The sequence below is a fragment of the Burkholderia sp. AW49-1 genome, from assembly GCF_053427845.1.
In genome coordinates, this window is record NZ_JBSAXF010000002.1 from 115,344 (window position 1) to 230,686 (window position 115,343).

Below are 115,343 nucleotides of genomic sequence, written 5' to 3' on the forward strand. Positions count from 1 at the left end.
GGATGTGTCGGCAACGGGCGGTATGTCTGGTTCGGCACCACCACCCGCGGATCCTTCCTCTGCTGGATCGCTGGCTGGAGCCCCGTCAGTTGCCGATCCCCCGAGGTTTGCGTCGTCACGACCCCCGGTCGGCGAGCCGCTGTTCGAGCTGAGCGACGTTCCGAACGAGGTCAGGGCGTTGGCTGAGCACCGGTTCGGTTCGCCGCTCAAGATGGCCACGCCGCGTGAGAACGGTGGGCTCTATCGCGGCGAGGTATGCAACACGGAACACTATCTGCTCCAGGAGGTCGCGACGCGTAGTGTCGTGTTCCACCGCAAGGATCAGCTGACGTTCGTGTCCGAACGGTTGAAATGGATGGATGAACACGCGCGGTTAAATGGGGCCGAGCTACAGGTGGGTTACGACGGTAGTCAGGCGAAGGTCTATCCGTGGGACCGGGCCCGCGATCTGCTCGACCGCATGGTCGGTTCGCTGAAGAAATCCGCCCGCGAGCTGAATTACAGCCCCAATCTGGAGGGGATGCTCGATCAGCTGCAGGCGAGATCCTGGGCACGCATCCGGGAAGCGCGGGCCGCCGCGCTTGAAAAGCCGCGGGAACAGGAGGTATCTCGCGAAACTGGCTCGACGCCCGACCGATAAGGTACACCAACATAGCGAGCACGTGCGACGCGAATCCTGAAAATGCGAGGGGGTGACATGGCCCAGAAGAGTTCCGCAGACCAAGTCGATCCGGTTATCAACAGGATCGAACCGGATTGGGCGCACGACAGTGGCAGCCTGGCTGCATCGGATGCGCGTCGGGACAGGTTGGAATCGGCCGCGAAAGAGGCCGTATCGGCTCGGCGCCGACAGGAGTTCGACGCGGCCCTGGCGAGAGTGCGGGAGAAGGTAGTCCACGAAGATGCCACCACGTCGCGGCGGGCCGAGGCTCAACCACCGCGTGGGATGCCAGCCGAGGCAGATCGCGCAAGTGTGCCGCTCGATCAACCGCCCGAACGCGTACGCAAGCGTTATCTACGCGCGGGCAATCGGTATTTCCTGAAGGACGCGCCGTATCAGCTTGCGTTCGAAGACCTGGGGCCCTGCATTGTCACCGAGCATAACCGACCGGACGTGGTCGAATCGATAATCGACATGGCGCATGTGAAGTCGTGGCGTCGCATTCGAGTGTCAGGGCACGAGCTGTTTCGTGGCGAGGCATGGCTGCAAGGCACGCTGCTCGGTATCGAGGTGAGCGGCTACGAGCCCAAAGCGGCTGATCTGGCGCGTCTGGCGGATGCACGCCTGGCGAGGTTGGACAAGCGTATCGAGGTGGCAGCGCAAGTCGGGGCGCCTGCTGCCGCAAGCGCGCCGGGTCGCGCGGATGCACGAGCGGTGGCTTCATCTGCGCCTCCGGTCGATGCAAGCCTGGCCGTCAACCAACTTCCTTCATCTGCACCACGCCGTCCGTCCATATCTGAATCGGTTATGCCCGAAGGAACCCAGAGCGCTGCAAACGACGAGGTCGATGGCCCACGGCGCTATGTCGGGGAACTGCGTGAGCACGGTGGCGCGCCATACCAGCACAATCCGGCGCGCAGCGACTCGTATTACGTCGTGTTTCGCGACGAAACTGGCGTCGATCAGGTGGTGTGGGGTGTCGATCTCGAGCGCGCGGTGCGTGAAGCGAATGCGCAAATCGGACAGCAGGTGATGCTCGAGAATCTCGGCAAACGCGTCGTGACGGTTCGAGCGCCCATTTTGAATGACGAAGGACAAGTGATTGGCGAAGACGAGAAAGACGTTTACCGCAACATTTGGCAGGCGGAGGTCATGCAGCGGGGGCGTGAATTTTCCGTCGCGCGGCAACCAGACGACCTGACGGGCGACGAAGCACGACCTACTGATTCACACGTCGCCCCAATCGGGGTGCCAGAGCTGCACGACAATCACGACGCGCGCCATTCAGACAATGAACGGGCGTTGCATCTGGCCGTGCTGACGGCAGCCATGCGCGAGCAGGGTTTCAGCCAGCGTTCCGTTGCTCGTGTGCAAAAGCGCGCGGAGCGCATGTTGGTAGCCTTCCAGCGCGAGGGCATTCCGGTACCGACGCCGAAGATATTCGACCCGAACGCACCATCGGACCGGAATCGCTACAAGCAGCAGACTTCCGGACGCACGCGAACCCGCGAGATCGAACGTACGCCAGGTGAACCGTCCCCGCCATCACCAGCGCGCTGAGGTGAATCGTGGTCGGTCGCGGGCGTCTATGCGTCGAACTCGGGCCCATCCGGTCGCGCTGGGACGACTGGTGTGCTCGCCGGGGTTTGACCGCAGGTGAAGGCGTGCGCCAGTTGGTTGCAACTGCGATCTGCGACGATGCGGCCGGGGACACTGGCGCGACCTTGTTTGGCTTACCTCGACCGGTCGTCGGGGAGCCGCGCACGCGTATCGAAATCCGGCTGACCGTTGCAGAACGGAGTGCGGTCGAACGGCGCGCGACGGCAATGGGACAGCACGGCAATCGCTGGATCGTGTCGCTGATTCGTGCGCAATTGACCCGAGAGCCGCAGTTGGGCGAACTCGAATTGCACGCCCTGTGCGTATCAAACCACAACCTTGCCGAGATCGCTCGCGTGTTGGGGCAACTCGCGCGGGCCGACTCGGCAGAGCCGGTGAATCGCGATTTGCGGTCTGAATGGGTGGACTTGCGCAGGCGCGTTGACGCGCACTTGCGTACGACGGCTGCCGTCATTCGCGCGAACCTCGATCGATGGAGCCGCTGACATGCCTTACCCGAAAATCTACATCGATGCGATGCTCGTGAACTGGGGTGACCGCCTGTTTCAGGAGCCGCTACGACATGCGCGTGCAGCGCGGCTCTCGCATGTGGATATTCGCAATGCCGCTGCTCTCGTGCGCGCTCGGGTCGCCCGCATGCTCGGGCGTACCCCGGAGGTCATGGTCAAGATCACCAACAAGGCGGCGAGTGCGCAAGGCATGGGAGCCGTGCGTCGACATTTGCGCTATATCTCCCGTAACGGCAGGATCGAGCTGGAGGATCAGAACGGCAACCGTATTGAAGGCAAGGATGCGCTGGGCGATCTCGTGAAGACCTGGCAACTCGGCGGCTGGGGCATCCCCGAGACCAGTACGCGGCGTGAAACATTCAATATCCTGCTGTCGATGCCGCCCGGAACGGATCGAAAAGCCGTGCGCGATGCGGCGCGCGATTTCGCGGCGCGTGAGTTCGGCGACGGGCGTGCGTATGTTTTCGCCGCGCACGACGACGAAGCGCATCCGCATGTTCATCTGAGCGTCCAGGTACGTGGCGCTGATGGGCGCCGCCTGAATCCGCGGCACAAGGATCTGCAGCGATGGCGCGAGCGCTTTGCGCAGGAACTGCGGGAGTATGGCATCGAGGCGAATGCGACGCCGCGGCGTGCGCGCGGCATAACGCAACGCTATCCGAAGCAGGCCGTCATTCATATGGTCGCACGCGGCGAAACGCCGAGGTACTGGAAATCGCTGCTGACTGATGCTCAACGCGATGCACGATGGGTCGCGCAGGGCGGCGTATTCACCGCGTGGCGGGAGATGGCCTACGCGATGGCAAGATCGCGCGTGCGCGAGGATCACTTGATGGCCGTTGAAGTGGCATACTTCGTGGGGTCCATGCCGGTGCAACGAGAGCGTCCAGTGGTTGGGCACAATCCGGCTACTGGGCGTGAGCAGCCGACCGGACCGGGGCCGGACTTGGATCGGTCCGACGAGGCGACTCGGGATGTGGAGCGTTGATGTCTGGTGCATGGGATGGCAGCCACCGTGCTGCGATACCCGATCCCGAGTAGAGGAACATCCGGAACACGATCAGTTGCATGGCGTCTTTCGCTCAACCGGGGCCGTGCTCGTCTGGCGTTGTGGAGCCAGGCGATGATCCGTTGAGCCTGTTTCGACGGCGATTGGACCGGTTGCGAGAACATTGCTCGTCTGGTGCATCGGCACTGCTCTCCTGAGGCGCCCTATTTAGTCATGGTCGGCGAACCATGCCGGTCCGGCCTTGAAGGTCGCAAAGAGCAGAAACAGAAACGCGATCGCGAGAAGCGGGATGCCGTAGAGCGCCACCGGGAAAAACAGGATCAACTGCAGCGCTGATCCGCAGAAACCGTATGTCGCACCCGTACCCCGAACGTTTTCGTAGATTAACCGGAGCACTACCGCAAGCCCCATTGCCATGAGTACGAGGCCGCTCCACGTCGGTTCGTGCCGCAGCAGTGCGGTTCCCCATCCGAAAAATCCCCACCACATCAGATTGATGCCGATCGCAGCGAGCCAAAAGCCACGCACCGTGAAAAAGCGGTAGCCATACTGGCGTCGAACATGGTGGCTAAAGAGCTGAACGCTCTTTGCAATAACGATGATTGTGCCGAATACGATCGAAAGTTTAAGAAATGCCACGGAACTTCCCTCCGGAGATCGACCCGGTGGAGGGCCTCCTTGGTCGACGTGAGGGGCGCAGTGAAAGGTGATGTGTCGACCGCCATCTCTTCCAATATAGATGTCCATTGGCTAAACGCAATAATCTCGTTCTCTGGAATATTCCAGGGTGATGCTCGCGGTGAGCGCAATTTCGGTGTGCTTGGCACGGCGCGAACGGCAAGAACAATGGCATCTGCTCAAAGTGACTATCGTTTCACGGTGTAGCGCAATGGCGCCCAAACCCGGCGCAAGCCTATCCTGCCATACCTCGATTTTCATGTTGTTTTCGGTATCGAGCGTGACTTCCGTGCGCGCGATGTGCAAGCCCTGTGCAACAGGAATTCGCATCCGCGTAATCGCAGTGCGTTGGGCGTTTAACGACGTCGAGCAAAAAGACGCGTGGTCGGTGCTTGGCCGATTGGTCCCGAGCGCATCGGATGTCGAGACGTGGAGAGTTGATGTCAGCGCGCGTTGAGTGGAGAGTGCGCTCGACGCATCGCACCGTGTTGTTTAGGCGATACTCGTGTGCGATCCGCAGTCGCATGGCTGTCAAGGTGTGCGCAGAGCGGACGCACGTGCATGGCACCGGCGTAGCAATGGCAGGGCAAGACGGGTGAGTATCGTGTTCGCGCGTTAGTGACATCGAACGCGTTCCGGTTGTCCTTCAGTGTGAACCGACAAGGACACGATGTTCACTGCGCTTCGCGCCCGTGTGCGCGAATGAGAACGCGGGCGAAATTCCGTGTGAATCGGGGAAACATCGGGTGAGGGCAGAAAAAATATTTTTTGTTCCGCCATATTCCTCTGCATTCCGATGTATTCCGTCCTCATCGAAAACTGCATGAAACGGGTGTTGACGGCGCGTAAACGCGTGCGCAAGATGCAGTGAAGGTCGTGCGTCGGAGTGAGTCATGTCGATTGCCAGGAGTTTCACGCGAGGGCAGTGGGAAGCACTTGGACGCAGGCTGGATGCGCTGCCGGAAAAAGCGAAAGATGAGCAATCAGTCAAGGTGGGAGATGGTGTCGAATCCATACGGACACAGATCGTGGCGGCGCGGGAGAAGGGATATACGTTGCATGAACTAATAGAACAGGCCGCGCAGGAAGGCATCGACGTGAATCTCAATTCCCTGAGATATGCGATGCGCCGCGCGGATGGAAAGGGAAGAATTCGACCGGGCAGACGGGACGCGGCACGAGAGCAGGTGACGGCGCCTGCTCGGGGCAGGAAGTCAGCGCGAGCCGATGCTCCACGCGATAACCCGCAACGCACTGGACTGCAGCAGAAGGAGGGCAAGGGGGTAACCAAGCTGGGGCAACAGGTACAGGGCTTCCTCGGATTTCCGATCAGCCCGGATACCGAGAACTTGTAGAGGTCTCGCATGGCAACGGAAAATCCTCCCATCTATATGGTCGGTGGCGGCAAGGGCGGTGTTGGCAAGAGCTTCGTGACGCTGGCGCTGGTCGATTACCTCCGATGGATGGATGTCAATGTCGTGCTGGTGGAGACGGACACGTCCAATCCCGATGTCATGAAAGCGCTCCACGACGAAATCGAATGCGGGTCATGTGATCTGGACGACGCCAGCGGCTGGATCGACTTCGTCAATTTTTGCGATATGCACCGGGACGCGACCGTTGTCGTCAACACAGCAGCGCGAAGCCAGACGGGTGTCGCGCAGTACGGCGGGACGCTCGCCAGCACGCTCGATGAGCTGGCCCGGCGTCTCGTCGTGTTGTGGGTCATCAACCGGCAGCGCGATAGCCTCGAATTGCTTCTGAAGTTCGGTGCGACGTTCCCGAATGCGGTCACGCATGTCGTGCGCAACGGCTATTTCGGGCCACCGGAAAAATTCACCCTGTATCGGGACTCGCAATTGCGCAAGGCCGTCGAGGCACAAGGCCAGTCGCTGGATTTTCCCGATCTTGCGGATCGCGTCGCTGACGAACTGCGTAGCCAGCGCTTGTCGGTACGCAAGGCGGCGGAAACGATGCATATGGGTGAGCGGGCGGAACTGCTGCGCTGGCGCGTGGTGTGCAGCACGATGTTCGCCAAGGTGACGGCTCATGCGTAACAGGCGGGCGAGGTCGCCTGATGCGCTCGCCCGCCTATTTCTCGAGGTCACGGGTGAGTTGCCCGACGATACCAGCCTACTGCGGATACGGCGGGTTTCCGGTGCGTTGAGCTTGCGGGACAACGACGCGTTGTGGTCGATGATCGTCGTGCTCGAATATTACGCTCGGCTTTACGAGGCAATGCCCGACCGTATCCGCAAGGCCGGGGATGGCAGCTTCGAGGCAGTGCGTCGGGAAGCCGAGGAGGCGACCGATGCCTTGATGCGCCAGCATCGCGACGCGCTCGCGCGCTGCAAGGCGACGATCCAGTTGGCCGAGGGCATGATCCGGGAACACGAAGCGAGGTATCAGGTTGCGCTTGCGGCGCTCAATGAGGGATCGATAGCCGCGCTCGCGAATGGGATGGCCAACCGGGTCGCGAAGATTGCCGGTAACCGCCTTGTCGGTGCAGCGGCGGTGGCGGCGCGGGACCAGCGGGAGCGGATGGACGAGGCGGCGAGCCTGTTTGAGCGGGCGATAGCGGAAGCCGTGAAACGGGTGCAGACGGGTATCGAAGTGACTGAACGGCGTTTGATTCGGGCGCTGAGCCGCCTATTGGTCGTCGCGGCTGGTCTATTTGTGATGCTGGTCGCTGCTGCATTTTGGGTGGGCGAACACGCTCGATAGACGGTACTCCCCGCTTGCGTGCGAGCACAGGCGGGCAGTGGACGATCACGCGGTGTGTTGCATGGCTTCGGCATTCGCTATGCTGGCGGAGGTTGGGAAGGGCCACGCCGGGTGGTGTTCGTTCGCCGGCGCAGTGTCAGCTGCAGTGCTAGCTGCCTGCGCGTTGGCTTCGTTTGCACTGGCCACCTTCGGGTTTTCCGCTTCATCCTCGTCAGCCTCATCGTCCAAGTCGTTCATCACGCCGAGGGCACGGATTGGGGGCATTTCCCGATCGGTGAGGATTTCCGGGAGCCATGCGGCTTTTGCCAGCCGCAGTTCGGCAGCGGCAGCGGCATCGCCCTTTTTCATCTTGCTGAAGTCAAGGGCAATCTTGGGAGAAACTGCCCTGCATGGCTACGTCCACGATCCGCGCCTTGCTGACGTGGTCGAAATACGAGGCGCGGGTCGGCGTCCAATATCGAGTCATGTCGAGTTCTTCGGCCAGCATTCGGTACGAGTGGAGCACGTCGAACGGGGCGAGCCCTTCACGCTCGCTGTTCTCGATCAATGAAATCGCGAGGGCTTTGCCTTCGCTGACGATCCGCACGGGCACCGGATAGTCGGCGGCGATATGCTTCTGCTCGAAAAGCAGGTGGAGCGCGGCTTCGCGGCGCTCGCCTGCGCAGACACCATACCGGCATTGCTTGCCGCGCGCCCCTTTCATTTCGTGAACAACGAGGTTTTGCAGCAGGCCCTTCGCACGGATATTGACGGCAAGGCTGGGAATGCCAGATAGGGGATGTGTGTGCGCGTTGAGCGGCGAGCGTCGCAGGCTCGAATACGGCACGGTCACGACTGGCTGCTCGTCGCCGAAATTAGTTTCGAGTACCCCTAGCATTCGCGATTGTCGTTCGTCGGTGCTGGCCGAATGAACAGATTGGCGGGGATCGGTAGCGGGTTGGCGTCCAGACTGCGGCCGATCAGCAGGTAGCTACAATCATCCGTTGGGTGTCCCTTAGCTGCTGGTGCCCTGGCTACGCGCAAGAGAAGAATGATGGACATCAGCCGGACCCTTGAAAATAATGGAATCGGCGGTCTGCGGGGTGTCCATTTGATTGGCAGAGAAAGTGGACAGAGCGATCTTCAGAGCGTCCATCTTTCGCCGCAAGTTTCGCATGGTCGTAAGCCCGATAAAGCCGAGCTTACGACCATGCTAGAGCATGTCAAACCGTTGCGCGTTGAAGGTTGGCTACGCCGGGCCTCGCCCGCCCTTGACCCGTCGCGAGGACGCCCGACCCGATCTAGCGCGGCTGCAAGGGCAGGACGCTACCACCACGCAGTGCGGCCAGTTCTTTGCGCAGGTTGAACACCTGCTGCAGCAGTGCAAGCTCACGGGCCAGCGACTCGTCAAGCTGTGCCCGCAGATCCTTCGCGTCGCTCTTCGCGCGGTTCAGATGGTCGGTCAGTTCGAGCTTCGGGCGCTCGGCCACTGCGTTGGCTGCATCGATCGCTTCGATCAGCTTGGCGAACTGCGGGCGCGACTTCTTGATGCAGCCCTTCTTGCGGCCCGCCTCGATCGCCACGGTGTCGTTGTTGATACGTGCATTCTTGCGCTTCTTCAGCCGCTCAAGGGCAGCATAGTAGTCGGTCATGGCGTCACTCATGCAGCCTCCGGGTTGATCAGTTTCTCTTGCGCATCAAGCAGTCGTTGCAGTGTCTGCGCCTCGATACGGTATTCGACGCTCGCCTCATCGATAGCGCGCAGCTTCTCGACCGTAGCTCGCTGCGCGTTGATCACCCGCTGAAGCTTCGACGGCACGACCACGAGGTTACGGCAGTTCGATTCAAGGCAATCCAGACGCATCCAGTCGAGCGGCGTTGATTTGCATTGTTCGACGCTGGCGCAGCCGCCCAGCACCGTCTCGCGGTACGCCAGCTCTCCGTTCTCGAACATCCTAACCGTCTGCTCGCGGGAGTAGACCGACACAGGCGACGCCTGCACGGCACGGCTCTGCGTCCATGCTGCGTGCCCACCGAACAACCGTTCGTCAGAGAACAGCACCTGCTGGGCGTACGCAAGGTACTCAGACAGGCCCTGCGTCTCGGCCCATTCCTTTGCGAAGTGAGTTTTGTCGGTGTCGATGAAGCCCTTCGCGAACGCCGAGCCACGAGCGTAGTACATGCTCATCTCCTGCGTGATGTGCTGCAACTGGCGCTTGAGCGTCGGCAGCGTCACGAGACCGCTGCGGTGCGCGTACAGCGCGAGCGTGCGGCGAAGCTGATGACGCGTGAATGGCCACTGCTGCCCGACCGCGTACTTCTGCTCGTCTTCCCACGCGCGGTGCATGTCGACACGCTTCAGTTCAGCGATGTCCTCGATCATGATCGTCGGGAAGACACGCTTGCGAAAGGCTTCGACATCGTTATGTACGGTACTTGCCGCCCGGTTTGCCACGTACCCGTTGCGCAGACTCATCCGACAGAACAGCAGGTGCGAACCGTCTGTCGATTCGGCGTAGCCTTGCGCGCCGTGAGCACGATGCGCCGCGCCCGACAGGCGTTGCGCGAGCCTGACGGCGCGAGCAGCAAGTGGGCTGGTTACCCAGCATGCGCGCCTGGGACGCCCGCCCGACAGCTTGGTCGTGACGCCCTCAATGGTGTAGTGCGTCACGCCATTCAGACGGGTCTCCCTCAGGCAGTCGTACGGCAGGTTCTCCGCTTCCATCGCGCGCATGCCGGTGAGCGACAGGATGACAAGCTGGCACACCGCGCTGATCGACGCCACGAGCGACGATACGACGTACGAGGAGTTCTTGCACCCGAAGTGCGCAGCAGCCGTCACCAGCACCGCAGAAACGTCCGGATTGTCGCCAGCGTACACGCGTGCGAGGTAGGCTGACAGAGCGTCGGCGACGCCCTCAGCGACGCGGAGGTCATGCTCGGAGGTCGACAGGAAGTGCTGGTAGATCCGCGTCGGGATCACAGGGTATTGTGCGCTTTCAGCGCGTTGCGCGAAGCGTTCCAGCAGAGGCCTATGCAGTTGGGCCAGCGGCACGCGCAGCCCTGTGGTCTCGATGCCCAGACGGTGAAGCTTCTCGAGAATCGAATGAAGGCGTTGGGCCTTCATCTCCATCCCGGCTTGCGCCGCATAGTCCAAAACAACGGCGACGTTGGACAGCCCCTCGTAGAGCGTAAGCTGGCGTTCGGCGGCAAAGAACGTGAATGCCTTCAGGTAAGTTGAACTGGATTGAAGCGTACTGGACGCCGGTACCGTATCGGTCACTTCGTGCATCAAAAAGTACATGACCTGCTTCCACTGACGCGTAGTCGCATCTAAAAGGGCGCGGCTCGCGCCGTCAGGCAAGTGTCCCCTGAAATAGATATTGGTGCGGCGTGGTCCAATCGAATATGCACGGATGTTCCAGGCATCGTCAGCAAATAGCGAAACAGCGTTCCCAGCCTTGTCGTGCGTGACGACCGTATCGTCCTCGACCCGATACCAGTCGGGGCGCTCAGCGATCGGTGCGATCAGCGTGTTGTTCATGCCACTCCCAATTCGTAAAGCTGATCGAGCTTGGCCGACCAGAAAGCGTCCAGATTCCCTTCAATATCAACGTCCTGCTCGATCTGATCGACCAGTACGGCGTCGCGCTGGCGCAGTTCATCCAGCAGGAAGTCAACGCGCCGCAGCACCAAGCCGAACGAGCTGTCGTATTGCGTGATCGAACTGGCATGCGCTGCGTGTTCGACGTGTCACGCCTCAGGTAGCAGATCTGCCCGATATCGGAACGGTTCCTGATGCCTTCCCACTTGAGCAGCGCGCGCTCGGGGTGCAGCAGCGTCGTGCCTTCCTCGATCGGCATGCGCACCTCTTCGTACTTGCGGATCATGCTGCCTCCGCAGTGTCGAGGGCGCGCGTGACCAGCATCGATAGGTGCGTGCCCCAGCCGTCCTGCACCGTGTCGAACAGTTTGCGATTCTCGCGGTAGCCGAGGTAGCCCTCGGTCGTGGACAGTCGCGCGTGCCACATCAATTGCCGCAACTGATCGAGCGCGCGCGTGTACTTCGTCTCATTCGCTGTCATCGCGTCGACCATGTTCAGCCCAAAAGTCGCGCGCAGGTCGTGGAAGCGGAACTCGTACCTGGGTTTGCCGAGCTGCGCACGCATCATGGGCAACAGTTCGTCCTTGATGAACTGGCGCACGGCTTGCCCGGTCTTTACGTGGCGTCGCACCCGCGGGCCAATGCCGACCGGGCCGCGCGACTCGCGATCCTCGTAGAGCGGCGCACCGCGATGGCTCAGAAAGAGTGGCTGGTCGAAGTGATCGCCGCCGTCTGCCAGTTGGCGACGCTTGCGTGCACGATCGCTGTTCACGTAAATGTACAGCTGCTCGTAGAAACCGCGCGGCAGATGCAACACGCCTTTGATGTGCCCCTTCGTGTCGATGCCCGTACCCGGCCCGCAGGCGAGACGGATGTCGTCGCCTTGAAACCCGCCCGGCTTGCGCATTACGTGTTTCGCGCGCACGGTCAGTACCGTCTGGATGCGAGCGCCCGTCAACAGCGCGAACAGATGAACGAGCGTCATCTCGGTGTTGCCGAGAGCGGCCAGCGATTCAAGCAGCACCGACTGCTCGCAAGAGGGGAGCGGGCGCAGGCGACCGCCATCCTGAATGTGATCGTCCCAAGGGTCTTCTGCGCGCCGACCGCTGATCGACAGGTCGGTGGTCTTGACCTCGATCGCGCTACTGAAGCCCTTTTGGTCCTTGAACTCGATGAAACGGTCAGATTCGACCCACGGCGCGTTCGCGGGCTTGAATCCCGCTTCGGTCATGAGCCAGCGATAGAAGCGCACCACAGCGCCCATGCGACGCTTGGCGACGCCCTGAGACAGTTCGCCTGCCTGCACGGCCAGCTTGATCGAGGCACTATAGCGGTAGGTCGGACGTTGCCGCTTGTTCACGGGGAACGTTAGCCAGTCGATGCCCTCGTCATCCAGGTAACGACGGAAACCGCCTCTAACTTGCGCATACGTCGTGCGAGTTCAACAACACGATTTCATCGGCTTCCTCGCCGGGGACCTGGTCGGCATGGCGCAGCCGGAGCATGTGCTTGGTGAATTCACGCTTGCCAGAATCGCGCACGCGCGTTTGGCAGATCATGAACGGCTGAAAGCCTTCGTTGCGCAGGCCGCGCAGCACATCGATGGTGGGAATGTAGGTGTAGCGCTCGGAGCGGCTTTCGTGCTTGCCGTCCGCGAAGATGGACGGGGCGATGCGGCGAATCTGATCGTCCGAAAGGGGCGCATCCGCGCGCAGCATCGGCGCGCTGTAGTGGAATGAGGAAGCGAGTCGCATGGCAATCTCCACAGTCAAGGTTGAGGACCTGAACCGGGCGAGGAGGTGTGTGCCTTGCCGTTGCGGCTGGACACCTCCCGGTGGAACTCGGGGTTGGCGTTGCTGCCGCCTGACTCCCGGGTTCCCGCCCGTGCGACTGAAGGAGCCGATAGCGGGCAGGCGTCAAGGAAATAGGCGAGGGAGGGGTGCGGGCAACACGGTCCCGCGCTCCTTGATGCCTGCCCGCTATCGGCTACGGTCGCGGGTTAAGGGCGGGAAGCAGGGAGCCGGGTGCATGCCATGCCGCGAGTTGACCGGGTCCTGAGGAGACGTGTGCGAGGGATACCGCTCAAAGAATGTTCAGCGGGCACCGCCGATCCGCACGCAGCACCAACTTTGACTAAGCGTGCCCGATTTGCCGGGTGTGCCTTAATGCGGTAGGGTGGAAGCTCGACTCATCGAACAAGGTTGACTCATGAATAAGCAGGAACTCATTGACGCTGTCGCGGCTGATGCCGGTCTGAGCAAAGTCGCCGCGAGCGAAGCCATCCAAGTCGTACTCGACGTCATCACGTATGCGGTCAGTGCGGGCGAAAACGTGCAGCTCGTCGGTTTTGGCACGTTCTCGCGAGGGGAGCGTGCGGCTCGGACTGGCAGAAATCCGACTACCGGGGCAGAGATTGAGATCGCAGCGGCGAAGACGGTGAAGTTCAGTGCCGGGAAGGCGTTCAAGGATGCAGTGAACGCGTCCTGAGGCAGTTTAAGGGGAGGCCAGGTGGGAAACGGATTTGCGGGCGGAAAGTGCAGACGTCTGCACAATTGTGCGATCAACTGGCCATCAATCGGATGCCGCAATCGTTGGACGTCGACAGAATATCCGGCGCATCGGCGCGCGTGGCGACGTTACTGCGCGGACCAGAATATTCGCTTTGGCCACGTGCGCGAGAGTGCGCCGTCGTTGACGGCGCGTTCCGAAGCGCAGGAAATGAAGGGTAACATAGTAAATGATATGAACGCCACCCACCCGTGATCGATGGGAGCCGGCAGGAAGGCGGAGCCTCGCGGGCCGACGGCATCAGAGTGCCCAGATGGAAGACCATAGAGTTCCTGGCAAACCGGAGGCTCCGACATGAAGCAGATGACAGTGGGTGCGGACATTGCAAAGAACGTGATGCAACTCCATTACATCGACGCAGAGACGGGCGAGATCGTGATCAAGCCGGTGAAGCGTGCTGTATTCCTCGAGCATTTCGCGAACCGGGCTCCCTGCCTGATCGGGATGGAAGCCTGTGGGGGCTCGCAGTACTGGGCCCGCAGGCTCACGGCGATGGGCCACGAGGTGAAGCTGATGCCGGGGAAATTCGTGAAGGCGTTCGTGATGGGCAACAAGAACGACGCGGGCGATGCGAAAGCGATCTGGCTTGCCGTGCAGCACGCAGAAAGATCGGTTGCGGTGAAGACGGAAACGCAACAGGCGGTGCTGGGCCTGCACCGGATGCGCGAGCAACTGGTGAAGTTCCGCACGATGCAGATCAACGGCCTGCGCGGCCTGCTGACCGAGTACGGCGAAGTGATGGGCAAAGGCCGAGCCGCGCTGGACAAAGCGATACCGAGCGTACTGGAGCGACTGGTCGATCGTCTGCCGGCGATCCTGATCGACACGCTGCGCGAGCAGTGGAACGGGCTGGCGGAGTTGGATAAGCAGATTGCCGGCATCGAACGGCGCTTACAGATGTGGATGAGAGAGGACAAGGCATGCAAGGCGATCGCGGCGATACCGGGCGTAGGTCTCCTGACGGCGACGGCGGCCGTCGCGACGATGGGCGATGCGAAGACGTTTCGGTCCGGGCGTGAATTCGCAGCCTGGATCGGGCTGGTGCCCAAGCAAACGGGCTCGGCCGGCAAAGATAAGGGCTATGTTACCCTTCATTTTGGGACATAGGCGAAGCCCCCGCGTGCGCGGCACTCGCCGTAGGGAATTGAGCGCTCCCAGCGCGGTGATCGAAAAGCGGTGCCGTCACCGTTCCGGCACCCCTGTATTTCTGGCGCGGGCGACGACGTGCCGGTGGGCGGATTCATTGGACATTGCGTCGCACGCGGGCCTGGAGGTTCTCCGATCCGGGCGGGGCGACTGGAGGGGCGGCTTTGTCTCTGGCGGTGCCGATGCTCCATTGCGAGCGCGCACATTTAGCGCGGTGACAGGCGAGGGCCTCGGCGGGCCGATGGCTGAATTCTCTCCGCGGTGCGGAGAGAATTGGGGGAGTGCCCAGCAGGGTTCCGCCGTTGCTGAGATTCCGGTAACGTGGCCACTGCTGGCGCGCGCCGGCCCGCCGATTCCTCCATTCCTGACAAGATGACCGAACTCGTCCCCGCATCCCTGTTGACCGACATCCGCCGCATGATTGATTCGGCGCGCGCCCGAGCGGCGGCGGCCGTCAACGCTGAACTGACCCTACTTTATTGGCAGGTTGGTTGTCGCATTCGGGATGATGTGCTGGGCGGTGAGCGCGCGGGCTACGGACAACAGATCCTCCCCGCGCTCGCCCGGCAGCTGAGAGTCGAATACGGCCGGGGTTGGAGCGAGCAGCAATTGCGCCACTGCATCCGCGCGGCCGAGGTGTTTCCGGACGAGTCAATTCTCTCCGCACTGCGGAGAGAATTGAGCTGGACCCATCTGAAGATGTTGATGTACGTCGAAGACCCGCTCAAGCGCGACTTCTACATTGAACTCTGTCGCCTGGAGCGCTGGTCGTCGCGGCAGTTGCAGGAGCGGATGCAGTCGATGTTGTTCGAGCGCAGCGCGCTATCGCGCCAACCCGACGAAGTGATCCGGCGCGAAGTGGCGCACCTGCGTGACGCGCAGCAGATGACGCCCGATCTCGTGCTGAAAGATCCGTACATCCTCGACTTTCTTGGCCTCAACGATCACTACCTCGAGCGCGATCTCGAAGATGCGATTCTGCGCGAGATGGAACAGTTCCTACTGGAGCTCGGCGCAGGCTTCACGTTCGTTGCTCGCCAAAAGCGGTTGCCAATCGACGATGACGACTTCTATCTTGATCTGCTGTTCTATAACCGCAAGCTCAAACGTCTTGTTGCCATCGAACTGAAGCTCGGATCCTTCAAGGCCGAATACAAGAGTCAGATGGAGCTGTACTTGCGCTGGCTCGCGAAGCACGAGCAGGAGCCGGATGAAGCGCCGCCGATCGGCATCATCCTGTGTGCGGGAAAAAAGCAAGAACAGATCGAATTGCTTGAGCTTGGCAAAAGTGGCATTCACGTCGCTGAGTACCTCACGGTGCTACCGCCACGCGAGACGTTGCAGGCGAAGCTGCACCAATCGATCGCAGCGGCACGCGCCCGACTTGATGATAAACGCGAGTCGTGATGACAGTGCCTTGTCGTCGAGATTCGCGCAGAGCGAAGGCCACCTTCGCGCCGGGCTTCGGCGTGACCCTGGCCAAGGCCGTGCAGGCGTCCTGTTCGGCCTTTCCGTTCTTCGATCGCACCTTCGTGACTACCGCGGCCGGGGATCGTGTCGAGCTGGTCGACGGCGGCTACTGCGCTAACAATCCCACCTTGTACGCGATCGCCGACGCGGTCGTCGCGTTGGAGCACGCGCACGAGGATCTGCGCGTGGTCAGCATCGGCGTGGGCATCTACCCGGAGCCCAAGCGAAGCTGGACGATGCGGCTCGCCAAGAAATACCTGCTCAGCGTGCAACTGCTGCAGAAGACCCTAGAAATCAACACGCAGTCAATGGACCAGCTGCGCGAGGTGCTATTCAAGGACGTGCCCACGATCCGCATCAGCGACGTGTTCGAGCGTCCAGAGATGGCCACCGACCTGCTGGAGCACGACCTCGCCAAGCTTAACCTGCTGCGCCAGCGCGGCAGCGAATCCTTCGCTACCCGCGAGGCGGCGTAGCGAGCGTGGGGTGACAGGGTCCCTGCACCGCACAACACATTCGACAAACAGACGATCGACGACTTCGTCGGCATTGACGTGGCCAAGGTCAGGTGCGACGCGATCGATCCTGCAGAATTCCCAGAGCACGAGGAGGCCCTGCGAACGCTGCGTCGCTCTGTTGATATGTGGCTTGGACTAAGGGCGCGTGACCCATTCGATTTTTAATCGCGTGTCCCATGTCGAGGCTGAATCGATCAGAAAGGCGCTGTCATGCGCCAGAAAGCGGTCGTACTTATGGTCCCGTCGACCAATCGACGTCGAAATTCAAATGCTTCTCCTAAATGTCGAAGGGGCCATTGAATTCACTGGGCGGCCAGTGTCCGTATAGGACGGCCTTCAGCCAACCGATGTGGTCGATGGAACGGCCGTTGTGCTTTGGAAGCAACCGCTGCAGTCGTGTCGGGGGAGATGTCGACTTCAGGTCGCAAGGCGCCCGCCCGGCGGCCCCACAATAGTCACTTCAACAGAGCGACGAGCTGACAAGAGGCTTCGCGGCGCTTTGCCGCAGGCAACTTTATTGCGCGATGCACAACCTCATAAGTTCACTGAGTTTTCGCACCCTTCTATCGACGAAGGCCTACGACGTGACACCTTTCCGTTGAAACGTAATGACCCTGTTTTGGCCTACGGCTTGCGGCCGCAAGATATGCCATCTATATATATGACTAATTGACTCGTACCACGGCAGCCGTGTGGTATGCGGCGGGATGCACCAGCAAGTCAGAATAACGGGATGCCGGACAGGGATTCAACATGGACGAGAGTGTGTCAGTCACACCGATTTGTTCCGGTACCTGGTATTCGAACGTACTGCGCTCGCTTGCGCGTCCCTGCGGCAGGCAGGCGCTGGCGATGATCGTGTGCTGCGCCGCACTGAGCGGCCAGGGCGCCGGAATTGCGGCGGAGCCCGGTGTGACCGACAGTACGATCCGCCTGGGTATGGTCAACGCGCAATCCGGCAATTCTGCAGGCCTCGGACACGGGCTGTTGATCGGCGCTCAAGCCGTATTCAACGACGCGAACGCTCACGGCGGTGTGCACGGGCGGAAGATCGACCTCGTCGTCGCCGACGATCGCTACGAGCCCGAGCGGACGGTGGACACGACGCTGGAAATGATCGATCGCGGCAACGTCCTCGCGCTGTTTGGTTATGTCGGCACGCCGACAACCACCGCGGTGCTGCCAATGATCCGGGACGCCGGCATTCCGCTCATCGGTACGTTTAGCGGCGCGATGGCGCTGCGCAGGCCGGTCATTCCGGAGGTCTTCAACATCCGGGCGAGCTATGACGACGAGACGCGCGTGCTGATCGATCACTTGATTGCCCACGACCGCGCGAGGCGTTTTGCAGTGTTCTACCAGGACGACGGCTTCGGGCTAGCGGTGCTGGCCGGCACCCAGCTCGCGCTGCACCGCCACGGCCTCGACGTCGTCGCCACCGGTACGTTCCGTCGCGGCACGACGGCAGTCGAGACGGGTCTCGCAGCCATACTCGACGCGCGGCCGGACGTCGTCATCATGGTCGGCCCGTATACGCCGGTCGCCGCATTCATTCGCGCAGCGCACCGCGAAGGCCTCACGGCCCGTCTCGCGGCGGTGTCGTTCGTCGGCCCCGACGACCTGTTGCGCCTGATCGGCGACGAAGGGAACGGCATGCTGATTTCGCAGGTCGTGCCGCTGCCGCAGAGCGAGCGCCCCGTGGTCCGGGACTGCGTACGGCTGATCGCCCAGCGCTTTCCGGACGAACACATTGGCGTGGTGCACATCGAGGGCTGCCTTGATGCGAAGGTCGCGCTGATCGGACTGGAACGGGCGGGACCGGCACCCACCCGGGCAACGCTGAAGCAGGCGCTCGAATCGATCCGGCGTCTCGATCTCGGCGGCCTGGTGGCCAACCTAAGCACCGACGATCACCAGGCGCTGAACGACGTGTTCCTCACCGAAATCGCGCACGGCCGCGTCACGCCGCTGGACGGGCCGGCCAGATGAGCGGCTGGGCGGCCGCGCGCGGGCCGCCCGATCCTGGAGGGCTGCATGGACATCAAGGCTAAGCTCGTCGCCAGCACCAGCCTGATGCTGCTGGGTGTGGTGGCGATTTCCGTGACGAGCCTGATCGCGGTGCACGGCATTGCGTCGGGTGTGCGCACGCTGACGACCGAATCGCTGCCGCTGCAGGTGCGCAGCAACGAGTTGCAGCGCGCATACGCGGAGCTTGCGGTGGACTTCGGCCGGCTTGAGCGCGCGCAGGACGCATTGGAGCGCGAGCAGGCGTCGTCGGAGATCGACACGCAATTGCAGCGGATCGCACGCGTGACGGCGGCCGTGCGCGCGATCGACGGGCACGGCGTCGACGTGCCGTCCACCGGCTTGAGGACGATGCTCGCGTCGATGAACGAAGGCGTCGACAAGCGGCTGCGCGGCGACGCGCAACTCGCCGCCGAACGCCGGCTGATCGAACGCGTCCAGGCACAAGGCGATGCGCTGCTGAACGCGATCGGCAAGCAGGTCGACCGGCTGGACAGCGACGCCGATGCCGCCGTGAGCGGCGCACTGGAGTCCAATACCGCGTACAACCGCACGATTCATGCGCTCGACGAGGCGCGCATGGACGTCAAGGAGATCATCGCCGTCGCCGGCCGCGTCGACGTCGCGCCGAACCGGTACCGGCTCGCGCCGCTGCGCGAGCGCATGCAGGCGTCCATCGACGGTGCGCGCAAGGCGCTCGCAATCGCGGCGCCACATCTCGACGCGGCTGCGGCACAGAGCCTGACGAACGCGCTCACCCGGGTGGCGGACGACATCCTCGACGGCAAGGTCGGCCTCGTCGCGCTGCGTGCCGGCATGTTCGCGGATCCGTCCGTCGCGGCGCGCTACCGTGCGCATGAAGACCGCGTGTTGCAATCGCTCGATGCGCTGGACGCGAAACTGGCGGAGATCGCGGACCCGTTCGCGCTTCGGATCGTCAACGCGCGGCAGCGCCTCGACGAAGCGATCGCATTCCGGCAGCGCGCCGCGCGGATCGCGTCGCTGTCGGCCGCCGTGAACGGCGGCATCAACACGCTGGCGTTCGACCTGCGCATGATCGCGCAAGGCGAAAGTCCTGACCGCCTGAAGCGCGCCGACGACGAGCTGCGAAGGAATCTCGGCGCGCTGACCGCATCCGCCGGCGCGCTGCGCGATGCACTTGTCGCGGACGGGCCGCGCAATGCCAAGCGCGCAGAGGGCGTGATCGGACTGACCACGGAGTTGGCGGGATCCGCGCACCGTATCCTGGCGGTGAAGTCCGACATGCTGTCCAACGACGTCGCCATGCAGAGCATCGTCGCCGATGTCGACACGACGGCCAATCGCCTCGCAGCGTATACGGAACAGGAGGCGGTGCGCGTCGACCTTCAGCAGCGCGGGATCGTATCGGACGTCTACCGGGCCGTGGCAACTGCGATCGTGATGATCGTGGGGGTATCGTTCTTGCTGGCGATCGGCGGGCTGGTGATCAGCCATCGGCTCGGCACGTCGATCTCCGGACCTCTGTCGAGCCTGACGCGCACGATGGCACGCATTCGCAGCGGCAGCGACCTGTCGCTTCGGATGTCTCATCAGGGCAGCGACGAAGTCGCGGCGCTGATCGCCGGCTTCAACATGATGCTCGATGAAATCGAGCGCCGCGACGTCGACCTGCAGGCAGCGATCGCGACGGCCGAAGCCGCGAATTCGGCGAAATCCGAGTTTCTCGCGAGGATGAGCCACGAGATCCGCACGCCGATGAACGGCGTGCTCGGCATGACCGAACTGCTGCAGCGGACGCGGCTGACGTCGAAGCAGCGCAAGTTCGTCGATACCGTGTACCGATCCGGCCAGACGCTGCTCGTCATCATCGACGACATTCTCGACTTCTCGAAGATCGAGGTCGGCAAGCTGACGCTCGAACGCATCGATTTCAACCTGCATCAACTGCTCGACGACGTCGTCGCGCTGATGGAGCCCAATGCACGACGCAAGGAACTGGCGCTCGTGGTCAATCGCGCCGACTCGGTCCCGGAATGGATGCGCGGCGACCCGGTCCGGGTGCGACAGATCCTGACGAACCTGCTCAGCAACGCGATCAAGTTCACGGAACGCGGGCACGTCGAGTTGAACGTATCGTATGTGGACGACGGCCGCATCGTGTTCGCGATCGCCGATAGCGGGATCGGCATCGCGCCGGAGGTGTCCGCGGAATTGTTCCAGCCGTTTCAGCAGGCAGACAGCTCGATCGCGCGCAAGTATGGCGGAACCGGGCTTGGGCTCGTCATTTCGCGCCAGCTGGCCGAGATGATGGGCGGCACGCTCACGCTCGAATCGACGCCCGGCAAGGGCTCGGTGTTTACCGTGACGATGCGATACGAACCGGTGTCCGGCGTGGTGGGCGTCGCACCGTTCGCGAGGCCGTCGCTCGCTGGGCTGAAGGTGCTGATCGTCGACGACAGCGAGACCGATCGCAGCGTGCTGCTCGAACACGCGATCGAATGGCAGCTGTGCGTCGCCACGGCGATCGGCGGCGACGACGCGCTCGCGCAGTTGCGGGCCGCGGTCGCCGACGGCGCGCCGTTCGACCTCGCGATCGTCGACGTGCGGATGCCGGGGATGGACGGCATCTCGCTCGTGCAGCACATCCGCCACGATCCGTCGCTGCGTGCGCTCAGGATCATCACACTGACCGCGTTCGAGATGATGGACAGCGTGCAGGTCGCGCACGAGCTCGACATCGCCGCGCGGCTGACGAAGCCGCTGCACGGCGCCAACCTTCATGCGGCGATCGCATCGGCAATGCGCGTGATGCCGCCGCGGCTGCCGGCGGCTGTGCCGGGCGCCGATGGTGTCGATGGCGCCGCGCCGCCCGACGACCGGCGGCTCGATGCGATCGCGGCACGGGTGCTGCTGGTCGAGGACAACGCGGTCAACCAGCAGATCGCGCTGGCGATGCTGGAGGACACCGATTACGAAGTCGCCGTGGCCGACGACGGCGAACAGGCTCTCGACATGCTTGCGAACGATGCATTCGACGTGGTGCTGATGGACTGCCAGATGCCGCGGCTGGACGGCTTCGAGGCGACGCGGCGGCTGCGTCGGCGCGAAACGGACACCGGTTCGCCGCGCGTGCCGGTCATCGCGCTGACGGCGAACGCGCTGAGCGGCGACCGCGAGCGCTGTCTCGCCGCCGGCATGGACGACTATCTGGCGAAGCCATTCCGCCGCGACGCGCTGTTGCACACGCTCGCGCGCCACGTTCGCGGCAACGCGTGCGCGCCGGCCGCTGCATGCGAAGAGGCGGTAAGCCGTGCCGAAATCGAACCGAGTCCCGCTACCGCGGCTGGGGCGGCGGCAGCGAGCGCGGGTGACGACGCGGACGTGATCGACCGCAAGGCGCTCGATGCATTGCGCGCGCTCCAGCGGCCGGGCCGCCCCGACGTGCTGACCCGGATCATCGATCAGTTCACGCTCGATGCGCCGCGCCTGATCGGTGACATGCGCGCGGCCGCCGCAGCGGGCGACGCCGATGCGCTGAAGCTGGCCGCCCATACGCTGAAATCGAGCAGCGCGAACGTGGGCGCCCATCTGCTGTCGGCCCGCTGCCGGGAGATCGAGCGTCTCGCGCGCGCAGCCGACGTGCCAGCCGCGGCGCCGCTCGTGGCCGGCGCGGATGCGGAATTCGAGCACGCGCATGCGGCGCTGGTCGCCGAGCGCGTGACCGGTTGAAGCTCGAACGGTCGCCAGCCGATCGCCGCGGCGATCGCGCAGCGGACCAAACAGGAGGACGGTCGTGAACCAGGACAATGCCGATGTGCCGGCGATTCTGATCATCGATGACGATGCGATGACGCGCCTGCTGGTCGTCGAAACGCTGGAGCCCGAAGGCTTTCGCGTCGAGGAAGCGACGGGGCCGGACGAGGGCATCGCCGCGTTCCTGCGTCATCGCCCTGCGGTCGTGCTGCTCGATGTCGAAATGCCCGGCGGCGACGGCTTCGACTGCTGCCGCGCATTGCGCGCGTTGCCGGAAGGCCGCCGCGTGCCGATCGTCATGCTGACCGGCAACGACGACGACGCATCGATCGCCCGTGCGTTCGACGCCGGCGCGACCGATTTCGTATCGAAGCCGATGCGCTGGAAGCTGCTGGGCTACCGGATCCGGTATTTGCTGCGCGCGGCAGCCGCCGTCGAAAAGCTGGCGACCACCGAGGTCGGGCTCACGCATGCGCAGGCGCTCGCGCACCTGGGCAACTGGGAGTACCAGGCCGGGCGGACCGACGGATACTGGTCGCCGGAGTTGTTCAGGATCCTCGGGCTCGACCCCACGCGCACGCCGCCCACGTTCGAACGTCTGCTGCAGGCGGTGCCGACCGACGAGCAGCCGCTGCTCGTGCAGTCGTATACAAGCCTGCGCACCGAAGGCGTCGCGTTCTCGCTCGAGCATCGGCTGATTCACCCGGACGGCACCGAGCGCCATGTGCTGCACCTCGCGGAGGCCGGGCGCGATCCGAACCACGCGATCATCCTGCGCGGCATCGTGCAGGACATCACCGAGCGCAAGGTGCAGCAGGGGCGCATCGAATATCTCGCCAACCACGATGCGTTGACCGGCCTGCCGAATCGCAACCTCCTCAGCGACCGGATGGAGCAGGCGATGTCGCAGGCGCGGCGCACGGGGCAACTGATCGCAGTGATGGTGCTCGACCTCGACCGTTTCAAGCACGTCAACGACAGCTTCGGCCATTCGGTCGGCGACGGTCTGCTGCGGGTGGTCGCCGCGCGCTTGAAGAGTTCGGTGCGCGATGGCGACACGGTCGCGCGGCTCGGTGGCGACGAGTTCGTCGTGATGCTGGTCAACCTGTCGACGCCGTCGGACGCGGATGCGATCGCGCGCAAGGTTCTCGACACTTTCATTGCACCGTTCGTGCTCAACGGGCACGATCTGCACGTGTCGACCAGCGTCGGCGTCAGCCTGTGTCCGACCGACGGCACGGACGCGGAGACGCTGCTGAAAACGGCCGACGCCGCGCTGTATTGCGCGAAGGAGCACGGGCGCAACTGCTACAGCTTCTATACGCGCGAAATGGGTGCTCGCGTGGAAGAGCATGCCGTCCTCGAAAACGCGCTGCACCAGGCCGTCGTGAACGGCGAACTCGAGCTGTACTACCAGCCGAAGGTCGATCTGAAGACGGGGCAGATCAGCGGGGTCGAGGCGCTAATTCGCTGGCGACGGCCGGGAATCGGCATCATTCCGCCTGACCGCTTCATCCCTATCGCCGAGGAAACCGGGCTGATCTTGCCGATCGGCGAGTGGGTGTTGCGCACCGCGTGCGCGCAGGCCGTCGCGTGGCATCGGGACGGCCATCCGCCGATCCGCATCGCGGTCAACCTGTCGGCGCGCCAGTTCCGACAGCAAGACGTGGCCGGCATGGTGCGCAGGACGCTTAAGGATACCGGGTTGGAACCGGCGTCGCTCGAACTCGAGCTGACCGAAAGCGTGTTGATGCAGGACTGCAATGCGATCGCGCACACACTGCGCGAACTGAAGGCACTCGGCGTCGTGCTGTCGCTGGACGATTTCGGCACCGGTTATTCGAGCCTGTCTTATCTGAAGGACTTGCCGATCGATGTCGTGAAGATCGACCGATCGTTCCTCAGCGACGTCACGACCAGCGCGGAAGGCGCGTCGCTGACGCGATCGATCATCGCGATGGCGGAGTCGCTCCACATGGAGACGGTCGCCGAAGGTGTCGAGACCGAAGCGCAGCTCTCGTTCCTGAACCGGCACCGCTGTCATGCGATGCAGGGCTACTACTTCAGCCATCCGGTGACCGGTGACGAAATCGCCGACATGCTGTCGGCCGGCTCGGAGTTGCCCGAACACTGCCGGCAGCGCGAGCTGCTGCGCCGGACGCTGCTACTGGTTGACGGCGATCGTGCGACGCTGCAGATGTTCAGGCAGGCGCTGGGCCGCGACGGCTACGAGATCCTCGCGACCACCGATCCCGACGAGGCGCTTGACCTGCTCGCGCGGCATCGCGTCGGCGTGATCGTGTCCGACTTCCGCATGCCGAGCGTGTCGGGGATCGACCTGCTGCAGCGCGTGAAGGCGCTGTATCCGGACGTCATACGCATTCTGCTGTCGAGCTACGGCGAGGGGCATTCGATCGCCAACGCGCCCGGTGACGGCTCTGTCCAGAAGCTGCTGATCAAGCCGTGGGACGTCGAGCTGCTGCGCAAGCACATTGCCGAGTCGTTCCAGCGGTTCGAGCACACGTCGCTGAGACTGGCGGACCCCGGCGTGACGCGCCTCGGCAGTCGCCCGTCTCCGCTGCGGTCTCTCAACGTGGCGGATTCGCGCGATGGCCCCTGAACGGAAGCTGCCGCGCCCCGCCAGCGAACGGATGCGTTCTTGCTGAGAAGGTTCGCCGAAAACTCGTTAACGCGAAGCCCCTTTTTACCGCGGGCTGCTCGACTACGGTGCCGTGAGCAATATGGAAGTCGGATACCGATGACGTATGAATTTCGAGGGAGTAAATAGATGAACAGATAGTTGCATATTGGTTGCCTTACTCAAAATGTTTGCACTGCTTAGATGTTCGACTCCACCTGACTTTTGTACAATCGCGAGCGCGGGCCAGACAGCAAGCTGTCGAGGCAAACATCAATAAAACGAGTGAGAGAATCGATGGCGATCCAACCCGACGGGCGCGGGGAGGTGGCCGCGCGCGACGTCTATGACGCGATCCGCCGCGGCACCCTGCAACACGAGCGGTTGCTCAAGATCGACACACCCTTAGGGCCGAATGCCCTGGTGGTGCAGCGGGCTATCGGCCGTTCGACGCTCGGCCGGGACTACGTTTTCACGCTCGACGTGGTGTCGACAGACGGCACGATCGAACTGAAGAAGCTCATTGCCCAACCCGTTACGCTCTGGATCCTGCAGGCCAACGGGGGGTATCATTACTACGCGACCGAGTGGAAGCGCCGTCTCCGCGAGGGTTCCGGCCGTTGATTGACAATCGAGTGGGTATCAAGAACTCGAGTGTCAAATTGCAGAAGCGGTCTGTTTTCCCGCCAGTCGCCGAGCTTGACAGAAGTTACTCGTGGTACCGGCGGCGATTGCGATTCTTTGCATTCTTAACCCATGCTTCCTGGGCTTGAGGACGGTAAAGCGACTGTATTTCATCCGGCACTTTACATGCGCCAACTTAACCCTCTTGTTCGGCGACAATCTTGGCTTCCGCCAATTCGTGTGCAATACCGTCCCATCCGGTCTCTCGAGCGTATTTGACCATCCGATCGACAGTGTGCGTCGGTGCCGCCCGGCGCAGCGACTCAGGAACATCCGCCGGGCACATCTTCCAAGGTAGCAGGGTGTGACCGGCTTCCGTGGCACACCTGCTCAGGAAGGCGGCGATTCGAAAACCGCCTTCGTCGACGTCGCCCCAGTGCAGCACCGGAGTTGACACCGGGAGCTCGGAGAGCAGCCGGAGGTACATTGCCCGCCATGCGGGGGATGGCATTCCAGCAGTGTAGAGGCACAGCACATCGGAGTCACAGTTCTGGCGCGCCCAGACATGGAACGTGGTCTGGTTCTCGATGGTCAACACCTTGCTCGGAATGGACCCGAGGCCCAGCACCGTGGACGGCGGCAGAGCGCCGTAGGGGCAGTCCAGCGGGAACGCGCCACGTTCCCGGCGGACCACGATGTTGCCAGCCAGACGCGCTGGCTGCGGTTCGCGGTAGAGGCCGAGCTCCTGCAGTACCTCGGCTTCCGGGCGCGCGTCGTCCTCGACGTTGCCTGCCAGTAGTACATCGAGGCAAGGCGTCAGGGACTCGATACGCTTGCTATTCTTGAACAGGCGCGCGCTGGCGTCCCGCACCGGTGTCTCCGTGGCGCCGAGCGCCACCTGAGTCCGGCAGTAGCTGATGACGTCACACGCCATTGCCCAGTTGGAGGCGGCGTCAGGCCCCGTGCCGCGAACCTTCTTGAGCTTCTCCCAGCCGGACAGGACATCATTCAAGACAGGGTGCTCGCCTAGGCACGTGGCAAGGGCCCGTCTTGCAGACTGGACTCGCATCGCATGGGGTATCTTGCCCAAAATCGAAGCCAGTTTGACGACGTCGATCAGTTCGACTCGCTCAATGAGCCCCTGGGGGTCACCCCGAGGGCGAAGGACCACGATAGCGCCCTCGGCCTGGGCGTGGGTCATTGCCGCCTCGAAGTCTTCCTTGGCCTTCAGGCTGCGCAAATCGTGGTACTCGGACAGCGCAGAACTCGTCAGGGCAGGGCGCCGCACGGTGGCGCCGGCCTCTTGCCTGTCGGCGGACTTGAACAGGCGCTCTAGCGCTTTCCTGGCCAGCGGATTCATGTTGTCCTGGTCTTGGCGGCTCACGGTGAGATGCTCTCCGACGAGTCGGCCTGCAGCTGGTACTGTTTCCTGATCTCCGCGTCGATCAGTTCTGGGTTGAACTCAGGCAGATCGGCACGGAACATCTCGCGCGTCTCGGGAGGGACGTCGTGGCCCTCGAGTACCACCACATTGCTCTCGGCGTCGCGCATGATGTCGTAGTACCGATCAAGGAAGGCGGTTAGGCTACCCAAGGCGTCGCCTGTGCTGGCCATGAATATCTGCAGGCCCAGCTCCTCGAAGTAGCGCATGGTCGCCACGATGTTTCTCGGGTCCATCTTGATGAAGGCCTCGTCGATGACCAGCAACCGGATACCGGTGTTGTCGCCGCGCTGCAGCCGATAGGCGGAGGACAGCGCGGCACCTGCGATCACGTACAGCGGCGCGCGATGCTCGCCGCCCGAGCCGGATCCGACGCGCTTGCTGAGCCAGCCGATGTGCCTGGTCGAGCCCGTAGTGGCTTCTTCGCGGAGCACCTCGATGTCGAAGTCGAAGAACTCACGATAGTCGTCCAGAGGAGATTTGACTGCAGCTGCGCCGACGATCGTCTTTTCGCGCATCAGCTCCTCGAACTCCTTGGGTAGTTCCCCGGCACCGCCAAGCAGGTCCTCGGTCGGGCCGTACTGGGCGACGTCCTTGATAAACTTCAGAAGCACGGCGAAAGCCGGTCGCACATGCAAGCGAAACTGGTAGCGCTCGTTGTTCGTGAACATCGGCGCCAGGCGTAAGGCCTCATTCATCCGGTTGATGGTGTCGCTTAACCACTCGAGGTGCTCGTGCAGCGCCACCGCGACGTCGTTGCGGAAGGTGCTTTTGGCGGCGCTTAGGGCGTCTTCCATTCGAGCCTTATTCTCGCGCAGGCCGGTTTCGTTCAGGATTAGGACGCGCGCCTCCAGCCAGACGCGGGCGCTGCGCCAGTCGTCCTGAGTGCCAGCCGGCATGAACTCGTTGTGCCTGACGAGGAAGGCCGACAGCTTCTGCATGGCGTTCGACGCCTTCTGCCGGGAGTCGTCCTTAGCCCCATTACTGCGGCGAGTGCAGTCTGTGACGATCTCTTGGAACGACAAGCCTTGGCGCGTCAGTAGTCTCTCCCACTGGTCCGACGCATAGTTGGCGTCGAAATCCTCAGCCGCACGCGCCGCATCGGCGATCCCCTGCTGGGTGATGGCATCTGCCTTCTTCTTCGTGGTGTCCTCGTTCTTTTGCCGGCATTCGGTCTCTGCGGCGCCGACGGCTTGGACTGTATCGAGGTGCTGCTTGCGCAACGCGATCACCGCCGTGCTCGCCTCTTCGGCTGCTTGCACCAACTGCCGGTACTCTTCAGTGTCCAAGGCTTCCAGGCGCCGTGTCAGGTCCGTCGCTTCGCTGACCTCCTTGGAAATCTGATCAAAGACCTCAAGGATCTCGTGAACCTTATCCTGTTCCGCGCCCACAAACGGGCTGAGGTTGTTCAAGAGGACCTTGAGCTTGTCGTACCTGTCCTTGAGGGCCTCAACTTGCTCTTGGAGTTGGCGGGCTCGTTCGGCAATCGAGGTGCGCGTCGCCGTAGAAGTCGGGCCGATCTTAAATAAGGCGGGATCCGTCGGCTTCTTGCGCACCATCTCGCCGTTGGCCAGCAACATGCCGTCCTTGGTCATCGCGAAGCGATGGGCGAAGCACTCGTCCTCGGTATCCGCACGCTGCGTGTCGCCGAACTTGGACCGCAGGTAGTTGACCGCCGCGGCGCTGCTGCCGCTGATCAGCTCGGCCACGGCACCGCGCCTGGGACTGCCGCGGTTGGAGAACTTGCTGGGCATCACGACCTTCGCCTCGTATACATCAGCCCGGCGCGACACCTGGAATGCTTTGCGCTCGTCAGCCTCGTCGACCAGCAGGGCCTGCATGTTCGACGTACCCAGATAGGACTCGATGACAGGTTGCCAGTCCGGGGCGTCGACGCGCACCAGGTCGCACACCGGGATGGCGTCCACGCCGGCGTGGGCCAGCACGCGTTTGAGCGCTGCAGCCGGACCCTCCAGAGGTGGCTTGCCTTTGGCGATGCGCTCCTGATTCTCTCGCACGCCGGCGAGGTCGGCTTCGGCTGTCGTCTGTGCTCGACCGACGGACTGCATTTCCTCGAACACCTCGTTGCTGAGCAGCTTGGCAGCACGCAGCGCCTTGCGGACCGTCAACTCAACTGCGTCGCGGCTGCCGACCTTGTCGTCCTCCAACAGGGCACGGATGTCCTTGAACGCCTGTGTCGTGGCTTTGGCACTATCGGCGATGAGCTTGCCCGGTATCTGCGCGTCGATGGCCTTGCCGATGGATTTGATGCTGCGATGCAGCCCCATTCTTTGATGGTTGAGCCGGTTCTGTATCCCGGTGAGGCTCTCGCGCAGTAGCGCAGCGTCCGCATGGGACGCATGCTTGTCTCGGTCGGAGGCGCTGTCGCGTGCGCGCCGCTCGGCCGCCTCTACCTGACAGTTCACTTCGTCACGCCGGACGTTGGCGGCTTCCAAAGTTGCTGCCGCACGGCCTTCGGCTTCCTCGGCGGCGGTAACCGCCTCATTGGCGACCTCGAGTGCGGCTGCCTGGGCCAGGGCTGCAAGCGAGACCGAGTGACTGTTACGCCGATGTGCATCGGCGAAATCCGTTTCGATCAACTCGGCCTCGTCGAGCTTCGCCTGCACGCTGCGTACCAGGGCCGCCATCTCCTGGAATGTGTGCAACACGTCCTTGAAGCGCTTGATATTGGTTGGCCGGGTCTCGAGAACTTGCTGGCGGACGATGTCGTCGACGCTCTTGTCGAACTTCATGCGCAGCCCGAAACGAAACGCCTGGCGGTAGGCGTCCAAGCGCGGCGCACCGCGCGCGCCCCTTAGTCGGAACAGCATCGCATTGACGAAGCGCTCGGAGTCATGAAAAAGCACTTCCTCGCCGTGAGCGCGCTGCGAGAGCATCTGCCTGAAGCTCGCCCATGGCCGCGGTCGGTATTCGCCGTCGACGAGTTCGAGATGGTCGCTGAGCGCGAGGTCCACGGGGAGAATGTAGCGACCTTGCACGTCGGACTTCTCGCGGTCGACACTTGCGTAGATGCACACGCCCGTGGAGACAATCTCCTTGGTCTCGGTGTCCTCCCAAACCAGGGTGATGTAGGTGTTGGCACTGTCGCGCACGCGCGCATCCGGTGAATCACCGTACTGGCCCAGGCAGTAACTGCGAATATTGCGACTGTTGTGGTTGGACTCATCTGCCTGTGCGTTGAATGCGACGCCGGTGCTGCCCCGGCTCTCGTTGGCGCCAAGCATGACAATTTGCACAGCGTCCAGCAGCGATGATTTGCCGCTGCCATTGGCACCGAAGATGCCGCAGTTCATGCCGACGTTTACGTCACGCATTTCGTACAGAAAGAACTGGACTACCCGGATCCTGATTAGCTTCTTCATGCGGCACCGCCTTCTTCGATGGAAAGGGTGACCGCATGATCCACGCCCTCGACCTCGGTGGCCGGTTCAGTGAAGAGGGCGATTCGAGTCAGCGCAGCCTCTCCCAGGACCTCGGCGATGCCGGGACGGATGATGACCACGTACGGCTGATCCGCATCGTGTCCGAACTGATTGCCGTCCTCGTCCGACACTCGCGCGAGGCCCCAGCGCCGCATCCACTGCATCAGCGCGACGAGCTTGCCGCCGGTGGCCAACTCGCGCCCGCCCGTCGTCTGCTTGTACTTGACTTCCAGTGTGACTAGGTCGCAGGCCACCTCGCCGTTCTCGTCGTGGTGCCCGGAGCGCGTCTCCTCGTCGAAAATTTTGCGTAGCACCAGCGCGAGCAGCGTCTGATCCACGGTGACCGGCGAGGTCTTGGCGTGTTTGGGGATAGCGCAGGCATATCTCAGTTGGTTGTTGACCCGCACGACGTAGCCGAGGGGTTCCAGAGCACGCTTGAACTCGCGCTCGAAGTCACGGATCAGCCCATAGGCCACCTTGCTGCCACGATCCGCGGCGTACAGAACCTGCTCGGTGATTAGCCGGTTCGCTGCAGCCTCAAAATCATCCTCGGTGACCACGTTCTTGGTGGCCTCCGCCGCATTCGCCCAGAAACTCATTGGTTTCCTCCCTTGGCTGGCTTGGTTGTTCTTGCGATCGTGAAGGGCAGGTGAGATATGCGCTGGTTCTGGTCCTCTTCGCCTTCCATCCGGACAGTGGTGAATCCGCTGCTCATCGCCCGTGCGTTGGCGCGCAACACCTTGCTCGGGGTCGCGTTCGCTGCCGCGATGGTGCACAACACCTGCAGTGCTCGGACCGCCTCGATACTGTCTACCTTAAGAGCGACACTGGACATTGCATCGGCCTCACCGAGCTGTTGGCGCACGAAGGCCGCGAGCTTCGGCAACGACATGGTGCGCCGGTCTCGTGCCATCAGAGCCAGGCGGGCCCGCGCCTCTTGTTCCGCGGACATGACTTGCTTGCGCAGTCCGCTAGGCGGCGGACGTTTGGTCTCGACACGGGGTGAGGCCAGGCGCTCCCCGGCGATGCAATCACCGGGTGCAAACGGTGCCAGCGCGGCTGCGTTGCTGCCGTGCTTGACGACGGTGTCGATGGCTTGGCCGATCAACTCGTCGAGGGGCCGGGCGGCCCGCAGTCGGTAATCCAGGTAGGCCAGCGCTAGCTTGTTGGCGCGTCGGATCTCATCGTCCAGCCGGTCCAGGTACTCGTCGATCCGGCGTAGGTCCTCCACCTTCTGGAGGTCTCGCTCGAACATGGCTTCGGCGCGGGTAGGATCACGCCCAGCCTGCTTCTCAAGGTACCACTGGATCAGTCGGGAGCGCAGGTCCTGCGTCTGCTGGATATGGGATACGAGGCGTAAGATCTCCTGACGCCGGGCCAGGGGATGCTCGCGCGTGCGCAGTTCCTTGTAGTCGCCGATGAACATGCGTTCGACGTAGTCGTCGAAGAAGCGCCGCACGAATTCTCCAGTGGCGTCGGTACGGCCAATCTCTAGCATCAAGTCGCGCACGTTGGTGCCGGCGATGCGAACGTGCTCGAGGAGGGCGCGTGACTGCCGGGCGGCCTCCTGCAGTGACGCACCGTCCGTAGTTTCGTCAAGGAGCAGTTTCAGATTGGCCTCGATGCTGCGAATCTTTCCGGAGACGAATTCCGGCCCGGTGTGAGCGAACTCGACGAGTCGGTTCATGAAGTGGGCGACGGCCGGCGCCATCGTCACCATCTCGCGCACGCCCACTCGGTCCACGCGGATCCATCCGGCTTCACGAAGGCGATTGAAGACCATGATGGCCCGGATCGCCAGCGGCGTGGCCGGCGTCACGTCGTCGCTCTCCGGGGCCCAGTCCTGGTACTGAAGTTCCTCGGCGATGTCGGCCGTTATCTCGCGCATCAGGAATCCGGTGCTCGGAGGTAACGGTGCCTCGGGGCCGAAGCGCTTGGCGTGCAGTACGCACAGCAGTGACCAATACTGGAAGCGATTGGCCGACGCCAGTGGCGCGAAAAGGCGGTCCGGCAAGCGTTTAAAGAGCGGCGGATAGCGCTCGGCCACCTTCTCTTGGCGAATTTGGTCAGTCAGGTCATGAACAGCCATTGACGGCACTCCTCCGTGTTCTCAACCGCCAGTTGATAGTCGGGGGGCACTTGGCGATTGACGTCGGTCGCTGCCATGAGCTCCTGCACCATGTAGTTCAGGATGGCAGCTCGGCAGCTTTCGACCCGCGCCGAGGCTCCGTTGAAGTATTCATTTCTGACAACCAGTTGTTGTGCAGGGGTGAGATTAGGGTGAGCGGTAATCCTGATTTGCAGAACTGTGGACCAGGCGACATCGGTTGAAACATCCGCCAAGCTGGGCTCCGAGAGCAGTTTAACTTTGCTCATGCGCCCTAATACGAAGTCACGGAAATCTTGCCGATGTAGGCAGTAGCCGCGGACGTGCCATCGTCGTCCCGCCCGCAACAGGCTGTGGGGCTCGACGATTCGCTCATGTGGCTCTGGGTTATTCATGGAGCAGTAGAGGAACCTGACTCTGACGCGATCGGCGATGGCAAGACTCAACCGGGAGAAGGTACGAGGCGACGTGTGATCAAAGTCCCACGAAATTGACAGCGGCTTGCCCGGCGCGTTCAGGGCATGCGGGAACAACATGGCGCTAATGGCGCTTGGTCGTGAGGTGTTCGCGGTGCGTTCGGCGTCCGAGTACGCCATGGAGGTGGCCACATATGCCTTGAGCTTGCTGTCCCAGGCAGCCCAATCCGGGTATGACTCACGGAAGTCACGTAGCCACTCGCTGGCCCGTATCGGGCTCAATCCGTAATCTGCGATGAGCCTGGCACGACTGACCCGACCTTCCCAGAGAAGGATCCGGCCTACTTTGGCATCTCTTTCCTGACGGCCCTCAATTGACATGTTGACGTTACCTTGTGCGGGGTATCAGTAACATATGTAAAAACATATGGTATGTAAAGCCATATCTTTTGTTGTCGAAGCAGTGATCGTTCTACGGCGTTGTGGTTGACGTGATGATCCTGGCCGATGATCGAGGATTGCATCCGTTCCCGGCCCGACGTCGCGTGTCAGAGTTCGACGTTCTTCTGGCGGGTGCGATGCGTCTGTGGGCGCCTTGCTTTTCAATTTGCCTTACCATAAAGTAAGGAGCAGGGAGGTGTCATCATGGCAACGGCAACCATCACTTCAAAGGGTCAGATTACGATCCCGGTGGACGTCCGCAATCAACTGGGCTTAGAGGCCGGCGACCGGATCGAATTCAGCTTCAACGAGACGACAGGCCGGTACGAGGTTTATCCGGCGACGCGCTCGCTCGTGGCGCTCAAGGGCGTTGTGAAGAAACCTGCGAAACCGGTGTCGATTGACGACATGAATCGGGCCATCGTCGAGCAGGGGGCGTCAGCGCGATGATAGGACTGGATACAAACGTGCTGGTCCGCTATTTCGCCCAAGACGACGAGGCTCAGTCGAAGAAGGCGACCATACTGATGGAGTCTTTGTCGGCCGAGAGGCCAGGGTATGTTTCGCAGGTCGCGTTGGTCGAGGTCGTGTGGGTACTCGGGCGCTGCTACGGCGTCGAACGCGAGCAGATGAAGGATATCATCGACTCGATGATCGGCACCAAAGAACTGATTATCGAAAGTGCTGACACGGTACGAAAGGCACTTCGCGTTTTCGCGGCATCTGCAAAGGCAGATTTCGCGGACTGTCTGATCGAGCGTTCCGGGCATGTAGCTGAGTGCGAGTACACGGCTACTTTCGACGTGACGGCCGCGAAGGTCGCAGGGATGCAGTTGATCAAGTAATCGTGGCGCCGGCCGATCCACTGAAAAAGGAAGTGATATGTTCACAAGAGCCAAGGCAGAACTTAAGGAACTCCTGACGCTCGTGGCGGAAATCGAACGCTACGACGCGACGCTGGCGGCAAAGCGCGACATCATTCCGACCGAGGAGTCGCGACAAGAGCGACGTCGCAAAGAGATGCGAAAACTCGAACTGCTCGACAAGTACGAACTGGCCTAAGGAAACGGAAATGATGAGGCAGCTGTACAGCATTGACGTCTCGACGGCGGGCGACACCGTGTGGGTGACGGGGTACGATGGATCATGTGTCGGGCGATTCAGCAAGCGTTTTGGCGTAGACGTACATCGGACCGTAACCGAGCAGTTGGCCGGCGCGGACCAGTGCCTGCATTGCACACACGAGGCGGCTGGCGCCGAGGAATGGCGTGCCTTCCGTGAAGCAGTCCTGATGCACCACGGGATTGACGTACCGGTTGACACGATCCGGTTTTGAGGGAGGAAAGGCGATGTATCTAGGAGCAATCTCCATCCGTTGCCCGTATTGCGGCCGCCCTGCATTGTGCAATGCGAGCAAAGGCATGTGGTGTGGATACCGGAAGAGTGGCACGGTGCGATAGGAGGGCGGACGGTGATTTTCGCGTGCGCGAAACTAGGAAGAGACATGTGGAGCGACCGTAGCCGACCGGGCCGCGAGGCGAAAGCTCAGGCTCGCGAATTGGTCCGGGTGAAGTGCCCATGCGCTGCGTCGGCGTATGTCGACGATGATGCGATCGTTTATGACGATCGCCACTGGAACAATACTAGGCCATGCTTGCGCCGGGGATTGGGCCGTGAAAGCTGCTTGGCAACAGTTCATGGAACGGCGAGACTTCATTCGCCAATACAGTCTCGCAAAGCTGAGCTGCCGCCGCCGCATCTCTTGCGTAAGCAACTTTCTTCTTATGGCTTTGCCCGAGTCCGGCGTCGCCGATCTCCGACATCCAGAGCCGGTGCCCGGTGTCTTTTTCTGACCAGGGGTTAAACAGGCCGTCAATCCGGCAAATATTGCGGGCATAGTCGAACCAGCAATAACCAGATGTGATCTGATCGTCAGGCAGCATCGGTGACCAATAGGATGTGTAGGCACTGCTCCATTGAATCGGCAATAGCGGCGGGGCGTGTATTCGCATGGCAGTCCCTTACCAAGCGGTGTTCCATCTGGAACTTGACCCGTCCTGCCTGCGCTTGGCGCTGGAGTTGAGCCAGCAACTGGCTGTAGCCTTCGGTGGCATATAGCCATTGATTGGCTGGGTTGTCGATAAGGCTCTGGGTTTCCGGGTGCTTTTTAATAATGTCGTAGGCCATGGGCGCGGAGATAATCGGTAACAGCAAGGCGTCGTAACCCATGGCCTTGACGATCCTCATGGCTTCGCCGGATCCCAGATAGTGACTGGCGAAGTCGAAGAACGAATCCTCGGTATGTGCTTTCAACATGGGCATCAACCCGAGCAACGTCGCTCTCAGGTTTTCCTGTCGGTTGTCGTGGAATACCGATTCCGTGAAGGGATAGACATCATGGTGGTGCCCGCAACTTTGCATGAGCTGCTGGAAGTGCGGGTGCAGTTGTGGCGAATAGCGAGCGGCGCCCAGCTCGGTGATTTCTTTGCTATCAAGTTTTTTTGACTGGATACGACCACCAATTTTGACGTTCAGATCGAACACCCGGATGTCCAGATTCTGGCTGACAGGAGAGTCGATTAATCGTGTTGCGCAAGTCAGTCCTCCTATGCCGGCACCAACAATGCAAATATCATAATGATCTGGCATCCAAAACTCCTTTGACTCAATCAAATTTGAAATTATTGAATGTTTATGCCTCTATTGATTTCCACATTGACGCCAGTCACAAACGCGAAATTTACGAAATGAAAAAATATGCCTATTGCTTGGTAGGAGGCGGCCGCGATCATTGCAGCATCATGCAGACGGCGACCAATCTCAGTTCCCGGGCCACCCAATCGACTCGTTGCTAGGGCTATACGCTTTATTTGAATTTCGAATCATTCCAACAGAGTCGTGACATGGTAAGAGGGAAATTGCTTGCATAGGGTAGGTTTGATGCTCGAAATTATTTGGCTTGAAATTTATCGATGTTGAATCATGGCGTGGCGCCGCAAATCTCCGGATGCGGCTGTGTGCTTAAAATGGTGAATAGGGATGACAGCGAATTTGTGACTGGTGCGGATAACACAAGTCATTAACTTGGTCGCCGTTGCATGCGTACGTTGATGGGGCGCATGGGGGGCAGGCCAGGATGACCGAGTACTCGACAACGCCGAACAGCACCTTGATACGCTGGCAGATCTCTGCACGTCGATCATCGAATCGTGCCTGAGCAACGATACTTGTCGTGACGCGCCGTGAGCCAGTCCGAGCCAGTCCGCATGGCCGATGAACGCGTCTTTTGCGTCGAGCCGCTAACCGTGCCCAAGCCTGGTACGAGCGAAGCCGATATTTTCGGCAGCGGCGCAGTTCGACTGTTCATGGCGCGCGCCTCACGACGGGGCCGGACATTTCCGCGGACCAGCACACCACCCAAGCAATTGCTACCGTATGCCGCCGTCTAAGCGGCTTGTCGCGTGCACCGGAACTTGCCGCAGCTTGGGGTCTCATTGCCGGGGGGCCAGGGGCTCGCCGACGATCCGAGCAAGTCACGACTGTCGTTGTCCGGCGGCTTGCGCACTGCACATCCTCGACGCCGGACCTTGCGGGCAACTATCGAATCGTGTTCGGGCTACTCACCGCCGTTGAGCGTCTCGTGCTGCGCGCGGACTGCGCCATTTTCAGGAGAGTTCTCGCGCGAAGCGGTGTGCGCTCTGCACGAGTGACGAACTGTGCGTGGCGCAAGTGCTCGATTGCCTCGTCAACTTGGCGTCGAAATCGCTACTCAACGTCCATCCGGTGGCACTGTCCGGACGCTATTCGTTGCTGGAGGTTGTTCGTGCGTATGCGCTCGAGAAACGCGCGAAGTCGGATGCGTCTGACCGAATTTATGCGCGTTGCGCCTCATTCGCGGTCATCTTGCAAGGGCCAACACGGCACGCTAGCCGCTACGTGCGTGCTCGTCATCATCGGATGGCGCGGCCCAGAGCGGTGGGCGGCCTCAAGAGACAATGGACCGTCAATATTTCGAGGGCTATACGCTTGCATCGTCGATGGTGTGGTGTCGGTCCAAGAGACTTGGCTGGCTGACGAGAGCGACTCGTCGTGGGTCGTTACACCTGAGGCCCCGTGCGGTGTCCTTCGTGCTTGGTACGAGCCGATACAACACCGCTTACATCACAACACCCCTTAGATCGCCGTCCACTGTCGCTCTCTTGGTCCGTGCCCGGTCCAGCGCTTGAACGCGCGCCGGAAGTTGTGTGCGTCGCTGAACCCGACTTCGTGCGCGATGTCTTCGATCGACAGCCGCGGGTTGCTCAGCAGCGTGAACGCACGCCTTCTGCGGATTGTGTCGATCACCGTCTGGTACGACACGCCCTGATCGGCCAGCCGCCGTCGCAGCGTGCGCTCGCTCATGCATAGCTGCGCGGCGATCGCGGCGAGCGTCGGCGCATGCCGCAGGTCGCGCCGCATGATCCGTTCGATTGATTCGAGGAAGTCGGTGCCCTCTGGTTCGGGCGGCAGCGCACCTTGCAGGAATTCGAGCGCTTGGCGATGCGCGAGCGGATCGTGCGTCGCGATCGCGCAGTTGCCAAGCGCGGCGTCGCACGAAAACAGGTTCTGCTTCTGTTCGAACCGGACCGGGCAGGGGAACACGCGGGCGTATTGCTCCGCATAGGCGGGCGGCGGGTAGCTGAGATCGATGACCTTCGGCTGGAACGCAGACCCGACGAGCGAGCGCCCGATCTTCATGAAGCTGCCGAACGCCTCCTCGACGAGGAATGCCTCGATGTCGGGTTCGAGGAAGACGTTGGTTCCGCGGACCGACAGCGTGCGTGCATCCGACATCACGTCAAAGCGCATCAGCGGCCCCGTGTGGCGCTGCAGCGCGATACCGGTCACGATCGCGTCCTTCAGCGTTGAGCTCGTCAGCATCGCATAGCCGACCAGCCCGATCGAGGCGATCGTCTCGCTCGTGCCGAGTTCGAGGCCGAGCGCCCGCCCCGGCGCCATCTTGAGCGCGCGGCGGATCATCGTGCTCGCCTGGCGCAATGAAATCCTGCACGACGGGTTCGACAGATCCGCGACGTCGAAGCCGAGCCCGAGGCACAGCCGCGTGGGGTCGATGCCCAGTTCCCTGCTTGTCTCCGCGAGGCACCGCAGCAGATGGACCGGCAGATTCGCCGTCGTATAACGGTCGGTATCGTCCATGGACGCTCCGTATTTTTTCCATGGATTGTACTCGTCACGCCCGGCCGGATACCCGGTGCCTCCCCGGCCACGATCGCCCACATCCTGCGCGGCCTCGCTTCAGAAGTAGTGACGCAGGCCGATCGTCGCGCCGAGCTGCGTGGTGCTGGTGCTCGGCGATTGCCCGTTCACGCCGACCAGCTGCGCGCCGATCAGGCCGCCGCGATAGATCGCGTAGTCGACTTCCGCATAGAGCATGCTGCGCTTCGACAGGCTGTAGCCGGCGATCACCTGGAACTGGCGCGCGTGGCCGTCGAACTCAGGTGTGTAGCCCGACTGCGTGGTCCACCAGGCGTTGACGGCGGCCGTGAACGCCTGCGTGAACCGGTAGGTCAGCCCGGTGAGCGCCATCTTGCGACGGCGGAATCCGCCGGGCACTGACGGATCGACCACCTGTGCAGGCGAGATGATACCGAGCGCGGCGAGATCGGTCGGGCTGAACGGGCCGTTCGCGAACGACGTGAAGTCGTTGTCGCGCGCGTTCTCGATATAGCCGGCGTTGACGGTCGCATTGCCGAGCGTCACCGAGCCGCCGCCGCCGTAGACGTCGAATTTCGCGTGCGTGACGTCGTCCCAGCTGCGCATGAACGATGCGCCGAGCGTGAACGGCCCCTTGTCCGGCGCATACGCGACCGCCGCGCCGAGCTGGCCGCCGAGCACGCCGCCGCCCGCGTGCCCGCCCGGGGAGTACTGCGCAAGCAGGTACAGGCTGCCGAGCTGTGCGCCGAACTGGATCATGCTGCTGGTGCGCGCGGCCGCGAGCATCGTCTGCTCGGGCTTGAACAGGTTGAAGTACGGGTCCTGCGGGCCGGCCCACAGGTTCGAGCCATAGGTCAGCGACACCATCTCGAACGGCACGTTGTACTGGCGGCCGAGCGTGAGTTGGCCGAGCGATGTCGACGTCAGCCCCACGTATGCGACCTGGAAGAAGTTCAGGGAGCCAGCAGGCACGATGCTGCCGCTGTTGGGGCCGAAGTGGCTTTCGATGTTGAACTGCGCGGACAGTCCGCCGCCGAGATCCTCCTGGCCCTTGAGGCCCCAGTAGCTTTCCGTCAGAGCGCCACCGTCGGCCATCGAGATCTTGCGACCTGTCGACACCGGCGTGCCGTCGGCGCCGTAGGACACACCGTGCGTTTCGTAGCGGATGCCCGCATCGATCACGCCGTACAGCGTCATGTTGCTTTGCGCGTGTGCGCCGGCGCTGGCCAGGACCATCGTCGCGCAGCACGCGGCGCGAACGCTATCGTGACGATTCATTCTTCTGGACTCCACATCGAACAGGGGACGGACCGCTCGAACCGTCGGGAACGAATGTAGAAAGCCAAATTTGCGAGGGGCCAAGGCCGCGGCGGCCATCCTCGTGGTGCGTCGCGGCCACGGCATGGCGCACTGCGCTCAACGCTCAGCGCGACGCGCCAGCCACGGCGGCGGGCGCCGCGCGGCGCAGCGCCGGCCGCACGAACGGGGCGGTGGCCAGCACGGCCACGCACAGCACGTGTGCGACACGCGTGCTGCCGAAGCGGCCAAGCAGCGCGCCGGACAGCGCGGTGCCGATGCCGGCCGCGAAGAACGTGATGACGAGCGTGTGCGCGACCTGCGAGCCGTCCGGGTCGACGTCGGACAGCATGCCGGTGAGGAACGGCACGATCACGAAGAACGCACTGTTCAGCACGAACCGGCTCAGGAAGTACGCGCTGCCGCCACGCGCGCTGAAGAACCATTCGATCGACGCGATCATCGCGAGTTGTGCGGCCCAGATCAGCGCGAGGCGGTGCGGGTGGCTGGCCGGATGCGACGGAATCGCCGCGCCGACGAAGCCGAGCAGGGACGACGCCGACAGCAGCACGCTGATCGTCGTGGGCGACAGCCCGGCACGCTCGCCGACGAAGCCGGCGATTGCCCATTGCGAGGCCTGCACGCCATAAACGAGCGCCGTCACGACCCAGATCGCGATCACCGGCCGCCACGGCAGCATGCCGACGCGCGTGCGGGCCTGTGCGCGCGCGCTCGCGAGCGCGTCGATACCGCGGATCGCAGGCGCCAGCACGGCGGCGACGGCAGCCAGCAGCGCGAATACCCAGCGTCCGAGCCAGGCAGCCGGCAACGCGGAGAGCAGCACGAGGATGCTGCCGTTGATGACCCCCGCGAGCAGGTTGATTTGCCCCCACAGGCGGTCGGTCGATGCGCGCTGTGACACGCCGGACGCGACGACGACGAACAGCATCCCTTCGAACAGTCCCGTCATCCCGCGCGCGAGCGCTGCCGACACGATGCCGGGCGAGACCGCGCCGAGTGCCTGGCCGGTGATCGTGCCGACCAGGCCGGCCAGCGTGAACGGCCGTGCTGCGCGTGCGATCCGGTGCGGCAGCACCGCACAACTGATCGCGATGCCGAGGATCTCGGCGCTGACGAGCGCGGTCGCGGTGCCTTCGTCGAGCCGGAAGCGTGTCATTATCGCTGCGACGAGAAACGGCGACAGGATCAGACCGTTGGTGGCTGCCGCAAATGCAAGCGCAAGGCGGGCGACGGCGCCGATCGACGGATCGGGACGCGACTGCGCGGCCACGTGCAAGGTGGCTGCGCTCATGATGCCTCCTGGTCGGATCGCGGCTGATCTTGTGCGACGCCGGCCGTTTCGTGCATCGGATGCGTCCCTCTGCTGGCCGCCGTGGCGCGAGCGGCAGCGCTTGCGTGTTGCGGCAGGCCGAACAGCGTACGCAGGTACGGCGTCAGGAAGCGTCCGTGCGGGTCCATCCGTTCGCGCAGGGCGAGGAAATTGTCCCAGTGCGGGTAGCACATCGCGAGTTCTGCGGCCTTCATCGCATGCACCTTGCCCCAGTGCGGCCGCCCGCCGTGATTGCGGCAGATTGCCTGCACGCCCGAGAAGTACGCGTCGAACGGCATCCCGCGATACTGGTGTACCGAGATGCGCACGCTGTCGCGCCCGTGGTCGGGGCTCAGCCAGATGTCGTCGCCGCGCACCCAGCGGTATTCGATCGGGAACATCAGCGGGAAGTTGCGGCGTGCGATAAACGCGCGGATTTCGCGTAGCGCGTCGGCGCCGCGGTCGGCCGGCACCGACCATTCCATTTCGTTGAAGCGCACGCGGCGTACCGTCGAGAGCATTGCGTAGCTTGCATCCACGTGCCGGCCGGCGGACACGGTCGATGCGCACAGCCGGCTCAGCGCCGGGCACAGCGATGGCACGCGCCGGCCGAGCCCGCACAGCGCGCCGAACACCGTGTTCTCGAGGAACGACTCGGACGCGCGGTTCGCCCAGTGCACCGCGTCGGCCGGCTCGTCGGTCATGTCCCACGCCTTGGTCAACACGGTGTCCGTATGCGCAAACCAGTAGAACTCGAACGAGCGGTGTCGCGCGATCAGCGCCTCCGCTTGCGCGAGGCAGTCGTCAAGCGGCATGCGGCCGCGCTCGAGGCGCAGCCGGAATGCGGGCACGAGGCGCAAGCCGATCTCGGTCAGCACGCCGAGCGCGCCGAGCCCGATCCGGCCGCCCGCGAACAGGTCGGGATGCGTGTCGGCGCTCGCGCGGATTTCGCTGCCGTCCGCGCACATGAAGGTCAGGCTGTCGATCTGTGTCGACAGGTTGCCGAGCGTGATGCCGGTGCCATGCGTGCCGGTGCTGGTCGCGCCGGCAATCGACTGCACGTTGATGTCGCCGAGGTTCTCCATCGCGAGGCCGTGTGCGGCGAGTATGGGACCCAATGCCCACAGCCGCGTGCCGGCATGCACGCGCGCGACGCGCCGGTCGCGCTCGACGTCGATCACGCCCTGCATCGCGTCGAGCGACAGGATTACGTCGTCGGTCTGCACGAGCGGCGAGAACGAATGACCGGCGCCGGCTGCACGCACGGTTGCGCCGGACGCGGCTGCATCGCGCAGCACAGCCGCGAGCCCGGCGCGCGACGCAGGCGTCGACACGGTTGAATGGGGGCTGCAGACATATCCCGACCAGTTGCGCCACATGGCGTTGTCTCCGTGGTTGTCGTTTGAGTGGTTGGAATGGTTTGGATGATGTGAACGACGGGCCGCGCGGCCCGCTAGAAAAAGCTCTTGCCTTCGCCGCGATAGGTGAGCGCCTCACCGACCACGCGTCCGCCGCGGATCAGCAGCAGCGTGTTGAAGCGCTCGCAGAGTTCGCCGGCCTTCGCGTGGCGGAACAGGATCGGCTCGCCGATCGCCGGCGCGACGCCACGCGGCACGCGCACGGGTGTCTGCACCTCGCCCGCACCTTCTTTGCTGATCAGCGTGCAGCCGAGCGGCAGCCACGGCCGTGGCAGGCGGCTCTTGCCGGCCGGGCCGGACGCGATATAGCCGCCGCCCGAGCAGGTCACGATGCCCGGCTGCGGAATCCGCACGACCGGCAGCGCGAAGCCGGCGGCCGGTTGCGGATGAAACGCCGCGTAATGATCGAACAGCGCCGGCGCGTACAGGCCGGAGCCAGCTGCGAGTTCGGTGACCGACGCGTCGCCGAGCGTGCTCTCGAAGCTGCCGGTGCCGCCACCGTTCACGAAGCGCAGCGTGTGGCCGGCCGCGACGAGTGCCTGCGCGGTCGCGTGGCGGCGCGCATTGATCTCGCGCGCCGAGCACCGTTTCAGATGGCGCACCAGCGCGTTGCGCGCGCCGGCGCCCGGTTCGGTGTCCGCGACACCGGCGATCTGCCCTTCATAGCCCATCAACCCGTCGAGCCGGACGTGCTGCCGCTCGCCGATGCGGTTCGCGAGCGCGAGCGCGTCGGCCGCGTCGCGCACCGGTGAACGGTACATGCCGAAGTACAGGCCGGGATACGCGCACGACATGTCGAGATCGATCGCGACTGGGATCGTCACGCGTTTCTCGTATGCGATACGGTCGATCGCATCGACTTGCGCATCGTCGTCGACCATCAGCGTGATCGAGCGGCCTTGCCGGATTTGCGCGGCCACCGCGCGCAGGTCGTCGGGCTCAACGGTCGGATAAGCGACGACGATGTCGTCGAAGCCGCCCGCCGCGAGCCACGCGGCTTCCGCGGCCGAATAGCACAGCAGCCCGCGCATGAAAGGGCCGGCGGCCAGCACCGCGCCGATCAGCTCGCGCGAACGCACCGACTTCGTCGCGAGCCGGATCGGCAGCCCGCGCGCGCGGCGCTTCAGGTCAGCGAGATTGACGTCGAGGCAATCGAGATCGACGAAGGCGGCGGGAAGGCGGCGGCCCGCGAGTGCGTCGCGGTAGGTCGGATAGTCGTGGACGGCGGCGGTCGCTCGATGCGGTAGGTCGGCACGGCTCATGGAACGGGCTCAGGTGGGGCAGGGATGTGTCGCGCTGACTGCTCGGCGCGGGGTAGAAATCAGCATAGGGCTGGCCAAAATGCGGACCAAGCGCTCAGCGGGTCGTTCGACGGGTCCGATCCGGCCATCCGTATCGGCCACGCAGATGATGTGCCGTCGTGCGCCGTGCGGCTGGACTGCGGTTTGCTTGGTGTCGCAATGCGCATGGCGCGTGTCGGCCCGAACCGCCACCGGGCGGGCGTGGCGCGCGAGGTCACGCGTTCCGGCAGGCGGCAATGAAATGTGTTTCAAACGTTTTGACGGGTAGCGGCGATGCGCGCAGGTTTAGTGCTTGCGTTCTAGAGTCGCTTTTGACGGCGCACCGGATTCGACCTAGAACCTACTCGCGGATGCACCGGTGAAGAACGGCATGATGTGACGAGGAGGCGATGTGAATAAGAACAGGGCACTCTGGTGGTGCACAGGCGTGATCGTGGCGATTGGCGTGGCCGTCGCGATTTGGCGATATGAAGGGGCGACACGGGCCGATGCCGCGTCAGCCGGCACGCCGGGCGCGGCGGCGAGCATGCCGTCCGTCGCGACCGATACGTTCAGCACCGGCACTGGCGCCGCGACGCCGGGCCCCGAAGAGCGGCGGCTCGACGTCGACGCGTTGCGCCGCAGTCTCGCGGCGCGTCCTGACGCGGACGCGGAAGTGAAGCGCATCATCGGGTTCGCGCGCTTTCGCGACGCGGTCGCCGCGTACGGCGATCGCCGCAACAGCCTGCCGCAAGCCGAGCGCACCGCGCTCGCGCGCCGGATTCTCGACGAACTCCCCGACCATGTCGCGCGCAACGAGATCGTGCCCGTGCAGGCCGAAGCGCTCAGTGCGGCGCTGCTGACCGACACCGAAGCGGACCCCGCGGCGCGCGGTGCGGCGATCCGATCGATGCGTGCGCAATGGGATGCGTATGCGCAGCAGACGGTCGGCCCGTCGCCGGCGCAGGACCCGCGCTATCTCGCGTACGAGCAGCAGAGCCGCGACGTGATCCGACAGGTTCAAGCGAGCACCACCGATCCCGACCAGCAACAGACCGTCATCGCGCAGCGCCTGCAGGCGCTGCGCGTTCAGTTGTTCGACAGCGCTTCACCGTCCGGCGCGCACTGAAGCGCCGAATCCGCGACGCCGGGACGATGCCCGGCGGCCGCGTCATGCTCATCGACAAGGAGGGGAGATGTCACCAGCACCAAGCCTGCTGCGCGCCGCCGTCGCCACGCTGATCGGTTGCGCCGCACTGAACGGCCACGCGGCCGATATGACGATGCCGGACCCATCGATTCCGTATTATTCGTGGTACGAAGTGACGTTGCCGGAAAGCACCGGTGCATCGTGTGGCAACGGTACGCCGATGCGCTTCTACGTCAATCGCGCGCAGTCGGACAACCTGCTGTACATGATGGAGCCGGGCGGCGCGTGTTGGAACTATGGCACCTGCACGCAGACGTCGACCGGCTCCGAGGCCGGCCTCGGCGGCTTCAATCCGGACGGCATCCCACACAACTACATGAACGGCACAGCGAACGAGAGCCTGTTCTCGTCGTTCCTGTCGCCGCTGCTCACGCGCATGGATCTCGCGCACATCCTGGTCGGCGAACCGAAGGTCGAGACGCAGCAGTGGACACAGGTTTTCGTTCCCTATTGCACCGGAGATATCCATATGGGCAGCGCGGTGCGCAGCTATACGTCGCCGGCGGGCGACTGGCGCATCCAGCACTACAGCGGACTGAAGAATATCCAGGCCGTCGCGCAATGGCTGGCGTCGCACGGCTTCGGCAAGCCGAACCGGCTGCTGGTGTACGGGATGAGCGCCGGCGGCTACGGCACGCTTGCGAATTACGCGACGCTGCGCAACACGCTGCAGCCGCAGGCGCACAGCTCGCTGCTCGATGACGCCGGCACGGTGTTCAATACGCCGTTCGATGCGGATGCGGCCACGCATCCGTCGGTCGGCTTGTACGACAAGGTGCGCACCGAATGGGGAATGACGGGCCCCGACGGAATGATCACCGTGAACAGCCGGCTGACCAACCGCTTCGATCCCGGCAACATGGGTAGTGCGTATGCGGCGTTGTCCGCGACCTTTCCGCACGACCGATTCGGTTTCTCGAGCTACCAGCGCGACAAGATCATCGCCGCATATCACTATCGTGCGTTCGTGCCGGCCGTGATGGCGGCGCCCGACGATGCGACGAAGGATTCGCTGTCGCTCGCGATGTTTGCGAAGGAACTGAACGGGCTGAAACAGACGCTGAACCCGCTGCCGAACTTCGGCTACTTCATGCCGTGGGCGCGCAATGACTTTATCGCCAATCACCAGGTGACGGCGGTCAGCTTCACCGGGTCGGGGATCCACGAGACCGGCACCGACGCCGATATCAGCACGTTCGTCGACAACCTGCTGAACCAGCAGGACCCGGCCGATACGCCGGTGATGAAGGCGTTCCGCACGCAGCAGTGGTCGGACTTCACATTCTCGACGTTTCTCGCATGGATCGACAACGTGTTCAACCTGACGGGCGACGCGGGGCCGATCTCTGGGCACCGGGCGTAAAGCGATTCGCCTGAACGGGTGACCGAACGCCGTGTGGCATATCCGGTGCCGAACAGCTGTCCTATGATTGGGCCGCCGGGCACTGTTCAGGAGCGTCATGAGATTGGTATCATATGGTCTATAATCAGGTATCAATCGATACCTGGTTTGGGAGTCGCCATGTCACTCGTGACGCCGGAAGCTGTGGCTGCTGTCATGGAGCTTCACCCCTTGCCTCATACCCTCGCGGAATTGGAGGCCCGTGTGCGCGACGGTTTGCCGAAGTCCGCTCTTCGTGCGGGCGTCGAACATGCGACACAGGGTGCCGATGCCCGACGTGCACTGCTTGCTCGCATCGTTCCAGAAGCGACTTACAAGCGCCGTCGCGATCGGCTGACACAAGACGAGTCCGAAAAGACCGAACGCTTGGCGCGGATCGTTGCGACGACGACCTACGTCTGGAACGACGAAGAGGACGCGCGGGAATTCCTTTCGACGCCGCACCCGGAACTGGAGGGGCGGGCGCCGCTTGACGTCGCGCTGACCGAGCTCGGCGCGCGCCGTGTCGAAGAATTGCTCTGGAAATTGTTCTATGGGCTGCCGGCATGAAGTTGTTTCGCATAGCGGACACACGACATGCGGTCTGGAGCGGCACCGGCGCGATGCTGGTCGGTGGCCGCTTTAACAGTCCTGGCCGCCCGGTTATCTATGCGGCGCAGACCTTCGCGGGTGCGATGCTCGAGGTGCTCGTGCATGCCCGTATCGGCAAGATGCCCAAAACACATGGATGGGTCGAAGCAGCTGTGCCCGATGACGTTGTCGTCGAACGCCGTACGGCCGAAACGCTGCCAGCAGGATGGGGCGCAGCCGCACTGCAGGTGGCACGTCAGTTTGGTGACACGTGGCTGACGGAATCCCGCTCGGCGCTTCTTGTTGTTCCGTCGGTCGTGACCCGCGCGGAATTCAACGTGCTGGTCAACCCGGCGCATCCCGAGGCCGCGCGAATCGTCGTGGCTGACCCACAGCCGGTCGTGTGGGACGAGAGACTATTTCTGGCGCCTCATGTTAGACAGTCTTAGGACGCCCTGATGGAGCGCTGGTGTCCATGGGTGGCTCTGGTGTGACCGCGGACGCTTGGCGCCGGTGTCGGACGTGAAGTAATGGTGTTGCCGCGTGCTACAAGTTGCGCCGACCGGCTGTTAGGCACCATGATCGCGGCCGACAGGCCGTCAACAGCAATTCTCTTCGGATGCGTAGCCGCATGGCGTGACGGTGGCATGAGGTGACTCCGTGGAGGCCTCGGTGCTTCTTCACCACCGCCACACCGCAGCTTTGCGTCTGCCCTGGGATTCAGGGCATGAAATGGGCTGCATGCCCAGCAGTCGTTGGATGGCATGCACGCGCGTGCCGGCTAGCAATCAGCCTGACTTGGTCAGCACGCCGCTGGCGTATTGGTGCACACGGTATTGACAAGTGGCACGATATTCCCGCTTGTAAACGGAGAGGCACCTTGTTGCTTTACTGTCGTGTCGGTATACCCCCAACTCGTTACACCGACGACCGTGTTGCGTGCGGGTGCATTGCCAAAGCTCGTGCCATTCAGTGCCGGTGCCATGCCGAGATTGACGTGCCAGGGCCCGCCGCTTGAACCACCGGTCATCAACGAACCGATAATCGTATTGTTCGAGGATCCGGAAGCAACGAATCCTTGCGAGTCGTTGCGCTGCATGAGGCCGCCACCGTCCAGCGCAACCGGGTAGCCGAGCTGGTTGATCAAGACTGAACCGGATGAAGTAAAGCCATAGCCATTCCAACCGTAGCCGTACCAGCCCGTCCGGCTTCCTGCGTACGAGCCTGCTTGCGGGGTCAACACTATCACGGCGACATCGTCCTGGCACACGACACCTCTGACCGCGCATGGATCCGAGCCGTTGTAGTACGACGTCATGACCGTGGCGGACGCCGCGTTCCACACGCCATAGGGTGCGGTTCCATTGCTATAAGCGGGCGTAAATACCCAGTTCGAATAAAATTGCTGCTGGCCGAAATTCGCGACGCAATGGGCAGCCGTGACGACCACCCCTGGCTTGATGAGTGAGGCGGAGCACACATACGTTGCCGAGCCAATATTGAAGAACAATTTCCCGGCTGCACGGAACGGGTAATAATATTGCGTATTGTCACCGTATGCATCGACCCGGTTTGTCGTGAAAGGTTGATTCGATGTCCCGAACTCCTGCGGTGTGACGCCGGAGAGGCTCAAATCGTCCGGAGCAGCGAGCTGCACTGGTTGTCGTTTGCCATCACCCATTCCTCCGTGCTCAAAGCCAGGTTTTCCGGGGAAAGTCGGTGGCCCGGACAGCAGCAATTCGAGCAATGACGACGGTGCAACGCTCAACTGCGGCAATGGCATGGGGCGTGCGTTCTTGAAATCAATTGCTGCGAGCTGGACGTGCTGATCCGAAAGGACGAGTTGCGTCGTGCCTCCATGGGTATTGATTTGCTGAGCGGAAATGGTTGCGGAAACGAATGAAATTGATGTGGCTGCCATCAATTGTTTTGTAAATCGATACATATCTGCCTCCTGGAACTCAGGGCATATGATGATGCGTCCGTGGTTCGATCATTGATCAAACCTGAAGGTGGCGCTGAATATATGCGCAAAAAATTGACACATCGGGTGTATTTACCCAAGGGCTTGTGATACGTCCCTTTGTGTGCCTGATTGAATTCCGTGTTTCGAATTTTAATATTTTCAGGTCTTTATTTTGTTGGGTTATGAATATCGTCGTGGGGATTTGTGGCTGCCATGTTGTTTGATTTTATTTTAGGATGAGGTTTTGAGTGCTGGTGGATTTAAATATTTGATTGATTGGCTGGGTTCGATTGTTGGGTGACTGGTTGGATTTATTTTTCTGTATATGTGACGGATTATTTTAAGTTGTGAGCTTATGGGTGAGTCATGCTGATATTCTCATGGGTCGACGGATTGAGCGAGGCGGCGTTTGTTGAGCGCTGAAGGCGACGTCGCGCTTTTTCATCTCGCTTTCATGTGTGTGTCAGATTCGGCAGTAGATCGGAACTGGCAATGGTCTCTTATGAATTTGTGTTCTGGTTTTTATTGTTTTGAATCGAGATTATTGCCGGATCGGGCGTTGCCGGCGAGAAAATTGATGAAGCCCAAGCCGACTGTATCGTATTGCGTCGTAATTGTCGGCATTGTGATGGTCAGTGCGCTGATGGGGTTATGAGGGCTGCAGTTGCTCCAGAGTCGATAGAACGCATTCGAGCGTGCCAACGAACCTTCACGCAATCTCGGCCTGAAGAGCGAGCGCGACATCGAGCGCGGTTGCGCGCTGTGCGACTTGTCGTTGCAGACGGTCATCAATGGCTTACAACAACCCGACGTCATGGCGACCCCGCCAGCGCCTGTGCCGCGACGTGCTGTTCGACCACGCGATGACCGCCCGATTTCTCGGTGCGATGTTGGCACCCCGGAAGATCGCGCTTCGCTCGCCGATACTCGCGTCGGGCGGATCGTATGCTGTGATCGTCCTGATGGCGATCAACCGCGAGCATTTCCAAAACGTGTTCACCGGCCTGTCGCTGGGGCTGCACGGCTCGCTTTCGCTGATGGGCAAGGACGGCATCATGGTGATGCGCCAGCCGTACGAGGTACGGTCCGTCGGTCGCGATGCATGCCCATTTTTCCCGGCCGGGTTCGGCGTCCGCCAATGCGATCAGCGTAATCCGCATGCCGGATCACCTCCTGACGCGCATGCGCGAAGCCTGGCGTGAATGACGGCGAGATTCGCCTCTGCATGGTCAACGCGCGGACAGGTGACGCGGCCGGCCTCGGGCGCGAATTGCCCATCGGCGCGCAGGCCGTGTTCGACGACACGACCTACGCGCCGATCCGCGATAGATTTCGGCCGGCTCAGGCAAGCACAGGACGCGGCCGAGCAGGAGGCCGCGACGGTGGCGATCAATGCGCACGGCATCGACGCACGCTGCGCCGAACTGGACGAAATGCTCATGTAGATGAACAAGCACCTCCGAGCGAAGCCGAGGCGTTCTTGCCTATGGTGACGACTCCCAATTTGGCTTGTTTTCAGGCGTTTACGGCCGTCACTTTGTTCCGCAAGATGGATAAAGGCATTTGAAATAATGGCGCACAGACAACGATTGCAACTGTTTGCGATGCCGGCGTTGCCCGAAGCAACGCCGGCATCGCCTCCCGAACATCGCTGATTCATTGAACTGCATGCTTGGTTTGCTGGCTTCGGTGACGTTCGCATTCGATTCGAGTGACGGCCTTCTCTTCCTTGGCTGCCGCTGTCGTCTGCACCCGATTCGTTGAGGAGGGACGTTAGCCGCTCCAACAATGGAACCGGAAACCAGCCAACAATCTCGTGCCGCACTGGAAACTGAAGAAGCAAGTACGCGCGCAAGGCGATGCCGGCGAGCGGAGCGCTCAACTGAATGTCGCCCATATAAGATACACGTTCAGTGCGACGATCACGACCGTTGCCGCGCTAGCTATCACCCGCAGTGGCATGCGCATTGCATGCGTGCCCATCACGTCGCTGCGCGCTGACAGCATTAGCAGTGCAAACATCGGTATCGGCAGCACGAAACTCAGAACGACTTGGCTCAGGACCATCGCACGCGTGACGTCGCATCCCAGCGCGACCACGATGAACGCTGGCACAATCGTGACTGCGCGCCGCACCCACACCGGAATCCGGCGTCGAATGAAGCCCTGCATCACGACCTGCCCCGCCATCGTTCCCACGACTGAACTCGACACACCAGACGTCATCAGTGCGATGAGGAACAGTGCGCCTGCCGCGGGTCCGAGCACCGGAATCAGCGTGTAATACGCGTCGCTGATGTCGCTCATGCCAGGGGCGCTTCGGTGGAACGCCGCTGCTGCCATCATCACCATTGCGAGATTCACCGCACCCGCCAGGCCGAGCGCAACGACCACTTCGCGATTCGAGAAACGCACAAGCCGGCAGCGTTCGATGTCGTTACGCGACTCGGTGCGACCCTGTGTCAACCCCGAATGCAGGTACAGCGTGTGAGGCATGATCGTCGCGCCGATGATGCCGACTGCGATCGTCAGCGCCGCGTGGTCGGGAATCTGCGGTACGACGAGATGGAACGCCGCCGCGTGCCAGTTCTGCGGCGCAATTAACAGTTCGCCCAGATAGCACGCGCCAATCACGCCGACAAGCGTCGCGATGGCGGCCTCCAGCGCCCGGAATCCGCGCTTCTCCAGCGCGAGGATCGCGCAGGTCGCGAAAGCGGTTGCGACCATGCCCGCGAGCAGCGACAGACCGCACAGCAGCCCGAACGCGAGTGCGCCCCCAAGGAATTCGGCGAGGTCGGTCGCCATCGCGGCGACTTCCGACACGATCCACATTCCCCATACGATCGACACTGGAAAGTGTTGGCGGCTCAGTTCTGCCAGGTTGCGTCCGGTCACGATGCCGAGCTTGGCCGACATTGCTTGAAACAGCATTGCGATTGCGTTTGCGACGAGCACAACCCACAGCAACCGGTAGCCATACGCAGCGCCAGCCTGGATGTTGGTCGCGAAATTACCTGGATCCATGTAGCCGATCGACGCGATCACGGCAGGGCCGACGAACGGCAGTAGTGCGGCGACGCCAGTACGGCGCCCTTCCAGGGCCGCGCGCGCCGCGTGCGTGGTCCGTTCGGTGGACAGGCCCGGCAGTGTAAGATTGCCAATGGATTTGCTCGAAATAGGAAGCATGATTTCGGTCCGATCAAAGAAGGAAGTTGATGATGACGAAGACCGGCGGCCGGCGCGACGCATGCCGGCCGCACCAGTTCATACGGGAACGACGTCCGGGCGGTTGCGTGGAATCTGGGCGATCACGTCGGGGGCGAGATTCAGGTGTGCCTCGACAAGCTTCGGCGGCGTATGTGCAAGCCAGTCGGACAACGACACTTCCGCATAGCGCTCGGCCTTGAAGATCTCCAGGAATACGAGATCGGTGTTGCCCGTGTTCTGAACGTAATGTCCGAGGCTCTTCTTCACGTAGCCGACGTCACCCGCGCGGAAGTCGGCGGTCTGCGCCTTCGGCCCCGTATCGAACACCGTCATACGCGCTTCGCCCTGGATGTAGTATTGCCACTCGTCTGCGTTCGGGTGCCAGTGCAACTCGCGCATGCCGCCGGGATGCACGGTAACGAGCGCCGCGGAGATCGTTTTCGACACACTGAAGTTGGTGCTGTCCGCGATTCGCACTTCGCCGCCTCGCGTCTTTACGACGGGCTTCATGTCACCCAGAGAGAAGATGAACGGATGCGTCGGCTCGCCGCGCGACGATGCGGCAGCACGTTGCGCCTGCGCGAGCGGACCGGGATCGTCGCCCTGAAAAATCCACAGGTTGTCGAGCGGGACGTTCCGAAATGCCTCGGCCGGCACGCCGAAGTTGCGCGCGAGCACGTCGGGCGGCGTATGCGCGACCCAGTCGGTCAGTAGCAGTGTGTTGAATTCAGACGCTCGGCCATTATCGAACGCGAGCAGGAATTCTGCGCCGTCGCTGCCGAGTCCCTGCAGCGAATGCGGCAGGCCAGGCGGGAAATACCACAGGTCGCCCGTCTTCACGTCCTGCACCGATGACCGACCCTGTTCGTCGAGCACTGTGATCCGGCAACGCCCGTCGAGCATGAACGCCCATTCCGCCTGCTGATGCCAGTGCATCTCGCGAATACCACCGCGCGTCAGGCGCATGTTGACGCCTGAAATGGTTTCCGAGATCGCGAAATCGTCCTGTGTGACTTCGCGCGCCCAGCCACCATTCTGAATGCGCTTATGTGCATTATTGAATGACGCCCAGAATAACGGCATGCCGTCGATATCGGTCGCGGGTGGATCCTGAAACGACGGAAATTGATTGGCTATTGCCGGATTTTTCGGCCCTGGATCGGTCAGGCTCTGGCGATTGTGCGCATTTACCGAACCTTCCGGTGGACTATCAGGATTGCCAAACGAGGCAGCCTTCGCGGACACTGCAATGCCGGCAGCCGCAAGGGTGCTGACTGTATTCGCGAGCATCTTGCGTCGAGACAGATTTGTCATGTTTTCCTCATCATTTTTACAATCGATCAGATTTGAAGAACTGGGTAGCCGTTCACCTTCGTGTCGATAAGTGAATCTGGCTGGCCCGTGACGCAAGTTAAAAGCAAATTGATGAAAAAATTAAATGAATAATTAAGATGAATTTATGATTAAAATTTGTTTATTTTGAATTTGAAATAAATTCAGTTGACCGGCGGCGAGGCGGGCCTGAGAGTTTCTAGTCGCCATTGGGCAAATGAGCTTTTGTCTTGGAGACAGGGAGACCCTGATGAAGAAGCAATTTATCGCCGAGCCGGCCGTCCGGATCCAGGGCGGGGCCGAGGGCTGGGACGAGCCGGCGACGGACTCGGTGTACCCGCTAGTTTAAGTGGGAGGCTGTGTCCAGTGTTGCAGGAGGCTGCTCCAAAGGTCGAGACCTCAACCGGGAGAGGAGGTCTGCCTTGCGGCTGGATACCTCCCGGTGGAACTTGGGGTTGGCTTTGCTGCCGCCAGGCTACTGGGTTCCCCCCAGCGACTGAAGGAGCCGATAGCAGACACGCATTAGGTTGAGAGGCGAGGAAGGGTGAGGGCAACACGGTCCCTTGCCACGTGCCCGGGGGCATCGGCGAGGGGTTGCGGGAGCCGCTGAGGTGCACCGTGCCATTTGTATGTTTGTTCGAGGAGATGAGGCTTTACGCGGTTACGCAGGAAAGGGGCATCAAACATCCGTATCACGCAACAAGCGTGATTCGCGAGCCTATTATGAGACTAGAAACTATGGAATCCACGCCATGCAACAAGTCCTTGCCCCGGGCGAAATTCTGCCGCCGGCGTGACCCGAAGCGACTAGTCGATTTTCCGAACGCGACACTCTGTCCCGTTGGTTGGCATCAAATGCGGTTTGCGGGTATTGGCCAAGACTTTGTTCGCTTGATTAGATTTGCACCCGGAGAGCGGCGCTTCGTATTTCTCCATCGCTTTTACGCACGTTAGTCGTCGCAGTCCGATTGCGTTGAGGTACCGTTGATATTCACCAGTCCGATGGCTGGGTGATTCTGCGGCGGCGGCTTAGGATGGAGGGGACCGGTACAGGACGTCATCCGGCTATTGCCACTGCCATTCCAAGCGTCCAGTCGGGGAGGGACATTGCATATAGCTTGCCGTGCGATGAGTGCGCTGTCCGTTTCTTTGGCTTTCGGCATGGTGGGACTTTCTCGATACGGTGGCCCGGCCTCGCGAGCTGCCATTGTATGCGTTGGACAAGTCAGTATTTCTTCATGTGCGGGCCCTGCGATGCCTTGCCAATTGTTCCGATTACGTAGTCCGCCCCGAAAATTCGGGTAACTTCTGTGACGAGCGCGATGCGATTCGGCCTAGTCCGTTCGGTGATAGACGCCATGTTTTAGCCGTGGCTGATGTGCGGTCATACATCTAGGTGCTGCATCGGGGATCTTCGTGACCGACATCGTTGGTTCGCCACTAGGAAAGCGATTAGACATCTATTGATTTTATGGGAGCTGGTTTTGCATAAATTCGATCATGCTAACAAGGGTTGATCTATGGATTTGACAGAATTCTCGACAGTTTCCTTACCGGATTTTTATGGGGGCGGCGATGTTGGTGAGAATGATTCTGAAAGTAAGATTGGGAGGAAAATTTCCAAAATATCCGGCGCCGACGGGGCTCTCGTGGAAGATAAGCGCATGATCTCAATCGGCAGGCGGGTAGAAGGAGGACATCTTCTGAATTTAAGTAATGAAATCGGCGAAAAATCAAATTTGCACAGTGATGACGGTCAATCTTCAAGTTGTGATTCGCGAAGTGACACGAAGAATCGTGATCGAATGACGAATGATGTGAAGAAGCGGGCGCGATTGAGGGAGGATATCGTTTCAGGTGGAATATTCTCGCTGAGCTCAAAATCGGAAAGCAGTATTCAGTCGAAAATGCACCGAGATCTCGATGCAGATACGTCATTCATTGGAGGGGCGGGTATTTCTTTACCCCCTGAGCAGACGCCAATCGACATGAGAGAACGGAAGGTGGATTTGTTAATGCAGCTAAAGGAAGCGGTCGACGAGGGTTCTGATCCTGATGGAAGTCTTGGGAATGGTCAATTGCATGACTATGACAGCATGCTGGCTATATTGCGTAAAGCTAAGGTGGGTAACTCCGCATCTTTTGATAATATTTACGTTTATCCTCATCTGGATTCACCACTTGGCAAAGCGTACGCCATCGCCGCGAAAAATACATTTAATCCAATTCCTCGGGGTCTTGTTGATGATAGCGATGAATTGGTGGATAACGGAAAGCTGTATTATTCTGTCGTCTCGAAACTGAACAAAAGTGCCAGGACGATTACTGCTGTCATGGATCAATTCGGAGAGGCGATCTTTCCTGGTGGAAAGATCAGAATGGATTTGATGTTGAGATATTATGATATAATTCCTTCGTCACGATTGAATTCAAAACTAATCGACAATGTACAGACTGTTATCGATGTACTGGAAGAGAAGCGTGACCAACTGAGACAGAGTTTATCGGAGCGAATTGCATCAGCGCCTGGACTTGAAATTGGCTTGTTCAATGGCAATGGTGGTATTGGTGATGGCAATAATTTATCTGTAAAAGTAAATGAAGATTTGAATTCATTTGCCAATAGTCGTCGTTCGGATTTGGTGACGCCGGAATCCGATTTCGCTAATGGCATGAAGAGATGGCTTCGAAAGCAAAATATCACTGTTGATCCAAGAGATATTGATCTTGTTTCGATTGACTATCAGCCGTCCGGGAGGGGGGATGGTAAAAATCATGCAGTTGTCCGTCAATGTATCCCATTGTTGGAAGCTGTTCTGCAGAATTGGCGTGACCCAAGTGAGAGTGCCCTTGATAAATGGCTGGGGGCTGATCGATATTTTTCGGTGCCACCCAATATTGAGTTCGTTTCAAAACTTGAAAGTCGGCATGGTGAGTTTGACTTGGCGCAATACTCAAGTAGTCAATCGTTTACAGGTATCTTTAAAAGGGGAATTCCTCAAAAGTACGACTCCTCATCTCAATTGATAGTTACGACACATTCACTTGAAGGTGAAATCAAGTCGGAGGTTGGTGGAGTTGCGGACAAGATCGCAAGCTATTGGTCGAAGAACGAAGATAATTATCGGGATCTCTCAAAGATTTCGATGGTGAAGGCTAGCGAGCTGCAAGTGGCTGAAGCGAGTTTAACGCAGGAGGACAGAAATCTGATTTGGCGAGCGGCCGGGTTGGATCCTACAAAAACTTGGGATGAATTGACGGTTGATCATATTCGACATCGCATGTTACCTGCTAATGATGTTGAAGTTGCTCCGCTTAAAATTTATCGATATACGTCGACCGATTTGCGTGTCATAAGTGACAAAGAAAATGGTCGAACATTATTGTACGTTCCGGGGAATTCATCGCCCATTCATGCGTTCTCTTCTATGAGTGATATGCAAGAATGGTTCGCGACAGAAATGAAGAGCCCTGAAAAGCGTATCGCAATTAGTCGATATTTCTGCCGTGAGGATCGTGAAACGGGGCTTTGGCATCAAGGGGTAAATGATGCGCTGATGGGGATTTCTAAGTATCCTGAAACACACTTTCTTTCTTTTGATAGGGATGGTTTTACGGCGAGTGGGAAATGGAAGCCGAGTGACTATGTTTTAAAAGGCGATAAAATTGGCATCGATATTTTTGTCGATATGGCAACGCGACAAAAAGAGAGAGGGCTTGACGACGTTGCGAATATACCGAGCAACGCAAATGTCCTTGCACATGAGGCAGTGAATCTGCTGGAAGATGTTGCTTCGCAATTGGGACCAATTGCCTTGATGTATCCGGAGGTGGCGGTGCTGGGCTATGCCATGCTGGGTATCGCTCAGATTGGGATGGGGGCTTATGACGCTTTCCAAGAAGGGGAAAAGGTTCAGGCCGATGGCTTGAGTCGTATCGCTTTTGGTGTATTCAACGCTGCTCCGATTCTTGCAAAAAGTATTCCTCATTTGAATGTTGTGTTAGAAAACGAGATGCCTCACAAAAATTATCAGAATGTGGGCGCAAACATGCATGACAGTGAAAATTCAGTTTCGCGTGAGCCAGGCGATATGTCGGAAAATGCGTCGAGTTCGCATCATCCGGCCGGTTGGTTGTCGTCATATTCGGTAGAGAACGTTCAGTCGCCTACAGTAATCCCGAGAAATGGGGTATTCACAAAAAGCGGTACACCATACCAGGGTGGCGAGGGCCCATCGTATATCCGAGGTAACGATGGCAAGGTTTACGAGGTGAAGAACGTTCGATCGCCGCAACATTCTGGAACGGGATACCACAGCGTGGATGTCGTTGATCCAAATAACCCTGATGGTCCGTCAAAGGCAAAGCTTTACAAGTCCGATGACTCTTCGCATTGGAGAACAGGGGAGGAAGTCGGATTGATGGGGGGCGGAGGCAAAGCGGCGGGAACAAAACGTCTGGAATTGCCTAAAGAATCGGAGATCAAGTGGCCGGAAGATACACAGGCGCTTTTGACGGACAAGTTCTGGAATGATCGACTGGGAAAAGAGTATCCGAAGTATGCAACGATGGCGAAATTTTGGGAAGGATACTTCCCCAAGGATGTAAAAGCTGCTGGACGCGAACTGACCGAGGTAGTGAGGATGGCGGATGAGACGCTCACAAAAATTGCCTCTGCTGGCGCGGAGGTAGGCCCGGAGTATCGTCCACTTGTAGTGTGCCGCGGTATGAAGAGAATTGACGCGCTGAAGCTCGCGAAGTGGAATCTGAAGCGAGCCGAGTCGGAGAATTTCATTCGAAATTGGAAACCGGACCCGACATCGGAAAAGACGGCAGCAGCGCAGTTCAGAGAAGCGCTAGCGCAGCAACAGGCGAGTCGCGAAGATCAAGAGCCGGTCATCATGCCAATCATGAAACACCTAGGAGACATTGGACAGGCTAGTAACTATGCGAAGGGTCCGGACGAGGTGGTGGTGAAGATTGTGTTAAAGCCCGGGGCGGAGCGCGTGATGTTCGATCCAACATATATGGCGATTGGGAGTTCTGGCAAGGGAGGACGGGGCATCGCGCTCAGTAAAGGCGGATTGAGCTATTTTCCAAGAGCGACTGGGGGCGAGGGCGAGGCCGGTGGCTACATCGGCATAAAGTCGGAGGAGAAAGGGCCGTTCAGCCTGAGTCTCGGAGGAGATGCTCAAAGGAAGAAACCGAACGAGGCGTCCAGCACGTTGTTCCAGTTGTTCGTCGACAGAGTGGAAGAAATGTGAGCGATTCGTGATGGCCGCAATTATATTTTGATCGAAAAGCGGAGTGGACGGCTGAAATGGCTGTCTCCCGCTCAGTGCATTCGATACTAGCGTCAAGTTCCTTGACGCGTTGCTGTCCGCGGGCAGCAATGCTATCGTTTGGCCCCGCATCTGGGCCAAGCGCATGGTCGCGGCGGAGTTGAGCCACCATGTGGAACCCCGCGTGGAACACAGCAAGTCCGGTGCGAGGGTACCGTTTCGCAACCTATTGAGTCGTTTCCTGGCGGCGTCTGATTGAAGCTCGCTCACCTTGCCTGTCAGGCGGTATACTTTGACAAATAGGGCATCAGCGAACTGCTGCCGTTGATCGTCATCCCTCGATGAGCGAATGCTTGCCCAACCCGCTTGATGGTTTCCAGTGCCTCGTCCATGCGAAGAGTGGTGCGACTAGGCTTATCGTTTGAATTCGTCATGCTGCTCCAGGCGAAATGCTATCGGTCCTGCCTGGTGTCCCACACGCGCAAGATTGCGACGCTGGTGGGGATCGGTTCGTAAGCCGGGACCAGTTCGTAGTGAATCTCGTAGTCGCCGTGCAAACAAACGTCTTTGTGGACTTCCCGAGCCGGGGGACCTTCCCATCCATCGAGTTCTTCACCGATCCTGTGCCGTAGGACGACGCCCAGCGATTTCGCCTCGGCGAGCAGCGCCTTGATGATCTCCCGCGCCTTCGTAGCCCCGTTGAGCTTTTTCTCAAACTCAAAGATCGTCAGCATGTCCGATGCTGCTTTGCTAGTGAAAACGACCGGGATGGCCATCACTCACCAACCTTTGGGAGCGGAAGTTCGTTGTCCGTGCCCAGGCTGTCGGCCCAGCGTTCCATCGCATCCATGGACACCAACCGCCCTGCGTCGACATCGTCCAGACCCTCCTGAATCATCACGCGCTCGCGTTCAGCACGCGCAAGGTACGCCACCACGGCTTTGCGCACGATCCACTGCTTCGATCGGTCCAGTCGGGTCGCCATGTCGTCCATGCGATCCACAAGGTTGACGGGCAGTTGGGCTGTCACCGTTTTCAATGCTTCCGCCATTTTGCACCTCCGTCTCTTGCGCTTCAGTAATTGCTATTGTAATGCAATAGCCTTGCTTTGGGGTGCGTTCTCCGATGTATTCTTCGGGGGCGAAATAGCTCGAAACCCCACGCCAGGTAACGCCTTCAGTCATCGCATGAACCGCGAACCTCTCCCTTTGCAAAAACCTAGCCTCTGGGGGCACGGGTGGAAAGGTGATCGTCCGTGGTGTTGCTAGGTGACCCATGGGAAACCAACTCCGTTGCAACCTTGTTGGTCCTTGGTCCGATCCAACAAGTCCATCGCTCCCCTTGACCGTGCGCGGCCTATTGATGATCGGCGGGGGGGGGACTTGACGCGAACGCGTTCGACTTAGTAGCCGCATGTCCGGTCATGGTGCAGGTTCAGTACCTTATGTTCCTCCGTTGTCGATATGCGACACTCAAATGCCAAGGACGGTCGGAGCAAATTCAGCGTAGCTTTTGGCGTAGGTTTGTAGTGGGAAGGCCTGCTAGGAAAGACGTATTCAATACTTCGAGAAGAACGTGTCGAGCGTCGATATCAACGAGGCGCAGGGCAATCCGTACCAGACGGACGTGAACTACCGCGGCTTCACGGCATCGCCGGTCGTCGGCACACCGCAAGGGCTGTCGGTGTTCGTCGACGGCGTGCGCGTGAACGAGCCGTTCGGCGACGCCGTGAACTGGGATCTCATCCCGCAGGCGGCGATCGATACGATGCAGTTGATCCCCGGTTCGAATCCGACCTACGGGCTCAATACGCTCGGCGGCGCGCTCGCGATCACGACGAAGAACGGCAGGACGAGCCCGGGCGGCGCCGCACAGTCGTCGGTGGGCTCGTGGGGACGCAAGACCGCGCAGATCGAGCAGGGCGGGCGCATTGGCGGCAACCTCGACTACTACGTGACGGGCAACGTCGCGAACGACAACGGCTGGGCCGATCACAACGCGAGCCGCGTGCGGCAGGGATTCGGCAAGCTGCGCTACACCGACGCCGACACCACGCTGTCGATCTCGGCCGGCGGCGCGGACAATGCGCTACAAGGCTCGCAGACGATTCCGCGCTCGTTTCTCGACAATCGCGCACAGGCCTACACCTATCCCGACCTGAATCGCAACGGCGCCGCGTACGTCACCGTGTCGGGCGACCATTCGTTCGGCGATCACGTGCAGCTCAGCGGCAACGTCTATTACCGGCATTACCGCAACACCAACACCAGCAGCAACGTGAACGGCGATTTCGGCACCGTCGACGGCAGCGGTGCCACCGACACCGTGCAGGCGACCAACGACCGCTCGGTGATCACGACCGACAGCTACGGCGCGAACCTGCAGCTGACGCTGCTCGGCAAGCTCGTGGGCATGGACAACCAGTTCGTCGTGGGCGCGTCCGCCGATCTCGCGAACTCGGGCTTCGAGCAGTGGTCGCAGGATGCGATGTTCACGGATACGCGTGCGACGGTCGGCATCGGCGACTTCACCCGGAAGACGCGCGCGAAGACGCGCAACGCCAACTACGGTGTCTACTTCGACGACACGCTGGCGTTGACGCGGCAATGGTCGCTGACGCTGGCCGGGCGCTACAACCGGTCGCGTGCGGCGATCGAGGACGCGAGCGGCCTGCAGCCGTTGCTCACCGCGCGTCACACATTCTCGCGGTTCAATCCGGCCGTCGGCGTCACGTGGAATCCGGTGCCCGGCTTCACCGCATATGCGACGTACAACGAAGGAATGCGCTCGCCGACCGCGATCGAGCTCGCATGCGCGGATCCGGCCGCGCCGTGCTCGCTGCCGAACGACTTTCTTGCGGACCCGGCGCTGAAGCCGGTGATCGCGAGGACGATCGAGTTGGGTGCGCGCGGCCGAGTCGACCAGGCGACGACGTGGAGCGCGGCCGTCTACAACACGACGCTCGACGACGACATCCAGTTCATCAGCAGCAACGGCGGCGCGAGTACGCTCGGCTATTTCCAGAACGTCGGCAAGACGCGACGGCAAGGCTTCGAGCTCGCGGGCCATACGCGGCTGGGGTCAGTCGGGATCGGCGTCAGCTACAGCCATGTCGACGCGACCTACCGCTCGACGTGGACCGAAAGCAGCGCGAGCAATTCGAGCGCCAATGCGCAAGGCACCATCGTCGTTCGCTCCGGCGACCGCATTCCCGGGATTCCGTCGAGCACCGTGAAGCTGAGGCTCGACTATGCGGCGACGCCGAAGTGGAACGTCGGCACCAACATCACGTATCGCAGCGGCGTGTTCGCGCGCGGCGACGAGAACAACCAGGACGTGAACGGCAAGGTGCCCGGCTATGTCCTGATCGACCTCGACACGACCTGGGAGGTGACGAAGCACCTGCAGTTGTTCGCATCGGTCACCAACCTGCTCGACAAGCATTACGCGAGCTTCGGGATGCTCGGCCGGAACGTCTTCAATGGTCCGAATCATTCGTTCGACGGGCTCAACCCCGTCAACGAGCAGTTCGTCGGGCCGGGCGCGCCGCGCGGCGCGTGGGTCGGCGCCCGCTATGCGTGGGACTGAACCGGCGGCTCGACGTGTTGCGGTGCGTCTGCGGCCGTGACGTCGAGCATCTGGCGGACCGCGAGCGCGACGCCGCGCCCGAGCGCATCATCGCTCGCGAGATGCCCGGCCGGCACGCGCTCGACGACGGCCGCCGATACCGCGCGCGCGAGCCGATCGACGTTGTCGACCGGGCACACGCGGTCGCGCGTGCCGTGCACGGCATGCAGGGGCACGCCGGCTTGCGCGGCCTGCCGCGCGAGCGCCAGCAACCGGTGCTCCCCGAGCCAGCAGTTGCGTTGCAGGTAGTGGGCCTGGATCCGGTATTTGTGAATCAATCGGTCGACGGCGGGGTGCGTCGGCCGCGCGCCACGCGCCGGCCGCCCGGTCAGGACCGCATCTTCATACGCGTTCCATGCGAGCGCGACCGCGCGTTGCCGCGCTGTACTGGCGCCGGGCTGGAGACGCCGCGCGCAGCAGGCGATCAGGCGATCTGCGCGTGCGGTGCCGGCGGCGGCCGTCAGGCGCTGCCAGGCCTGCGGCGCCCGTGTCCGCGCGCCGACGAACAGGCCGCGCACTTCGCGCGACGACGTCAGAAACAACCCGCGCAGCACGACGCCCGTCACGCGCGATGGATGCAGTCCCGCGTACGCGAGCGCGAGCGCCGCGCCCCACGACCCGCCGACGACGCACCAGCGCGCAATGCCGAGCCGTGCACGCAGCGCGTCGAGATCGCCGACCAGGCGCATCGTGTTGTTGTGACGCAGGCCGCCGCGCGGCGTCGATGCGCCGGCGCCGCGCTGATCTACCAGCACGACGCGCATGTGCGTCAGGTCGAACAGGCCGAGCACCGTCGGTCGGCTCCCGCTGCCGGGCCCGCCGTGCAGCACGACGACCGGATCGCCGTGCGGGTTGCCGGCTTCGATCCATGCAATCCGGCATGCGTCGCGGGACAGGGCAGGTCGGGGCGTGGAAGCGGAGCGGAGCGGTCGCTGCGTCATGTCGTGTCGGAAAGCGGATAACGGGTCAACGCCACAACGGGCGGATCCGGCGGAACCCGAGAACAGGCCGGGGCTTGACTCACGTCAAAGCCAGAATCGCGCCAGCGGCCACGATCGGGATCGACCGGGTAGCGGCGGCGAGCGGAATCGCGATATTACGTCACCGTCGCGCGGCCTCAGCCGCGTGCGATCGACGTTGCTTTCATTTTGATTTCGGTTTGCGTCGAGCGACGATGCACGGCGCCCGACGCAAGCGCTGCCGACAGTGTGGCCCGAAGTTTGCTTGATCCAGCACAAAGTCCGGCACCGACCGGAAGGATCCCCGGAGGAGACAATGCGCGATGACGTTCATCCGACGGCCAACGCACGGGCTACGCATGCGCCCGGCTGGCCGACGCCGACGATCCAGAAGTCCCATGAGCGGTCCGAGACGTTCGGCCTGCAGGCGTCTGCACGTCCCGACTACGACCTGCTGTCCGGCGCCGCGCTGGCGCTCAAGCGCGAGCAGAACCGCGTGCTGTGCGTGCATGCGATGCCCGTGATGGAGACGCTGCACGAGCAGATCGTCAATACGCAGAGCATGATCGTGCTGACCGATGCGGAAGGGCTGATCCTGCATTCGATCGGCGACGACGACTTTTTGCGGCGCGCGGAACGGGTCGCGCTGCGCCCCGGCGCGAACTGGGCGGAGAGCCGGCAGGGCACCAACGCGATCGGCACCGCGCTCGCGGAGCTGTGCCCGATGGTCGTGCACGGCGACCAGCACTTCCTGGCTGCGAACCATTTCCTGACCTGTTCGAGCGTGCCGATCCTCGATCCATACGGCGACGCGATCGGCGTGCTCGACGTGACGGGCGATCATCGCAGCTATCACCAGCACACGATGGCGCTCGCGAAGATGTCGGTGCAGATGATCGAGAACCATCTGTTTACGACGACGTTCCAGGAAACACTGCAGGTGTCGTTTCACGGCCGCCCCGAATTCCTCGGAACGTTGATGGAAGGAATCGTCGCGTTCACCGCGGACGGCCGCTTCCTGTCGGCGAATCGCAGCGCGCAGTTCCAGCTCGGGATGCCGCTCGCCGCGCTGCGCGCGCATACGCTCGCGTCGCTGTTCGACGTGACGAGCGCGCAACTGATCGACCGGATGCGCGCGAGCACCGAGCAGCACGTGTCGTTGAACCTCGGCAACGGCGCGGTGGTCTGCGCGCGCGTGCAGTTCCGGCGCGCGTTGCGGGCCGAGGGCAGCCGGCCCGCCGAGGTGCACGACGGCGCCGCGTCGGCCACGCGCCCGCCTGCCGCGCAGGGCGCGGCGAGCCTGTCGCGGCTCAGCTATCTCGACACCGGCGATCCGCAGGTGGCGGCGGTGATCGCGAAGGTCCGCAAGGTCATCGGCAAGGACATTCCGGTGTTGATCACCGGCGAGACGGGAACCGGCAAGGAGCTGCTCGCGCAGGCGATCCACAACGACTCGCCCCGCCGCGACGGGCCGTTCGTCGCGGTCAACTGCGCGTCGATACCGGAGACGCTGATCGAATCCGAGCTGTTCGGCTACGAGGAGGGCGCGTTTACCGGCGCGCGCCGCAAGGGCGCGACCGGCAAGCTGCTGCAGGCCAACGGCGGCACGCTGTTTCTCGACGAAATCGGCGACATGCCGTATCCGCTGCAGGTGCGGCTGCTGCGCGTGCTGCAGGAGCGCGTCGTCAACCCGCTCGGCTCGACGAAGGCGATCGGCGTCGACATCGCGATCATCTGCGCGACGCACCGCGACCTGCGCGACATGATCGCGCAGAACCGCTTTCGCGAAGACCTGTACTACCGGCTCAATGGCCTCGTCGTGCGCCTGCCGCCGCTGCGCGACCGCACGGACCTCGCGGTGGTCGTTCAGAAGATGCTGCAGCGGGAAACGCTGTCGGGGCCCGGGCGCCGGCCGCTGAGCGTCGCGCCCGACGTGATGGCGCTGTTCGAGCGCTGCGCATGGCCGGGAAACTTCCGGCAGCTCGCGAACCTGCTGCGCACGGCGGCCGCGATGGTCGACGACGACTGCGAGATCCGCTGCGAGCATTTGCCGGACGATTTCTTCGACGACGTGCGGCGCGACGGCGGCCCGGCGGCGCAGGAGACCTGTACGCCCGCGCCGCTCGCATCGGAAGCGCCAGCGTTCGCGACCGCGGCCGGTGATGCGCGGTTGCAGGACGTGGCCGCCTCCGCGATCGCGGCCGCGCTCGCGCGTCATGGCGGCAACGTGTCGGCCGCCGCACGCGCGCTCGGCGTGTCGCGCAACACGATCTACCGCAAGATGCCGGCCGCCGGACCGGATGCGCTGGAACCGAACGAACCCTGACGCAAGCCGCGACTGTCACACCGGTGTGTCAGGTTGCAACACCCGGTGTTCAAGGATTCAACACCTGCTCAACCGGCCGTGCGTCACATGAACCGTCGTTCGACGGTTTCTGAAATATTGTCGTTGGCTAATCGTAATAATGACGGTGTCGTGACCACCCGGCGGCTGCCGCATGCCTTCGCACGCCGCCGCGCGACGCAAGTCCCGCCCCGGCACGCTCCTTGCTGAATGGGTATCGGCCGCTCGATCGATGCGGTTTTTTTCGACTCACCCACTCAACAAGGAGACACATCATGCAATGGACCACCCCGGCCTATACCGACCTGCGTTTCGGTTTCGAAATCACGATGTACATCGCCAACCGCTGATCGACGCGCGCTGTGCCGCCCGCATCGACGGACACGATGCGGGCGGCACCGGGAGCACACGCAGATGAAGATCAAGATACTCGGCTCGGGCGCCGGCGGCGGACTGCCGCAATGGAACTGCAACTGCGGCAACTGCCGTCGCGCGCGGGCCGGCACCGACGGCATCGTGCCACGCACGCAATCGTCGATCGCCGTCAGCGGCGACGGCGTCGACTGGGTGCTGGTGAATGCGTCGCCGGACATCCTCGCGCAGCTGCGCGCCGCCCCCGACCTGCAGCCGGCTCGCGCGATCCGCGACAGCGCGATCGTCGCCGTCGTGCTGTGCGACGCTCAGATCGATCATGTGACGGGCCTGCTGATGCTGCGCGAACGCACGTCGCCGCTGCCGCTGTATGCGAGCGCGCCGGTGCTCGACGACCTGTCGACCGGGCTGCCGCTCGTGCCGCTGCTCGGCCACTACTGCGGCGTCGACGTTCACACGATCGCACCGGGCGAACCGTTCGCGATACCGGGCGCCGGCAGCATCCGCTTCACCGCCGTGCCGGTCGACAGCAAGCCGCCGCCTTATTCGCCGCGCAGGGAAGCGAGCGTGCCGGGTGACAACATCGCACTCCTGATCGAGGACACGATGAGCGGCCGACAGGCGTTCTATGCGCCGGGGCTCGCCGATGTCGACGATGGCGTGCGCGCCGCGATGCGCGACGCCGACCTCGTGCTGGTGGACGGCACGTTCTGGACCGGCACGGAGATGATCGACCTCGGCCTGTCGTCGAAGCACGCGGCCGACATGGGGCATCTCGAGCAGTGCGGCGACGCGGCGAGGCCGGGCATGATCGACCGCCTTCGGCAGTTGCCGACGCATACGCGCAAGGTCCTCACGCACATCAACAACACGAATCCGATTCTCGATCCCGGTTCCGCGCAGCGCGCGCAGTTGCGCGAGCACGGCATCGAGGTCGCCCACGACGGCATGCAATTCGAGGTCTGACCATGAACGCACCGATTCCCGCCGCGGCGCTGCACGCGACGCCTTGGAGTGCGCAGGAGTTCGAGGCGCGCCTGCGCGCGCTCGAATCGCGCTATCACATCCACCATCCATTCAACCGCCGCCTGAATAGCGGCGCGTGTTCACCGGCGCAGATTCGCGGCTGGGTCGCGAACCGCTTCTACTATCAGATCAGCATTCCGCTGAAGGACGCGGCGATCCTGTCCAACTGCCCGGATCGCGACACGCGCCGGCTGTGGGTCGAGCGGATTCTCGACCACGACGGTCACGGTGATCAGGAAGGCGGGATCGAGGCATGGGCGCGGCTCGGCGAGGCGGTCGGCATCGAGCGCGACGCGTTGTGGTCGCTCGAGCATGTGCTGCCCGGCGTGCGGTTCGCGGTCGACGCCTACGTCAATTTTGCGCGGCGCGCCCCGTGGCAGGAGGCCGTGTGTTCGTCGCTGACCGAGATGTTCGCGCCGCAGATCCACCTCGACCGGCTCGCGGGCTGGCCGTCCCACTATCCGTGGATCGAGGCGGCCGGGCTGCAGTATTTCCGCAGCCGCGTGCCGCTCGCGCAGCGCGACGTCGAACACGGGCTCGCGGTGACGCTGAGCCATTTCACGACACCGGACGCGCAACGACGCGCGCTCGACATCCTGTCATTCAAGCTGGATGTGCTGTGGTCGATTCTCGATGCGATTGAAAAGGCGTATCCCGCATGAACTCCAACGACGCCGTCAGCGGCGTGCCGCTGCGCCCCTCGCTGAGGGGCATGTACCGCCTGCAGTGGGAGGCGGCCCAGGATGCGTACGTGCTCCTGTATCCGGAAGGCATGGTCCGGCTCAACCCGAGCGCGGGCGAGATCCTCGCGCGCTGCGACGGCACGCGCGAGCTCGACGACATCATCGACGAACTCGAGCGGCTGTTCAGCACGTCGGACCTTGCGTCGGACGTCTATCGCTTCCTCGATCATGCGCGACTGCGCGGCTGGCTCGACTGACATGGACATGACCCCTCCTCCGAACCGGCCGTCCGCGCCGCTGTGGCTGCTTGCCGAGCTCACGTACCGCTGTCCGCTGCACTGCGCGTTCTGCTACAACCCCGTCGATTTCGCGACGCACGACGCGGAGCTCGATACCGACGCATGGCGCACGGTGATCAGCGACGCGCGCGCGCTCGGCGCCGCGCAGATCGGATTTTCCGGCGGCGAACCGCTGCAGCGCGGCGACCTGGAGGTGCTGGTCGAGCATGCGCGGTCGCTGGGTTTCTATACCAACCTGATCACGTCGGGCGTGGGCCTGAATGCTGCGCGCATCGACCGGCTCAAGGCGGCCGGGCTCGATCATATCCAGCTGTCGCTGCAGGATTCGACGCGCGAGCTGAACGACTTCCTGACGAGCACGCGCACCTTCGACCTCAAGCGCGGCGTCGGGCGGCTGATCAAGTCGCACGGCTATCCGATGGTGCTGAACTGCGTGCTGCATCGGTACAACCTGCCGCACGTCGGCCAGATCATCGAGATGGCGCTCGACCTCGGCGCGGATTTTCTCGAACTTGCGAATACGCAGTACTACGGCTGGGCGATGCTGAATCGCGAGCAGTTGATGCCGACCGCCGAACAGCTGCGCGAAGCGGAGGAAACGGTCAACCGCTACCGCAAGCTCGTCGGCGAGCGGTGCAAGATCCTGTTCGTCGTACCCGACTACTTCGAGCAGCGGCCGAAGGCCTGCATGAATGGGTGGGGCTCGGTGTTCCTCGGTGTGGCACCGGACGGCACCGCGCTGCCGTGCCATGCCGCGCGCGGGTTGCCCGGCCTCGTGCTGCCGAACGTGCGCGACCGGTCGTTGAAGGACATCTGGTACGAAAGCGACGCGTTCAACGCGTTTCGCGGTGACGGCTGGATGCGCGATCCGTGCCGCACCTGTGACGAGCGCCATGCGGATCATGGCGGGTGCCGCTGCCAGGCGTACATGCTGGCGGGCGATCCGGCGCAGGCCGATCCGGTCTGCGCGAAGTCTCCGCATCACGGCCGGGTCGAGCAGGCCGTGCAGTTCGCGCGACGGGCAGGGCGACAGGACGAGCGTCCGCTGATCTTTCGCAGTGCTGCGAATTCTGTCGGGCGGTGAGCGGCGCGTGTCGCCGTATCGGGAACGTCACGTCCTCGACTTCTTCGACGATCAACGCACCGTCTGCTCGAGCAACGCCGCGAACGCGGCTTCGTCCACCCGCAGCCCTCGCGGCGAGCGGCGCACCTCCAGCGCCGCGAGCATCCCGGCTTCGAACGCATCGAGCACCGCCGGGTGGATGTAGCAGCGCCGGCACACGGCCGGCGTATTGCGCAATATGTCGGCGACGGCGCGCACCGTCTCGACGATCTGCTTGCGCGCCTGCGTGACGTCCTCATGCGGGATGCGCCGCAGCAATGCCAGCGCCTGAACGCTGCCCGCCCATGTCCGGTAATCCTTCGCGGTGAACTCCGCGCCCGCCGCCTCTCGCAGATAGTCGTTCACGTCGGACGAGCCGATCGAATGACGTGTGCCGTCGTCGTCCACATACTGGAACAGCTCGTGCCCGGGCAACTCCGCGCAGCGCCGCACGATCCGGCCGACGCGCGGGTCTTCCACGGTCACGTCATGCTCGATACCGCTCTTTCCCGTGAAGCGCAGGCGAACCTGTCCCGGCCGGATCGTCACGTGGCGCTTGCGCAGCGTCGTCAGCCCGTACGACGCGTTCTCGCGTGCATATTCGGGGTTGCCGATCCGCGCGAGCGTCGTGTCGAGCAGCCGGACGATCGTCGCGACGATCTTGTCGCGCGGCATCCCGGGCAGTGCCAGATCACGCGCGACGCGCGTGCGGATGCGCGGCAGTGCGCGGGCGAAGGCCGCCATCCGCGCGTACTTGTTGGCGTCGCGCGTCTCGCGCCACAGCGGGTGATAGCGATACTGCTTGCGCCCGCGCGCATCGCGCCCCGTCGCCTGCAGGTGGCCGCGCGGGTCCATGCAGATCCAGACGTCGGTGTACGCCGGCGGAATCGCGAGCGCATCGATGCGGGCGATTTCGTCGGCGTTGCGGACCCGGACGCCGTCCGGCGCGTAGTACGCGAAGCCATGGCGCAACCGCCGGCGCGTGTAGCCGGGATGCCGGTCGTCGACATGGCGCAGCGGCGCGGCCGAACGATCGCCGGTTTCGGTGCCGGAGCCGCTCCGGGACGTGCGCTTCTTCATCGCGCGAGGCGCCAGCGGGGCGGCGTATCCAGGTGCGGCGATCGGGCTTTGACGCACGGCGGGCATCATTGTTCTCCTTGTTGTCGGAGCGGCCGTCGCGGGGCGCGAATGGCGCTTGCAAGGGCGACAGCAAGATCCGTGCGCCGCCGCCGGATACGCCGCGCCATCGACGTCGAAACGGTTGGAGCACGCGAAGACAGGCGCTAGGTGTTTATACGTATGCCGATATCGATATCGCTTCAATCCAATATTTCATTGGAAGGTTATCGGACTTGTTTCTAGACTGATCCGGGGCGTACATACCGGGCCGGCCGCACGCGCCGGCCGGCACCGCCCCGAACCGCGCCCGCGCCACGCAGAACCACAACAGCACGGCACCGCGCCAGGCCGGCGTCGCGGCAAACAACGACATCATCGGAGACGGACCATGACATTCATCAGGAAGCTGACGGCCGGTGCGCTCGTCGCCGCGGCGACGGTATTCGCTTCGGGAGCGCACGCGCAGCAAAAACCGATCACGCTCGGGTTCTCGCAGGTCGGCGCGGAAAGCGCGTGGCGCACCGCGAACACCGTGTCGGTGAAGAGCGCGGCGAAGGATGCCGGCATCAACCTGAAATTCTCGGACGCGCAGCAGAAGCAGGAGAACCAGATCCGCGCGATCCGTTCGTTCATCGCGCAGAAGGTCGACGTAATCGCGTTCTCGCCGGTCGTCGAGTCGGGCTGGGAGCCGGTGCTGACCGAAGCGAAGGCGGCTCATATTCCGGTGATCCTGACCGATCGCGGCGTCGACGTGAAGGATCCGTCGCTGTACGTGACGATGATCGGTTCCGACTTCCTCGAGGAAGGGCGGCGCGCCGGCCACTGGATGGAAGAGCGCTTCAAGAACGATGCGGGCCCGATCAACATCGTCGAGCTGCAGGGCACGGTCGGCTCCGCTCCGGCCAACGACCGCCGCGCGGGCCTGCTCGAAGTAATCAAGAACAATCCGAAGTTCAAGGTGATTGCGTCGCAAAGCGGTGACTTCACACTCGCCGGCGGCAAGCAGGTGATGGAAGCGTTCGCGAAGACCTACGGCAAGCAGATCAACGTCGTCTACGCGCACAACGACGACATGGCGCTCGGCGCGATCCAGGCGATGGAAGAGGCCGGCATCAAGCCCGGCAAGGACGTGAGCGTCGTGTCGTTCGATGCGACCAAGGGCGGCTTCCAGGCGATGGTGGCCGGCAAGATCAACGTCGACGTCGAATGCAGCCCGCTGCTCGGCCCGCAGCTGATGACCGCGGTGAAGGACGTGGTCGCCGGCAAGCAGCTGCCGAAGCGCATCGTCACGAACGAGACCGTGTTCCCGATGAGCGTCGCGGCGCAGGTGCTGCCGACCCGCAAGTACTGAGTCCCGGCGGACGCGGGCGGCGGCGCGGTAGCCGTCGTCCGACGTCCGCCTCGAATCGAGGGCGATCCATGACGAATCCGCCGGTGGTCGAGATGATCGGCATCGACAAGGCGTTCCCGGGCGTGAACGCGCTGCAGCGCGTGAACTTCCGGTTGTTTCCGGGCGAAATTCATGCACTGATGGGCCAGAACGGCGCGGGCAAGTCGACGCTGATCAACGTGCTGACCGGCGTGCATGCGCACGACGCGGGCGAGATTCGCGTCGGCGACGCGCCGGTGCGGTTCGCCGCGCCGCGCGAGGCCGAGGCGGCCGGGATCCAGACGCTGTATCAGGAAGTGAACCTGTGCGCGAACCTGTCGGTCGCCGAGAACATCTTCGCGGGCCGGCAGCCGATGCGGCGCGGCGCGATCGACTGGAAGACGATCCATGCGCGGGCGCGCGATGCGCTCGCCGAGCTCGACCTGTCGCTCGACGTCACGCGTTCGCTCGACGCGTATCCGATCGCGGTGCAACAGATGGTCGCGATCGCGCGGGCCGTGTCGGTCGATGCACGCGTGCTGATTCTCGACGAACCGACGTCGAGCCTCGACGACGGCGAGGTCGCGCGGCTCTTCGACGTGCTGCGCCGACTGAAGGCGTCGGGGATGGCAATCCTGTTCGTCACGCACTTTCTCGAACAGACCTATGCGGTGTCCGACCGGATCACCGTGATGCGCAACGGCGAGCGCGAGGGCGAGTATCTCGCGCGCGACCTGCCGGTCGACATGCTCGTCGCGAAAATGACCGGCCGCGAACCGATGTCCGGCACGCTGCAGGCAGGTGCGGCGGCCGTGCAGCGTGAAGCCGAGGCGGCTGCGCCGTTCCTGTCGATGCAGCAGGCAGGCCGGCGCGGGATGATGAGCCCGCTCGATCTCGACGTGCGGCCCGGCGAAATCGTCGGGCTGGCCGGGCTGCTCGGCTCGGGGCGCACGGAAACCGCGCGGCTCGCGTTCGCGGCCGAGCGCACGGACACCGGCGCGATCGAGATCGACGGCGCGCGCAAGCGGCTCGCGTCGCCGCACGATGCCGTCCGCAACGGGATCGCGTATTGCCCGGAGGATCGCAAGAAGGAGGGGATCGTCGCCGCGTTGTCGATCCGCGAGAACATCGTGCTCGCACTGCAGGCGCGGCGCGGCTGGTGGCGGCTGATCAGCCGCGCGCGCCAGCGCGAGCTCGCGGAGACGTACATCGCCCGGCTCGGCATCAAGGCGCGTGACGCGGAGCAGCCGATCGGGCTGCTGTCCGGCGGCAACCAGCAGAAGGTGCTGCTCGCGCGCTGGCTCGCGACGGACCCGAAGCTGCTGATCCTCGACGAGCCGACGCGCGGCATCGACGTCGCCGCGAAATTCGACATCATGGAGCGCGTGCTCGCGCTGTGCGCGCAGGGGCTCGCGATCCTGTTCATCTCGTCCGAGATCAGCGAAGTGGTGCGCGTGAGCCACCGGATCGCGGTGCTGCGCGATCGCCGCAAGGTTGCCGAACTGACCGGTGCCGAGGCGTCTGAGGAACACGTGTATCAATTGATCGCGGGAGGCCGGTCATGATCCGGTTACGCACATTGCTTCGCCATCCGCTCGTTTGGCCGGTGCTGACGCTCGCGCTGCTGTTCGCGCTCGACGTCGCGTATCGGCCGGGCTTCCTGTCGATCGCGGTGCTCGACGGCCACTTGTTCGGCGCGCCGATCGACATCCTGAATCGTGCGGCGCCGCTCGTGATCGTGTCGCTCGGCATGACGCTCGTGATCGCGACGCGCGGGATCGACATCTCGGTCGGCGCGATCGTCGCGATCGCCGGCGCGGCCGCGGCGATCGTGCTCGACGGCGATCCGACGCGGGTCGGCACGGCGCTGGCCGCCGCGCTCGGCGTCGGGTTGCTCGCGGGCGCATGGAACGGCGTGCTCGTCGCGTTCGTCGGGATGCAGCCGATCATCGCGACACTGATCCTGATGGTCGCCGGACGCGGCATCGCGCAGTTGCTGACCGGCGGACAGATCATCCCGATCGGCGCGCCGGGCTACCTCGAACTCGGCGGCGGGTATCTCGCAGCCGTGCCGTGCTCGGTCTGGATCGCGATCGCGACGATCGCGGCGACCGCGCTGCTGGTGAACCGCACGGCGCTCGGCCTGTTCATCCGCGCGATCGGCGTGAACCCGGTCGCGACGCGGCTCGTCGGGCTGCGCGCGGGGGCGGTCGTGTTCGGCGTCTATCTGTTCTCGGGCGTGATGTCGGCGCTCGCCGGCATCCTCGCCAGCTCGAACGTGCGCAGCGCCGACGGCAACAACGCCGGGCTGCTGCTCGAACTCGACGCGATCCTCGCGGTGACACTCGGCGGCACGTCGCTGCTCGGCGGCCGCTTCAGCCTCGCAGGCTCCGTGCTCGGTGCGCTGATCATCCAGACGCTCACCTACACGACTTATTCGATCGGCGTGCCGCCGGAGGCGACGCTCGTCGTGAAGGCGCTCGTCGTGATCGTCGTGACGCTGATCCAGTCGGACGCGGCGCGCGCGCTGGTGATCCAGCATGCGTCGCGACTGCTGTCTTCCACCCGTTCGCGCACCACCACCGGAGCCACGCCGCGATGACCCGATTCCTCGCACGGTTTACCGACCCGCGCACGCTGCCGATCGTCGTGACGATCGTGCTGTTCGCCGCATTGTTCAGCTTCGGATCCGTGATGTACACGGGCTTCTTCTCGATGCAGGTGCTGACCGGGCTGCTCGTCGACAATGCGTTCCTGCTGATCGTCGCGATCGGGATGACGTTCGTGATCGTGTCGGGCGGCATCGACCTGTCTGTCGGCTCTGTCGTTGCATTGACAACGATCTTCTGCGCGGTCGGCGCCGAACGATTGCACTGGCCCGTCTGGGTGATCGTCCCGCTCGTGCTCGTGTTCGGCGCGCTGTACGGCGCGGCGATGGGCGCGTTGATTCATTACTTCCGGTTGCAGCCGTTCATCGTCACGCTCGCCGGGATGTTTCTCGCGCGCGGCGCATGCTTCCTGATCACGACGCAGTCGATCACGATCAACGAGCCGACCTTCCATGCGCTCGCGGGCATCAGCGTGCCGGTCGGCGGCGGGACGCTGAGCGCGGGCGCGCTGATCGCGCTCGCGACGCTGGCCGCCGCGATCTACGTCGCGCATTTCACGCGCTTCGGCCGCAACGTGTATGCGGTGGGCGGCAACGAGCGATCGGCGCTGCTGATGGGGCTGCCGGTCGCGCGCACGAAGGTCGGCGTGTATGCGCTGAGCGGCTTCTGTTCGGCGCTCGGCGGTGTGGTGTTCACGCTGTACGTGCTGTCCGGCTACGGGCTGCAGGCGCAGGGGATGGAACTCGACGCGATCGCCGCGACCGTGATCGGCGGCACGCTGCTCACGGGCGGGGTGGGGTACGTGATCGGGTCGGTGTTCGGCGTCGGCATTCTCGGCACGATCCAGGTGCTGATCACGTTCGACGGCACGCTGAGTTCGTGGTGGACGCGGATCGTGATCGGCGCGCTGCTGTGTGTGTTCTGTCTGCTGCAGCGGGTCATCGAGCGGCACGCGGCGCGGCGGCGTAGCGGTGGGACCGGGCTCGATCCGAAGCGGCGGAAGCGCGATGCCGCGCAGGTGACGCCTGCCGCGCCGAGTGACGATGCGGCGCTCGGTTCAACGATGCGCAGGTTGTTGCGCCTGCAACGTTCTGCGTGATGCCGGCTGTCAGCCGCCCATCGGCGGCAGCCAGTCGCGTTTGACCGATCCGCGAATGCGCATTGCGTGACGGCGATGCGTGCGTGGCAGTCACGCCGGCCCGGCCATGTCCGGCTCCACGTCGAACGACGCATCCGCGATGCCCGTCTGCTTCAGCGACTCGGCGAGTCGTTCGATCGCCTGCAGATCCAGCGCATCCAGGCGCTCGCGCATCGCCTGCACGAATGCGGCATGCCGTGGCGCGTGCGCATGCTGCCCGAGCCATTCCTCGATATCGGTGAGGCGGCCTTCGCTCGCGAGCACGGCCAGTTCGTCGAGCGCGTCGGCAGGCGGACAGCGCATTGCGCGTGCGTCCGGCACGGGCCCGGTTGGATCGGCGGGTTCGGCGGGTTCGGCGGCGCGCGCGAGCACCGACGCCGGGATCATCGCGCGGCCGATCGCGGGCGCCACGATCTGGAACGTGAACGACGTGCCGACGCCTGGCTGGCTCGACACGGCCAGCTCGCCGTGCATCGCGCCGACGATCCGCTGCGCGATGAACAGGCCGAGCCCGGTGCCGCCGTTCACCGCCTGCACCTGCTGGTACGCACGGAAGATGTCGGTGGTCTTGTCGATGCCGATTCCCGTGTCCGCTACCTCGAACACGATCCGCCATGCATCGCCTTCCGCATACGCGCCGACCGACAGCGTGACCGTGCCGTCGCGCGTGAACTTCGACGCGTTCGACAGCAGGTTGAGCAGCACCTGCTGCAGCCGAATGCCGTCGATCGACAGCTCGCGCGGCAACGGCGTCAGCGGCCGGTAGACGAACCGGTTGTCCTGCTGGGAACACAGCGCGATCGCATAGTCGCCGATGTCATTCAGCAGGCCGGGCAGGTCGGTCGCGTGCGGCGAAATGCCGAGCGGCTGCAACTCCGCCTTCGTGTATTGCAGCAATTCGTCGATCAGCGTGAGCTGGTAGCGGATGCTGCGGTCGATCGAGCGGATCAGCCGCGCCTGGCTGCGCGTCGCGCCTTGCAGCAGCAGCTTCGCGTAGCCGTTGATCGTCGACAGCGGCGCGCGCAGGTCGTGGCTCACGTAGCCGAGCGTCTCGATCTTCTGCTGCATGTGCATGCGAACCTGTTGCAGCGCGTCGTTGAGCGCGACGGTGCGCTTCGCGACTTCGTCGCGCAGGCGATCCTGTTCGGTGAGCTGCCATTGCTCGAGACGCTTGCGTGCTTCGGTGCGCTGACGGCCCACGTGGTTGATCCACGCGGCCAGCACGAGCAGGTGCGTAGCGAGACCGACGATCGCGATGACGGGGTTCGGGTAGATGTCGGACTTGAGCCAGAACAGCCAGGCCGGGATTGCGTCCTTGCCATCGAGAATGCGGATCACCATGTTGAAGCTCGCGAACGCGATCGCAATCAGCATCACGCGGCCCGTCGGCGTCCGGCGAATCGCGAGCGTTAGCGCGAGGGTGAGGTTCACGATCGCCAGTACGGTGTTCAGCCGCAGGCAGAACCATGTAAACGTGAGGAGATCGCCGCATGCGGCTCCGGCGATGCCCGCGCACTCGAGCGCGATAAACGCCGCGTAGATCGCGCGGAACGGGATACGCGCCTTCTCGCGATGGGCGACCGTCAGGATGAACGCGATGAAGCACACGACCGACAGATAGACGAAAATCACTTCGCCGCGCGCCGACCATTCGCGCGCGGCGGGCCACAGGTACAGCGCGGTGTAGCCGCGGTAGGTTGCCTCGAACAGCGTCGTGTTCAACGCGAGCATGGCCAGCACGACGAACATGCCGCTGCGCGAGAAGAAGCCGATCAGCAGCGCACACCACACCAGCGCGAGCAGCCCGCCGAGGAAGCCGAAGTTCCACATGGTCGCGTGCAGCTCGTGGGCCTGCCATGCGTCGCGCGTGAACACGCTCGGCGCGAGCCGCAGTTCCTTGCGCGACGTGATGCGGATCAGGACGGGCAACCGTTCGCCCGGGCGCAGCGTCGCATCGAGCACCGGATACCGGGACGCCGGCCGGCTCATGCCGTTTTCGTCGGCCGGGAAGCGGCCGGCGAGCGTCCACGTGCCGTCGTGCCCGACGTAGAAATCGGCGCGGTCGACGCGTGCGTCGCGGATCGCCAGCACCAGCGGCTGTTCGACGTCATCGCGATTGACCAGCGTCGCGCCGACCCACCATGCGGAGCGTGAGAATTCGATATTGAACGACGGTCGCGTCGCTGCGGCAGCAAGGCGTTGAGGATCGGCGAGCCGAGCGGCAGCCTGGTCGACGGACAACTGCGTGCCCGGATCCTCGAGCAACGAGACCGCGTCCAGCTGTGCGGAGTGTTCCGTCGCGGCGGCCCGCTGTGTCGCACAGGAGAGCACCAGTGCCGCGAGCAGCAGCACGATCGCGTGCCAGCCCGACGCGCGGCGCCTATGCATCGCACGGGTGATCATGCGACGGCGGCGGAACATCGACCGTCGGCCGCTGGCGCCGCCAGTCGGACGGCGTGATGCCGAACCGTTCGCGAAACGCCGTCGCGAAATTGCCCGGCGTCGAGAAACCGATTTCTTCGGCAATGTCGCCGATCCCCATCGACGTTTCGGCGAGAAAGTGCTTCGCGGCGCGCAGCCGCGTGTCGCGCAGGTATTCGAACACGGTCTGGCCGAGCTGATCGCGAAACACGCGCGACAGCCGTTTTTCATGCGTGCCGACCTGTCTCGCGAGTTCGTCGAGCCCGGGCGGATTGCGCAGCTCGCGCAGCAGGATGTCGCTTGCCGCGCGCACCAGCGCGGCGTCGGGGTGGTCGGGCAGCTTGGGCAGGTGCGCGAACGGCTGGCTGCGTCGCGTCCGTTTCAGATGATTGCGGATTCGTGCAATGACCTCGACCGGCTCGAACGGCTTCACGATGTAGTCGAGCGCACCGGTTTCCAGCCCCGCGATGCGATCCTCGAGATCGCTCGCGGCCGTCAGGATGATGACGGGAATGTTCTGCGTCGACGGCGTCGAGGCCAGCAGCCGGCACGCGGCGAAGCCGTCCATGCGGGGCATTCGCACGTCCATCAGGATCAGGTCGGGCGCGATCGCCTGCGCACGGTGATAGGCCTGCAGACCATCGAACGCGACGCTGATCCGGCAGCGAGCGGAACGCAGGATCTCCGTCAGGAGCCGCAGGTCGTTCGGTCGGTCATCAACGACGAGAATGTGTGCGCCAACGAGATCCGACGTGGCGCGGAGCGACGCCGGACTGGACGAGCGGGATGACATGGCTTCGAACGCGAAAGGAGGGGTAGGCCGGGGTCGGATTCCATGCATCTATGTGCACGATTGTTGCGGAAAATTATATGACGACAACAGAGCCGACGGTGAGGATTCCGTGCGGTTCATATGGGCATATCCGACACGGCCGCGCGGGGGCATGGCCGCTCCGATCGCTTCGAGGAAAAAGGCGGCGGAAAAACTTTCTGGATTGCCAGTCGGATATCGGTTTTTATTGCCGAATGATTCTTTATGAAAATGGCGTGGCCCGAATAATGATTTTGCGCGAATTATGTCGTTGCAATGCTCGACTTCAGTGCTGATCGATTTCATCGATTCATTGTCTCCGTAATCAAGTTTCATCGACGGCAGGTTGAAACTACCTGCACATTTGAATCTTCAGCCCGGCGGGGTTGTATGAATGTAAATATCGTCCGCTCTGGAAAAGAATTTTTCCGCCCGGGAAAAGGTTTGATCCGACGAACCCCGGCACACTAGGACGGAAGCGGCTGGAATCGGTTCTGGGACGCGAGCCGATTCAGCGCAAACGTTTCGCCGTCAGTGCCATTTAGGGGCGCAATATTCAATGTGACACTGCATGCTGTCAGTCTCATATTCCGGGATTGCAACGGTGCGACGGAGACCGGCGCGAGGGTAACAAAAACTTCATCATTCTTCGAATGTACCGGTGCATCAGGATGTATCGAGGAGTGCGGAATTCGATGCGAGTTTGACATATCGGGCCGCAATAAATCGTCAAAGAAAGTAAGGCGATAAACGTAATGAAGGGGTCATCCGGTCAGTCGGCGTTTTTTCCGGAAATACGGAATACCCGGCGGTGGCCAGGATGTAAAAAGGGGTGAGCGGGTACGTGTCGATCGCCGGGCGGTTCGATCCTTCGAACGGCGGTCGCGCCACACCGCTGTCGATCAGGCAGGCACGAGAAGACATGAACATCAAAAGCATGGCAGATCAACGCACCGGTTCGCCTGAACCGGTGTCGGCTGTCAGCGTTCGCGATCCCGCGGCGCATGCGTCAGTAACGGCGGCCGCACCGCGGCATCCTCCTCCCGAATGAATCCGCGCGGCCGGTCTGCAGGTCAGGCCGGCTGCGTCCATCCGGCGTCTGAACGACGCCTCCTCATGAGATTCGAAGTCGCCACCGGTCCGGTGCGGCGGTGTTCGCGCGCGTTGGCTTCGCGGCGTGCAGCGCATCGCGCCGTCGCCTGACCAGCGATGTCGGCTTCGGTGATTCGATAACCCGCGATCGTCGCCACGCTTCGTGTCCGACCGGCACGCGCGATGTGCGGTCGTGTGATCGGGACGGCGGTCGCGAGTGTCGTGCAGGGTCGTTAGGCAGTCAAGTTAGTCATCCGAAGTGAGGTAATGGAGCGGTGCGAGGTGACGAGCGCATGCGTGGATGCGCGCTTCGTTTGCCGGCGCATTCGCCATTGCGTGATTCAGCACACGAGAACCGAGGGAAAACAAGATGAACAAGTCGTTCAAGTCGATCTGGAACGAATCATTGGGCGCGTGGGTCGCGGCGTCCGAGCTCGATGGCGCGCGCGGCAAGCGCGTGGCGTCGTCGAGAAGTGCGGGGGCGCATGCGGTGCCGGACGCTGGTGCCGGCTCGAGCACGGCAGCGCTGGCGGGGCTGTCGCCGCGGCGAATCGCCATGCTGATCGCGGCCGCGTATCTCGGCCTGTTCCAGGCGGGCGCCCACGCGCAGTATTCGGCAGGCGGCGGCTCCGCGACTGGCGGCCCCAGTTCGATCGCCGTCGGTAACGGTTCGATTGCCACTCAGGTGAATTCCACCGCGTTCGGGAACCTGTCCACGGCAACGGGCGTTTCAGCCACGGCGATTGGCCCGGGCGCGCACGCGATTGCCGACGGTTCGACGTCCATCGGCATCAACTCGCAGGCAACCGGCGTCAACAGCGTGGCGATGGGCGTGCAGGCGATTGGATCCGGCAACTATTCGGTCGCTCTCGGCAACCTGTCGAGCTCGACCCAAAGCGGCTCGGTGGCGATCGGCAGCGGTGCGGCGGCGATCGGCGTATCCGCGATCGGGCTCGGGAACAATGCGACCGCCTCCGGTCAATACGCGGCCGCGCTCGGTCTCGGATCGGTCGCTTCGGGGGCGCAAGCCGTCGCGCTCGGCTTTTCGTCGAATGCCACGGATACCGGCGCCGTAGCACTCGGCAACCAGTCGACGAGTTCGGGCACAGCCGGCGTTGCCGTGGGCAGCGGGTCGCTCGCTTCCGGCAATTCGGCCGTGGCAATGGGCGTGAACAGCGGCGCGAAGGGCACGTCGTCGATCGCCATCGGCTGGGGCGGCACCGCAGGCGTGCCGGGATCGGGCACGCAGTCGCTCGGCGCCAGTTCGATCGCGATGGGCTCGAATACCTCGGCGGGCGCCGACAACGCGCTGGCGTTCGGCCTGAACGCGAATGCGTCGGGCCTCAGCTCGATCGCGATGGGCGTGCAGTCGACCGCGACTCAGCAGTTCGGCGTCGCGCTGGGCAATCTCGCGCTCGCGACGGGCATATCGGGCACCGCACTGGGCGCCGGCGCGACGGCGTCCGCCGTGAATGCAACGGCGATCGGGATCAATAGTGTGGCGGCGGCGGGTGCCACGGTAGCAATCGGCGCCAGCAACTCGGTTGCGGCGGCGGCGGGCGCGGGCTCGATCGCCGGCGGGAACAACTCGCAGGTCCTGAGCGGCACCGGCGCCGTCGCGCTCGGCGAAGGCCAGACCGTGAGCGGCAACGGTGCGGTCGCCATCGGCGATCCGAGCACCGCGATCGGCACCGGCGCGGTGACGATGGGATCGAACAACACCGCGAACGGCAACGGCGCGGTGGCGATCGGCAATTCGAACAACGCGCAGGGCGTCGGCTCCCTCGCGCTCGGCAATACGTCGACGGCAGCAGCGGCGGGCGCGGTGGCGTTCGGCGCGTCGGCCGTGGCGAACAACGCCAACGATGTCGCGCTCGGTTCCGGCTCGGTTACGGCCGCGCCGAATCCGACGGCGACCGCGACGATCGGCGGCGTCACGTACAGCTTCAACGGCATCCATCCGACCAGCGTCGTCAGTGTCGGCGCGGTGGGCAGCGAGCGTCAGATCACCAACGTCGCCGCCGGGCGGATCAGTTCGTCGAGCACGGACGCGATCAACGGGTCGCAGCTCGATGCGACGAACCAGGCAGTAACGTCGCTGTCGACGTCGACGCTGTCGAGCATCACGTCCTTGTCGACCTCCACGTCGACGGGCTTGTCGTCGGCGAACAGCGCGATCACGTCGTTGTCCACGTCGACTTCGACGAGCATCAACTCGCTGTCGACCGGTCTGAGTTCGACCAACAGTTCGATCACGTCGCTGTCGACGTCGACCTCGACCATCGTCGGTTCTCTCTCCACCGGCTTGAGTTCGACGAACAGCAATCTGAGCTCGCTGTCGACCGCCACCTCGACGAGCATCGGATCACTGTCGACGGGCCTGAGCTCGACGAACAGCTCGATCACTTCGCTGTCGACTTCGACCTCGACGACCATCGGCTCGCTGTCGACCGGCCTGTCGAGCACGAACAGCACACTGACGTCGCTGTCGACCGCCACGTCGACGAGCATCGGTTCACTGTCGACGGGCTTGAGCTCCATCGTGAACAACAACACCAACCTCGGCAACAGCACGGCCGGCGCGATCGGCGGCGGGGCCACCTACGATCCGACGACCGGCACGATCTCGGCGCCGTCGTACGTGACGTACAACAGTGACGGCTCGACGACGATCAACAACAACGTCGGCTCCGCGCTCGACAACATCAACGCGCACGGCATCAAGTACTTCCACGCGAACTCGACCGCGCCGGACAGCCAGGCGCTCGGCGTCGACAGCGTGGCGATCGGGCCGAACGCCATTTCGCGGGTGGACGGCAGCATCGCGCTCGGCTCGGGCTCGGTGGCCGACCGCGCGACGGTGCCGGCGTCCGGGACCATCCGCAACGGCACAGCGTCGATCCCGTTCAACACGACGGACCAGACGCTGCTCGGCGCGGTGTCGGTCGGCGACGCGGCGAGCAGGACGTATCGCCAGATCACCAACGTCGCGGACGGCACGGGCCAGCAAGACGCGGTCACGGTGCGCCAGCTTGCCGGCGCATTGCAGTCGTTCGCGGTCACGGGCCAGAAGTACTTCCACGCGAATTCGACGGCGGCGGATTCGCTCGCCGTCGGCGCGGAATCGGTCGCGGTGGGGCCGACGACGGTCGTCAACGGCGACAACGGCGTCGGCATCGGCAACGGCGCGATCGTCGATGCGACCGCGCCGGGCGGGATCGCGATCGGGCAGGCCGCGAGTTCCGCGCAGGCCGACGCGATCGCGTTCGGCAGCGGCGCGACGGCGACTGGCGCCCAGTCCGTCGCGCAGGGCGCGAATGCGGCGGCGGTCAGCGTGGGCAGCGTCGCGCTAGGTTCCGGTGCGCGCAGCAATGCGACCGACGCACTCGCGCTCGGCGCCGGTGCATCGGCGACGTTCGCGAACAGCGTTGCGCTGGGCGCCGGTTCGCTGACCACGGTCGGCGCGCTGACGAACTACGTCGCGTACGGCCTGAGCAGCCCGCAGTCGTCGGCCGGCGAAGTGAACGTCGGCAACCGGCAGATCACCGGGCTCGCCGCCGGCAAGAACGGCACGGACGCGGTGAACGTGTCACAGCTCGACTCGGTCGCGAACCAGCTGACGACACTGATCGACCAGCGCACGACCAATCTCGGCGGTTCCTACACGTCGAACCCGTCCGGCGGCAACGTGCCGCCGGGGCCGTCCGGCTCGAACTCGTCGGCCGGCGGCTCGGGCGCGGTGGCCTCCGGCTCGAACAGCACGGCGGTCGGCAACGGGTCGACGGCGTCCGGCAGTGGCTCGACCGCGCTCGGCGTCGGGGCGACTTCGTCGGGCAGCAATTCGGTGGCGGTCGGCGCGGGCAGCAACGACGGCGGCCGCTCGAACGTCGTCGCGGTCGGCTCGGCGGATTCGGCGCGGCAGGTCGTCAACGTCGCGGCGGGCACGCAGGGCACCGACGCGGTGAACGTGAACCAGCTGAATGCGGTATCGAACCAGTTCACGCAGTCGCTCAACACGGTCAACAACCAGCTCACGCAGATGCAGCAGCAGATCCAGCAGACCGATTCGATGGCGCGCGAGGGGATCGCCGCGACCGCCGCGATGGCATCGATCCCGCACATGGACCGCGATTCGAACTTCGCGATGGGTGTCGGCACGGCGTCGTTCCAGGGCCAGAAGGCCATGGCAGTCGGCGTGCAGGCGCGCATCACGGAGAACCTGAAGGCGACGCTGAACGGCGGTTTCGCCGGCAGCCAGCGCGTCGTCGGCGCGGGCATGCTGTATCAGTGGAAGTGATCGCGCGCGGCGGTTCGTTCCGGCACGGGTTGCCGGAGCGAGCCGCGCCGAACGCAAACGCATGTGCATGCGGCTGCGCCATCGTGCCGCATGCGCCGTGCCCAACGCATTTTCGGAGTCCTCAAATGAAAAACATCCATCTTGCCTTGCTGGCGTCCGTCGTATCCCTTGCAGCCTGTTCGAGCGCGTCAGGGCCGACGTACAACGCCTACGAACTGCAGTCGCGAAACGGTATCCGGACGTTCCAGGTCGACTGCCACGGCATCCTGTCAACCGCGAAGACTTGCATGAAGGTCGCAACGCGCATGTGCGGCAACGAGCCCGTGCGACTGGTCGATTCCACGACGCCGTTCCGCGACGGCGCCGATCCGCACTCGATCGCGTTCCAGTGCGGCGCGGCGCCGGGGCCGGCCGCCGCGGCCGTTGCGCCGGCACCCGCCCCGGTCGAAAAAGTGAGCCTCACCGGCGATGCGTACTTCGCGACCGACTCCGCGATGCTCTCGCCGGCCGCGCGTGCGGAGCTCGACACGTTGCTGAACCGGCAAGGCGACAGGCATTTCTCGCATGTCGAAGTGGACGGCTATACCGATGCGACCGGCCCGGATGCGCACAACCAGGCGCTGTCGAAGCACCGCGCCGATGCGGTCGCCGCGTATTTGCGAGAACGCGGGCTGAAGGCGGATTCGTTTGAAGCGACCGGGCACGGCGAAGCCGATCCGGCCGCGTCGAACGATACGGCCGAGGGACGGGCGCGCAATCGCCGGGTGGAAATCTCGTTGCAGAGGTAAGGCGCAGGGCGCGGGTTGCCGCGGGCGTGGCCGTCGAAGCCGCACGGCGCGATCGCGGCGCCTGATGAGGCGGCGCTGGTCGGCAACCATGATGTTGATGCTTGAAAACCATGTTTCGCATGAGTCTGGCGTTCGCCATCGGCGAGCGCCAGACTCGACAATGGCGAACGTCAGTCAAATTGCCTGCCCTTGCACACTCGCGGCTTCTTTGGCGCGCTCGGCCGCGGTCGTGGGCATGACGAGCGCTGTGCCTTCGACGACGACCAGACCGTTCACTTCACATCGCGTATCCAGCACGACGCGCCTCCGGTTCGCGAGAATTTCCCTGATCGTCACGATCGCGCAAACCGTGTCGCCGGGTTTCACCGGACGCAGGAACTTCAGATCCTGCGACAGATAGATCGAACCGGGCCCCGGCAGGTGTGTGGCGATCGCCGCCGATATCACCGATGCGGACAACATGCCGTGCGCAATGCGGCCTCCGAAACGTGTCTGCTGTGCGTAGGCCTCGTCCAGATGGACGGGATTCCGATCGCCGCACGCGTGCGCAAACGCGACGATGTCGTGTTCGGACAGCGTTTTCAGGAAGCGCGCATTCATGCCGGACGCGAGGTCTTCGAGGTCGTATCCGCCTTCATCGTTCATCGTCTGTTTCCGTGTGGTCTGTAGAGCGTGGTGTCGAAGGGTCGTCGCACGTCATGCCGCCGCGTTTTCCCGCTGCGACGTGTCGTGCCGATTCATTGAAGCGAACAAACGGGTTGCCGCGAGCAGCGCCGACCGCGCAGCGAGGACACCGGCGTGAGGCTGCGCGCCGATGATCGCGTCGATGATCTCGTCCCACGATGTCCCCAGCGAGAGCGCGTCGCGCATGTGCATGACGAGCGGCTCCGTATCGGCATGGCGAGCAAGGCAGGTCAGGCACGCGATGGCCGTCAGGTGCCGTGCCTTCACCTGATCGACCGAATCGGAACGCGATGTCGCGGCGCTCGGGCCACCGAGGTGACGAGCGAGCTCTGGCGAAATGTCCGCGATGCCGACGTCCGTGCCCGGTGCACATCGGGCGTGTTCCAACGCTTCTTCAAGCGCGAGTGTCTTTGTTTGCCTGGAAGTAGCATCGGCTTTCGTCGCACCGAACACGTCGAGCGCAATGCGCGACAAGGGCAGTACGAGCGGCCATCCGATATAGCCGGTGAGCTGGATCAGCACTTCGGTCAGCTCGCTGGGCGTCCAGCCCAGCATCAGACAAGCTTCCAGATGCTGGCGTACCGCTTCGGGCTGATTCCCGACGGTCATGACGATTGCGAGTGTCGCAAGCCCTCGCTCCTTTGGCGTCAGTGCATCCACGGACGGCTGCGTGCACTCGAGCATGCACGCAACGGTGGATTCGCCTGGCGGAGGCGGATTCGTTCCATGGCCGACATCGACGCCACGGTCCTGCAGTACCTTCGAAGCATGTCGAACGCCAGCCGTTGCCAGTGGCAAGCCAGCGATGTGCAGCGTCTGCCAGACCGTTGCGAGCAACGCTTGCGGTGTCCAGCCGGTATTCAACATGCCGGCGGCGTGATATCTGAGCGCCGCGTCGGCATTGCCCATGGTCGTCAGGACCGCCACGGTCACGAGCTCACGATGCTTCAGCGAGAGGTTGGGCCGGGCGATGATGTCCGCATATGCACCTTCGATCAATAGCCGTTCGAAATCTGGATCGAGCGCATCGAGTGCCGCGCTGAGATCAGTGAAACCTTCGACGCCGATTGCATGGATGACTGACATGCCAAGTTCACGTTTGGATATCGGGTTCGTGCACATGGTGATCAAAGCGGCTGAACGCCGAGAATATCGATGCTGCCGATGATATTCGTGCGCTCGAAAAGCAAATTTGAACTTTTATGAACTTACGGCGAAGCGCTATTTCCGCCGTCTAGAATCCTCTCCACTACGCGATGGTGATTCACTTTTGCATCCGTTCGTATCGGCCGAACCGATTCGACGGAGAGCGGTAAAAGACGTCATGTCAACGCAACCGGGAGAGTGCAGTGCTGAAGCTTCAGGGAAAGGTGGCCCTCGTGACGGGGGGGAGTTCTGGTATCGGTCGAACCACGGCTTTGCTGTTTGCACGGGAAGGCGCCAAGGTCGCGATTGTTTCGCGGCGGAGCGAAGAAGGGCAGGCCGTCGTCGAGGAAATCCGCAATTCGGGCGGTGATGCCATGTTCGTGAGGACTGATGTGTCCAGGGCAGAGGATTGCGCGAACGCGGTGGCGCAAACCGTGAGCACATTCGGGAAACTCGACATCGCGTTCAATAACGCCGGCGTTGAGGCATTCGGGAAGGCGGTGGCCGATACCGACGAAGCGAGCTGGGATTTCGTCATGAACATCAATCTGAAAGGAATGTTCCTGTCGATGAAACATGAAATTCCGGAATTGCTGAAGGCCGGTGGAGGCGTCATCGTCAATATGTCGTCGACCTACGGCCTCGTGGCATCGGCATTCGGCGGCTGCGGCTATCACGCGTCGAAAGCCGGCGTTCTCGGACTGACGAAAGCGGCAGCTCTCGAATATGCGAAGCAAAATATCCGTGTCAACGCCATTTGCCCTGCGTTCGTCGCGACGGCCATGGTCGAGAAGTTTCTCGACGAAACTCGGATGACCGACCAGATCAAGGGCTTTCATCCAATCGGCCGGTTGGGCACCGAAGAGGAGATCGCGAAGGCGGTGGTATTCCTTGCGAGCGACGAGTCCTCGTTCATGACGGGCACCGCGCTGTCCGTCGACGGCGGCATGATCGCGGCCTGATCAGGGGGATATCGCCGCGCATCTCGTCGTGAGTGTCATGTCCGCAGAACCAACTCTTGTATGGATATCAATATGGACACCAAACTGGTTGAAAGAGATGTCGAATCGAGAAACGAGAAACATGAACTGTTCGAAATCGGTTGCCCGATTCCACTGGGCGTCGTGCCAAGGAAGATGCATGCGTGGACGATTCGCCGCGAGAATCACGGAGAGCCGCAGCAGGCGTTTACCAAGGAAATCGTCGCGGTGCCGTCGCTCGGGCCCGATGACGTGCTGATTCTCGTCATGGCGGCTGGCGTCAACTACAACGGCGTATGGGCTGCGCTCGGACAGCCTTTTTCCGTACTCGATCTGCATGACGATCCCTATCACATCACGGGTTCCGATGCGGCCGGCATCGTATGGGCCGTTGGTACGAACGTGAGGAAATGGAAGGTCGGCGACGAGGTGGTCGCGCATTGTTCCCAGGTCGACGGGGACGACGAGGAATGCAACGGCGGCGATCCCATGCTGTCGCCTTCGCAGCGCATCTGGGGCTACGAAACGTCGCATGGTTCGTTCGCGCAGTTCGCACGCGTGCAGTCCACCCAGTTGATGCCGCGTCCGATGCACCTCACATGGGCCGCGAGCGCGTGCTACACGCTCACGCTCGCTACCGCGTATCGCATGCTCTTCGGTCACAAGCCTCACGTTCTCTCGGCGGGGCAATCGGTGCTCGTATGGGGCGCGGCTGGCGGCCTCGGGACGATGGCAATCCAGCTTGCCGCGCTGGTGGGGGCACGCCCGATCGCCGTGGTCTCGGACGAATCCAAGGTCGAGTTCGTCAAGCGGCTCGGTGCAGTGGGCGTGATCAATCGTTCGCGGTTTTCGTGCTGGGGCACGCCGCCGCCCGTCGATGCGAAGGACGAATACGCCGCCTATGTCGACGGCGTGAAGAAGTTCGGAAAGGCGATCTGGGATGCGCTCGGTGAGAAACGCGATGTCGACATGGTGTTCGAACATCCGGGCCGCAACACCTTCGCGCCATCCTGCTATGTCGTGAAGCGAGGCGGAATGGTCGTCTTCTGCGCCGCGACGAGCGGTTACGACCTGACATGCGACGCCCGTTACGTGTGGATGCGGCAGAAGCGCATTCAGGGCAGTCACTTCGCGAGCCTGAAGGAAGCTGCACAGGCAAACCGGCTCGTGATGAGCGGCAGGATCGACCCGTGCCTGTCGGAAGTGTTCCCGTGGAGCCGCCTGCCGGACGCGCACGCGAAGATTCGCGCGAATCAGCACCTGCCGGGCAACATGGCGGTGCTCGTCCAGGCAAACAGCCGCGACGATCTCGACGCGGCGCGCCGCCACTAGACATCACGCATTCATATTGCTGCGAGAACGGCATGGACCATTCAAATACACGTGCGCACCGGGTTGCCGTCATCGGCATGTCGTGCCGCTTCCCGGGCGGCGCTTCCTGCGCATCGAGCTATTGGACGCTACTGAATTCGGGGCGCACGGCGATTCGGGAAACGCCGCCCGAGCGCTTCGACATCGATGCGTTCTATTCGGCGGATCCGCACGAGCCGGGCACCACGTATTCGCGCGTGGCCGGCTATGTCGACGATCCATTTCTCTTCGACCGCAAGCTTTTCCGCATCTCGGCAGCCGAAGCGATCGAGATGGACCCGCAGCAGCGCTGGATGCTCGAGCTCGCGTGGGTTGCACTCGAGAACGCGGGAATTGCGCCGGGGCAGTTGCGCGGCAAGAACGTCGGGGTCTTCATGACGACCGGCGAAGCGGATTACGGGCGGCGCACGGTATGGTCAGGCGATCCCGCCAGAATCACGACGTATTCGAAGCTCGGCAATCTGCGCGCGATGGCGCCGGGGCGCGTGGCACACGTGCTGGGCTTGAGCGGACCGGCGATCTTCGTCGACACGACCTGTTCGTCGTCGCTCGTCGCGATTCATCTTGCCGCGCAGAGTCTGCAGACGGGCGAGTGCGACGTGGCGATTGCAGGTGGTGTGAACCTCATCCTCGGGCCGGAAGAGACGATCGGTGTTGCACGACTTCAGGCGATGTCGGTCTCCGGTCACTGTCGTCCCTTCGATGCGAATGCTGACGGCTATGTGCGCGGCGAAGGCGGCGGTGTGGTCGTCATGAAGCGGTTGACCGACGCGCTGTCGCACGGCGATCGCGTAGATGCCGTGCTGGAAGGTTCGGCGGTCAACAGCGATGGCGCCAGCAATGGCCTCACCGCACCCAACGGTGCCGCACAGGAAGCCGTCATTCGTCGCGCGATGGCGCGCGCCGGTGTGCGGCCCGAAGCGGTCTCGTACGTGGAAGCGCATGGGACGGGAACGGTGCTCGGCGATCCGATCGAGCTTTCCGCGCTGCGTAACGTCTATGCGCGCGCCGTCACGCGCGACAGGCCGATTCTCGTCGGTTCGGTGAAGGCACAGTTGGGGCATCTGGAAGGCGCCGCGGGCATGGCCGGCTTCATCAAGGCCATGTTGATCCTGCGTCACCGCCACGTGCCGGCACAAGTAAACTTCGCGACACCGAACCCGCGCTTCCAATGGGAAGGCGCACGGCTCGAGATTCCACGCGAAGGTACACCCCTCGACGACGGGAACGCGCTGGTCGCCGTGAGCGGTTTCGGCATCACGGGCACCAATGTGCATCTGATTCTGTCCGCCCCGGATGCTGCCGCGGAGCCCGCCGCACATCCCGCACGGACGCGCGTGCTGACTTTGTCCGCGCGGTCGCCGCAAGCGCGGCGGCGGGTGGCCGCTACGTGGCGCGCATGGCTGGCGGACGCCGCCGTGCCGACGCGCGATATTTGTCACACGTCGAGCCTGCGGCGCGATCACTTCGATCACCGCGTCGCGCTGGTCGGTGCGACGCGGACCGATTTCGTTATGGCCCTCGACACGTTTCTCGCGGAAAACTCGACAGGGCAATGGCACGCCGGCGAGCAACCGAGAAAATCGCGTCTGGCGTTTCTCATCCCGGGTCAAGGCGCGTGGCAGCCAGGCACGGGACGGAATCTCTACGACGAAAACGGCTTGTTCCGCAAACACGCGGATGCATGCCTGGGCCGGCTCGATGGCGATACGGCACGCGACGTTCTCGATGCGATCCTCGGCCGGACTGCCGAAACCGTGCGCCATCATCCGGGGCAACTTGCCCATTTCATCGTTTGCTATGCACTGGCGCGTACCTGGATGGATCTGGGGGTGCAGCCCGACCTGCTGATCGGTCATTCGCTCGGCGAGCATGTCGCCGCCGTGATCGGCGGCGTGATGTCGATAGATGACGGCCTGAAGGCCGTGGAGGCGCGCGGTCGTCTCTTCGATACCGCGACGCCGGCGGGTGCAATGCTTGCAGTCGCCGCGAGCACCGACGAACTGGTCACACAGTTCGAGTTCGGCACGGATCTTTTCGTGGCGGGCATCAACGGCCCTGGGCAAACGGTGGTGAGCGGCACGCATGCGGCGGTCGCGCGTGTACAGGACACGATGCTCGCGGCGGGAACGCGCGTGTCGATGCTCAAGACCTACGGCACGCCGGGCCACTCGCCCATGTTGCGCTCGATGCGCGACGCGTTCCGGCGAGCACTTGAGCCGTTGGTCCTTGCGAAGCCCGCGATACCGATCATCTCCACGCTCACGGGCGAGCTTGCGACAGATTCGATCGCCACCGCCGAGCACTGGCTAGATCTCGTGGAGAAGCCGGTGCGCTTTCATGAAGCGCTGCTCGCGGCGGCCGACAGCGACACGATCTTCGTTGAAGCGGGGCCCGGTGCGGCGCTTGCGAAGCTGGCACGCGCCGCCGCCGGGGGAGACTGGCAACGCGCGATTTCCTCGCTCGCCGATGGGCCGGAGGGCGACGAAGAAGTGGAAGGGATCGGCTTTGCGCACGCATGCGCGCGTCTCTACAGCGTGGGACAGAAGATCGCGTGGAACAAGCTGTACGGCAGTGCGCCGCGGCCCGCCGAGGCGCCGGGCTATCCCTTTGAGCCTGAGCGCTTCGAATTGCCGTTTGCCGGCCCCGCGACAGCAACGCCCGAGCGCGGCCGGACGCAGCATCGGTACGACATCGTCATGCTCGACGAGCCGGGACAACACGCCGCGCGCGTGGCGAACGCTGGCGATGGCGCCGTTCACTCGAACGCGGAACATCTGATGGCGACGCTGCGCGCCATCGCGGCGGCGGTTGCGTCCGAAGGTGTCGTCCTCGCCGATGATCTTTCGCTCGTCGGTCAGGGCCTCGACTCGCTGGCATTGACGGAGCTGCGCGTGCGACTGCATCAGCATTTCGGCAGGATGCCGCCGATATCCGTGCTTGCGCGCGGTGCGTCGCTGTCGACTCTGGCCACGTGGTTCAGCGCGTCTGGAAGCAGCACACCGAACGAGAGCGTGCCGCGCGACAGGTCGCAGGCAGTGGAAGATGGTGACGACGACGGGCTCGTCGTCACGCTGCGTGAAGGTACGGGGCCGCTCGTCGCGCTGGTGCACCCGGTTGGCGGCAACGTGCTCTGCTATCAAGATCTGGCCGCCGGTTGGCCCGGCGATCCGACCATCGTCGCGGTCCGCCATCCGTACGCGGACCGGGGCCGCGAGCCTGCCTATCTCTCGATTGGGCAATTGGCATCGCGCTATCGTGCGGCGCTGCTCGCAGCGCATCGCAGGTTGCCCGATCTGCTTGGAGGCTGGTCATTCGGAGGCATTCTCGCGCACGAGATGGCGGCGCAGTGGGAGTCCCAGGGCGTGACCGCGCCGCCGCTGATGGTCGTGGACAGCCCGCTCCATGACGGCGAATTCGCCGTGCGACTGCGTGAATTCCACGGCGAGTTCGCCACCGATGACGTCGAAAGTATTGTTCAGCAGTGGCTCGACGATCCGCGTTTCGAAGCGATGCTCGATGGTGACTTTCATCTTGCCGACGTGCGGCAACGTGCCGATCCTGCGATGTTCGACCACATCGCGCGGCTGCATGCCGTGAGCGCGATTGCGGCTGCGCGTCACCGGCCGCAGCAGGTGCGCACGCGCATCGCGTATGCGCTTGCGGCACGCAACCCGAGCAGCCCGTCGAGTGAGCAGGCGGCACAGCATCTGCGGCTGCTCACGCGTGGCGACATCGCAGTGAGCGTGTTCGACGACGATCACAATTCCGTCGTGCGCGAGCCATCGGCGCGGCGTCTCGCAAGCTTTCTCAGCAGCAGCGCAGACGGTGCGCATGTCGGGACGGAGCCGCTGTTACGCGTGGCGGCCGCATAAGACGACTTGTTTCGGTGTACCCAGTACAAGCGCGGCATCGCGGCTGCGCTTTCTTCCTCAACCCGACTTCAGGAAATCGATGCCATGAGCGATCAACTTCGAGCGGCAACCTTCAATGCATCCTCGGCAAGCGCCGAGACCATTCTCACGTGGATCCAGGAATGGGCCGAAGCGAACAATCTCCAGGTGCCGACCGATCTCGATCAGACCTTCGCCGATGCGGGCTTCGACTCCATGCACTCCGTCGAACTCGCGTTCTTCCTCGAGGAGCGGCTCAAGATCAAGATCGACGATACGGTGCTGTACGACTACCCGACATTCATCTCGCTGGCGGAGCATCTCGTGTCGCTCAGTCGGCCGGATGCCGCTTCCGACGCGGACGCGACGGACGGCGCGGCTGCAGGTAACTGGTGACACGCGTGCGCCGGTCGCGGGCCGGACCGCCGCCCGGCGCCTCATCGATTTTTACTGGAGTAGGGAAGATGGCGGAAATCACCCGCGCGGGCCACTGGATCTCGCGTGTCGTCGGTTGCGGGTCGGCGCTGCCCGAGCAGCGCATGACGAATCACGACATCGCACGCATGGTCGATACCACGGACGAGTGGATCACCCAGCGCACCGGCATCAGGGAGCGCCGTATCGCCGCGCACGGCGAGAATACGTCCGATCTCGCGATCGGCGCGGCCTCGGCCGCGCTGAAGCAGGCAGGCATCAGCGGAGCCGATGTCGATCTGATCGTGCTTGCGACCTGCACGCCCGATCGCACCATGCCGGCGACCGCCGTGCGTGTTCAGGAGGCGATCGGCATGCGGGGCGGCGTTGCGTTCGACGTGCAGGCCGTATGCTCGGGCTTCGTATTCGCGCTTTCGGTCGCCGACAACATGATTCGGCTTGGCCAGGCCCGCACGGCGATCGTCATTGGCGCGGAAACGATGTCGCGAATCGTCGACTGGCAGGATCGTAATACCTGCGTGCTGTTCGGCGACGGCGCGGGCGCGGTGGTGTTGCGCGGCGAGCGGCATGAGGCAGGCGAGCCGCGCGGTGTTCTTTCCACGCATCTGCATTCCGACGGCCGGCACCACGACAAGATTCATACGGACGGCGGCGTATCGTCGACGCAAAGCGCCGGGAAAATGCATCTGGAAGGACGCGATGTGTTTCTGCACGCGGTGGTGAATCTCGCCGAGGCTTCGCAGGAGGCGCTCGCGTCGCAAGGCCTGACCAGGGACGATCTCGACTGGATCGTGCCGCATCAGGCAAACCAGCGCATCGTGCAGACGCTGGGTGCAAAGCTGAATCTGCCAATGGAGAAAGTCGTGCTCACCGTCGGCCAGCACGGCAACACGTCGGCAGCGTCGATTCCGCTTGCGCTGAGCGAGGCCGTGTCCGACGGACGCATCAAGGAAAACGATCTCGTCCTGACACCGACGATGGGTTCGGGCTTCACCTGGGGGGCCGCGTTGATCCGCTGGTAGCCGATGCGCGGCATCGCCGCGGCGGCTCGCGAGGCCATGCGGAGCAGAAAGTCGTCGGTTGCCGGTTCGTATTCGGCGCGTGTCGCGAATGACGGTGGCTGCAGCCCGCACCGGCTTCGTCAATCAGGATTGCTGCGACGGCGGCGAGACTGTCGAGGTCCGTGACGACACGGTCGAGTGCAGCCGACGGTGCGCCCAGCGCTTCGATCGCGGCCAGGCATACGCCGTAATGTGCCTGCGCGACGTTGAGCGGCGGTGGACTGACGGGCGTGTTCGGCGTTCGGCTCGACAAGCCGCTTCTGCAACATCGAGGCTTCCCGTTGGACGTCGACGGTCGATTGACGGAGACCCGCGATCGTCGCGTATCGCCGCGACGCCGAATCGGAACTTTTCTGAAACGGGGGGAACCGGTCCCGGTATGCACGTGAACGTGACAAAAGTTCACTTTGCGTGCTCAAGGGGGCGGTTCTATGCTGGCTGCACGTTGCATGCCGTGGGGGCCGTCACACGCTGCCGGCGGCGTAGGTTCTGGAGCATGTTTCAGACGGACATCGCCGATGCACGGGCAACAAGGCCGCGCGTGTGGGGGCGCGGCGCGACGATTCGGGCCAATGTGTCGCCCGTGCGCCACGGTCCTGCAATCGCGAATCGCCCTGCATGCGGCGCGATCCTAATCGGTGGAACGCAGTTTGCGACGAGCATCGATGAAAGCCTCGACATCCCGCTCCGCGAGCGGTTCGCAGAGATGGAATCCCTGGCCTTCGATGCCGGGCAGCGTTCGCGCCCATTCGAGTTGTTCCGCGGTCTCGATGCCTGTGATCACGATGCGTTTGCCGTGACTTTGTGCAAGGTGAACCAGCGTCTCGATGACACGCATGGATTCGCTGTTCCGCGGTACATCGCGAATCAGCGATCGATCGAACTTGACGATGTCCACGGGCAGTTGCTGTAGCAGGGTCAACGAATTGAATCCGGCTCCGAAGTCGTCCAGTGCGACGCGCACGCCGATGACTTGAGCGGCGTGAATGGCCTCCACCATCCAGTCGAGCTGGTCGGGAGCGACGGTATCGGTCAGTTCGATCTCTAGGCGGCACGGGTCGAGATCGCATGATGTGAGGAGGGTGGAGAGATGCGCAGGAAAATCCGGATGCCCCAGTTCGAGCGAAGACAGATTGATCGCAACCGACAACGTGTCATGACCGGCTGCCGTCCATTGCGCGAGCGTGCGCGCAGCTCGCCGGAGGAGCAGTTCCGTGAAGCGCCGGGAGAGGAACGAATCCTCGACCACGCTGATGAACGACGCCGGCTCGAGAACGCCGCGTTCCGGATGTTGCCAGCGGATCAGGCATTCGAAGCCGGAGAGTTCGAATTCGTGCAGCGCGAATTTGGGCTGCAGCAGGAAAAAGAACTCGTCCTGGTGAAGTCCCCGTTCGGCATCGCTGAGCGGATGACGGGTCACAAATGTGCGATTCATGAAGGTAATTGCAAGCCGATTCGGGGAAATTTGCCGCGTATGCGATTGGGGAATTCTATGGAGTGAGGCTCGAATTTTCAACTTCAAATATTGAACAAATGTAAATTTGTATTAATGAAATCGATTTTAATTTATTGATGGCGGTTTTAATTGATCGTGAATGAGCCGGGATTGTGAATTCGTAAGTTGAGTGGGGCGGCCGCGATGCAAGGCGGGACGGGCGAATGATGTACGAGGTTTTGAGTATGTTTTCGGTCGAATTGTTAATGGAATAATTGAATGAATATTGCTGGGCGACGCAAGTCAAATTGTGAACGTACTAGTTAAATAATTGTAATTATTGTTACAGAAATCATGTATAATTGCTGCATTTATGTTGGGTGCTGACTCGCTTGGGTGGTTCGTTTGAGAAACGGTTGGGTAAAGAATTTCATAATTCAAGTTTGATTTTGGATTTTTTGTTGTGAATGGATTTGTCGGAATTTTTTCTGAATTTCGAGTGTCGTCCGGTCTGACTTGGTGAAACATTCTCGAATCGACATGCTAGGAAGAATTTTCCGTCCGGGCAGGCGCGATCCACTCAGCGACGCCAATCCGGCGGCGGCGCTAGCCCGCACGAATCTTGCAGCGGAGTGGGGCGGCTTGACGATCGCGCTGATGCTGATTTGCCTGGTACTCACGGCCGGCCACGTGCTGTACCCCGTCGATCTGGCATTTTTCGACCTTGCGTCGCGGTTTTCTCGTGACAGCGCAGCGAGGGCGCCGGCACTGATCGTGGTCGACGATCGCACCATCAAGCGCCTCGGCGATTGGCCGTTCAGCGCGGAAACGCGGGTCCGCATGCTCGACCGGCTTGCCGAAAGCGGTGTCGCCGCAATCAGCATCGACCTGAAGAGCCTGAGCGATGCAAGCCGACGTCGTGGTCCGGAGCGAACCCCGAGGGATGCATGGGGCCACGAAGGCGCGCGCTCGGCGTTTCGAACCCATACCGACGATCGTGGTGCCTGTGTTCGTCTGCCGTCGCTTCGATGCGATGGACCTTCCGAACGCTATTCGTACATCAACGTCCTGGACGGAGCGGTCTCGCCGCACCGGCTGCACGGCCGCCTGGTCGTGATCCGCGCACCGTCCACCGGTGGCGCGCCGTCGTTCTCGGGCGTTGCCGAACAGCGCGAGGAAGCCGGCCTCCTCGATGCGTTCGCTCTGCCGCCTGCGATCGGCTTCGTGGGCGAGTTGCTCTTCAACGAGATGGCCGTTTGCCTGATTTGCGCGTTGCTTTATCGGCTGGGGCCGCGCGCGGGCGTAATCGCGTCGCTGGGTCTCGCGATCGCGATCGCCGGAGCGGCCGTCGCGCTGTTCCGCTTCGGGGATCGGCTCCTGCCTCCCACAGTCGGGATACTCGTCTGCGGCTTGGCTTGCCTGCTGTTGTCGTGGCGGCGTCTGGAGGCAGTGATGCGCTTCATCGTCGGTCAGGCGGACATGATGCTGACCGAACCGTCGCTACCGGCGAAGCCGGCTCCGGCCAGGTATTTCATGGACCCGGTCCAGCGTCGCATCAGCCAGGCTGCGGAGTTGACGGAGCAGGTGCGAAGGTATCGCGAACTGATCGACGAATGGGTCGACAGTCTGCCGGAGGCGACCCTGATCGCGTCGACGACCGGCACCGTCCTGCTGGCGAACAAGCGCGTCGCCGCATTGTGCGGAGATGCGGATGAGCACCGCGCATCCAGAAGCACGCCGGCGGGGCGCTCGGTTTCCGACGTGCTGTTCCAGATCACCGCATCGCATCGGGCCAGCGAGTTTGCCACGCAGGCGCTGGCCTCGTTGCATCGATGGCCTGAAGGCGACGACTTGTCGGCGCGCACGAAATCGCAGCTTGACCAGGGGATCGAGATTGCCAATGCACGCGGCGGCCTCTCGTTGCTGATCAAGTGCGCGCCGATCCGATCGTCGACCTGCTGCGAGGGCGCGTTGGTGTTTCACGTAGCGGATGTGTCGTCGGTGCGGATGGCCGAGCGGCAGCGGGACATGGTCCTGCGATTCCTGTCGCATGACATGCGGTCCCCGCAGGCTTCGATCCTCGCGCTGGTTTCGCAGACCCGCCGCGATCCGTCGCGATACAGCCTTTCGCGGTTTGCCGAGCTGGTTTCGCAGTACGCGACACGCGCGCTGAGCCTGTCGGATGATTTCCTGTTTCTCGCCAAGGCGGAGAACCTGCCGCCGAAGCTGGCCCCGGTCGATCCGGCGCTGGTGCTGGGCGATGCCGTCGACGATTTGCTGCCGCAGGCGAGCGCCCGGTCGACCGTCGTCAACCTGGTGGCGGAGCCGGGGCTGAGCACGATCGCCGACGTGCAGTTGCTCCGGCGGGCATTCGTGAATCTGATCGGCAACGCGATCAAGTTCGGCCGCGAAGCGTCGACCGTCGACGTGGAGCTGTCTGCGACAGAGCAGCATGTGAAGATCGCCGTGACCGATTACGGAATGGGCATATCCGACCAGGACCGGGAGAAGCTGTTCCAGGAATTCACGCAACTGGACGGAAGTTCGTCGTTATCCGGTCACGGACTCGGACTCGCGTTCGTCAAGACGGTCGTGGATTCGCTCGGCGGTAAATTGCAGGTTCGCTCCAAGCTCGGCGAGGGGACGACCTTTTTCATGTTCCTGTCGAAACACGATCATGATGCGGCCCTTGGTCATTGATCGCCGTGCCGCCCCGGCCGGTCGGCGCTGCGCAATTCGACGGCGGGCAGCCGAGGCCGATGCTTGGTTCGACGACCCGCCGGCGATCTGAAGCGAATCATCGCGAAACCGTTGCGTCAGGCCGCGGAAACGACGTGAATCCTGCGCGCCTCGGGCGCTCCGTTCTGCCTCGACGGCGAGGCAAGCTCGAATTCGAGCACCGTATTTCTCGACGGTAGCCGGCCGAGTACGGATGGGTCCAGGATACTGCTGCTTCGAAAGTAGGCCGGACTGGTTTCGGCGGCCGCGAGCAGCGGCGTATCGGGCAACGCGGACCAGAAGGCAATGAAGCCGTAGCCGTCCTCGGGCTCGAACCGGTTGCATACGCCGCGTACGCGGGAACCCGCTTGCCCCCACGCGGGCAACCCGGGCGTCGAATCGCGAACCGGTAGCAGGCCAGGCACCAGGTAGCCGCTGATGAACTGGTCGGCGGCGTCACGAAGTTCGAGCGGGACGTTGTCGAAACCCAGCACTTCGACGCGGCAGCCCTTCTTCTGCAGCGCTTTCACGACTTCGACAAAATCGCCGTCGCTCGTCGCGACGAGGACCGTATCCAGCCGGTCCGATTCCGATAGCGCGTCGATTGCCATCTCGAGATCGGAGTTGGACTTGTACGTCTCCGTGCCGTCCTCGTCGGAAAAATGTCTGAGCGGCTTGACGGTGACGCGAAACCCCTTGTCCCGCAGCGCAGCCTGATAGGCCTTCACCCGTGTTTCATAGTCGACGGAACGGGCCGCACGACGTGCGTCGAAACTCAGATACGCATGCAGTCGCTGGATCGTGGCGCCGGCGCGACCGGCGAGCGCACGCAGTACCTCGTACCGCATCATGTGGCCGCCATTCGCGTCCATGCTGCTTCCGTCTACGTATACCCCGACCCTTCTCATCATCGTTTCCAGTTCGCTGGCGGGTTGCGATCAGATAACGGGACTGGTGCGGTCGGATCGCGCCGCCCGGAATACCATGCGGGGATACGGGATCGCGGGCGCGCCACTTGCCCGATGACTGGCCGGATACGCGACCTGTGCAGAACGGGGCTGCCGCCATCGCGAGTTCCGAGTCGATAATCCGGATTGCGAAACGACTGCATCGATCGTCGAGGAATGACCGTGATTCACCAGTCGGCCTTGCGCCATGCCCGTTTCCCCGTCGGTTTGACGGGTAGCGTCGATCGCGCGGCCGAGACACGATCGACGCTACCGGCTCCACTACCTGTCAGCTCCGGCCACTGACGGTGATCGACACCCGACGATCGGGCTGCAGACACGCGATCACGGCGCTGCTCCGCCCTTCGGGGCAGTGCGTGACCGGTTGACTCGAACCCGCGCCCTCTGCCTGGATGATGTCGCCGTTCAGGCCATGCGAGATCAGGTAGCGTCGGACCGTTTGAGCCCGCGCGCGCGACAGCGGTTCGTTCACTTTGTCGCTGCCGATACGGTCGGTGTGCCCGACGACGGCGATCCGCGTCACGTCGGCATGGCCCTTGATCCGTTCGATCACGTTGTCGAGCTGCGCCCGGCCGGCGGGCAGCATCGAATCGAGGCTCGATTTGCCGAACGCGAATAGCGCATCGCTCTGAAGCGTGAATTGCTCGACCGTCGACTCGGGCGGCGCTGACGCGGCAACCGCCGCTAAGGGTTTCGCACGCACGAGATCCTCGCATGCCGAGTCGCGCCAGTACGTGTTGCTGACCTTCATATGCTGATCGAACCGGACCTGGTACTGGCAAGAGACGACTTCATTTCCGCGGCGGAAGTCGAACAGGTAGTTCCACACGTGGCCGCCGACGAACCACTCGTTGAAATGCGGCGGGCCGAGGAGATCGAACATCTGGTCCTTGTTCAGGCCAGGTCCGACATTGCGCAAGTTGTCCGCGTTCACGAACGTGCCGCCCTTCGGACTTGCCGATCGCGGGTCCGGAAATTTGGGCGGTCCGTCGACGGAACAGCCCTCGAGCACGGCAACGGAAAGCAGGCTGATGGACAGGGCAAGTACCCACTGGATTTTCATGATCAATATCTCTCATCGTATAAGAGGCAGCGCACCCGGCAACCGCGGGCAACCGTTCGTGGAAGGTTGCATGTGGTCGCCGCGGCGCTGTTGAACGCCGGCTTCCGCAATTACCACTGGTAACCTGCGCCGATGACGGCACCGTAGTCATTGCGCGTATTGGTCGTAATGGCGGCCTTGTAGACCCAGTGATCGTTGTCCGAGATCGTCGAGATGCCGATTGCCTGTCCCGACTGCCCGCGATAGACGCTGCCTGCGATCGCCACCATGCTTTTCCCCGGACCGGAAGGCTGCGGCAGGCCTGCGACTGCCATTGCGCTTGCCGTGCCGCCGTCCGCGTCGCGCCGCAGGCTTTGAATCTTCGCGTCGGTATAGGCGTTCGCGTTCCCGATCGCCGCGTTCAGCTGCTGCACGTTCACGCCGTCGGTGGGCGCGGTGCCTGCCGCGACGTTCGTGATTTGCCGCGGCGCGGTCGACGTACCGATCGACACGACGTTGTTGCGTCCGTCGTCGTTGCTGCCGGCACCGATCGCGACCGAGTTGCTGCCCGAAGACGTCGAGCCTGCGCCGATCGTGGTGGAGCCGGCGCCGGACGCGGTCGAGCCGTTTCCGACCGCCGTGCTGTTCGAGCCGGATGCGACCGCGCCATTGCCGCCGGCCGACGAGTTGGAGCCGGTGGAAGCAGGCGGCGTCGACGATCCGGGCGTCGACGGGAAGCCGCCGGTACCGTTGGTATTGTTGATGTTCTGGATAAGGGTCGTCAGGTTCTGGTTCACGGCTTCGAGCTGGCTGACGTTGACCGCATCGGTGCCGGCGGAACCGGCCGCCAAGCCCGTGATCTTGCGGTTGCCGATGTTGATCTCGCCGACGGACGATTGCGGGCTGCTCAAGCCGTACGCGATGTAGTTCGACTGCGCGCCGACCGTCGTGACGGAGCCTGCACCGAGCGCGATGCTGTTGGCGAAGGTTGCGCTGGCGCCCGAGCCCAGCGCGATGGCATCGGTCGCGCTGCTGTTGGCGCCCGAACCGAGCGCAATGCCGCCCGACGTGCTGGCGGTGGCGTTGGAGCCTTGCGCGATCGATTGCGGGCCGGTCGCATTCGCGCCACTGCCGAGCGCGATGGCGTCGGCCTGCCCGGAATTCGCGGCCTGGCCGATTGCGACCCCGCCGGGCGCGGTCTGCTGCACGATTGCGCCGTTACCGATTCCCACGCCGTTATCGCCGTTGACGACGGTCGTCGGTCCCACCGCGATCGATTCCGCGCCGACGGCGAGCGAATCGGCTGCGGTCGAATTGGCGTGGAAGTACATCGTCGGTGTTACGGCAAACGATTGCAATGCACCGGTCAGCTGCCTGACCGTCACCGCATCGTGCGCGTCAGTACCGTCAGCGACGTTGATGAGTTGCCTGTAGGTATTGCCGGACGCGCTGCCGAACGAGACGGCGCCGAGCAGGGTGGCATCGGAAGTGTTGTACGGCACGGTGTGGCTGCCTGCCGGAATGGTGCCGCTTCCGGCCGCGATCGCGCGGTCCGCGACGGAGCCCGAACCGATCGCCACGCTGCCGGCAATCGAAGCGGTCGTTTGCGCGCCGAGCGCCGTCGCGTTCGCTGCAGTCGACTGCGCGTCGGTGCCTGCGGCGAAGGCGTCAGCCGCGCTGGCTATGGCTTGAGGGCCAACCGCGATGCTGTCCGTTCCAGTTGCCTGGCTGTCCGCCAGCGTCGAGTTTGCATGGAAGTATTTGATCCCCGCGCCGGCGTTGATGTTCGAGATCGCGGTCGTGTTCGCGGTGACCTGCTCGTTGGTCGCGAACAACTGTGAACCGTTCACCGCATCCGTGCTGGCCGCGCTCAGCTGGCCGGCCGCGACGTTCTGGATCTGCCGCTCGGCACCCGGGGCGCCGACGCTCACCACGCCGGCAGGTGTCGCGCCCGCGAACGTATAGGCGACGCCGCCGATCGTCGTGCCGGCCGTGGGCGTGGCGGCGGTGGTCGTGGAGCCGGCACCGAGCGCGACGCTGTTGGCAACGCTCGTCGTGGCGCCGGAGCCGAGCGCGATGCCGTTCGTCGCCGCGGCCTGCACATTGGCGCTGTCGCCGATCGCGAGTGCGCCCGCGACATTGGCCTGCGACGCATTGCCGAGCGCAACCGCGCCTTGTCCGGTCGCGACGTTCGTATTGCCCACTGCGATCGCGCCATTGCCGTTCGCGGTGTTGTTGGCGCCCATCGCGACCGCGCCATTGCCGGTGGCCGTGTTCGGGTCGCCGATCGCCACCGCGCCGTTGCCGCTCGCGGTTTGTCCTTCACCGAGCGCGACGGCGCCCGTGCCGCTCGTCACCTGCGAGTTGTGTCCGCCTGCAATGGAGCCCGCGCCTGCGCCTGCGGCAACGGTGCTGGTGTCGCCGAACGCGACGGTCGATCCTGCAAGCGCCCTCGAACTGACGCCGAGGGCGACGCCACCATATGCCGACGCGCCGGCGTTCACGCCCAGGGCCACGCTGTTGTCGGCGTTTGCAGTGGCACCCGCGCCCATCGCAACGGCGGAAATGCCGGAGGCGGTCGCCAGGTTGCCGACGGCGATGCCGAACAGCGTCGACGCCGTCGCGGTATTGCCGACGGCAATCGAGCTGGTTCCGCTGGCGGTTGCCTGGCTCCCGAATGCTTGTGCGTAGGTGGCACTGGCGAGCGAGTTGTAGCCGAGCGCAACCGACTGATCGCCCGTCGCCTGCGTGCCCGAACCCGGGACGCCGGCCGTGCCGCCCGGGCCGATCGCCACTGCGTTCACACCGGATACGCCGCTGTTGACGCCGATCGCGACGCCCGATGCCCCGCTGACCGAAGCGCCCGATCCCAACGCGATGCCGGCTGCGGCGGCGGTCGTCGTGATCGATTCGAAACCCATCGCGACCGAATAGCCGCCTGCGGCCGTCGACTGCGTGGACAATGCGGTCGCATGGTCGCCCGACGCGGTGCTTGCCGCGCCGAGCGCGGTGGCGCTGCTGTTGGACGCTGTCGCGGCTTGCCCGAACGCACTCGTGCCCGTGCCGTTCGCGAGTGCGCTCGTCCCGATTGCTGTTGTGGCAGTACCGTTCGCAGTGGCAAGGTGCCCGAATGCGGCGGCGTCTGTTCCAGTGGCATTGGCATTCGCGCCCACTGCTGCCGAGGTGGCGCCCGATGCAATCGCCGCGGGTCCCAATGCGGTGCTCGTCTGCCCGGAAGCGGTGCTATTCACGCCGATCGCCAGCGCGTTCCCACCGCTTGTCAGCGCATTTGCGCCGATCGAGATCGCGCCGGCCGCAGTCGATCTCGTGTTGGTGCCAAGTGCCACAGTGTTGAGTGCCGATGTCGACGCTCCGCCGCCGATCGCGACGCCCAGGCCGCCGTTCGCCGTCGCGGCGGCTCCGCCTGGGCCAGAGATGGCCACATCCCCCGTCCCTGTCGCGCTGCCGTTACCCGCGGCGTACTGTGCGTGAGCAGCCTGACCGGACAGGCCGAGGCAAACCGCAATTGCGTGGCCGACGATGATTTGAATTTTCCGTTGGGCGCTGGGTATCGATTGCTTTGCCGTGTGCCGGTCGTTGCGCGAGATGCTTGAGGTGGCGCACTTCCCCTTGCCGCGCGCGCTACCAAGTTCCGACGCGGCGACGAACGCGCCACGCGCCTTGCTCCATATGACCTTGTAGACTCTGTTCATCTCGGCAATCCTTGTGAAATAATAAATATCTATCAGGTGTTTTTGTATTGATGCTGACTGTGTTTTTAAAATAAGTAAAAATCTGGAAAGTATGTCGCGCGTCGATAACTTTATGCGTTGATGGGTCGTGAATTGTTTTTATGTGAATTAGGCGCTGCCAGTGCAGGCATGAGCATTGATGCGTGGTTATGTGGGGGAGTAAATGAATCTCGTGAATCCGGGGGTATGCAATGCATCCCTGACGATCATCGATCGGCTCACAAGGCTTCTCATCTGTATCTCAATATAGAAAAAGCATGGCCGGCAGAAGGCTGTCGCTACTCTAAGAATTTCACGCCGGCCCGTGTACATCTTTGCGCCATTGTCTTGAGGTCGCCCGGCTTGGAATAATCTGAATCAAAAGTGAAAATAGAATCAATTGCATGGTCCTTGTGATGGTAGATATTAGGATGGGGCGGTTGAATTAAAAAGTGAACATTTGTCACTTCATGGTCAATTGTTAAATAATAGTGACGCTGATCCATGAAGTAACGGAACGTGCGTGCACCATCAGGCGAGTTATCGCATGAAGCATCGGGATAGAAAGGAATGCAAAGCATGAGTGAGAGGCAGGGTGCGACTCGCACGTGCCGAGTGCCGAGGGCGAGGCAGGCTAGTCAGCCCGTTGCATGCCCTGCGCGGGGGAAACGTGTCGTGCCGTTTGGCTGCAACGATCGAGATTCGCACACGCCGTTGCAGCGTGTGGTCCGCCGGATATCACGGAGCGGATTCGTGATTCGGTGCATCGACGGCACTACGCCGCCAACGTGCATCGACACTCAAACGCGGCTTTCGATCTGCATTTCGGCGCGACCATGAGCATCGGGCGAGGCTTTGGTCTGATCCAGTCGATATCCAAGCGTATACACGGCCGAGAGGCGCAAACCGTTCTCGATGCTCAGTTTCAACTTCTGCCGAATTCTGTAGATATGGGTATCGAGCGAACGCGATTCGGTTCCGAGCTCGCGCCCCCACGCCGTCGTTGCAAGAAGCTCGCGGGACATGATCTTGCCGAGGTTCTGAAACAGGCAGGCGACGAGCTGAAATTCCTTGGTCGTCAACTCGATCTTGCTGTCTCGAAGCCAGACCGCGCGTTCGACCGGATTCAGCATGTAATCGCCCGCGCGAATCGGCTCGTCGCGCTTGACGTTGCGCGCGACGCGGCGCAGCAGCGCATTGACCCGCGCCGCCAGCTCTTCCGCACGGAACGGCTTGCTCAGATAGTCGTCGGCGCCAGCCTCGAGTGCTCGCACCACATCGAGTTCCTGGACACGGCTGGTCAGAAACAGCACGCCATATTCGACGTCGGCGCGCGTGCGAATCCAGTTCAACACTTCGATACCCGTCATGCAGGGCAGATGCCAATCGAGCACGACCGCGTCGACGGATTCGGTTCGCAGGAACCGCAGTGCCTGCTCCCCGTTGACGACGACCTTGATCGTGTGACTGAAGGAGGCAAGCGCGCTTTGTACTTCCTCAGCTTGAATCGGATCGTCCTCCACCACCAATATGCGCATTCGTGCCCCCATGTATCGTGGCCAGCTTCTCGCCCGGCGCCCCGCCAGACACGCTTCCGTCATATAGCAAACGTTTGCGATTTGATGCATCCGGCGCGAACGGTGTGGAATATAAAGCAACACTAACGAAAGGAAATGTGACTTTTTGTGAAATTTGTCCGACGAATAGACGGGGCAAATAAAACCGGAAAAAATGACGACTTTTAGGGTAAGTTTTACCTCTGCGGGTATTTCGGCGCGGCCCTCGCCACCGTTACCTGAGCAACACCGTGGAACCCATATTCGACCCTATGGAGGGCCCGCAAGGTCGCGCTACGGCGTGACGTTTCGGCGGCCGGACGATCGAGCATGAAGGCCCGCCGGCCGCATCGTTCCCGAGTTGCAGCGTTCGGTTTGACGAACCGCCTCGGCGCCTCGTAAGCTCTTGCCCGCCATACCGGCGCCGTTACGCCACACGGCGCAGCTGATGCAATTAGGTACTTTCAAGGCCACCATGGAAATCAAATGGATCGAGGATTTCCTCGCGCTCGCGCAATACCAAAGCTTTTCCCGCGCGGCTGAATTTCGCAACGTCACGCAATCGGGCTTCAGCCGCCGCATCCAGTCTCTCGAGCAATGGATCGGCGCCGAACTGATCGACCGCAGCAGCTTTCCGCCGGTGCTGACGCCGGCGGGGCGCCTGTTTCGCGAAACGGCCGAGGACGTGCTCAGCCGCCTTTACGACACGCGCGCCATCATCCGCACGGAGCAGCGGATCGGCGGCAAGAGCCTGCAGATCGCCGCGGGCCATACGATCGCGCTGAGTTTCCTGCCGGCCTGGCTCAAGGCGCTTGCACCGCATTTCGGCGAAGTGCGGGCGCGCGTGATTCCGACCAATGTCCACGACTCGATCCTGATGCTCGTCAACGGCAACTGCGAGTTGATGTTCGCGTATCACCATCCCGAGCTTCCGCTCCATCTCGACCCCGCGAAGTACGAGCACCTGACCGTCGGCATCGACACGTTGATGCCGGCGTGCCGGCCGAACCGGCGATCGGCGCCCGCGTTCCGGCTTCCCGGCACGAAGCAGAATCCGCTGCCGCTGATTTCCTATACGGAAACCAGCTATTTCGGCCGGTGTCTCGCGCTGCTGCTCGGCCGTGCACCGGACGCGCCGGCCTTGCAGCTGCATTACGAATCCGACATGGCCGAGGTGCTGAAGAAGCTCGTGATGGAGGGCGAGGGCGTCGCATGGCTGCCCCGCAGCGCGATCGCCGCCGAACTGGCGGCCGGCGACCTCGTCCCGGCAGGCCCGGCGGTGTGGAACCTGGAAATCGAATTGCGCGTGTATCGCGACGTGTCCAATCGCAGCGAATTCCTCGACACGCTCTGGCAGCATCTGCGCGCGGAGCCTTCACGCCTCGGCTGAGCGGGTTTTCCCGCCTTATGCGGGGCTCGCATACCGCCATGTTGCACCCGCATCACGGTTTTTCCGGCCGTCCCTACCATTCGTTCCAACGGCAATGTGACGCGTGATCCGCGTCGCGCGGCCTTCTTCGCAGCGCTCGACGCGTTCCTGCGGCCGGGCGCCACTCAAGGACGAATGGACATGAAAAATCGCCTTACCTTAAGCATCGCAGTCGGCATGATCCTCGGTGTCGTCGCGGGCTATGCGTGTCACGCCAACATTGCGGACCCGGCCACGCTCAAGACGATCGCCGGCTATTTCTCGATCGTCACCGACATCTTTCTGCGCCTGATCAAGATGATCATCGCGCCGCTGGTATTCGTGACGCTCGTGTCCGGCCTCGCCGGCATGGACAGCGGCGAAGACGTCGGCCGCATCGGCCTGCGCTCGATCGGATGGTTCGTCTGCGCGTCGCTGATTTCGTTGAGCCTCGGCCTCGTCATGGCCAACGCGTTGCAGCCTGGCGCCGGCCTGAACCTCACGGAGAACGCGGGTGAGGTCAGCACCGGACTGAACACCGCCGCACTGAACGCCCGGGACGTGATCACGCATGCGTTCCCGACCAGCCTGCTCGACGCGATGGCGCGCAACGACATCCTGCAGATCCTGGTGTTCTCGGTCTTCCTCGGCATCGCGTTGAGTGCGCTGAAGCACGACAAGCGGGTCGGCGTCGTGATCCGGTCGATCGAGGGGATGGTGCCGGTGATGCTGCGCCTGACGAACTACGTGATGCGCGCGGCGCCGCTCGGCGTGTTCGGCGCGATCGCGTCGTCGGTCACGCTGCGCGGGCTCGACGTGATCTACACGTATGGGAAGCTGATCGGTGCGTTCTATCTCGGCCTGCTCGTCCTGTGGGCGATTCTGATCGGCGTCGGCTACGCGTTTCTCGGGCGGCGCGTCGGGAGCTTGCTGAAGGCCGTGCGCGAACCCGCGCTGATCGCGTTCTCGACGGCGAGCAGCGAGGCCGCCTATCCGCGCCTGACCGAGCAGCTCGAACGGTTCGGCGTCGACAAGAAGGTGGTGGGCTTCACGCTGCCGCTCGGTTACGCGTTCAACCTCGACGGATCGATGATGTATCAGGCGTTCGCCGCCATCTTCATCGCGCAGGCGTTCGGCGTGCACATGCCGCTGTCGGAGCAGGTGTTCATGTTGCTGGTGCTGATGTTGAGCAGCAAGGGGATGGCGAGCGTGCCGCGCGGCTCGGTGGTCGTGGTCGCGGCGGTCGCGCCGATGTTCCATCTGCCGGTGGCCGGCGTCGCGATGGTTCTCGCGATCGACCAGATCCTCGACATGGGCCGCACGATGACGAACGTGATCGGCAACAGCGTGGCGACGGCGGTGATCGCGAAGTGGGAGAGCCGGCGGTCCGCCAAATCGCCAGACGCCGTATTCGAGCAGCCGGAGCTGAACGCATGATGCACGCGGATATCGTGAATGCCCGGCGGAAATTCGGCGTCGTCGGCGGTCTCGGGCCGCTGGGGAGCGCCGACGTGTTCTTCAAGATGGTGAAGGCGACGCCTGCATCGTCCGACGAGGAGCATGCCGAAATGATTTTCGAGCAATATCCGTTCAAGGGCTCGGGGTCGGGCAGCGCGGCGACGATCGAACGCAAGCTGTACGTGTTCGACATGATTCGCGCGTTCGAGAGGCGCGGCGTGACGACGGTCGTGCTGCCGTGCTTTCTGAGCCACACGTTCATCGACGAGCTGAAGGCGAATACGCGCCTGCCGATCGTGGATATCGTCGAAGCCGTGCGCAGCCACGTGCGGCGCAAGTATCCCGACGCGACGCGCATCGGCGTGCTGGCGTCCGACTACGTGCGGGACAAGCGACTCTTCGACGCGTATTTCCCGTCGCCTCGGTTCGAAATCGTCCATCCGCGGGTGCACGACGGGATCGACCTCGTGACCGAAGCCATCTACGGCGCCGACGGCATCAAGCGCGGCAATCTTCGCGGCCGGCCGGTCGAGCTGCTGCGCCGCGCGTGCGCGGATCTTGCCGATCAGGGCGTGCAGGTCGTCGTCCCCGGCCTGACCGAGATCGCGCTGGTCGCGGATGAAATCGGCCCGCAGCGCGTGCCGCTCGTGGATTCGAACCTGGCGTATGCGCAGTACGCGGTGACCGGGCAGCCGGGGGTGCGCGCGGCGACGTTCAAGATCGGCGTGGTCGGCGGCGTCGGGCCGGCTGCGACGGTCGATTTCCTGGACAAGATCGTGCGCAATACGCCGGCGGCGCGCGATCAGGAGCACGTCAAGCTGCTGATCGAACAGAATCCGCAGATTCCCGATCGCACCGAGAACCTGGTGGGCACCGGCGCGGACCCGACGATCTCGTTGTACGCGACCTGCAAGAAGCTCGAGGAGGGCGATGCCGACGTCATCGCGATTCCGTGCAACACCGCGCATGCATTCGTCGAGCGGATGCAGCCGTACCTCGGCATTCCGATCGTCAACATGCTGACGGTCACGGTTGCTCACCTGCGCGACACGTATCCGGCGCTGAGGGAGGTCGGCGTGCTCGCGACGACCGGCACGATCGAAAGCGGTGTCTACGAGAAGGCGCTGGCGTCGCAAGGACTCCGGCAAGTCGCGCCGAAGCCCGCGTTGCAGGCGCGCGTGATGGAAGCGATTTACGGGAGGCAGGGCGTCAAGGCCGGCTTCACGACCGGGCAGTGCCAGGACGATATCGGCGCCGCCATCGAGGCGCTGATGGCCGAGGGCGTGCGCGTGATCGTGCTCGGCTGCACGGAATTGCCGATCCTGCTTCCGGGCGGTGAATATGTCGCGCGGAACGGGCATCGGGCAACGCTCGTCGACCCGACCGACGTGCTCGCCCGCACGTGCGTCGCCCATGCGACGGCGGGTGGCGGCTGAAGCGCATCGAGCCCGTGGCCGACGCCGACGGATCGTGTTGCCCCGCCCGCTCGTGGAAAACTGTATGAATATACAGTATAGTATCCGGCGAACTCGAGCGGCGCGGGCATCACCCGTGCGGCACGCGCGCCGCGCCTGCGGGCATCCGCCGCAGCGTTCCGGCACCGTGAATTCCGGCTAACTCCATTCAGACGGGCAGGCAAATTGTCATCCAGCAATCTGATCCGCATTCGCGGAGCACGTCAGCACAACCTCAAGAACCTCGATCTCGACCTGCGCACCGGCGAAATGACGGTCGTGACCGGCCCGTCGGGCTCAGGCAAGTCGAGCCTCGTGTTCGACACGCTGTATGCGGAAGGCCAGCGGCGCTACGTCGAGACGTTCAGCGCGTACGCGCGGCAATTCCTCGACCGGATGGACCGCCCGCAGGTCGAGCGTGTCGACGGCGTGCCGCCCGCGATCGCGATCGACCAGACCAACCCGGTCCGCAGTTCGCGCTCGACCGTCGGCACGATGACCGAGCTCAACGATCATCTGAAGCTGCTGTACGCGCGCGCGGCCGAACTGTTCGACCGCCAGACCGCGCGGCAGGTGCGGCATGACACGCCCGAGACGATCTACGCGGAACTCGTCGAGCGCACGCGCGGCGAGGATCCACGTGTCGTCGTCACGTTCCCGGTCGAGCTGCCGGAAAGCGCGTCCGAGGATGAAGTCGCGCAGTGGCTGTCCGCGAGCGGCTACACGCGCGTGCAGGCGCAGCGCGAAGTCGCGTCGCCCACGGGCCCGCGAAAGCTGCTCGACGTGGTGGCCGACCGTTTCCGCGTGCAACAGGCAGACAAGGTGCGCGTGGTCGAGGCGATCGAGGCGTCGCTGAAGCGCGGCGGCGGCCGCGCGAACGTCTACGTGCTCGCGCCTGAAGCGGAAAACGCACTTGCTGCAACTGTCGAGCCGCAGGTGTGGCGTTTCTCCACCGGGCTGCACGACCCCGACAGCGACCTGCGCTATGCGGAGCCGCAGGCGGCGCTGTTCTCGTTCAACTCGGCATACGGCGCATGCGAGACCTGTCGCGGCTTCGGCCGCGTGATCGGCGTCGATCTCGGCCTCGTGATCCCCGACGCGCGCAAGACGCTGCGCGGCGGCGCGATCAAGCCGATGCAGACGCCCGCATGGAAGGAATGCCAGGACGACCTGATGCGCTACGCGGCGAAGGCGGAGATCCGCCGCGATACGCCGTGGTCCGACCTGACCGACGCCGAGCGCGACTGGGTGATCAACGGCTCGCCGGACTGGAACGGCAAGTGGCAGAGCCAGTGGTATGGCGTGAAACGCTTCTTCGGCTATCTCGAATCGAAAGCGTACAAGATGCATATCCGCGTGCTGCTGTCGAAGTACCGCAGCTACACGCCGTGCGAGGTCTGCGGCGGCGCGCGCCTGAAGACCGAATCGCTGCAGTGGCGGCTCGGCTCGAAGGCCAATGCCGATACGGTGCTCGCGCCCTCGAATCGTTTCATGCCGCGCGGCGTCGACTGGACGCGCGCGCAGCTCGAGGCGCTGCCGGGCCTGACGGTGCATGACCTGATGCTGCTGCCGATCGAGCGCATTCGGCGTTTCTTCGACGAGATCACGCTGCCGAGCGCGCTGCTCGACGATGCCTTGAAGCTGCTGCTCGCCGAGGTGCGCACACGCCTCAAATACCTGTGCGATGTGGGGCTCGGCTACCTGACGCTCGACCGGCAGAGCCGCACGCTGTCGGGCGGCGAGGTGCAGCGGATCAACCTGACCACGGCGCTCGGCACGTCGCTGACCAAAACGCTGTTCGTGCTCGACGAGCCGAGCATCGGCCTGCACCCGCGCGACCTCACGCGGATCGTCGAGGCGATGCAGCGACTGCGCGACGCGGGCAATACGCTGGTGGTCGTCGAGCACGATCCGTCGGTGATGCTCGCGGCCGACCGGCTGATCGACATGGGCCCGGGCCCCGGCGAACGCGGCGGCACGATCGTCTACGACGGCACGCCGGGCGACATCCGTTCCGCGCACACGCTGACAGGCGAGTATCTCGGCGGCCGCAAGCACGTCGCGCATGCGTCGAACTGGGCGCGCCGCCCGGTGGACGCGAACACGCCGCGCATCGTGCTCGAAGGCGCGACCGAGCACAACCTGCGCGACGTGACGGTCGAGATTCCGCTGCAGCGGCTCGTGTGCGTGACGGGCGTGTCGGGTTCCGGCAAGTCGACGCTGCTGCAGGACGTGCTCTATCCGGCGATGGCGCGCCACCACGGCAAGGCGACCGAGTCGCCGGGCGCGTTCCGCAATCTCACGGGTGCCGACCAGGTCGGCGACGTCGTGTTCGTCGATCAATCGCCGATCGGCAAGACCACGCGTTCGAACCCGGCCAGCTACGTCGGCGCGTTCGACGAGATCCGCAAGCTGTTCGCGAAGGCGCCGCTCGCGCTGCAGCGCGGCTACGGCGCCGGCACGTTCAGCTTCAACTCGGGCGACGGCCGTTGCCCGACCTGCGGCGGCTCGGGCTTCGAGCACATCGAGATGCAGTTCCTGAGCGACGTCTATCTGCGCTGCCCGGATTGCGACGGCAGCCGCTACCGCGCCGAGATTCTCGAAGTGCGCATCGAGCGCGACGGCCGCGCGCTGAACATCGCCGACGTGCTCGATCTGACCGTCAGCGAAGCGGCGGCGTTCTTCGCGACCGATGCCGAGGTGCTGCGCGTGCTGCAGCCGATCGTCGACGTCGGCCTCGAATACGTGAAGCTCGGCCAGCCGGTGCCGACGCTGTCCGGCGGCGAAGCGCAGCGGCTGAAGCTGGCCGGTTTCCTCGCCGAATCGGCGGCCGCCGCGGGCGGGCGCCGGGTCGCGAGCGAGGAGGCGCGCATCGCGCGCGCGAAGCTGTTCATGTTCGACGAGCCAACCACCGGGCTGCACTTCGACGACATCGCGAAGCTGATGCAGGCGTTCGGCAAGCTGCTCGCGGCCGGCCATTCGCTGATCGTGATCGAGCACAACCTCGACGTGATCCGAGCGGCCGACTGGCTGATCGATCTCGGCCCGGAGGGCGGCGACGGCGGCGGCCTCGTGCTGTGCGCGGGCACGCCCGACGACGTGAAGGCATGCGCGCAATCGCATACCGGCGTCGCGCTGCTGCAGTACGACCGCGCGATGGACGGCGAAACCGCGCTCGCCGACGAAGGCGTGCCGCTGCAGGCCGTGCTGAACGCCGCCCGCGAGCGGCGCGCGATCGAGGGCGAGGACGTCGTGCGGATCGTCAACGCGCGCGAGCACAACCTGAAGGCGCTCGACGTCGACATCCCGCACGGCAAGTTCAACGTGATCACCGGCGTGTCGGGTTCGGGCAAGTCGACGCTCGCGTTCGACATCCTGTTCCACGAAGGCCAGCGCCGCTACCTCGAATCGCTGAACGCGTATGCGCGCTCGATCGTGCAGCCGGCCGGGCGGCCGGAAGTCGACGCCGTGTACGGCATTCCGCCGACGGTGGCGATCGAGCAGCGGCTGTCGCGCGGCGGCCGCAAGAGCACGGTCGCGACCACGTCCGAAGTCTGGCACTTCCTGCGGCTGCTGTACGTGAAGCTCGGCCTGCAGCATTGCATCCACGACGGCACGCCCGTCACGTCGCAAACCGTCGAATCGATCGCCGCGCAGCTGCTGCGCGACCATCGCGGCGAGCACGTCGGGCTGCTCGCGCCGCTCGTCGTCAACCGCAAGGGCGTGTATACCGATCTCGCGAAGTGGGCGAAGGCGCGCGGCAGCACGCATCTGCGCGTCGACGGCGAGTTCGTGACGGTCGATCCGTGGCCGAAGCTCGATCGCTTCCGCGAGCACACGATCGAATTGCCGGTGGCCGACATCGTCGTGTCGCCGGACGACGAGGCCGAGTTGCGGCGCGTGCTCGACGAGACGCTCGAGCTCGGCAAGGGCGTGATGCACCTGCTCGCGCCGCTCGACGGGCTGCACCACGCGATGCAGAACGATCGCTCGACCGCGCGCGTCGGCGAGATCAAGGTGCTGTCCGTCAAGCGCGCATGCCCGGTGTGCGGCACGAGCTACCCGGAACTTGATCCGCGGATGTTCTCGTACAACAGCAAGCACGGCTGGTGCACGACCTGCGTCGGCACGGGCGTGACGCTCACGCGCGAACAGCGCGCGGCGTATGACGACACGGTGCTCGCAGGGGACGATCGCGGCCGCGAGCAGACTTTGCCGTCGGACGAGCAGGAACCGGAAGGCGTCGGCAACGAGCCGTGCCCGGATTGCAGCGGCACGCGCCTGAATCCGTCCGCGCGCGCGGTCACGTTCGATGCGCATCCGATCGTCGAGGTCGCGCAGTGGACGGTGTCCGATACACGCCGCTGGATCGACGCGCTGAAACTGACGGGGCGCGACGCGCAGATCGCACGCGACATCGTCAGCGAGATCGGCAGCCGCCTCGCGTTTCTCGAGGAAGTCGGGCTCGGCTACCTGAGCCTCGATCGCGCGGCACCGAGCCTGTCGGGCGGCGAAGCGCAGCGCATCCGGCTCGCGGCGCAGCTCGGCAGCAACCTGCAGGGCGTGTGCTACGTGCTCGACGAGCCGACGATCGGCCTGCATCCGCGCGACAACCAGATCCTGCTGGATGCGCTGCGCAAGCTCGGCGACAAGGGCAACACGCTCGTCGTCGTCGAGCACGACGAGGACACGATTCGCCGCGCCGATCACATCATCGACGTGGGCCCCGGCGCCGGCAAGCGCGGCGGCACGCTGGTCGCCGAGGGCGCGGTCGCCGATCTGGCCGCGCAGCCGGATTCGGTGACGGGGCACCTGCTCGCGCATCCGATGACGCACCCGCTACAACCGCGCCGTGCGGTGAGCCTGCCGGGCAAGCAGGGCGCGTCGGCGGTGCCGGAGAGCTGGCTGACCGTGCACGGCGCGACGCTGCACAACCTGCGCGACGTCACCGTCGGCATTCCGCTCGCGCGGCTCGTCGCGGTGACGGGCGTCAGCGGTTCGGGCAAGTCGACGCTCGCGCGCGACGTGCTGATGACGAACCTGCTCGATGCGGTGGGCCGCTCGGTGCTGTCGTCGCCGGCCACG

Annotated in this window: 83 protein-coding genes and 4 pseudogenes (2 of these 87 cut by a window edge); 48 read left to right on the plus strand and 39 right to left on the minus strand. The window is 63.3% G+C overall.

Features of this window, described 5'->3' with window-relative positions:
• The 4 genes in view from ACV22W_RS05355 to ACV22W_RS05370 are tightly spaced (at most 57 nt apart) and all read left to right on the plus strand, a layout consistent with a single transcriptional unit that may run on beyond the window.
• Positions 1-640: the final stretch of a PriCT-2 domain-containing protein gene (locus ACV22W_RS05355; RefSeq protein ID WP_448018219.1), read on the plus strand. It extends 1,217 nt beyond the left edge of the window; 640 of the gene's 1,857 nt are visible here — the last part of the coding sequence; the start codon falls outside the window, past its left edge; the stop codon is at positions 638-640.
• A 57-nt stretch (positions 641-697) separates the two neighbouring features.
• Positions 698-2,221: an LPD7 domain-containing protein gene (locus ACV22W_RS05360; RefSeq protein ID WP_448018220.1), complete on the plus strand. Its 1,524-nt coding sequence runs from the start codon at positions 698-700 to the stop codon at positions 2,219-2,221.
• Positions 2,222-2,229: 8 nt separating this feature from the next.
• Positions 2,230-2,766 (plus strand): plasmid stabilization protein, encoded by a 537-nt coding sequence (locus ACV22W_RS05365; protein ID WP_448018221.1) that lies wholly within the window; start codon positions 2,230-2,232, stop codon positions 2,764-2,766.
• A 1-nt stretch (position 2,767) separates the two neighbouring features.
• On the plus strand, positions 2,768-3,778 hold the full coding sequence (locus ACV22W_RS05370; RefSeq protein ID WP_448018222.1) for a relaxase/mobilization nuclease domain-containing protein: 1,011 nt from the start codon (positions 2,768-2,770) through the stop codon (positions 3,776-3,778).
• 228 nt (positions 3,779-4,006) lie between these two features.
• Here the strand turns inward: ACV22W_RS05370 and ACV22W_RS05375 are convergent, their stop codons facing one another.
• Entirely contained in the window at positions 4,007-4,438 is a 432-nt protein-coding gene (locus ACV22W_RS05375; RefSeq protein WP_448018223.1) for a hypothetical protein, read from the minus strand.
• Between the two features lie 932 nt (positions 4,439-5,370).
• Between ACV22W_RS05375 and ACV22W_RS05380 the strand changes: the two genes are divergently transcribed.
• From ACV22W_RS05380 to ACV22W_RS05390, 3 genes are read left to right on the plus strand one after another with little or no spacing between them, the layout of a single operon-like run.
• Positions 5,371-5,832 (plus strand): hypothetical protein, encoded by a 462-nt coding sequence (locus ACV22W_RS05380; RefSeq protein WP_448018224.1) that lies wholly within the window; start codon positions 5,371-5,373, stop codon positions 5,830-5,832.
• Between the two features lie 9 nt (positions 5,833-5,841).
• Positions 5,842-6,534: a nucleotide-binding protein gene (locus ACV22W_RS05385; RefSeq protein ID WP_448018225.1), complete on the plus strand. Its 693-nt coding sequence runs from the start codon at positions 5,842-5,844 to the stop codon at positions 6,532-6,534.
• Entirely contained in the window at positions 6,527-7,201 is a 675-nt protein-coding gene (locus tag ACV22W_RS05390; RefSeq protein WP_448018226.1) for a hypothetical protein, read from the plus strand. The genes ACV22W_RS05385 and ACV22W_RS05390 overlap by 8 nt, the downstream gene beginning before the upstream one ends.
• A gap of 45 nt (positions 7,202-7,246) precedes the next feature.
• On the opposite strand, the gene ACV22W_RS05395 is transcribed toward ACV22W_RS05390, so the two are convergent.
• From ACV22W_RS05395 to ACV22W_RS05425, 7 genes and pseudogenes are all read right to left on the minus strand, one after another.
• Positions 7,247-7,549 carry a hypothetical protein gene (locus tag ACV22W_RS05395; protein ID WP_448018227.1) on the minus strand — a complete coding sequence of 101 codons (303 nt, stop codon included), beginning with the start codon at positions 7,547-7,549 and terminating at the stop codon, positions 7,247-7,249.
• A 124-nt stretch (positions 7,550-7,673) separates the two neighbouring features.
• Positions 7,674-8,078, minus strand: a pseudogene (locus ACV22W_RS05400) (ParB/Srx family N-terminal domain-containing protein); the annotation flags it as partial.
• 403 nt (positions 8,079-8,481) lie between these two features.
• Entirely contained in the window at positions 8,482-8,832 is a 351-nt protein-coding gene (locus tag ACV22W_RS05405; RefSeq protein ID WP_448018228.1) for a hypothetical protein, read from the minus strand.
• An 8-nt stretch (positions 8,833-8,840) separates the two neighbouring features.
• On the minus strand, positions 8,841-10,724 hold the full coding sequence (locus ACV22W_RS05410) for an integrase (protein WP_448018229.1): 1,884 nt from the start codon (positions 10,722-10,724) through the stop codon (positions 8,841-8,843).
• Complete coding sequence (locus tag ACV22W_RS05415) at positions 10,693-11,070, minus strand: hypothetical protein (RefSeq protein ID WP_448018230.1); 378 nt, start codon at positions 11,068-11,070, stop codon at positions 10,693-10,695. Before ACV22W_RS05415 ends, ACV22W_RS05410 begins: the two co-directional genes overlap by 32 nt.
• The gene (locus tag ACV22W_RS05420; protein ID WP_448018231.1) at positions 11,067-12,143 is read right to left on the minus strand and encodes a site-specific integrase; all 1,077 of its coding nucleotides are present in this window, start codon (positions 12,141-12,143) and stop codon (positions 11,067-11,069) included. Before ACV22W_RS05420 ends, ACV22W_RS05415 begins: the two co-directional genes overlap by 4 nt.
• 58 nt (positions 12,144-12,201) lie before the next feature.
• A pseudogene (locus ACV22W_RS05425) lies at positions 12,202-12,537 on the minus strand (DUF932 domain-containing protein); the annotation flags it as partial.
• A 454-nt stretch (positions 12,538-12,991) separates the two neighbouring features.
• Between ACV22W_RS05425 and ACV22W_RS05430 the strand changes: the two are divergent.
• The 8 genes and pseudogenes from ACV22W_RS05430 to ACV22W_RS05465 form a co-directional block, all read left to right on the plus strand.
• Complete coding sequence (locus ACV22W_RS05430; RefSeq protein WP_448018232.1) at positions 12,992-13,270, plus strand: HU family DNA-binding protein; 279 nt, start codon at positions 12,992-12,994, stop codon at positions 13,268-13,270.
• Between the two features lie 375 nt (positions 13,271-13,645).
• A pseudogene (locus ACV22W_RS05435) lies at positions 13,646-14,446 on the plus strand (IS110 family transposase); the annotation flags it as partial.
• Positions 14,447-14,869: 423 nt separating this feature from the next.
• Positions 14,870-15,904: a PDDEXK nuclease domain-containing protein gene (locus ACV22W_RS05440; RefSeq protein ID WP_448018432.1), complete on the plus strand. Its 1,035-nt coding sequence runs from the start codon at positions 14,870-14,872 to the stop codon at positions 15,902-15,904.
• A gap of 62 nt (positions 15,905-15,966) precedes the next feature.
• Entirely contained in the window at positions 15,967-16,443 is a 477-nt protein-coding gene (locus ACV22W_RS05445; protein ID WP_448018233.1) for a hypothetical protein, read from the plus strand.
• Between the two features lie 795 nt (positions 16,444-17,238).
• Positions 17,239-18,474 (plus strand): ABC transporter substrate-binding protein, encoded by a 1,236-nt coding sequence (locus ACV22W_RS05450; protein WP_448018234.1) that lies wholly within the window; start codon positions 17,239-17,241, stop codon positions 18,472-18,474.
• Between the two features lie 45 nt (positions 18,475-18,519).
• Entirely contained in the window at positions 18,520-22,221 is a 3,702-nt protein-coding gene (locus ACV22W_RS05455) for a response regulator (protein WP_448018235.1), read from the plus strand.
• A 64-nt stretch (positions 22,222-22,285) separates the two neighbouring features.
• Positions 22,286-24,865, plus strand: coding sequence for an EAL domain-containing protein (locus ACV22W_RS05460; RefSeq protein ID WP_448018236.1), 2,580 nt, complete (start codon positions 22,286-22,288; stop codon positions 24,863-24,865).
• Positions 24,866-25,180: 315 nt separating this feature from the next.
• A pseudogene (locus ACV22W_RS05465) lies at positions 25,181-25,453 on the plus strand (hypothetical protein); the annotation flags it as partial.
• 250 nt (positions 25,454-25,703) lie between these two features.
• On the opposite strand, the gene ACV22W_RS05470 reads toward ACV22W_RS05465, so the two are convergent.
• The 5 genes from ACV22W_RS05470 to ACV22W_RS05490 are packed head-to-tail and all read right to left on the minus strand — an operon-like array spanning position 25,704 to position 33,295.
• A complete protein-coding gene (locus ACV22W_RS05470; RefSeq protein ID WP_448018237.1) occupies positions 25,704-26,891 on the minus strand; it encodes a Wadjet anti-phage system protein JetD domain-containing protein in 1,188 nt (395 codons plus the stop codon).
• On the minus strand, positions 26,888-30,331 hold the full coding sequence (locus tag ACV22W_RS05475; RefSeq protein WP_448018238.1) for an SbcC/MukB-like Walker B domain-containing protein: 3,444 nt from the start codon (positions 30,329-30,331) through the stop codon (positions 26,888-26,890). The genes ACV22W_RS05470 and ACV22W_RS05475 overlap by 4 nt, the downstream gene beginning before the upstream one ends.
• Complete coding sequence (locus ACV22W_RS05480) at positions 30,328-30,990, minus strand: DUF4194 domain-containing protein (protein WP_448018239.1); 663 nt, start codon at positions 30,988-30,990, stop codon at positions 30,328-30,330. Before ACV22W_RS05480 ends, ACV22W_RS05475 begins: the two co-directional genes overlap by 4 nt.
• On the minus strand, positions 30,987-32,480 hold the full coding sequence (locus ACV22W_RS05485; protein WP_448018240.1) for a Wadjet anti-phage system protein JetA family protein: 1,494 nt from the start codon (positions 32,478-32,480) through the stop codon (positions 30,987-30,989). The genes ACV22W_RS05480 and ACV22W_RS05485 overlap by 4 nt, the downstream gene beginning before the upstream one ends.
• Positions 32,462-33,295 carry a WYL domain-containing protein gene (locus ACV22W_RS05490; RefSeq protein WP_448018241.1) on the minus strand — a complete coding sequence of 278 codons (834 nt, stop codon included), beginning with the start codon at positions 33,293-33,295 and terminating at the stop codon, positions 32,462-32,464. The genes ACV22W_RS05485 and ACV22W_RS05490 overlap by 19 nt, the downstream gene beginning before the upstream one ends.
• 264 nt (positions 33,296-33,559) lie before the next feature.
• On the opposite strand from ACV22W_RS05490, the gene ACV22W_RS05495 reads away from it, so the two are divergent.
• The 3 genes from ACV22W_RS05495 to ACV22W_RS05505 are packed head-to-tail and all read left to right on the plus strand — an operon-like array spanning position 33,560 to position 34,417.
• Positions 33,560-33,805 carry an AbrB/MazE/SpoVT family DNA-binding domain-containing protein gene (locus ACV22W_RS05495; protein WP_448018242.1) on the plus strand — a complete coding sequence of 82 codons (246 nt, stop codon included), beginning with the start codon at positions 33,560-33,562 and terminating at the stop codon, positions 33,803-33,805.
• Entirely contained in the window at positions 33,802-34,200 is a 399-nt protein-coding gene (locus tag ACV22W_RS05500) for a PIN domain-containing protein (RefSeq protein WP_448018243.1), read from the plus strand. Before ACV22W_RS05495 ends, ACV22W_RS05500 begins: the two co-directional genes overlap by 4 nt.
• Before the next feature lie 37 nt (positions 34,201-34,237).
• Positions 34,238-34,417, plus strand: a complete 180-nt coding sequence (locus tag ACV22W_RS05505; RefSeq protein WP_129517840.1) for a hypothetical protein — start codon at positions 34,238-34,240, stop codon at positions 34,415-34,417.
• An 82-nt stretch (positions 34,418-34,499) separates the two neighbouring features.
• Here ACV22W_RS05505 and ACV22W_RS05510 read toward each other — a convergent pair whose 3' ends face one another.
• From ACV22W_RS05510 to ACV22W_RS05545, 8 genes are all read right to left on the minus strand, one after another.
• On the minus strand, positions 34,500-34,778 hold the full coding sequence (locus ACV22W_RS05510) for a hypothetical protein (protein ID WP_448018244.1): 279 nt from the start codon (positions 34,776-34,778) through the stop codon (positions 34,500-34,502).
• 220 nt (positions 34,779-34,998) lie between these two features.
• Positions 34,999-35,298, minus strand: coding sequence for a violacein biosynthesis enzyme VioE (gene vioE, locus ACV22W_RS05515; protein WP_448018245.1), 300 nt, complete (start codon positions 35,296-35,298; stop codon positions 34,999-35,001).
• Entirely contained in the window at positions 35,288-36,004 is a 717-nt protein-coding gene (locus ACV22W_RS05520; protein WP_448018246.1) for an FAD-dependent oxidoreductase, read from the minus strand. The genes vioE and ACV22W_RS05520 overlap by 11 nt, the downstream gene beginning before the upstream one ends.
• 1,524 nt (positions 36,005-37,528) lie before the next feature.
• Positions 37,529-38,551, minus strand: a complete 1,023-nt coding sequence (locus ACV22W_RS05525) for an AraC family transcriptional regulator (RefSeq protein ID WP_448018247.1) — start codon at positions 38,549-38,551, stop codon at positions 37,529-37,531.
• 99 nt (positions 38,552-38,650) lie between these two features.
• The gene (locus tag ACV22W_RS05530) at positions 38,651-39,847 is read right to left on the minus strand and encodes a porin (RefSeq protein ID WP_448018248.1); all 1,197 of its coding nucleotides are present in this window, start codon (positions 39,845-39,847) and stop codon (positions 38,651-38,653) included.
• Between the two features lie 145 nt (positions 39,848-39,992).
• A complete protein-coding gene (locus ACV22W_RS05535) occupies positions 39,993-41,177 on the minus strand; it encodes an MFS transporter (protein ID WP_448018249.1) in 1,185 nt (394 codons plus the stop codon).
• Positions 41,174-42,574: a D-arabinono-1,4-lactone oxidase gene (locus tag ACV22W_RS05540; RefSeq protein ID WP_448018250.1), complete on the minus strand. Its 1,401-nt coding sequence runs from the start codon at positions 42,572-42,574 to the stop codon at positions 41,174-41,176. Before ACV22W_RS05540 ends, ACV22W_RS05535 begins: the two co-directional genes overlap by 4 nt.
• 74 nt (positions 42,575-42,648) lie before the next feature.
• Positions 42,649-43,875: an amino acid deaminase/aldolase gene (locus tag ACV22W_RS05545; RefSeq protein WP_448018251.1), complete on the minus strand. Its 1,227-nt coding sequence runs from the start codon at positions 43,873-43,875 to the stop codon at positions 42,649-42,651.
• A gap of 430 nt (positions 43,876-44,305) precedes the next feature.
• On the opposite strand from ACV22W_RS05545, the gene plcR reads away from it, so the two are divergent.
• The 4 genes from plcR to ACV22W_RS05565 all read left to right on the plus strand — a co-directional run bounded on the left by plcR (position 44,306) and on the right by ACV22W_RS05565 (position 47,524).
• Positions 44,306-45,022: a phospholipase C accessory protein PlcR gene (gene plcR / locus ACV22W_RS05550; RefSeq protein WP_448018252.1), complete on the plus strand. Its 717-nt coding sequence runs from the start codon at positions 44,306-44,308 to the stop codon at positions 45,020-45,022.
• Between the two features lie 67 nt (positions 45,023-45,089).
• A complete protein-coding gene (locus ACV22W_RS05555) occupies positions 45,090-46,466 on the plus strand; it encodes a pectin acetylesterase-family hydrolase (RefSeq protein ID WP_448018253.1) in 1,377 nt (458 codons plus the stop codon).
• A 159-nt stretch (positions 46,467-46,625) separates the two neighbouring features.
• Positions 46,626-47,054, plus strand: a complete 429-nt coding sequence (locus ACV22W_RS05560) for an antitoxin Xre/MbcA/ParS toxin-binding domain-containing protein (RefSeq protein ID WP_448018254.1) — start codon at positions 46,626-46,628, stop codon at positions 47,052-47,054.
• Positions 47,051-47,524: an RES family NAD+ phosphorylase gene (locus tag ACV22W_RS05565; protein WP_448018255.1), complete on the plus strand. Its 474-nt coding sequence runs from the start codon at positions 47,051-47,053 to the stop codon at positions 47,522-47,524. Before ACV22W_RS05560 ends, ACV22W_RS05565 begins: the two co-directional genes overlap by 4 nt.
• 353 nt (positions 47,525-47,877) lie before the next feature.
• On the opposite strand, the gene ACV22W_RS05570 is transcribed toward ACV22W_RS05565, so the two are convergent.
• Positions 47,878-48,996, minus strand: coding sequence for a trypsin-like serine peptidase (locus ACV22W_RS05570; RefSeq protein ID WP_448018433.1), 1,119 nt, complete (start codon positions 48,994-48,996; stop codon positions 47,878-47,880).
• Between the two features lie 836 nt (positions 48,997-49,832).
• Here ACV22W_RS05570 and ACV22W_RS05575 point away from each other — a divergent pair.
• Positions 49,833-50,243 carry a hypothetical protein gene (locus ACV22W_RS05575; protein WP_448018256.1) on the plus strand — a complete coding sequence of 137 codons (411 nt, stop codon included), beginning with the start codon at positions 49,833-49,835 and terminating at the stop codon, positions 50,241-50,243.
• On the plus strand, positions 50,240-50,608 hold the full coding sequence (locus ACV22W_RS05580; RefSeq protein ID WP_448018257.1) for a hypothetical protein: 369 nt from the start codon (positions 50,240-50,242) through the stop codon (positions 50,606-50,608). The genes ACV22W_RS05575 and ACV22W_RS05580 overlap by 4 nt, the downstream gene beginning before the upstream one ends.
• 311 nt (positions 50,609-50,919) lie before the next feature.
• Here the strand turns inward: ACV22W_RS05580 and ACV22W_RS05585 are convergent, their stop codons facing one another.
• Positions 50,920-52,227, minus strand: a complete 1,308-nt coding sequence (locus ACV22W_RS05585; protein ID WP_448018434.1) for an Nramp family divalent metal transporter — start codon at positions 52,225-52,227, stop codon at positions 50,920-50,922.
• Between the two features lie 78 nt (positions 52,228-52,305).
• Positions 52,306-53,562, minus strand: coding sequence for an oxalate decarboxylase family bicupin (locus tag ACV22W_RS05590; RefSeq protein WP_448018435.1), 1,257 nt, complete (start codon positions 53,560-53,562; stop codon positions 52,306-52,308).
• A 1,538-nt stretch (positions 53,563-55,100) separates the two neighbouring features.
• Here ACV22W_RS05590 and ACV22W_RS05595 point away from each other — a divergent pair.
• Positions 55,101-58,844 carry a dermonecrotic toxin domain-containing protein gene (locus ACV22W_RS05595; protein WP_448018258.1) on the plus strand — a complete coding sequence of 1,248 codons (3,744 nt, stop codon included), beginning with the start codon at positions 55,101-55,103 and terminating at the stop codon, positions 58,842-58,844.
• Between the two features lie 470 nt (positions 58,845-59,314).
• Here ACV22W_RS05595 and ACV22W_RS05600 read toward each other — a convergent pair whose 3' ends face one another.
• Together ACV22W_RS05600 and ACV22W_RS05605 are read right to left on the minus strand one after the other, a co-directional pair.
• On the minus strand, positions 59,315-59,596 hold the full coding sequence (locus tag ACV22W_RS05600; protein WP_448018259.1) for a type II toxin-antitoxin system RelE/ParE family toxin: 282 nt from the start codon (positions 59,594-59,596) through the stop codon (positions 59,315-59,317).
• A gap of 41 nt (positions 59,597-59,637) precedes the next feature.
• Complete coding sequence (locus tag ACV22W_RS05605) at positions 59,638-59,913, minus strand: CopG family ribbon-helix-helix protein (protein WP_010098610.1); 276 nt, start codon at positions 59,911-59,913, stop codon at positions 59,638-59,640.
• A 524-nt stretch (positions 59,914-60,437) separates the two neighbouring features.
• Between ACV22W_RS05605 and ACV22W_RS05610 the strand changes: the two genes are divergently transcribed.
• Positions 60,438-62,450 (plus strand): TonB-dependent receptor, encoded by a 2,013-nt coding sequence (locus ACV22W_RS05610; protein WP_448018260.1) that lies wholly within the window; start codon positions 60,438-60,440, stop codon positions 62,448-62,450.
• Here the strand turns inward: ACV22W_RS05610 and ACV22W_RS05615 are convergent.
• The gene (locus ACV22W_RS05615; RefSeq protein WP_448018261.1) at positions 62,435-63,430 is read right to left on the minus strand and encodes an alpha/beta fold hydrolase; all 996 of its coding nucleotides are present in this window, start codon (positions 63,428-63,430) and stop codon (positions 62,435-62,437) included. The two genes, ACV22W_RS05610 and ACV22W_RS05615, sit on opposite strands and share 16 nt — an antisense overlap.
• A gap of 334 nt (positions 63,431-63,764) precedes the next feature.
• Between ACV22W_RS05615 and ACV22W_RS05620 the strand changes: the two genes are divergently transcribed.
• The 6 genes from ACV22W_RS05620 to pqqE all read left to right on the plus strand — a co-directional run bounded on the left by ACV22W_RS05620 (position 63,765) and on the right by pqqE (position 69,256).
• The gene (locus tag ACV22W_RS05620; RefSeq protein ID WP_448018262.1) at positions 63,765-65,774 is read left to right on the plus strand and encodes a sigma-54-dependent Fis family transcriptional regulator; all 2,010 of its coding nucleotides are present in this window, start codon (positions 63,765-63,767) and stop codon (positions 65,772-65,774) included.
• 293 nt (positions 65,775-66,067) lie between these two features.
• Positions 66,068-66,142, plus strand: coding sequence for a pyrroloquinoline quinone precursor peptide PqqA (gene pqqA, locus ACV22W_RS05625; protein ID WP_006410019.1), 75 nt, complete (start codon positions 66,068-66,070; stop codon positions 66,140-66,142).
• Positions 66,143-66,206: 64 nt separating this feature from the next.
• Positions 66,207-67,130, plus strand: coding sequence for a pyrroloquinoline quinone biosynthesis protein PqqB (gene pqqB, locus ACV22W_RS05630; protein WP_448018263.1), 924 nt, complete (start codon positions 66,207-66,209; stop codon positions 67,128-67,130).
• 2 nt (positions 67,131-67,132) lie between these two features.
• Entirely contained in the window at positions 67,133-67,852 is a 720-nt protein-coding gene (gene pqqC / locus ACV22W_RS05635; RefSeq protein WP_448018264.1) for a pyrroloquinoline-quinone synthase PqqC, read from the plus strand.
• The gene (gene pqqD, locus ACV22W_RS05640) at positions 67,849-68,130 is read left to right on the plus strand and encodes a pyrroloquinoline quinone biosynthesis peptide chaperone PqqD (RefSeq protein ID WP_006751646.1); all 282 of its coding nucleotides are present in this window, start codon (positions 67,849-67,851) and stop codon (positions 68,128-68,130) included. Before pqqC ends, pqqD begins: the two co-directional genes overlap by 4 nt.
• A gap of 7 nt (positions 68,131-68,137) precedes the next feature.
• Positions 68,138-69,256: a pyrroloquinoline quinone biosynthesis protein PqqE gene (gene pqqE / locus ACV22W_RS05645; protein ID WP_448018265.1), complete on the plus strand. Its 1,119-nt coding sequence runs from the start codon at positions 68,138-68,140 to the stop codon at positions 69,254-69,256.
• A gap of 51 nt (positions 69,257-69,307) precedes the next feature.
• Here pqqE and ACV22W_RS05650 read toward each other — a convergent pair whose 3' ends face one another.
• Positions 69,308-70,354, minus strand: coding sequence for a DNA topoisomerase IB (locus tag ACV22W_RS05650; RefSeq protein WP_448018266.1), 1,047 nt, complete (start codon positions 70,352-70,354; stop codon positions 69,308-69,310).
• A 427-nt stretch (positions 70,355-70,781) separates the two neighbouring features.
• On the opposite strand from ACV22W_RS05650, the gene ACV22W_RS05655 reads away from it, so the two are divergent.
• The 4 genes from ACV22W_RS05655 (at position 70,782) to yjfF (ending at position 75,470) form a co-directional block, all read left to right on the plus strand.
• The gene (locus tag ACV22W_RS05655; protein ID WP_059529188.1) at positions 70,782-71,744 is read left to right on the plus strand and encodes an ABC transporter substrate-binding protein; all 963 of its coding nucleotides are present in this window, start codon (positions 70,782-70,784) and stop codon (positions 71,742-71,744) included.
• 68 nt (positions 71,745-71,812) lie between these two features.
• Entirely contained in the window at positions 71,813-73,327 is a 1,515-nt protein-coding gene (locus ACV22W_RS05660) for a sugar ABC transporter ATP-binding protein (RefSeq protein ID WP_448018267.1), read from the plus strand.
• Positions 73,324-74,364, plus strand: a complete 1,041-nt coding sequence (locus ACV22W_RS05665; protein WP_059529182.1) for an ABC transporter permease — start codon at positions 73,324-73,326, stop codon at positions 74,362-74,364. Before ACV22W_RS05660 ends, ACV22W_RS05665 begins: the two co-directional genes overlap by 4 nt.
• On the plus strand, positions 74,361-75,470 hold the full coding sequence (gene yjfF / locus ACV22W_RS05670) for a galactofuranose ABC transporter, permease protein YjfF (protein ID WP_448018268.1): 1,110 nt from the start codon (positions 74,361-74,363) through the stop codon (positions 75,468-75,470). Before ACV22W_RS05665 ends, yjfF begins: the two co-directional genes overlap by 4 nt.
• A 90-nt stretch (positions 75,471-75,560) precedes the next feature.
• Here the strand turns inward: yjfF and ACV22W_RS05675 are convergent, their stop codons facing one another.
• The 4 genes from ACV22W_RS05675 to ACV22W_RS05690 form a co-directional block, all read right to left on the minus strand.
• Complete coding sequence (locus ACV22W_RS05675) at positions 75,561-77,897, minus strand: sensor histidine kinase (protein ID WP_448018269.1); 2,337 nt, start codon at positions 77,895-77,897, stop codon at positions 75,561-75,563.
• Positions 77,890-78,723 (minus strand): response regulator transcription factor, encoded by an 834-nt coding sequence (locus tag ACV22W_RS05680; protein WP_448018270.1) that lies wholly within the window; start codon positions 78,721-78,723, stop codon positions 77,890-77,892. The genes ACV22W_RS05675 and ACV22W_RS05680 overlap by 8 nt, the downstream gene beginning before the upstream one ends.
• A 48-nt stretch (positions 78,724-78,771) precedes the next feature.
• Entirely contained in the window at positions 78,772-79,047 is a 276-nt protein-coding gene (locus tag ACV22W_RS05685) for a hypothetical protein (RefSeq protein WP_448018271.1), read from the minus strand.
• A 423-nt stretch (positions 79,048-79,470) separates the two neighbouring features.
• Positions 79,471-79,680 (minus strand): hypothetical protein, encoded by a 210-nt coding sequence (locus tag ACV22W_RS05690; protein ID WP_448018272.1) that lies wholly within the window; start codon positions 79,678-79,680, stop codon positions 79,471-79,473.
• Positions 79,681-80,203: 523 nt separating this feature from the next.
• Between ACV22W_RS05690 and ACV22W_RS05695 the strand changes: the two genes are divergently transcribed.
• Both ACV22W_RS05695 and ACV22W_RS05700 read left to right on the plus strand, forming a co-directional pair.
• Positions 80,204-84,130, plus strand: coding sequence for a YadA-like family protein (locus ACV22W_RS05695; RefSeq protein WP_448018273.1), 3,927 nt, complete (start codon positions 80,204-80,206; stop codon positions 84,128-84,130).
• Positions 84,131-84,255: 125 nt separating this feature from the next.
• Positions 84,256-84,918: an OmpA family protein gene (locus tag ACV22W_RS05700; RefSeq protein WP_448018274.1), complete on the plus strand. Its 663-nt coding sequence runs from the start codon at positions 84,256-84,258 to the stop codon at positions 84,916-84,918.
• A gap of 174 nt (positions 84,919-85,092) precedes the next feature.
• Here the strand turns inward: ACV22W_RS05700 and ACV22W_RS05705 are convergent, their stop codons facing one another.
• Together ACV22W_RS05705 and ACV22W_RS05710 are read right to left on the minus strand one after the other, a co-directional pair.
• Positions 85,093-85,563 carry a MaoC family dehydratase gene (locus tag ACV22W_RS05705; RefSeq protein ID WP_448018275.1) on the minus strand — a complete coding sequence of 157 codons (471 nt, stop codon included), beginning with the start codon at positions 85,561-85,563 and terminating at the stop codon, positions 85,093-85,095.
• Positions 85,564-85,614: 51 nt separating this feature from the next.
• A complete protein-coding gene (locus tag ACV22W_RS05710; protein ID WP_448018276.1) occupies positions 85,615-86,688 on the minus strand; it encodes a carboxymuconolactone decarboxylase family protein in 1,074 nt (357 codons plus the stop codon).
• A 263-nt stretch (positions 86,689-86,951) separates the two neighbouring features.
• Here ACV22W_RS05710 and ACV22W_RS05715 point away from each other — a divergent pair, with 263 nt between their 5' ends.
• From ACV22W_RS05715 to ACV22W_RS05735, 5 genes are all read left to right on the plus strand, one after another.
• Entirely contained in the window at positions 86,952-87,710 is a 759-nt protein-coding gene (locus tag ACV22W_RS05715) for an SDR family NAD(P)-dependent oxidoreductase (protein ID WP_448018277.1), read from the plus strand.
• A gap of 72 nt (positions 87,711-87,782) precedes the next feature.
• Positions 87,783-89,060, plus strand: coding sequence for a crotonyl-CoA carboxylase/reductase (gene ccrA / locus ACV22W_RS05720; protein WP_448018278.1), 1,278 nt, complete (start codon positions 87,783-87,785; stop codon positions 89,058-89,060).
• Between the two features lie 77 nt (positions 89,061-89,137).
• Entirely contained in the window at positions 89,138-92,974 is a 3,837-nt protein-coding gene (locus tag ACV22W_RS05725) for a type I polyketide synthase (protein ID WP_448018279.1), read from the plus strand.
• An 84-nt stretch (positions 92,975-93,058) separates the two neighbouring features.
• Positions 93,059-93,388: an acyl carrier protein gene (locus ACV22W_RS05730; protein ID WP_448018280.1), complete on the plus strand. Its 330-nt coding sequence runs from the start codon at positions 93,059-93,061 to the stop codon at positions 93,386-93,388.
• A 68-nt stretch (positions 93,389-93,456) separates the two neighbouring features.
• Positions 93,457-94,449 (plus strand): beta-ketoacyl-ACP synthase III, encoded by a 993-nt coding sequence (locus tag ACV22W_RS05735; protein WP_448018281.1) that lies wholly within the window; start codon positions 93,457-93,459, stop codon positions 94,447-94,449.
• A gap of 670 nt (positions 94,450-95,119) precedes the next feature.
• Here the strand turns inward: ACV22W_RS05735 and ACV22W_RS05740 are convergent.
• Positions 95,120-95,923: an EAL domain-containing protein gene (locus ACV22W_RS05740; RefSeq protein ID WP_448018282.1), complete on the minus strand. Its 804-nt coding sequence runs from the start codon at positions 95,921-95,923 to the stop codon at positions 95,120-95,122.
• Positions 95,924-96,565: 642 nt separating this feature from the next.
• Here ACV22W_RS05740 and ACV22W_RS05745 point away from each other — a divergent pair.
• Positions 96,566-98,623 (plus strand): ATP-binding protein, encoded by a 2,058-nt coding sequence (locus ACV22W_RS05745; protein ID WP_448018283.1) that lies wholly within the window; start codon positions 96,566-96,568, stop codon positions 98,621-98,623.
• A 116-nt stretch (positions 98,624-98,739) separates the two neighbouring features.
• On the opposite strand, the gene ACV22W_RS05750 is transcribed toward ACV22W_RS05745, so the two are convergent.
• The 4 genes from ACV22W_RS05750 to ACV22W_RS05765 form a co-directional block, all read right to left on the minus strand.
• Positions 98,740-99,552, minus strand: coding sequence for a LabA-like NYN domain-containing protein (locus ACV22W_RS05750; RefSeq protein ID WP_448018284.1), 813 nt, complete (start codon positions 99,550-99,552; stop codon positions 98,740-98,742).
• Positions 99,553-99,877: 325 nt separating this feature from the next.
• Positions 99,878-100,672 carry an OmpA family protein gene (locus ACV22W_RS05755; RefSeq protein WP_448018285.1) on the minus strand — a complete coding sequence of 265 codons (795 nt, stop codon included), beginning with the start codon at positions 100,670-100,672 and terminating at the stop codon, positions 99,878-99,880.
• Positions 100,673-100,782: 110 nt separating this feature from the next.
• Complete coding sequence (locus tag ACV22W_RS05760) at positions 100,783-104,364, minus strand: YadA-like family protein (protein WP_448018286.1); 3,582 nt, start codon at positions 104,362-104,364, stop codon at positions 100,783-100,785.
• Between the two features lie 818 nt (positions 104,365-105,182).
• Positions 105,183-105,932 carry a response regulator transcription factor gene (locus ACV22W_RS05765; protein ID WP_448018287.1) on the minus strand — a complete coding sequence of 250 codons (750 nt, stop codon included), beginning with the start codon at positions 105,930-105,932 and terminating at the stop codon, positions 105,183-105,185.
• Positions 105,933-106,413: 481 nt separating this feature from the next.
• On the opposite strand from ACV22W_RS05765, the gene ACV22W_RS05770 reads away from it, so the two are divergent.
• The 4 genes from ACV22W_RS05770 to uvrA all read left to right on the plus strand — a co-directional run.
• Positions 106,414-107,328: a LysR substrate-binding domain-containing protein gene (locus ACV22W_RS05770; RefSeq protein WP_448018436.1), complete on the plus strand. Its 915-nt coding sequence runs from the start codon at positions 106,414-106,416 to the stop codon at positions 107,326-107,328.
• Between the two features lie 180 nt (positions 107,329-107,508).
• The gene (locus ACV22W_RS05775; protein WP_448018288.1) at positions 107,509-108,783 is read left to right on the plus strand and encodes a dicarboxylate/amino acid:cation symporter; all 1,275 of its coding nucleotides are present in this window, start codon (positions 107,509-107,511) and stop codon (positions 108,781-108,783) included.
• Positions 108,780-110,240, plus strand: a complete 1,461-nt coding sequence (locus tag ACV22W_RS05780) for an amino acid racemase (protein WP_448018289.1) — start codon at positions 108,780-108,782, stop codon at positions 110,238-110,240. The genes ACV22W_RS05775 and ACV22W_RS05780 overlap by 4 nt, the downstream gene beginning before the upstream one ends.
• Before the next feature lie 204 nt (positions 110,241-110,444).
• Positions 110,445-115,343 carry the 5' portion of an excinuclease ABC subunit UvrA gene (uvrA, locus tag ACV22W_RS05785; protein ID WP_448018290.1) on the plus strand. It continues 1,005 nt past the right edge of the window, so only the first 4,899 of its 5,904 coding nucleotides appear in the window; it begins with the start codon at positions 110,445-110,447; its stop codon lies off the right edge, out of view.

Excerpts from the sequence above, each read along its gene's own strand:
- ACV22W_RS05775 (WP_448018288.1), top strand. The coding sequence starts at position 107,509 with ATGAAAAATCGCCTTACCTTAAGCATCGCAGTCGGCATGATCCTCGGT.
- ACV22W_RS05480 (WP_448018239.1), bottom strand. The coding sequence starts at position 30,990 with ATGAGTTTCTGGGCGAATGCGGCGGAGGCCACCAAGAACGTGGTCACC.
- ACV22W_RS05450 (WP_448018234.1), top strand. The coding sequence starts at position 17,239 with ATGGACGAGAGTGTGTCAGTCACACCGATTTGTTCCGGTACCTGGTAT.
- ACV22W_RS05545 (WP_448018251.1), bottom strand. The coding sequence starts at position 43,875 with ATGAGCCGTGCCGACCTACCGCATCGAGCGACCGCCGCCGTCCACGAC.
- ACV22W_RS05495 (WP_448018242.1), top strand. The coding sequence starts at position 33,560 with ATGGCAACGGCAACCATCACTTCAAAGGGTCAGATTACGATCCCGGTG.
- ACV22W_RS05370 (WP_448018222.1), top strand. The coding sequence starts at position 2,768 with ATGCCTTACCCGAAAATCTACATCGATGCGATGCTCGTGAACTGGGGT.
- ACV22W_RS05680 (WP_448018270.1), bottom strand. The coding sequence starts at position 78,723 with ATGTCATCCCGCTCGTCCAGTCCGGCGTCGCTCCGCGCCACGTCGGAT.
- ACV22W_RS05565 (WP_448018255.1), top strand. The coding sequence starts at position 47,051 with ATGAAGTTGTTTCGCATAGCGGACACACGACATGCGGTCTGGAGCGGC.
- ACV22W_RS05455 (WP_448018235.1), top strand. The coding sequence starts at position 18,520 with ATGGACATCAAGGCTAAGCTCGTCGCCAGCACCAGCCTGATGCTGCTG.
- ACV22W_RS05395 (WP_448018227.1), bottom strand. The coding sequence starts at position 7,549 with ATGAAAAAGGGCGATGCCGCTGCCGCTGCCGAACTGCGGCTGGCAAAA.
- ACV22W_RS05520 (WP_448018246.1), bottom strand. The coding sequence starts at position 36,004 with ATGCCAGATCATTATGATATTTGCATTGTTGGTGCCGGCATAGGAGGA.
- pqqB (WP_448018263.1), top strand. The coding sequence starts at position 66,207 with ATGAAGATCAAGATACTCGGCTCGGGCGCCGGCGGCGGACTGCCGCAA.
- ACV22W_RS05430 (WP_448018232.1), top strand. The coding sequence starts at position 12,992 with ATGAATAAGCAGGAACTCATTGACGCTGTCGCGGCTGATGCCGGTCTG.
- ACV22W_RS05390 (WP_448018226.1), top strand. The coding sequence starts at position 6,527 with ATGCGTAACAGGCGGGCGAGGTCGCCTGATGCGCTCGCCCGCCTATTT.
- ACV22W_RS05360 (WP_448018220.1), top strand. The coding sequence starts at position 698 with ATGGCCCAGAAGAGTTCCGCAGACCAAGTCGATCCGGTTATCAACAGG.
- ACV22W_RS05730 (WP_448018280.1), top strand. The coding sequence starts at position 93,059 with ATGAGCGATCAACTTCGAGCGGCAACCTTCAATGCATCCTCGGCAAGC.
- ACV22W_RS05475 (WP_448018238.1), bottom strand. The coding sequence starts at position 30,331 with ATGAAGAAGCTAATCAGGATCCGGGTAGTCCAGTTCTTTCTGTACGAA.
- ACV22W_RS05560 (WP_448018254.1), top strand. The coding sequence starts at position 46,626 with ATGTCACTCGTGACGCCGGAAGCTGTGGCTGCTGTCATGGAGCTTCAC.
- ACV22W_RS05525 (WP_448018247.1), bottom strand. The coding sequence starts at position 38,551 with ATGGACGATACCGACCGTTATACGACGGCGAATCTGCCGGTCCATCTG.
- ACV22W_RS05385 (WP_448018225.1), top strand. The coding sequence starts at position 5,842 with ATGGCAACGGAAAATCCTCCCATCTATATGGTCGGTGGCGGCAAGGGC.
- ACV22W_RS05760 (WP_448018286.1), bottom strand. The coding sequence starts at position 104,364 with ATGAACAGAGTCTACAAGGTCATATGGAGCAAGGCGCGTGGCGCGTTC.
- ACV22W_RS05490 (WP_448018241.1), bottom strand. The coding sequence starts at position 33,295 with ATGTCAATTGAGGGCCGTCAGGAAAGAGATGCCAAAGTAGGCCGGATC.
- ACV22W_RS05555 (WP_448018253.1), top strand. The coding sequence starts at position 45,090 with ATGTCACCAGCACCAAGCCTGCTGCGCGCCGCCGTCGCCACGCTGATC.
- ACV22W_RS05500 (WP_448018243.1), top strand. The coding sequence starts at position 33,802 with ATGATAGGACTGGATACAAACGTGCTGGTCCGCTATTTCGCCCAAGAC.
- ACV22W_RS05585 (WP_448018434.1), bottom strand. The coding sequence starts at position 52,227 with ATGCTTCCTATTTCGAGCAAATCCATTGGCAATCTTACACTGCCGGGC.
- ACV22W_RS05665 (WP_059529182.1), top strand. The coding sequence starts at position 73,324 with ATGATCCGGTTACGCACATTGCTTCGCCATCCGCTCGTTTGGCCGGTG.
- ACV22W_RS05710 (WP_448018276.1), bottom strand. The coding sequence starts at position 86,688 with ATGTCAGTCATCCATGCAATCGGCGTCGAAGGTTTCACTGATCTCAGC.
- ACV22W_RS05735 (WP_448018281.1), top strand. The coding sequence starts at position 93,457 with ATGGCGGAAATCACCCGCGCGGGCCACTGGATCTCGCGTGTCGTCGGT.
- ACV22W_RS05600 (WP_448018259.1), bottom strand. The coding sequence starts at position 59,596 with ATGCTGACGATCTTTGAGTTTGAGAAAAAGCTCAACGGGGCTACGAAG.
- pqqE (WP_448018265.1), top strand. The coding sequence starts at position 68,138 with ATGACCCCTCCTCCGAACCGGCCGTCCGCGCCGCTGTGGCTGCTTGCC.
- ACV22W_RS05660 (WP_448018267.1), top strand. The coding sequence starts at position 71,813 with ATGACGAATCCGCCGGTGGTCGAGATGATCGGCATCGACAAGGCGTTC.
- ACV22W_RS05650 (WP_448018266.1), bottom strand. The coding sequence starts at position 70,354 with ATGAAGAAGCGCACGTCCCGGAGCGGCTCCGGCACCGAAACCGGCGAT.
- ACV22W_RS05505 (WP_129517840.1), top strand. The coding sequence starts at position 34,238 with ATGTTCACAAGAGCCAAGGCAGAACTTAAGGAACTCCTGACGCTCGTG.
- ACV22W_RS05540 (WP_448018250.1), bottom strand. The coding sequence starts at position 42,574 with ATGTGGCGCAACTGGTCGGGATATGTCTGCAGCCCCCATTCAACCGTG.
- ACV22W_RS05415 (WP_448018230.1), bottom strand. The coding sequence starts at position 11,070 with ATGATCCGCAAGTACGAAGAGGTGCGCATGCCGATCGAGGAAGGCACG.
- pqqC (WP_448018264.1), top strand. The coding sequence starts at position 67,133 with ATGAACGCACCGATTCCCGCCGCGGCGCTGCACGCGACGCCTTGGAGT.
- ACV22W_RS05685 (WP_448018271.1), bottom strand. The coding sequence starts at position 79,047 with ATGAAATCGATCAGCACTGAAGTCGAGCATTGCAACGACATAATTCGC.
- pqqD (WP_006751646.1), top strand. The coding sequence starts at position 67,849 with ATGAACTCCAACGACGCCGTCAGCGGCGTGCCGCTGCGCCCCTCGCTG.
- ACV22W_RS05590 (WP_448018435.1), bottom strand. The coding sequence starts at position 53,562 with ATGACAAATCTGTCTCGACGCAAGATGCTCGCGAATACAGTCAGCACC.
- ACV22W_RS05605 (WP_010098610.1), bottom strand. The coding sequence starts at position 59,913 with ATGGCGGAAGCATTGAAAACGGTGACAGCCCAACTGCCCGTCAACCTT.
- ACV22W_RS05410 (WP_448018229.1), bottom strand. The coding sequence starts at position 10,724 with ATGAACAACACGCTGATCGCACCGATCGCTGAGCGCCCCGACTGGTAT.
- ACV22W_RS05575 (WP_448018256.1), top strand. The coding sequence starts at position 49,833 with ATGGCTTACAACAACCCGACGTCATGGCGACCCCGCCAGCGCCTGTGC.
- ACV22W_RS05405 (WP_448018228.1), bottom strand. The coding sequence starts at position 8,832 with ATGACCGACTACTATGCTGCCCTTGAGCGGCTGAAGAAGCGCAAGAAT.
- ccrA (WP_448018278.1), top strand. The coding sequence starts at position 87,783 with ATGGACACCAAACTGGTTGAAAGAGATGTCGAATCGAGAAACGAGAAA.
- ACV22W_RS05570 (WP_448018433.1), bottom strand. The coding sequence starts at position 48,996 with ATGGCAGCCACATCAATTTCATTCGTTTCCGCAACCATTTCCGCTCAG.
- ACV22W_RS05615 (WP_448018261.1), bottom strand. The coding sequence starts at position 63,430 with ATGACGCAGCGACCGCTCCGCTCCGCTTCCACGCCCCGACCTGCCCTG.
- vioE (WP_448018245.1), bottom strand. The coding sequence starts at position 35,298 with ATGCTGCCTGACGATCAGATCACATCTGGTTATTGCTGGTTCGACTAT.
- ACV22W_RS05620 (WP_448018262.1), top strand. The coding sequence starts at position 63,765 with ATGCGCGATGACGTTCATCCGACGGCCAACGCACGGGCTACGCATGCG.
- ACV22W_RS05380 (WP_448018224.1), top strand. The coding sequence starts at position 5,371 with ATGTCGATTGCCAGGAGTTTCACGCGAGGGCAGTGGGAAGCACTTGGA.
- ACV22W_RS05675 (WP_448018269.1), bottom strand. The coding sequence starts at position 77,897 with ATGCATAGGCGCCGCGCGTCGGGCTGGCACGCGATCGTGCTGCTGCTC.
- ACV22W_RS05725 (WP_448018279.1), top strand. The coding sequence starts at position 89,138 with ATGTCGTGCCGCTTCCCGGGCGGCGCTTCCTGCGCATCGAGCTATTGG.
- ACV22W_RS05510 (WP_448018244.1), bottom strand. The coding sequence starts at position 34,778 with ATGCCTTTGCTCGCATTGCACAATGCAGGGCGGCCGCAATACGGGCAA.
- ACV22W_RS05595 (WP_448018258.1), top strand. The coding sequence starts at position 55,101 with ATGGATTTGACAGAATTCTCGACAGTTTCCTTACCGGATTTTTATGGG.
- ACV22W_RS05690 (WP_448018272.1), bottom strand. The coding sequence starts at position 79,680 with ATGCTTTTGATGTTCATGTCTTCTCGTGCCTGCCTGATCGACAGCGGT.
- ACV22W_RS05755 (WP_448018285.1), bottom strand. The coding sequence starts at position 100,672 with ATGAAAATCCAGTGGGTACTTGCCCTGTCCATCAGCCTGCTTTCCGTT.
- ACV22W_RS05705 (WP_448018275.1), bottom strand. The coding sequence starts at position 85,563 with ATGAACGATGAAGGCGGATACGACCTCGAAGACCTCGCGTCCGGCATG.
- ACV22W_RS05780 (WP_448018289.1), top strand. The coding sequence starts at position 108,780 with ATGATGCACGCGGATATCGTGAATGCCCGGCGGAAATTCGGCGTCGTC.
- ACV22W_RS05485 (WP_448018240.1), bottom strand. The coding sequence starts at position 32,480 with ATGGCTGTTCATGACCTGACTGACCAAATTCGCCAAGAGAAGGTGGCC.
- yjfF (WP_448018268.1), top strand. The coding sequence starts at position 74,361 with ATGACCCGATTCCTCGCACGGTTTACCGACCCGCGCACGCTGCCGATC.
- ACV22W_RS05700 (WP_448018274.1), top strand. The coding sequence starts at position 84,256 with ATGAAAAACATCCATCTTGCCTTGCTGGCGTCCGTCGTATCCCTTGCA.
- ACV22W_RS05440 (WP_448018432.1), top strand. The coding sequence starts at position 14,870 with ATGACCGAACTCGTCCCCGCATCCCTGTTGACCGACATCCGCCGCATG.
- ACV22W_RS05750 (WP_448018284.1), bottom strand. The coding sequence starts at position 99,552 with ATGATGAGAAGGGTCGGGGTATACGTAGACGGAAGCAGCATGGACGCG.
- ACV22W_RS05535 (WP_448018249.1), bottom strand. The coding sequence starts at position 41,177 with ATGAGCGCAGCCACCTTGCACGTGGCCGCGCAGTCGCGTCCCGATCCG.
- ACV22W_RS05530 (WP_448018248.1), bottom strand. The coding sequence starts at position 39,847 with ATGAATCGTCACGATAGCGTTCGCGCCGCGTGCTGCGCGACGATGGTC.
- ACV22W_RS05655 (WP_059529188.1), top strand. The coding sequence starts at position 70,782 with ATGACATTCATCAGGAAGCTGACGGCCGGTGCGCTCGTCGCCGCGGCG.
- ACV22W_RS05770 (WP_448018436.1), top strand. The coding sequence starts at position 106,414 with ATGGAAATCAAATGGATCGAGGATTTCCTCGCGCTCGCGCAATACCAA.
- ACV22W_RS05765 (WP_448018287.1), bottom strand. The coding sequence starts at position 105,932 with ATGGGGGCACGAATGCGCATATTGGTGGTGGAGGACGATCCGATTCAA.
- ACV22W_RS05740 (WP_448018282.1), bottom strand. The coding sequence starts at position 95,923 with ATGAATCGCACATTTGTGACCCGTCATCCGCTCAGCGATGCCGAACGG.
- ACV22W_RS05695 (WP_448018273.1), top strand. The coding sequence starts at position 80,204 with ATGAACAAGTCGTTCAAGTCGATCTGGAACGAATCATTGGGCGCGTGG.